This is a genomic window from Acidovorax sp. GW823-FHT01C06, from assembly GCF_058798375.1.
In genome coordinates this window covers 281,967-391,228 of sequence record NZ_JBXAKN010000003.1, presented here as the reverse complement: position 1 = coordinate 391,228, position 109,262 = coordinate 281,967, and the positions used below count along the sequence as shown (strand labels likewise).

Here is a 109,262-nt window from a genome sequence, read left to right as displayed (position 1 = left end):
GCGCGGCCTCGGCGTCCGTCAGCGGGGGCAGGGCCTTCAGTGTCGCTGCATCGGCCTGGCGGCGCAGGGCGGCCACCCAGGCGGCGATCACCGCCTGGCGGTCGGATCGCGGCGGCGCGGGTTTTGCGGGAGGGGGGGATGGGTCACCAGGGCGTGTCACTGGGCGGTGATTGTGCCCGGACTACCCTACCACGGGCACGGCATAGTGCATGACGGATCCATCCGATCCGCCCTGGTAGCCAGGCCCGTAGATCTCCAGGTCCGCACCGCCGCTGTGCCGCTGCTCGGAGCTTGCCAGCCAATTGGCATAGATGTAATTGACCGTGTTGTTCACGTTTTCCGGGGCGCCTCGGTGCTCGAACGTGGCGTAGCGGGCTGCAGGCACGTCGAAGCGCACCATGCCATCGGGCAACGCACCGGCGTGCGACACCTCGATGGCGGCGTGGTAGAGCAGCAGGTCGGAAGTGTTCGCGGTCTGGCTCACGACGCCGTAGCAGACCCCGGGAACCCTGTGGGGAATCTCTGTCAGCCGGGGCATGAAGTTCGCCCACAGCGGGGGCAGCTTCTGGCCCAGGTTGTCCTTGTCGGAATCGATGCCGTAGAAGTGGGTAGCCAGACCTACCAGTTGCAGGCGCGGACGTTCGCGGATATCGGGGGCGAGCGACATGTTGCGGTCCAGTTGGCGCAGGTAGTGCTCGTCAAACTGGATCTTCCTGACGAAGAGGCTGCGCTTGCCAAACTTGCGGTACTGATTGGGCGTCAGCTCGAAGCAGGATTTGAAGGCCCGGGTGAAGCTCTCCTGCGTGTCGTATCCGGCTGCCAGGGCAATGTCCAGAATGCCCAGGCGCGTATTGAGCAACTGGTCCAGCGCCTTGGCGAAACGCCGGGACCGGATGTAGGTCTTCAGCGTCTCGTTGGTCAGGGCCTTGAAGATGCGTTGAAAGTGCCACTGGCTCAGCCCCGCAGCCTGCGCCACCTCCGACAGGGCGATGTCGGCATCGAGATGCGCTTCGATGAAGTCGATACCACGCTGGATGCGGTGGAGGTAGAACATGCCGGGCTCCGTTCAGGGGGTGTCGTAGAAACCGGTCATTGCAACCAGCTTGCCCTGGTCGTTGTACCGGCCAAAGCTCACGCCTTCGCCAATCGCCACACCATCACTGTTGTGCATCTTCCACCGGGCCATGCAGACGTTGTGATGGCTCGTGAAGTTCTCGGTCACGAAGTAGCCGCCTGGTACCTGCTGATGAAAACCAAGCATGGTGTGTGCCAGGGCTTCCCAGCCCGAGGCGACTCCCAGTGGGTCGGTATAGGTGCAGTTCTTGTCCAGGCTGGCGGCGAACAGGGCGTGTTTTTCTGCGGGAGTGCCGGCCTTCCATGAGGCGACGTAGGTTTCCCAGGTGGTTTGCATCGTGTGGTCCATGTGTACTCCTTGAAGTGGGATAGAAGCTACAGATGGTGCCCACCGCCGCCGGCCAGTTTTGATATTTTGTGCTTATCTCACTGCTTATTTGACCCCCTGTGCCGTGGGCTCTGCTGCGGCCGGCCGCGGCCGGCTGCCCTGCAAGTGCATCGCGGCCGCGGCGAGCAGGATGGCGGCAGCTCCCGCCCACTGGGCCGGCTGCAGGCGGTGGTCAAACGCGGCGAAGTCCACGCCAATCGCCACCACGGGGTAAATGAATGACAGCGCGCCCTGCAGGTAGGTGGGCAGCTTTTGCACGGCGCCGTACAGCAGGATGTACATGAGCCCCGTGTGCACCACGCCCACCGTGACCAGTAGCAGCCAGGTGCGGGCATCCTGCGGTGGCGTGCCCAGGTTGGCAAACGGCGCCAGCAGGAGCACGCCCACGCAGACCTGGACCAGGGCGATGAGGTGGGGCGGCGTGCCGGTGAGCCGCTTGGCGACCACCGAGGCCACCGCCCAGAAGAAGGCGGCCCCCAGTGCCATGACGATGCCCAGCGTGTAGTGCGTGCCGCCCTGGCTCGCGCCGGGTCGGGCCTGCACGATGAGGAGCATGCCGCCGAATGCCAGGGCCAGCCAGCCGAGCTTGGCCGGGGTGACGCGCTCGCCAAAGAGCAGGGCGCCAAACACCACCAGCATGAAGGGCTGGGTGTTGTAGACCGCCGTGGCGATCGAAATGGAAGCGTGCGAATACGCGCCAAACAGCAGGAGCCAGTTGGTGACGATGGCCACGCCACCCAGGGCCGCCCACGCTGCCGTGCGCCAGGTCAGCACACCCCGCAGCAGGCCCATGGCGGCGCACACGGCCGCCAGCGTGGCCGCGCCGAACACGCAGCGCCAGAACACCACGTTCAGTGCCGGCAGGCCGGATTCCACGACAAACCAGCCGATGGTGCCCGAGATCGCCATGGCGGTGCCCATCTCCAGCGTGCCTTGGGTTTTCTTGTCCCTGGGTGTCATTCCATCCGTGAGTTGATGGAATGACTATAGGAAAACGGGCCCGTGCGTGGAATGGATGAAAAAAGGCATCTGCTCAATAAATCCTCATAATCTGAGGCAACCATTGATTCTGAGGAGCTGCTTGCCATGGATTCCATCGACCAGGCCATCCTGACCGTGCTGCACCAGGACTCCCGCACTTCGCTCAAGGTGCTGGGCGCACGCGTGGGGCTGTCGTCGCCCAGCGTGTCCGAGCGGCTGCGGCGGCTGGAAGAGCGCGGGGTGGTCCGCGCGTTCACGGTGGACATCGAACCGCGCGCTCTGGGCTATCAGCTGCAGGCCATCGTGCGCATCAAGCCGCTGCCGGGCCAGCTGGCGGCGGTGGAGAAGTTGATCCAGGAGACGCCGGAGTTCTGCGAGTGCGACAAGGTCACCGGCGACGACTGCTTTGTCGCCCGGGTGTATGTGCGTTCCATCGAGCAGCTCGACGGCGTGCTGGACCGCATTGCCGACAAGGCGCAGACGAGCACGGCCATCGTGAAGGCGCAGACCATCCGGCGGCGCCCGCCGCCGTGGCTGCCGGGGACATAGGTCGGCAAGGAGAAGTCTGGCCGTGGGCTGGCTAATTTCTACACCCAGCCCACGGCCCCCAGCACGGCGCCCGCGGCCAGCATCCACAGCAGGTGCAGCCTGGTGCGCCACACCAGCACCACGGTGACGGCGCTCAGCAGCCACAGGGGCCAGGCCGTGGCCGGGCCGCCATGGGCGCGCGCCAGCACCCAGGAGGTGGCCAGCAGCAGGCCGATGACCACCGGCGCCATGCCTTGCTTGAAGGCGCGCACGCCCCGGCGCTCGCGGTTGCGGTGCCCCCAGCGCGTGGCCAGCCAGGTGAGCAGGCTGCTGGGCAGCATCACGCCCAGCATGCACACCGCCATGCCCAGCGCGCCCAGCAGCCAGCCGGCCATGCCGGGGCCTCCGGCGTTGATGCCCACGTTCCATCCCAGCAGGGCGATGAACAGCACGTTGGGGCCGGGTGCGGCCTGGGCGATGGCGATGGAGGCGTTGAACTGCGGGTCGGTCAGCCAGGCCTGGCGCTCGACCAGGAAGCGGTGCATGTCGGGCGCGGTGGCGATGGCGCCGCCCACGGCCAGCAGCGACAGCGACATGTAGTACAGGAAGAGGTTGAACCAGTCGGCGGGGCCGAGCGCGAGCAGCGGGGCGGTCAATGCGGTGGAGGCGGACGTGTTCATGGCGCGAGCTTCCTCCAGGTGAGCAGGCAGGCCGCGCCGCCGACCACCGGCAGGATCCACAGCAGCGGCCAGCGCAGCACCACCATGGCCACGATGGTGAGCGCCACGAAGGCCACGCACAGCGGGCGGCCCAGGGGGTGTTTCTGGATGGAGACGAAGAGCTTGATGCCCACCCCGGCGATCAGCCCCGCCGCCACGGCGCCCATGCCGCGCAGCGCGCCCGCCACGGCCGGGTGGCTGGAGAACTCGGCATAGACCACGGCCAGGGCCAGCACCAGGATCAGCGGAAAGGTCAGCATGCCCGCCAGCGCCGCGAGCGCGCCGCGCAGGCCGAAGTAGCGGTCGCCGATCATGATGCTGAGGTTGACCACGTTGGGGCCCGGCATGATCTGCGCCACCGCCCAGTCCTCGACGAATTCCTCGTTCGTCATCCAGCGTTTTTTCTCCACCAGTTCGCGCTGCACCACGGCCAGCACGCCGCCAAATCCCTGCAGGGCCAGCCAGGTGAAGGACCAGAACAGGTCGGCAGGGTTGCGCGGCTGTGGCCGGGGCGCGGGTTCGGGGGGCGGGGACGGCAGATCGGTGGCTGTGGCCATGGGGAAAATTTGGTCAAAATGGCTACTAGCGCTTTTGCAGCAAGCGCTGGCAGCTATCAAATCAGGAGTATTCGGGGTGCGCGGCCCGGCGCGCGGCGCCCAGGCGCCATGTTACGCGCGCCACGCCGCGCGCGCGGGGGGCAGGCCTCGCGTTGCGGCAAGGCTGGGCCTGCGATTCGCGTCGCCAGCACCGGGGCAGGGTGGCGTTGGGGCTGCGCCCTGGCCGCGCGCCGGGGCTCAGCCCAGCTTGCCGCGCAGCAGATGGTCCTTGTTGCGCCAGCCTGCCTGTTCGGGAGTGCCCACCTTGAACAGCTTCAGGTCCGCCTGGCTGGCGTGCCTGACCCGCAGGACCTTGAAGCTGGCCTGGTTCGCGTAGGCCACGAAGAACCAGATCGCATCGCCGCTGGCCTGCGTGGCATAGGCCACCTCGTGCCAGCACAGGTCGGCCAGGCTTTCGTGGGCGACCTCGCACACGCGCGCATCGGCCTGGTGCTCGTACTTCACTTCCAGGATCTTGGCCATGGGCATCCTTTCTGGCGGTCAGGCGGTGAAGGTGGCTGTGCGCAAGGGAAGCCGCCGCGCCGCGCAACCACCGGCCCCGCCACCCGAGTATCCGGGCTTTGGGGGCGCTGCGGTGCGTGCCCTGCGGGTCTGTCGTATTTTTGGGCCGAAACCGCCCTGGGCGCTGGTTGGGTCAGCGTGCGACGCTATCATTTTTGGAGGTTGTCGTGGAAATGCCCCCGGGCCTGGCCCGCCGCTCAGTCTTCCACCTGCGCGGATTCCACGAACACCAGCTCGCACGAATGCGCGCCCGAGTCCGACCGCGTGAGCGAGCTGGTCCAGCGCCAGCCGCTGGGGTGGGAGACCTCGACCAGCTTGCCCGTGATGCGGATGTACCCGCCCTTGCGTGCCTTCTTGAGCGCCCGTTCCACCGTGGGCGTGGCCGCGATCATGTGCATGTTGGCGGACGATTCGATGATCTCCTGCAGCGGGATGGGCGGCTGGTCGCGCCAGGAGTAGCGGTACCAGCGGTTGCCCTGGGTGATGCCCAGGGGCTCGTACACGGCCGGCTCCGCCATGCGCTTCCACCCCAGCGCCAGGTCCACGGGGGAGAGCTCGGCTTCCTTGCCCGCGTGGTAGTCCTCGCGTGCCAGCACCCGTGCGCGCACCGCGAATGCCGCCAGCGGCTTGACCTGGTAGCCCCGGAACTCGAAAGGCGCCTCGCTGGTGGCGGCCTGCACCGGGCTGTCCGCGAACTGCTGCTGCTGCGTCACGGCGGCGGGCCCCAGGCTCTGCAGCCGCTGGTCGGCCCGGTGCACCCGCAGCTTCTCGATGGCGAAAAAGGCCACCGCCAGCGCGATGGCGATCTTGAGGAGCGTTGACAGGTTCATGCGCGGGCCGAAGAAGGGTTTGCGCGATTGTGAACAGGTTTCGGTACTGGCGGCATCCGCTGACAGCCGCAGGGGCCGTGCCCCGGCACAGCCTTGCCGGGGCACGGCCATACAGTGGCGTGATGAGCGTGCCATCTATTCGCCACCCAGCCCGGCCCCTGCCCCCGCGCGCCAGGGGCGCCCTGGCCGTGCGCCGGGGGTGTGGCACGGTGTGTCCATGAGCGAAGCCCTGCTTGTCCCGCTGGGCTTCCTGCTGGTGGGCCTGCTGCTGGTGGTGATGACATTGACGAGTTCGCTGATCTCGCGCGTACCGCTCAGCTCGGCCATCCTTTACCTGGCCGTGGGCGTGGGCATCGGCCCGTGGGGGCTGGGCCTGCTGGTGCTGGACCCGCTGGGCGATGCGGCGCTGCTGGAGCGGCTCACCGAGATCGCCGTGCTGATTTCGCTCTTCACAGTGGGCCTGAAGCTGGAGCTGCCGCTGCGCGATGCGCGCTGGCGCATCCCGCTGCAGCTGGCCACGGTCTCCATGCTGCTGACGGTGGGGGCCATCGCGGCCGTGGGCGTGTGGCTGCTGCGGCTGCCGCTGGGGGTGTCGGTGCTGCTGGGGGCCATCCTCGCCCCGACCGACCCCGTGCTCGCGTCGGACGTGCAGGTGGCCGAGCCCCAGGACCGCGACCGCCTGCGCTTTGGCCTGACGGGCGAGGGCGGGCTCAATGACGGCACCGCGTTTCCCCTGGTGATGCTCGGCCTCGGGCTGATGTCCCTGCATGACCTGGGCGAGGGGGGATGGCGCTGGTGGGCGGTGGACGTGCTCTGGGCCGTGGCGGGGGGCGTGGGCATCGGCTTCGCGCTGGGCGCGGTGGTGGGCCGGGCCATCCTGTACCTGCGCATGCGCCACCGCGAGATGCTGGGGCCGGACGAGTTCATGGTGCTGGGCCTCATCGCGCTGGCCTATGGCACGGCCCTGCTGTGCCATGCCTACGGGTTTCTGGCCGTCTTCGCCGCCGGGCTGGCGCTGCGGCGCGTGGCGGCGCAGCCCGCCGGCCCTGCGCCGACGTTGGCGGAGGTGGAGGTGGAGGGCGCCACGGAAGTCGGGCACATGGAGCCCGCGCAGGCGCCGGGCCACATGATGCAGGCGGTCGAGCGCTTCAACGCCCAGCTCGAGCGCATCGCCGAAGTCGCCGTGGTGCTGGTGGTGGGCGCCCTGCTCACCGTGGTGAACTTTGATGCCGAGGTGCTGTGGTTCGTCCCCCTGCTGCTGTTCGCCATCCGCCCCTTGGCGGTCTACGCCGGTTTGGTGGGGACCCGGGTGAAGCGCTCCCAGCGCCGCCTCATCGCGTGGTTTGGCATCCGCGGCATCGGCTCCGTGTACTACCTCATGTACGCCATCACGCACGGCCTGCACCCGGTGATCGCGCAGCGCCTGCTGGCGATCACGCTGGCGGTGGTGGTGGCCTCGGTGCTGCTGCACGGCATCTCGGTCACGCCGCTGATGCGGCGCTACGAGAAGCGCAAGGACGCCAGGCGGGTGGCCGAGGACTGAAGGGCGCCGGCCGCCGGCCACGGTGGATGCCACCCGATGCCGCCGGATGGAGCGGCGCCTTGCCGGGACGCGCGGGGCGAAGGGGCGGGCGGCGTCAGATCCAGGTGGCGTGGCTGGGGACGTGGGCGGGGGCCATGTTGATGTACTGCACCAGGCGGGGCCGCGCGCCCCGGTTCGGGCTGGGGCCATGGGGCAGGGCCTGGTGCCAGATCACCAGGTCGCCCGCGTGGGCGCCGATGGGCGTGGCGCCCAGCGCGTGCAGGTCCTGCTGGCGCGGGTCGGCGCCGGCGGGCAGGTGCTCCAGCCAGCCGCCCACCCGGCGGTGAAAACCCGGCACCAGGGTGAGGGCGCCCTGTTCGGGGGGCGTGTCGGTCAGGTACAGGATGCCCTGGGTGGCGAAGGGGATGGGCTGGTGCAGGCTCACATCCCAATGCATGCCCTGGCCGCCATAGGGGTAGCCCGCGCGTTCGGGTGGATTGAACCCGCAGCGGTCCGTGCTGCGCCACAGGTCCGCCGTGCCCCACAGCTGGGCAAAGGCCTTGTGGATGCGCAGGGAGCGCCGGTTGGCCTCGAAGGCGGGGTGCTGGAACAGCTGGACCATGGTGTTGCGCGGGGCGTGGGCATACCACGACGCCGTATCGGCGGGGTCGGCGCGCACCGCGTCCCACACGGCGTGCGCCGCGGCGGCGCTGTCGTGCGGCGGCACGGCAGCGCGCACCACCACGTAGCCATGCTCGTCCCAATGCGCAAGGTCCTCCGCATTCAGCACGGGCTCCATCGCGTCGATCCGGGCATGCAGCTGCAAGGCCGCTTCGGGCGCCGGGCCGCCATCCACAAGGGCTTGAATCCGCGCCACGGTGGTTGCATCGGGCGCGCCCGCCGTGCGCACGATCCAGTCCTCGAAGGCGGCGAACTCCGGGGCCTCGCGCAGCACGTACTGCATGGTCTGCTCCAGCCCCACCCCCAGCGCGGCCAGCACGATCTGCGTGCGGTGGCCTTCCCCGTGGGAGCTCTGTGCCAGGCCCCTGCGGGCGGCCATCCAGCGGGCCCAGCAGCGCTTGAGGTGGGGGACCCGCAAGGCGCCCGTCTCCGTGTCTGGCGGCAGTGGGTGGGGCAGGGGCGTGGGGGCGGCAGCGGCGGACATGGAGGGGCAGGGGACAGGAGAATGGAAAGAGGGCACGGCCGATCGGGGACACGCGTGCCCGTGGGCGCCCTCCCATTTTGCAACGTCGCCTGCTGTCAACGTGCCAGGGCCACGCCCCCGGCAAGCCGCTGGGTGACGGCGGCCCGCAGGGAATCGGGCGCATCCGCGATCAGGCGGGGCCATTGCTCCCGGGCCCGCGCCACCGTGTCGCGCAGGAGCGCCAGGTGGCGCGGTACGCGCAGCAGTCCGGCCGACTTCATGAGGCCTTCCATGTCGTCCCAGCTGAACGCGCGCAGCGCGCGGTCGATGGAGCGGTTCATCGCGTACTGGCCCTCGGGCACGCCCTCGAAGAACGCGGCCACGCACACCGGGTCGTACACCGGCGCCAGTTGCGGCACGCGCCCGTCGGGGTAGACCAGCGCCCAGTTCTTCAGGTGCGCATCGGTGTTGCCCATGAGGATGAACGCCACCATGCGCGCCAGGAACTCGCGTGTGTCTTGCACCGGCTGGCGGCTCAGGCGGTTGAGCACGCGCAGCATGGTGGACCAGTCTTGCAGGATGCCCTTGCCGTACTTTTGCCGCGGGGTGTAGCCCAGCACCTGGTTGAACTCCTCCATGTGCACGCGGGCGCCGCCGGGCAGGTGGTCAAAGCGCTGCACGGCCAATATCTCGTTGAAGGGCACGGTGCCCGGCAGGTCGGCCTCGGCGCGGGTGATGACGCGTGCAGCGGCGCAGTGCAGGCCCAGCGCCTTGCACAGCTGGTAGCCGGCGAACTCGTTGGCCACCAGGTCGGGGTGCGCGGTGGTGGGCAGCTTGAGGATCACGCTGCCGGCCGCGCCCTGGCGGCGCACGGTGTAGCGGCGGCCGTCCAGCACCGCGCTGAACTTGGTGACCACGCCGGGCAGCGATGCGGCGTCTTCCACCGGGAATTCGACAAAGCCCGGCTCCAGCACGTCCAGCCCTTGCGTGGTGTGCCAGTGCCGCACCACGTCGGGGATGCCGTCTTGCGCGGGCACGGGCTCCACCTCCAGCGCGCCCATCAGGTCGTGGCCCGCGGCGGCCAGCAGTTCGAACTCGTCGTCGGGGCTGCAGCCGCGCTCGCGCGCCAGCCGCTCGCGGTTGTGGCCCTCGGGCAGCAGGTTCTGAAAATACACGGGCCAGCGCCCGTCGGTGCGCACCAGCCGTGCATCCCGCGCCGACGCCAGGATCTGCTGCGTGGCCGCCTCGTCGGCACCTTGAAAGCTGAGCGACAGGGTGGGGCGCTGCGGGTTGCGGATGTAGCTCTCGTCAAACGACACGCGCAGGATGTCGCCGTACTGCGAAAGGTAGCCAATCGCCTCGCGCCCGCCCGCCGCGCCGTCTGCCAGGGCGGGGCGGTGCAGGTACAGGCGCAGGTAGCGGATGGAGGTGCTCATGGGGCCGGGTATGCGCAGGCGCGTGCGGGTGTGGGCGCTGGCGGCCTCAGCCGGCGCGGCTCAGGCTGTCCACCACCGACGGCGGCGCGTCCACTCCCGCGGGCTGGCCCAGGAACTTGCCGCCCGACTGGATGAACGCCTCCAGGCTGGGCCGCAGGCTGCTGGGCACGGCAATGATGTCCATGCCCAGCACGCGGGCCATCTCGGCCAGGGTGGAGTAGCGCGGGTCCAGGTCGCCACCTTCGGTGCGCTGGACGGTCATGCGGGAGAGGCCCGCGCGGTCGGCGAGTTCGGCCTGGGTGAGCTTGCCGGCTTTGCGGGCGATGGCCAGGCTCTGAATGAGATCGTTGTTCATGATTATATTTATACTCTTTTATTTGAAAAAGATAAACATAGGTATCATTATCGCCATTGGTCTTGGCAAAAATACAGTTCAAGGAACCCACCATTGACCCAACTGCTGCGAATCCATGTCACCGGTGCTTCAGGCTCTGGCACGTCCACGCTGAGCGCGGCCCTGGCCGCAGCGTTGAACGGGGCCCACCTCGACGCTGACGACTACTACTGGCTGCCCACCACGCCGCCGTTCACCAGCAGGCGGGACCCTACACAGCGCCTGGCCCTGCTCCTCGGCGACTTGCGCGCCAGCAAGGTGGCGGTGCTGGCCGGTTCCGTGGCCGGGTGGGGGCAGGAACTGGAAGACTGCTTTGACCTGATCGTGTTTCTCTACCTGGATGCTCCCGCGCGCCTCGCGCGCCTTCGCCACCGGGAGGCGCAGCGCTTTGGCCAGGCGAATCCTGCTTTCCTGGAATGGGCGGCTCAATACGATGACGGGGTGTTGCCAGGCAGAAGCCTGCAGAGGCAGCGGGACTGGCTCGCGGCACGGCGCGGTCCCCATATCGAACTGAGCTCGGACGCTCCCGTCCAGAATCTGGTGGCGGCTGTGGTGAGGGCATTGCCTGCACGGCCATTGGATCGCACGTGGGTGCTGTAAAAATGCAGATGGAGGTAGTGCGGGAGCTTTTTCGCCTGGCCCTCGCTGCATCGACCTTCCGGGCGCCTCCCTTGTTGCTCTTCGGAGGGACGCGCGCAAGCCAAGGAGCTTGGCGGGTTTCGGGGCGCTATTTCGCCGCGGTGGAAGGCGGCAGCGGCTCTGCCACACCCAGCAGCTGGTGCAGCCGTGGGCTCGTGGTGGTGTATTGCAGCGCCACCTTGCCGCCCTTGAGCGCCTCGGCCGCGCCAAAGGCCGCCAGCGTGGCCTCGTGGAAGCCGCACAGGATGAGCTTGCGTTTGCCGGGGTAGGTGTTGATGTCGCCCACGGCGTGGATGCCGGGCACGCTGGTGCGGAAGGCCTCGGTGTCCACCACGAGTTGCTTGCGCTCCAGGGCGATGCCCCAGTCGGCGATAGGCCCGAGCCGGGGAGAGATGCCGAGCACGGCCACCAGCACGTCGAGCGGCAGGGCGCGGCTGCTGCCATCGGCGTCCGCCACCTGCAAGGCGGTCAGCTGGTCGCCAGCGGTCTCAATGCCGGTGATCTGTGCGGCCTCGACGTGGATGCGGCCCGCATCGCGCAGTTGCTGCAGGCGCTGCAGCAGGGCATCCGGGGCCTGGAACACATCGCGGCGGTGCAGCAGGCTCACGCGGGCGGCCTGGCCTTGTTCGGCCAGTTCCACGGCGCGGGCCACGGCGGGCTCGTCGCCGCCGTGCACGACCACATGGCGTCCGGCCACGTGGGCCGTGGAGGGCAGGTTCTGGTAGTGGACCTGGGTGCCCACAAAGCGCTCGATGCCGTCCACCTTGAGCGTGCGCGGCACAAAGGCGCCCACGCCGGCGGCAATGAACACGCTGCGGGCCAGCAGCTGCGCACCTTGCGAGGTTTCGACCAGCAGGCGCCCATCGGCCTGCACGGTGAGTGCGGAGACCAGCGTGCCCAGGTGCCACTGGGTCTTGAACGGCGCAATCTGCTGAAGCAGCAAACCGGCCAGCTCGCGCCCGGTGCACACCGGGATGCCCGGGATGTCGTAGATGGGTTTGTCGCCGTACAGCTCGACGCACTGGCCACCCGCATGAGGCAGGGCGTCGATCAGGTGGGCGGTGATGCCTTGCAGGCCCAGCTGGAAGACCTGGAACAGGCCCACGGGACCCGCGCCGATGACGACGGCGTCGGTTTCTTGAATCATGCTCAAGCCACGCGCGCAGCGCCCGAAACTGGCGCTGCCAAAGACCTGTGCACCCGTGGAACTGGCTTTGCCAGGCCACTGGTGGCGTCCCCCTTGAGGGATGGCGCGAAGCGACTCAGGAGGGTCACTTGACCAGTTCGTTGACCTTGCCCGGCTTGCCGTTCCACTCGTCGGCGTCGGGCAGCGCGGGCTTGCGCTTGGTGATGCTCTTCCAGCCGTCGGCGAAGGCCAGGTCGGCATTGAGCTTGATGAAGGCGATCTGGTCGGCCGGCAGGTCTTCTTCGGCAAAGATGGCGTTGGCCGGGCACTCGGGGATGCAGACGGCGCAGTCGATGCACTCGTCGGGGTCGATGACGAGCATGTTCGGGCCTTCGCGGAAGCAGTCCACGGGGCACACGTCCACACAATCGGTGTACTTGCACTTGATGCAGTTTTCGGAGACGACGTGGGTCATGACAAAGGTTGTGTGGGTCGGTGAAAACCCTCAATTTTAGAAGCTTTCACCGACCTTTGGTTACAGGGCCCCTTCCCCGGATGGGGTGACTTGGGGGGGTGGCGCTGATCTGGATCAGTTGACCAGCACGGCGCCAGCGGTTTTGTGGCTCGCGGTGTCCACCAGGATCAGCGATCCGAGCACCCGGGCCTTGCCGAAGGCTGCGGCGGGAATCGCCTCCTGCAGCAGCAGGTCCACATGGCCGATGGCGTTGGGGTCGAGCTGCGTGGCGGCTTCCTCGGCCAGCGTGTGGATGTTGAGCTTGTGCACCACGGCCTTCACCTTGGCCTTGACCCAGCGGTGGCCGTGCAGCGCCCAGTACACGCGGCCGGCGACCAGGGGTTCGTCATCCATCCAGGCCACGGTGGTGCGCAGCTCGCGGCTGGCGGGCCATGCGGGCACGCTGGCCGGCGTGTCGAAGTCGTCCTCGGCGGGGGCGGTGGTGGCCGCGGGCGCGGCCAGAATCCAGTCGCCGCGCGAGACGTCCACCTCGCGGTCGAGGATGAAACCGGCGCTGGTGCCAGCGGGCACGTCGGTGGGGCGGCGGGCATGGTCCAGCACCTGGGCCACGGTGGCCAGCTGGCCGCTGGGGAAGATCTGCACCGGCGTGCCGGGGGTGACATTGCCCGAGGCCACACGGCCCCAGAACACGCGGCGGCCTTGGGATGTGTCGGACGAGGAGGAGAACTTCTCGACCCACTGCACCGGGAAGGCCAGGGGCAGCGCCGTGTCGGGGGGCGTGTTGGGCAGGGCTTCGAGCACCTGCAGCAGCGTGGGGCCCTCGTAGCCGCACCAGCCCGCGTGGGCGTCCACCACGTTCCAGCCCTTGAGCGCCGACACGGGCACCGTCGCACGCACGGCGATGCCGGCGGCCTGGGCAAACGCCGCCAGCGCGCCCTGGATGTGCTTCCAGGCGAGCGCTGGGTCTTCCACCGCGTCGAGCTTGTTCACGGCGAACACCAGCGAATGCACGCGCAGCAGGTGGGCCAGCAGGCTGTGGCGGCGGGTTTGCGGCAGCAGGGCGAGGTCGGCGTTCTTCCAGTCGAGCTTGGTGGCATCGACCAGCACCACGGCCGCGTCGGCGCTGCTGGCGGCCGTGACCATGTTGCGGGTGTACTGCTCGTGGCCGGGCGCGTCGCCGATGATGAACTTGCGCTCTTCGGTGGCGAAGTAGCGGTAGGCCACGTCGATGGTGATGCCTTGCTCGCGCTCTGCGCTGAGGCCGTCGGTCAGCAGGGCCAGGTCGGTTTCGCCCTGGCGCTGTACGCCGGCAAGGTGGTCCTGCAGCACGGCCTTGCTGTCCACCAGCAGGCGGCCGATCAATGTGCTCTTGCCATCGTCCACCGAGCCGCAGGTGATGAACTTCAGGGCAGAAATGTGGTCATTTTGGCCGCCAGCGATTGATGCATAAGCGCTAGTAGCTATCGAATTCATAGTGGTCATCAGAAGTACCCGTCTTTCTTGCGCTTTTCCATCGAGGCGTCGCTGGTCTTGTCATCCATGCGCGTCGCGCCGCGCTCGCTCACGTCGGCGGCCAGGGTCTCGATCACGATGTCGGCGGCCGTGGCCGCCGTGCTCTCCACCGGTGCGGTGCAGGTGATGTCGCCCACCGTGCGAAAACGCACGTCGCGCGTCTGCACCGTCTCGCCCTCGCGCGACGGGGTCAGCTCGGTCACCGGCATCAGGAGGCCCTTGCGGTCCACCACCTGTCGCTTGTGCGTGTAGTAGATGCTGGGCAGCGCGATGCTCTCGCGGTCGATGTACTGCCACACGTCGAGTTCGGTCCAGTTGCTGATGGGGAACACGCGGAAGTGTTCGCCGGGCTGCAGGCGGGTGTTGAACAGGGTCCACAGCTCGGGGCGCTGGGCCTTGGGCTGCCACTGGCCGAAGCTGTCGCGGTGCGAGAAGATGCGCTCCTTGGCGCGGGCCTTTTCCTCGTCGCGGCGGGCGCCGCCGATGAGCGCGTCGAAGCGGAATTCCTCGATCGCTTCGAGCAGCGTGACCGACTGGTGCACGTTGCGCGATTCGCCGGGGTGGGCCAGGCGCACGGTGCCGCGCGCCATCGAGTCCTCGACGCTGCGCACGATGAGTTCGGCGCCCAGCTCCTTGGCGCGGAAGTCGCGGAAGTCCGTGACCTCGGGGAAGTTGTGGCCCGTGTCGATCATGAGCAGCGGGTAGGGAATGCCGCCGCCGCTGGCCTTGGTGCCAAAGGCTTTCTCGGCGCACTTGAGCATCACCAGCGAGTCCTTGCCGCCCGAGAACAGCAGGGTGGGGCGCTCGAAGGCGGCGGCGACTTCACGCAGGATGAAGATGGTTTCTTCTTCCAGCGCGTCCAGGTGCGAGTTGTTCAGGTGGTAGCTCATGTCGTTGTTCTGCAGCAGCTGCGCGGCATCGGTGCGGGCATTCATGGTGGGTTGCTTTCGGTCGTCGATTCAATGTCCGTGGCGTGCGCAACTGGCACGCCCGAGGCCAGTGCACCCGTGGAACCGGCTTTGCCGGGCCACCGGGTGCGTCCCCCTCCCGCGAAGCGAGAGAGGGGGAAGACGCGAAGCGGCTCAGGGGGTGTCATTTCAGTGCGCGATGTGCAGGCCGCACTCGCGGTTCTCTTCGCCCTTGGTCGGGTCCACATAATCGAAGTTGTTGGGCAGGCCGTGCTGGACGCAGTATTCGTGCAGATCCTTGGACGACCAGTGCAGCAGCGGCGCCACCTTGATCAGGCCGTCGGGGTTGATGCTCACCGGGTCCATCTGTGCGCGCACGGCGGTGTCGGTGGCGCGCAGCGCGGTGAACCACACCTTGGGCGCGGTCTCGCGCAAGGCGCGGGCGAAGGGCTCGAGCTTCACTTCTTCGGTGAACGCGGCGTGGCGGGGGTCGTCCAGGGCAGGCGTTGCGCCCTCCACGGCCTCGCGGTGCGCGCGCGAGCGGCGCGGTAGGTAGATCTTGAGGTTCAGGCCCAGCTGCTTTGTCACCTCGTCGGCAAAGCGGTAGGTGGCTTCGGTGTTGTAGCCGTTGTCCATCCAGACCACCGGCACATCGGGGTTCACCGCGGACACCATGTGCAGGATCACCGCCTCGAAGGGACGGAAGTTGGTGGTGACGATGGGGCTCTGGCCCAGGCCCAGGGCCCAGGCGACGAGGCCTTCGGCGTTGCGGCCCAGGTCGGCATTGACGCGTGCGAGATCGAATTGGCTCATGGTGGGGTGCTCGTGGGTGTGCGTAGCAGCGCTGCGGGCCTGGCTCAGGCGGCAGCCTTGTCGGCAAAGAGAGGCTGCGGGTGCACCGCGTCGCCCTGGTAGAAGCCGGGGAACATCTCGAACTGGCGCTGCGCATCGGCCGGGTCCACGCCATCGCGCAGCACGGCCGACGAAAAGCCCGTGCGCTGCATCTGCACCAGCTGGTCGATCAGCACGTCGCCCGTGGCGCGGATGTCGCCCGCAAAGCCGCGGCGGCGGCGCAGCAAGAAGGCCTGGCTGAACGCGCGGCCATCGGTGAAGCTGGGGAAGTGCAGGTCCACGCGCTCGACGCCGTCGAGCGGCAGGGCCAGTGCATCGGCATTGTTGGCCAGCGCCACGGCGCGGGCATCGCCCTCTGCGGGCGGCTGGTGGTCTTGGGAGGCAAGAATTTTCATGGGTCTTATCAGGGCGTGGCGGCTGGCGATCAGGCCGTGGCCAGCTCTTCCTTGGCGGGGTGGCGGGCAGTCTTGGCGGCTTCCTTGAAGGGGTCCAGGCCGGTGCGGCGCACGGTGTTCTGAAAGCTCTCGCCGCTTTCGCGCAGGCTGCGGTAGGTGGTGAGCACGGCTTCGATCACATCGGGCACTTCGGCGGCCGAGAACGAAGGGCCGATCACCTTGCCGGCCACGGCGGCGCCCGACAGGTCCGAGCCGTCCGAGCCGCCGAGCGTGACCTGGTACCACTCCTTGCCGTCCTTGTCGACGCCCAGGATGCCGATGTGGCCGCTGTGGTGGTGGCCGCAGCTGTTGATGCAGCCGCTGATGTGCAGGTCGATCTCGCCGATGTCGTCGAGCTCGTCCAGATCCTGGTAGCGCTGGGTGATGGCCTCGGCGATCGGCAGCGAGCGGGCGTTGGCCAGCGCGCAGAAGTCGCCGCCGGGGCAGGCGATCATGTCGGTGAGCAGCTGCACGTTGGCGCTGGCCAGGCCCAGGGCCTTGGCCTCTTGCCACAGCTCGAACAGGCGGCTGGCATGCACCCAGGGCAGCACCACGTTCTGGTCGTGCGTCACGCGGGCTTCGCCGGCGGAATACTTGTCCACCAGGTCGGCCACGGCGATCAGCTGCTCGCTGGTCGCGTCGCCGGGCGACTGGCCGGGGCGCTTGAATGACAGCGTCACGGCGCGCAGCTGCGGGTTCTGGTGCGCGTGCACGTTGCGCTTGAGCCAGCGGCCAAACATCACATGCTCCGCCGCCTGTGCGTCCAGCGACGCCTGCAAGGCTGCGGGGGCCACGTCGGCAATGTCGGCCAGCTTGGGTGGCACAAAGCAGGCGGCCACGCGGTCGAACTCGGCCTGGGGCACGGTGTGCGGGCCGCCGTCGATCTCCATGATCTGGCGGTACTCTTCTTCCACATCGTCGATGTACTGCTGGCCTTCGGACTTGACCAGGATCTTGATGCGGGCCTTGTACTTGTTGTCGCGGCGGCCGTGCTCGTTGTACACGCGCACGATGGCCTCGATGTAATTCATGATCTGATTCCAGGGCAGGAACTCGCGGATCACCGTGCCGATCACCGGCGTGCGGCCCATGCCGCCGCCCACGAAGACCTTGAAGCCGATCTCCCCCGCCTCGTTCTTGACGAGGTGCAGGCCCACGTCGTGCCAGCCGGTGGCGGCGCGGTCGTCCTTGGCGCCGCTGATGGCGATCTTGAACTTGCGCGGCAGGAACGCGAACTCCGGGTGCAGCGTGGTCCACTGGCGGATGATTTCCGCGTAGGGGCGCGGGTCCACGATCTCATCCACGGCCACGCCAGCCAGTGCGTCGGTGGTGGTGTTGCGGATGCAGTTGCCGCTGGTCTGGATGCCGTGCATGTCCACGGTGGCCAGCAGGTCCATCACGTCGGCGCTCTTGGACAGCGGAATCCAGTTGAACTGCACATTGGTGCGCGTGGTGAAGTGGGCGCAGTTCTTGGGCAGGAAGGTGGTGCCCAGCAGGCCCTGGCCTTCCATGGCGGCCTTGAACACGGCCGCTTCGGGCTCGTCGTACTCGCGGGCGATGGTGGCCAGCACGCGCAGCTGGCGGCTGGCGATCTCGCCGTAGGGCACGGCCACGCGCAGCATGGGGGCGTAGCGCTGCACGTACCAGCCGTTTTGCAGGCGCAGGGGGCGGAAGTCGTCCTCGGCCAGTTTGCCAGCCTGCCAGCGGTTGAGCTGGTCGCGGAACTGGCGGGCGCGCTGCTTGACGAACGTCTTGTCGAAGGGTGTGTATTGATACATCGTGGACCAATCAGATCATTATTAATTTGGCGCCTGCCCAGGCCAGCAGGAGGGACAGCGCGGAGCGGATCAGGCGCTCGGGGGTGCGGGTGACCAGGCGCGAGCCCAGCCAGATGCCCGGCAACGAGCCAGCCAGCAATTGTGCAAGCAAAGGCCAGTCCACCGAACCCAGCGTGGCATGGCCCAGACCCGCCACCAGGGTCAATGGCACGGCATAGGCGATGTCGGCACCGATCACGCGGGGCAGGGGTAGCAGGGGGTAGACCAGCAGCAGCACCGTGACGCCGATGGCGCCCGCGCCCACCGAGGTGAAGGTGACCAGCGTGCCGATCACGGCGCCCAGCAGCACGGGCAGGCTCCAGTGGCGGGGGCGGGTGGATTGCTCGGTGCTGGCCTGGCGCTTGGCATGGTCGGCCGCCTGGCGCTGGCGCGAGAAGGCCACCACCTTGTACAGCGTGGCCGCGGCTGTCAACAGCAGCGCGAAACCGAGCGTGGTCGTCATGATGCGCTGCGCCTGGGCACTGGCGGGGCCCAGGACCTTGAGCGCCCACAGCGCCAGCAGCGCGGCCGGAATGCTGCCCGCGCACAGCTGGGCCACCACGCGCCAGGGCACCAGGCGCTGGCGCGCCATGCTCACGGTGCCGCCCATCTTGGTGAATGCGGCAAACAGCAGGTCGGTGCCGATGGCCAGGTGGGGCTTCACGCCGAAGAAAAAGATCAGCACGGGGGTCATCAGCGAGCCGCCGCCGACCCCGGTCAGGCCCACGATGAACCCGACCGCAAAGCCTGCGAAGACAAACACCAATTCATGCATAGGGTGCGAATGTAGGATGCTCGCTTATGGATGCAAACTATTGTTTCGTCCTTCCAATATGCCTATTTGCTTATAAGCAAGGATTGGCGCGGGTTTCCACGGGGTAAGCCGCCGTGATTCCCGGTCACGAAGCTGTTACAGGCCCGCTACAACCGTTCGCTGCCCAGCGCTTTGGCGAGTTTCGTGTCGATGGGCAGGGGTTCTCCCTGCAGGCGGGCGGCCAGCAGTTCGCCGCACAGAAGCGCCAGGGTCAGCCCGCGCGCGCCCATCGCTGTGCAGGCCCAGAGCCCGGGCAGCGCCTCGGCGTCGACGGGACCCACGATCGGCAGCCGGTCGGGCGCGGTGCAGCGCACGGCGGCCCAGGCGTGCAGGGGGCCGGGCGCAGCCTCCGCCGCCTGCGGTGCGGCGGCAAAGGCCGCGCGCAGCACAGGGGCCGTTTGGGGCAGCAGCGCCTGGAGCTTGGCCCAGTTGGCCGCGTGGGCCGCCTGGACGTCGGCCCCGGACGGAGGCAGGGTATCCACATCGCGCTCGAAGGTGGAGCCCATCACCCACGCAGCCGGGCCGCACGGGCCGTCACCCAGCGGAAAGCGGGGCACCAGGTTGCCGTTGCCGTTCACGGGAAAAGGCACCCCGGGCCCGGGGCCTGCCTGGTGCTCGCCCCAGGACACCTGCCCGCGCACGGGCTGCAGGGGCCATCGGTGTTCCAGCAGCATCGCACTGCCCGCGCCCGCGGCAATGACGATGGTGGGCGCCTGGGCGAGCACCTGGCCCCGGGCGTCCAGCGCCTGCCAGACGGGCGCCGCGCCGGCGGCCTCCACACGCCGCAGGCGGGCCACCTCGCAGTGGCCCTGCCAGTGGATGCCGGGTTGCGCGAGCAGGGCGGCCGCCATGCGCGCGGGGCGTATCCAGCCCCCCTGGCTGTGCCAGCACGCGGTGGTTTCGCGGCCCAGGCCCGCGGCGGCCAGCGTTGCCGGCGGGGCCGGCTCGCTCCAGTCCACGCCGGACCCCTGGCCCCAGCTGGCGGCCAGCCCGGGGGTGCCGTCGGTGCGGTGCTCCAGCACGCCGCAGGCCAACCAGTCGGTGCCTTCGCGCAGCAGCCATCGGGCTTGCTGCAGGGTGGTGCGCACGCCGCTGCGCGACAGGCGCGACAGCACGCTGTCGTCCGGCGACACATGGGGCGCGAACACCCCCGCCGGCAGGCCCGAGGCCCCGGCGGCGGGTTCGGCGGCGCTGTCCAGCACCCGCACCTGCCAGCCCCGGCGCGCCAGACTGGCCGCGCTGGCCGCGCCGGCGATGCCCCCGCCGATCACGATGCAATCGCCGGGCAGCGCGGGTTCGGGCTGTGCGCGGGGGGCGGTGCGCGGCTCCCAGTGGGGGGCGTACTGGGCGTGCAGGTTGTCGCGCTTGGGCGGCACGCCCGGGACACGGGCCACCGCGAAGCCGCACTGGGTGAGCGCGTCGCGCACCGCGCGCGCGATGGTCCAGGTGGACAGGCGGGTGCCGCGCCGGCAGCAGCGTGCCACGGCCTTCAGGGTGTGCAGGTCCCAGATCCCGGGGTTGCGCTGCGGGCTGAAACCGTCGAGGTAGATGGAATCCACCGTCAGCTGCTGCTGGCGCAGCACGGTCTGTGTATCGCCCACACACAGCGTGAGCAGCACCCGGCCTCCGTCGAACCGCAGCCGGTGCACCCCGGGCAGCAGGCCCCACCATTGGCGATGAAGCTCCTGCGCCAAGGGGGTCAGCTCGGGGTGGGCCGTGGTGGCGCGCAGCAGGTCGGCCGCGCTCACGGGCCAGGCCTCGGTCGACACGAAGTGCAGCAGGGTGGGGCGTGCGGGGTCAGCCCGCCAGGCGGCCCAGGTCACCAGGAAGTTCAGCCCGAAGCCGAACCCCGTTTCCAGAATGCGCCATTGCGGCTGCCCCGCCCAGGCGCCAGGCAGGCCGCAGCCCTGCAGGAAAACGCGGCGGGCCTGGTCCAGGCCGCCATTTTCACTGTGGTAGCGGTCACCAAAACGGGGGCTGTAGGGGGTGCCGTCCGGCAGCCAGTCAACAGGCTCGGAGATGACGCACCCCCTGAGTCGCTTCGCGCCGTCCCCCTCTCTCACGCTTCGCGTGGGAGGGGGCCGCAGCCAGCGGCCTGGCAAATCCAGTTCCGCGGCTACCTCGTCCGGGCAGCGCCAGTTTCATGGGCTGCGGGTGGTCGGTAATGCTACGGAAAACTGACATGGAGGCTCATGCGCTCGGTGGGACGTAGCCCGCTGCGGCATCCGCACCACCGCCGAAAAAGTGGTTTTGGCGAAACCACTTTTTGCAGCGCTGCATTTCGCTGCGCTTCATTGCGCGCTGGGCGGGACATATCCCGCCGCGGCGTCTGCGCCACCGCCAAAGAAATGGTTTTCCATCTGGCGGGCCAGGTACTGGCGGGCACGCGCGTCGGCCAGATTGAGGCGGTTTTCATTGACCAGCATGGTCTGGTGCTTGAGCCAGCCTGCCCAGGCTTCCTTGCTCACGTTTTCCCAGATGCGTTTGCCCAGCTCGCCGGGGTAGGGCGGAAAGTCGAGGCCCTCTGCTTCCTTGCCGAGCTTGATGCATTGAACGGTGCGTGCCATGGGGTTCCTTGTTGATGGGTGGAGTCTGCCGCAGCGCAAAGGGCTGCTCAGATGATTTGGATATAAAGAACTGAAATCTCAGTAGTTCCAGTTTTGAAGAGGGTCTTCCAGAATGCGTTTCATCGGTGAGTTGCACCGTTTTGCATTCGAAAAAAAGAGGCTCCCTATGAACTTTCGCCGCGACTTTATCAAGTTTCCCTTCGCCGCCGCCCTGGCGGGGAGTTTGGCCCTGGCGGCATTGCCGTCGTTTGCACAGTCTGTGACGCTGCTCAATGTGTCGTACGACCCGACGCGCGAGCTGTACGTGGACTTCAACCAGGCGTTCGCCAGGCACTGGAAAGCCAAGACCGGCCAGGACGTGACCGTCAAGCAAAGCCACGGCGGCTCGGGCAAGCAGGCGCGCTCCATCATCGACGGGCTGGACGCCGACGTGGCCACCCTGGCGCTGGCCGGCGACACCGACGCGTTGCACACCAACGGCGGCTGGATCCCCAAGGACTGGCAAAAGCGCCTGCCCCACAACAGCTCGCCCTACACCTCCACCATCGTGCTGGTGGTGCGCCAGGGCAACCCCAAGGGCATCAAGGACTGGGATGACCTCGTCAAGCCCGGCATCAGCGTGATCACGCCCAACCCCAAGACCTCGGGCGGCGCCCGCTGGAACTATCTGGCCGCCTGGGAGTTCGCCAAGCGCAAGAACGGGGGCAGCGATGCCAAGGCGAAAGACTTCGTGGCCAAGCTGTACGGCAACGTGCCCGTGCTGGACACCGGCGCACGTGGCTCCACCATCACTTTTGCCCAGCGCAACCAGGGCGACGTGCTGATCGCCTGGGAGAACGAGGCCTACCTGCTGGAAAAAGAATTCGGCACCAAGTTCGACGTGATCGCGCCCTCGATCTCCATCCTGGCCGAGCCCGCCGTGACGGTGGTGGACAAGAACGTGGACAAGAAGGGCACGCGCGCCGTGGCCGAGGCCTACCTGCAGTACCTGTACACCGAAGAAGGCCAGGACATCGCCGGCAAGCACTTCTACCGCCCCGCCGTGTCCGACAAGGCCAAGGCCAAGTACGCCAAGCAGTTCCCCAAACTGAACCTGTTCACCATCAACGACGCGTTCGGTGGCTGGGACAAGGCGGCCAAGGACCACTTTGCCGACAACGCCAGCTTCGACCAGATCTACACCAAAAAATAGGCTCACCCCGAAGCGGCCTTCGGCCGCCTCCCCTCAAGGGGCGCCACCCGTGGCCCGGCGAAGCCGGATCCACGGTGGCGCTGGCCAAGTCACGCCCTCTGGAAACACATTTCATGTCCGCTCTTCTCATCGCCGGCAGCCCCTCCGAGCGTTCCCGCTCCGCCGCCCTGCTGGACGCTGTCGCCCAGCGCCTGTCGGTGCGCGGCGCGCTGGTGGACCGCGTCCATATCCGTGACCTGTCGCCCCAGGCCTTGCTGCTGGCCGACTTCGGCCATCCCACCGTGGTGGGCGCTGTCGACCAGGTGGCCCGGGCCAGCGTGCTGGTGGTGGCCACGCCGGTTTACAAGGCGGCCTACAGCGGCGTGCTCAAGGTGTTCCTGGACCTGCTGCCGCAGACGGCGCTCAAGGGCAAGATCGTGCTGCCCCTGGCCACCGGCGGCAGCCCGCACCACATGCTGGCGCTGGACTACGCGCTGCGCCCCGTGCTGCAGTCGCTGGGTGCCAAGAGCATCCTGCCGGGCATCTATGCCACCGATGCGCAGGTCACGCTGACGCCCGAGGGCGCCTACCACCTGAACGACGACATCGCCACGCGGCTGGACGATGCGGTCAACGTGCTCGTGACCGAGACGCTGCGCCCGTTCCCTGCCCAGGCCACGCGGTTCGCGCCGGTGCATTTCTCGCAGGTGCGATGTAGCGTCTGACGGGCACCGCCCGCCCTGCGCGCGCCCCCACCCTGGGGGGGGCGGCGCGGCCGGGCTCCCGCATTTCTCGTTCCCCCTTTTTTTTGACAGGCCCGCTGCCCGCAGCGGTGGGCAGGGCGGAGCACTGCCCGGTTCAGACGCCCCCTTTTTTTCATGATTCAAAGGACATTCACCATGAGCACACTGACACGCGACGGCGCAGCCAGCTCAGACCGCGCCCACGATGCCCCGCCGACCAGCGGGCTGGCCGCCCTGCGCAACATGTTCATCGGCTTCGTGGTCTTCACCGCGTTCGTGCTGATCGCCGCCTTCCTGCTGGCGCAGCCGGTGCATGCCCAGACCAGGGGCGAGCTGCGCATCGGCTACCAGAAGTCGGCCAGCCTGTTCGTGCTGCAAAAAGCGGCGGGCACGCTGGAGAAGAAGCTCGCTCCCCTGGGCTTCGGCGTGAAGTGGGTCGAGTTTCCGGCTGGCCCCCAGCTGCTGGAAGGCCTGAACGTGGGCGCCGTGGACGTGGGCTACGTGGGCGAGGCACCGCCCATCTTCGGCCAGGCCGCTGGTGCCAAGTTCGTCTACTTCGGGCACGACCCCGCCGCGCCGCGCGCCGAGGCCATCCTGGTGGCCAAGGACTCGCCCATCAAGTCGGTGGCCGACCTCAAGGGCAAGAAGGTCGCGCTCAACAAGGGCAGCAACGTGCACTACCTGCTGGTCAGGCAGCTCGAGAAGAACGGCCTCAAGCTCTCCGACATCCAGCCCGTGTACCTGGCCCCGGCCGACGGCCGCGCCGCGTTCGAGAGCAAGAACGTGGATGCCTGGGTGATCTGGGACCCGTTCCAGGCCGCCGCAGAGAAAGCCACTGGCGCCCGCGTGCTGGCCGACGGCACGGGCGGCGTGGTCAACAACTACCAGTACTACCTGGGTGCCCGCGACTTCGTCACCAGGAACCCCAAGGTCATCGCGGCGCTGTTCGAAGACTCGGTGGCCCAAGGCATCTGGCTCAAGAAGAACCTGCGCCAGGCCGCAGAGCTGATCGCGCCGCTGCAAGGCCTGCCGGTGGACGTGGTCGAGCTGGCGCTGCAGCGCTACGAATTCAACGTCAAGCCCATCACGCCCGATGTGGCGGCCGACCAGCAAAAGATCGCCGACACGTTCTTCGAACTGAAGCTGATCCCCAAGGCCATCAAGGTGAGCGACGCAGTGGTGCTCGGCGCGCAGCCCTGATGCCCCGGCCCCTTGCACACGCATCCATCTTCAGAAGAACACCATGACGACTTCGATCTCCCTGTCCCGCCGCCGCCTCGTCCAGGGTGCGGCCAGCGCAGTCGCGCTGCCGGCCTTCGGTGCGTTGGCGCAAACCCCCGCCCGTGAGTTCCGCATCGGCCACCAGAAGGGCTTCCTGAGCCTTCTCAAGGGCCGCGGCACGCTCGAAAAGCGCCTGACCCCGCTGGGTGTCTCCATCAAGTGGACCGAGTTCACGGCCGGCCCCGTGCAGCTGGAGGCACTGAACGTCGGCTCCATCGACTTCGGCGACGTGGGCGAAGCGCCCCCGATCTTCGCGCAGGCCGCGGGCGCCCCGCTGGCCTATGTGGCCGCCACCGTGCCCCGCCCCAAGGCCGAGAGCGTGCTGCTGCCCAAGGGCTCGCCCATCAAGACCGTGGCCGATCTCAAGGGCAAAAAAGTTGCACTCAACAAGGGCAGCAACGTGCATTACTTCCTGGTCAAGCTGCTGGAAAAGCACGGCCTGAAGTACAGCGATGTGAACGTGGCCTTTCTGCCGCCCGCCGATGCGCGTGCCGCTTTTGAAAAAGGCTCTGTGGACGCCTGGGTGATCTGGGACCCGTTTGCCGCTGCCGCCGAAAAGACGCTGGACGCCCGCCTGCTGGCCGACGCCACCGGCGTGGTGGGCAACCGCGCCTACTACTTCTCGTCGCTGCAGTACGCCGACAAGAACACCGACGTGCTGCGCATCGCCATCGAAGAGATCAACAAGATCGACATCTGGGCCAAGGTCAACCGCGACCTGCTGGCGGCCGAACTGGCCCCGCTGTTCGGCATCCCCAAGCCCGTGCTCGATTTGTCCACGTCGCGTGCCGAGTACGGCACGGGCCCGGTCACGCCCGAGATCCTGGCCGAACAGCAAAGGATCGCCGACACCTTCTTCGACTTGAAGCTGATCCCCCAGCGCATCCAGGTGCGCGACGTGGCGCGCTCGCCGTGGTAGAGGGTGCACCCCCTGAGTCGCTTCGCGCCTTCCCCCTCTCTCGCTGCGCGGGAGGGGGACGCCTCCGGTGGCCCGGCAAAGCCGGTTCCACGGTGGCACTGGCCTTGGCAGCGCCAGTTTTAACGGCCTCGGGTCAACAGTCCGCCGCAATTGAAACCAAGGAGCCCTGACATGCCCAACGCTTTCGCAAACCCTGTCCACGACGCAGCACGCCGCGTGCTGCGCACCACGGCCAACGCCTGGCGCCTGAAGGCGCCGGCGCGCAGGCCGGTCCGCACCCGCAACCGTGTGCATGCCGGTGTGCGTGCCGATATGGCGGCGGGGGGCATGCGGGCCTGTCCATTGCGTTTCGGCTTTTCGCTGGCGGGCTACGGCCTGGCCTTCTCCTATTGATGACCCCCACACGGCAAAGTGACACCATGAAAATCTACTGGTTCATCCCCACCCACGGCGACAGCCGTTACCTTGGCACAGCCAGGGGCGCGCGCCAGCTCAGCCTCGAGTACCTGCAGCAGGTGGGAGTGGCCGCCGACAGCCTGGGCTACGAAGGCGTGCTCATTCCCACCGGCCGCTCGTGCGAAGACCCGTGGGTGATCGCATCGAGCCTGCTGGCGGTCACGAAGAAGCTCAAGTTCCTGGTCGCGGTGCGCCCCGGCCTGCACCAGCCCGCGCTGGCCGCCCGCATGGCCGCCACCTTCGACCGCCTGTCGGGCGGGCGCTTGCTCATCAACCTGGTGACCGGTGGCGACCGCGCGGAGCTGGAGGGCGATGGCGTGTTCCTGGACCACGCCACGCGCTACGAGCAGTCGGCCGAGTTCATCCGCATCTGGCGCGAAATCCTCACGCGCAGCCACCGGGGCGAGACCTTCGACTACGAGGGCAAGCACCTGTCCGTCAAAGGCGCCAAGCTGCTGTTCCCGCCGCTGCAGGAGCCGCACCCGCCGGTGTACTTCGGCGGCTCGTCCGACGCTGCGCACGACCTGGCGGCCGAGCAGGTCGAGACCTACCTCACCTGGGGCGAGCCCCCGGCCGAAGTCGCCAGGAAGGTGGCCGACGTGCGCGCCCGTGCCGCCAAACACGGCCGCACCGTGAAATTCGGCATCCGCCTGCACGTCATCGTGCGCGAGACCGAGGCGCAGGCCTGGGCCGCGGCTGAAGAACTCATCAGCCATGTGGACGACGAAACCGTGGCGCGCGCGCAGTCGGTCTTTGCACGCATGGACTCCGAAGGCCAGCGCCGCATGGCCGCGCTGCATGCCGGGGGTGTGAAGCGCAGCCGCGCAGACCTGGAGATCAGCCCCAACCTGTGGGCCGGCGTGGGCCTGGTGCGCGGCGGCGCGGGCACGGCCCTGGTGGGCGACCCCGAGACGGTGGCCGCGCGCATCACCGAATACGCGAACCTGGGGCTCGACCACTTCGTGCTGTCGGGCTATCCGCACCTGGAAGAAGCCTACCGCTTCGCTGAACTGGTGTTCCCGCTGCTGCCGCTGGGCGTGCGCGAGAAGCTCGCTGGCGGCAACCCGCTCGGCCCCTTTGGCGAAACCGTGGCCAACGACTTCGTGCCACGTGCGTCGCAAAGCTGAAACCCCTGACAGGAGCCATGCCATGAGCATCCAGTCCATCAACCATGTGCAGCTGGCCTTTCCGGCCGGTGCCGAGGCGCCCATCCGGCGCTTCTATGCCAGTCTGCTGGGGCTGCCCGAAGTGCGCCTGCAGGCGGGCAACACGCTGCGCTTTGCCGCGGGCACGCAGCGCATCGACCTGGTGCCCACCGAGCACTGGCAGCCCGCGCCCGCGGTATCGCACCTGGCCTTCGAGGTGCAGGACCTGCCCGCATTGCGCCACCGCCTGCTGCAGGCCGAACTGGCGCTGGTGGAAAACCGCGCACTGCCCGGCTACCTGCGCTTTTACGTCAAGGACCCGGCGGGCAACCAGCTGGAGTTCTTGGAACCTGACCACGAACCGGAAATCAACCCATGACACAGACACAGACTGTCCGAGAGCTGCAGGTATCGCCCGTGGCCGACTCCGTCGATCTGCCGATCGAGAGTCCCTTGCTGCCCGCGCCGCTGGCCCGCTTCCTTGCCAGTGTTGCGCAGCGCCTGCTGCCCTGGGCCGTGCCCGTGGGGCTGATCGTGCTGTGGCAGATCGCATCGTCGCAGGGCTGGCTCTCCACCCGCGTACTGCCGGCGCCGCTCGAGGTCATCAAGGCCGCGTGGACGCTCACCGTGTCGGGCGAGCTGTGGACCCACGTCAAGGTGAGCGCCGGCCGTGCGCTGGCGGGCCTGGCCATCGGCGGTGGCCTGGGCCTGCTGCTGGGTTTGCTCACCGGCTCGGTGCGCTTGTTCGAGACCCTGCTCGACTCCACCATCCAGATGGTGCGCAACATCCCTGCGCTGGCGCTGATCCCGCTGGTGATTCTGTGGTTCGGCATCGACGAGTCGGCCAAGCTGTTCCTCATCAGCGTGTCGGTGTTCTTCCCGATCTACCTCAACACCTTCCACGGCATCCGTAATGTGGACCCGGGCCTGATCGAGATGGGGCGCACCTATGGCCTCGGCCGTTGGCAGCTGTACAAACAGATCATCCTGCCCGGCGCGCTCTCCAGCATTCTGGTGGGCCTGCGCTTCTCGCTGGGCCTGATGTGGGTGATCCTGATCGTGGCCGAGACCATCTCGGCGCAGGCGGGCATCGGCTACCTCACGATGAACGCCCGCGAGTTTTTGCAGACCGACATCGTGCTGGTCGGCATCCTGCTGTACGCACTGCTGGGCAAGCTGGCCGACCTGTTCGCCAAGGGCCTGGAGCGCTACTGGCTGCGTTGGCATCCGGGCTACCAGACGCCGTAAGGCGCACTGCAGCCCGACCCTTCATTCCAAGAATTGCGGACCACCATGACCACCTCTTTCAACCTTCACCGGCGCACCGTGCTGGGTGCCATCGCCGCGTTGTCGAGCGGTTTGGCCGCCGCGCAGGGCAAGCCTGAAACCTTGCGCATCGGACTTCAAAAGTCATCGACGCTCACCACCATCCTGCGCACGCGCGGCACGCTGGAGCAGTTGCTCGCGCCTCTCAACGTCAAGGTGACGTGGCACGAGTTCACCAGCGGCCTGCCGCTGCTCGAAGCGCTGAACCTGGGCAACATCGATGTGAGTGCCGACGTGGCCGATACCGTGCCGGTGTTCGCCCAGGCAGCAGGCGCCAACCTGACCTTCGTGGCGCAGGAGTCTCCATCGCCGTCGGCCCAGGCCATCGTGGTGCGCGCCGACTCGCCCATCAAGACCGTCGCGGACCTCAAGGGCAAGAAGATCGGTTTTGCCAAGGCCGCCGGCGTGCACTTCTTGTTGATCGCCGCGCTGGAAAAGTCGGGCCTGTCGTTCAAGGACATCGAGCCCGCCTACCTGACCCCCGCCGATGGCCGCGCCGCCTTCGAGCGCGGCGCCATCGACGCATGGGTGGTGTGGGACCCGTTCCTCGCCGCCGTGCAAAACCAGTCGGCCGTGCGCGTGCTGGCCGACGGGCGCGACCTGGCCTCCTACCAGCGCTACTACCTGGCCGGCACCCCGTTTGCCCAGGCGCGGCCCGACGTGCTGCGCGTGTTCTTCACCGAGCTGCAAAAGGCTGGCGTCTGGGTCAAGCAAAGCCCCAAGGACGCGGCCGCGCTGCTGGCGCCCGTGTGGGGGCTGGATGCGGGCGTGATCGAGCTGGCCAACAGCCGCCGCAGCTACGAGGTGCGTGCCGTGGTGCCCGCGGCGCTGACTGAACAACAACGCATCGCCGATGCCTTCTTTGCCGAAAAGCTGCTGCCCAGGCGCGTGAATGCGCTCGACGTGCCGCTGTTCAAGACCGGAGCCTGACACCATGACCCAGACCCACACCCCCGCCGCACAAGGCGTGCGCCTGGAAGTGCGCGGCGTGGACAAGCGCTACGGCACCCGCGACGTGCTCAAGAAGACCGAACTCGTGATCGAGCCCGGCCAGTTCGTGGCCATCGTGGGCCGCAGCGGCTGCGGCAAGAGCACGCTGCTGCGCCTGGTGGCCGGGCTCGAATCCGTCTCGGGCGGCGCGATCCGCCTGGACGGCAAGGACGTGGCCGGGCTGAGCGACGACACCCGCATCATGTTCCAGGACTCGCGCCTCTTGCCCTGGAAGCGCGTGGCCGACAACGTGGCCCTGGGCCTGCCGCCTGCGCGGCGCGGCGCCGCCGCCGACGTGCTGGCGCGCGTGGGCCTGGGTGACCGCCTGACCGAGTGGCCCGCGCGCCTGTCCGGCGGCCAGCGCCAGCGCGTGGCCCTGGCCCGTGCGCTGGTGCACAACCCGCGCCTGCTGCTGCTCGACGAGCCTTTGGGCGCGCTCGATGCGCTGACCCGCATCGAGATGCACCGCCTCATCGAAGGCCTGTGGCGCAGCAGCGGCTTCACCGCGCTGCTCGTGACCCACGATGTGCAGGAGGCGGTGGCCCTGGCCGACCGCGTGATCCTGATCGAGGACGGCCAGATCGCGCTGGACCAGCGCATCGACCTGCCACGCCCGCGATCGCACGGCGACGCTGCCTTTGCCGCCATTGAAAAACGCATCCTGGACCGCGTGCTGCAAAAGCCCGACGGCGAGCCGGCGCACGAAGCGCCGTGGCCCGGCGTGCCTGCGCATGGTCTGCGCTGGGCGGTGTAGCCGTTTCTGGCGCCTGCTGCCTTTCATTGCTTTCTTTTTTTGTCTTCTGTCATTCCTTTCTTCGCCCTACGGCCCCATCAAGGAGAACCCCATGTCCATCCAAGCCATCAACGTCCGTAACCAGTTCAAGGGCAAAGTCCGCGAGATCGTGCGCGGCGATGTCGTCTCCGAAGTCGATGTCGAAACGCCCTGGGGCATCGTCACGTCGGTCATCACCACGCGCTCGGTGGACGAGCTGGCGTTGGTCGTGGGCTCCGACGTGGTGGCGCTGGTCAAGTCGACCGAGGTGTCCATCGCCAAGCTGTGAATGGATGTGAGAGAAATATGCCCCTACCGCTTGCTGGTAGGACGCAATGCGCTATGAAAATTGTAGTGTTTGCAGACAAGCCCTTTCGCAGGGCCTGAGTCTTTGGTTTCAAGGGGGCCGGGGGCTTGGGTGGATTGGGCCTCGCAGAAGCTGCGGCTCAGACGGCCGGGATTGCGACACAGAGTGATATGTCGTATGATGCACATCATGCTAAAGTCCACACCCCATTCCAGAGCCGCCGCCAAGGAGGCCACGCACGAGCGCATCGTGTCGGTGGCCTCGCGCGCGATCCGGCGCCAGGGGTACCACGGCACGGGCGTGGCGGACATCATGAAAGAGGCGGGCCTGACGCACGGCGCCTTCTACGCGCACTTCGACTCCCGCGAGGCCATGCTGGCCGAGGCGGCCGCCAAGGCGTGCACGGAATCCGCAGCGCTGGCGGCCGGTGCCGCGGCCGGCGAGCCGTCGCCCCGCGCGCTGGCCGCCATGCTCTCGGCCTACCTGTCGCGCCAGCATGTCGAGAGCGTCGAGATGGGCTGCCCCCTGGTCGCCCTGGGCTCGGAGACATCGCGCCAGGCGCCCGAGGTGCGCCGCGTGGCCACCCGGCACATCAAGGAAATGGTCGACCTCATCGCGCGCCAGTCGCCGCAGTGGGGGCAGCCCGCAGCTCATGAACAGGCGCTGGTCACCATGGCCACCATGGTGGGCGCCCTGGTGCTGGCTCGCGCGGTGGACGAGCCCGCGCTGTCGGACAGCCTGCGCGAGGCCGCGTTCAAGCACCTGACGCAGCTGACGAATTCGACGCACGCTGCAGACTCTGCGCCCACCACGCCGACCGGCGCGCCTGGCTGACTCCCCTTGCAGCGCGCTTTTTTTTGCCATTACATATGACGATCATCATGCGAATTTGCTTGCGAGCTGCACGGTTCTGTGCTTTGCCCCTCACCCAGGAAGCCCCATGAAAGCCTTTGTCCTCGACCGCTACGCCAAAAAGGCCGCGCTGCGGCTTGCCGATATGCCCGCCCCGGATCTGCGCGACGACGAGGTGCTGGTCTCCGTGCATGCGGCGGGAATCAACCAGCTGGACTCGAAGATCCGCGACGGTGAGTTCAAGCTCATCCTGCCCTACAAGATGCCCCTCGTCCTCGGGCATGACGTGGCGGGCGTGGTGGTCAGCGTGGGGCCGCGTGTGCGGCAGTTCAAGCCCGGCGACGAGGTCTACGCCCGGGCCGACGATTTCCGCATCGGCGCCTTTGCAGAACTCATCGCCGTCAAGGAGTCCTCGCTGGCGCTCAAGCCCCGGGGTCTGACGATGGAAGAGGCGGCGTCGATCCCGCTGGTGGGCCTCACGGCCTGGCAGGCGCTGGTGGAAAAGGCGCAGCTGAAAAAAGGCCAGAAGGTCTTCATCCAGGCGGGGTCCGGCGGGGTGGGCACCTTTGCCATCCAGCTGGCCAGGCACCTGGGCGCCACCGTCGCCACCACGGCCAGCGCGGGCAATGCGGCGCTGGTCCAAAGCCTGGGCGCCGACGTCGTCATCGACTACAAGACGCAGGACTTCGAAGAGGTGCTGCGCGGCTACGACGTCGTGCTGCACAGCCAGGACGGCAAGGCGCTGGCCAAGTCGCTGCGCGTGCTCAAGCCCGGCGGCCAGGTCGTCTCGATCTCCGGCCCGCCCGACCCGGCATTCGGCCAGACCCTTCGCGCGCCCGGCTTGGTGCGGCTGGTGATGCGTCTGCTGAGCGCGGGCACCCGGCGGCGCGCCAAGGCGCTGGGCGTGGGCTACTCGTTCCTCTTCATGCGGGCTCACGGCGCGCAGCTGCGGGAGATCACGCGCCTTGTCGAATCGGGCGCCATCCGCCCGGTGGTCGACAAGGTCTTTCCGTTCAGCGCCACCAACGATGCCCTGGCCTACGTGGAAGCGGGCCGTGCCAAGGGCAAGGTCGTCATCAAGGTGGTGTAAGCCAGCAGGCCGCTGCACATCCCTTTTTCACACGTCGCCGGTCCCCACCCAACCTCCCATCCGTTCAACCTGTCCCTCTGGAGATTTTCATGAAGATCGAAAACGCTGTCGTCCTCATCACCGGTGCCAACCGCGGCATCGGCCTGGCATTTGCGCGCGAGCTGCTCGCCCGCGGCGCACGCAAGGTCTACGCCGGTGCGCGCGACCCCGCCACCATCACGCCCCAGCCCGGCGTGCAGGCCCTGCGCCTGGATGTCAACAACCCGGCCGATGTAGCGGCCGCTGTGGCAGCGGCGCCCGACGTGACACTGGTGATCAACAACGCCGGCATCGCCCAGCCCGGGGGCTTTCTGGCCGCCGACAGCGAAGAGGTCGCGCGCCGCCTCTTCGACACCAACTTCTTCTCCGTGCTGCGCGTCAGCAAGGCGTTCGCACCCATCCTCGCGGCCAACGGCGGCGGCGCGCTGCTCAACGTGCTGTCGGTGGCATCGTGGGTCAACGGCGGCGAGCTGGCGGCATATTCGGCCAGCAAGTCCGCCGCCTGGTCGCTGACCAACGCGCTGCGCCACGAACTGGCGGCGCAAAAGACGCAGGTGCTGGGGCTGCACATGGCCTATGTCGATACCGACCTGACGCGCGGCTTCGACGTTCCCAAGTCGAGCCCCGAGCAGATCGTGCAGCGCGCGCTGGACGGTCTGGCGGCGGGTGCGGACGAGGTGCTGGCCGATGAACTCACGCAGCACGTCAAGCTGTCGATGACGGCCACGCGGCCGAGCTACCTGCCGCAGCCCGCCTGAGACACCAGCGACTTCCCCGGCTGAACCGGCCGCTTGCATTCGCCCCGCCAGATCGAGAGGTCTGGCGGGGCGGCTGCGTTTTGCGGCGGCCGTCGTGTGGGGCGGCCCGAACAACGGTGCACTCCCACGGCCCACGCATATGCCGTGGCGGCAGCAACTCATGCCCCACACATCTAAGCCAAAGCTTATGACTAATGACCATTTATTCGTATAAGAGACTTGATTTACATTGCTTCTGGTTGTTTAGTTTTGTGGGTGCGTAGCGGGTGACCCCGCGCGACAGGATCGTTGTCGAAGCCCGCCACCGCCAAGTGCCTGCCCATTCTTTTTCCATCTTCCAGGAGCCTTTCCATGTCCATCCAAGCCATCAACGTCCGCAACCAGTTCAAGGGCAAAGTGCGCGAAATCATTCGCGGCGACGTCGTCTCCGAAGTCGATGTCGAAACCCCCTGGGGCATCGTCACGTCGGTCATCACCACGCGCTCGGTGGACGACCTGGCCCTGGTCGTGGGCTCCGACGTGGTGGCGCTGGTCAAGTCCACCGAAGTGTCCATCGCCAAGCTGTGATCCGGATTTGATGAAAATGGGCCGCCGGCGCTTTCTGGTAAAGCGCTGGCAGCTATTGAAAATATAGCGAACGCCTGTCTGCGCAGGGGGCCGGTGAGGCGCGTGCACCGGTTCGGTTCAGGCCGGGCGACGAGGTCTGCGCGCGCGGCGGGCCGATTTCCGCGCGGGTGGCCATGCCGAGCGGGCCGCCCCGCCCATCCATCTCTACAGGGACCCATGAATTTTCAGCAACTGCGCTCCGTGCGCGAAGCCGTGCGCCGGGGCTTCAACCTGACCGAGGTGGCCAACATGCTGCATACCTCGCAACCCGGCGTGAGCCGGCAGATCCGCGAACTGGAAGAAGAACTGGGCGTGGAGATTTTCGTGCGCGCGGGCAAGCGCCTCACGGGCCTGACCCCGCCGGGCGCAGCCCTGCTGCCCACTGTGGAGCGTCTGCTGCTCGAAGCCGACAACCTCAAGCGCGCGGGGCAGGATTTCAGCGACAGCGCGCAGGGCCGCCTGTCGGTGGCGGCCACGCACTCGCAGGCGCGCTACGCGCTGCCGCAGGTGGTGCGCGACTTCCGCGCGCTGTTTCCGCAGGTGTCGCTGCACCTGCACCAGGGCTCGCCGCGCCAGGTGGCCGAGATGCTGCTCAGCGGCGAGGCCGATATCGGCGTCGCCACCGAAGCGCTCGCGGGCTATGACGCGCTGGTCACGCTGCCGTGCTACCGCTGGACGCACAGCATCGTCGTGCCGCCCGGCCACCCGCTGCTGGAGCTGCAGGCGCCGGTCACGCTGGAGCAGCTTGCGCAGCACCCCATCATCACCTACGAGCTGGGCTACACGGGCCGCGCGCACATCGACGAAGCGTTTGCCCGCGAAGGCATCGCGCCCGACATCGTGCTGACGGCCATGGACGCCGACGTGATCAAGACCTATGTGGAGCTGGGCATGGGCGTGGGCATCGTGGCATCGATCGCGGTGGACGCCGAGCGCGACCGCCACCTGCGGCTCATCGACGCGGGCCATCTGTTCGAGGTCAACCTCACGCGGCTGGGCCTGCGCAGGGGCGCCTGGCTGCGCGGCTACGCCTATCACTTCATCGAGAGCTTCGTGCCCACGCTCACGCGCGAGGCGGTGGAGAAGGCCGTGCAGCAAGGCGCGCAAGGGGCGGGCGAGCTTTCGGAGCCGGTGGACCGCTGACGCGGGGCCCGCGGCACCGGCCCACGGGGCGCGGCCGTCAGCGCGGCAGGCAGCCCGCCATGCCCTGGCCGGGCGCGGAGACATCGGCCAGTGTGAGGGCCACCGTGGCGTCGTCCCGCCCCGGCGTCTTGGTCAGGCGCGAGCCATTGTTCCACCGCCACTGCCGGCCGTCGAAGCTGTAGATGAACGTGTGCGTGCGGTTGGACACCAGGTGGGCGGGCGTGAGGGTGATGGCCTGGGCGTCGGCCTCCGACGCGGCGGCGGCCCGGGCCTCGTTGTCCTTGACCACGATCTTGCCCACATAGGGGGTGATGGCGGATTCGGTGCGTGTGAGCTCATGCTGCACCTGGGCGGGGCTGTGGCCGAGCTTGATCCATGGGCCGGCGCCCAGGCGCTGCACGGCGGGCGTGCGCCCGGCCAGGAACCCGGTGCACGATGCGACGATGGCGTCAAATCCCGCCTGGGCCGCGCTGGCCGGGGCTGCCGGGGTGGCACCCGAGCCCGAAGGCCTGTCGCAGCCCGCCAGGGCGATGGTGAGGAGCAGAACCAGGGGGACGCGCAAGGGGAGGGACATGGGATGTGTGGCGGGCGGGATGCACTGGGGCCATTGTGAGCCGCGCGGAGGCCGCCGGGGCTTGACCGGGATCAAGTCTTTGCATTGCCCGCGTGGGCGGCGTCCAACCCGGCGCGGCGGGGCGCCCCGCACACCCACCAGCCTGGCAGCAGCGCTTGCACGGCGTCCCGGCCATAGCGGTCGTCCATCAGGTGCACCACGCCCTCGTCGGTGGGGGTGCGGATCACGCGCCCGGCCGCCTGCACCACCTTCTGCAGGCCGGGGTAAAGATAGGTGTAGTCGTAGCCCGCCCCGAACAGGGTTTGCATGCGCTGGCGGATCTGCTCGTTGACGGGGTTGACCTGGGGCAGGCCCAGCGTGGCCAGGAAGGCGCCGATGAGGCGCTGGCCCGGCAGGTCGATGCCCTCGGCGAAGGCGCCGCCCAGCACCGCGAAGGCGATGCCCTGGCTGGTGTCGGTGAAGCGATCGAGGAACTGCCGCTGCTCCGCTTCCAGCATGCGGCGCGACTGGCACCAGTGGGGTACCTCGGGGTGGCATTGCGCAAACAGCGCCGCCGCCTGCTGCAGGTAGTCGTAGCTGCTGAAGAACGCGAGGTAGTTGCCCGGCCGCGCGTGGAACTGCCGCGCCATCAGCGCCACGATGGGAGGCAGCGACGCGCCCCGGTCCGCGTAGCGGGTGGAGATGTGCCGTGCCACCCGCACCTGCAGTTGCGCGGCCTGGAACGGGGACTCGACATCGATCCAGCAATGCCCGGCGGGCAGCCCCAGCAAATCGGCGTAGTAGCGCGCGGGCTGCAGCGTGGCCGAGAAGAGCGTGCTGGTGTGTGCTGCTTCCAGCCGGGGCTGCAGGAAGGGCGCGGGCACCACGTTGCGGATGCAGACCAGCGATTCGCCCGGCGTGGGCGCCTTGCCGCCCGGGGCCGCAGCGGGCCGCGTGATGTCTACCAGCGAATGCGCATCCAGCAGCTCGGCCATGCGCACCACGTGCAGGGCATCGAAGTAGAAGGCCTGCAGCGCCGGATCGGGCTGCGCCGGCTGGTCGGCGAAGTGTTCGGTGAGCGTGCTGCCGCACTGCTGCAGCGCGGCCAGCAGCTTGTCGGGGAAAGCCTCCAGCACGGCATAGCCGCCGGTTTGCGCCTTGTCCAGCGCCACCCAGCAGCGGCGCACCTTGTCCAGAGCCTTCTTCACGGGGGCATGGCGCGCGGCGGTGGCGCTGCGGCGGGCCTCGGCCAGCGCGGCGGGGCGCAGCTCGGCGGTGTACATCTTGCGGCCTCGCTCGACGAGGTTGTGCGCCTCGTCCACCAGCAGCGCCGCGCGCCAGCCATTGGCCTGGGCCAGGCCGTGCAGCAGCCCGCCCATGTCGAAGTAGTAGTTGTAGTCGCCCACCACCACGTCGGCCCAGCGCGCCAGCTCCTGGCTCAGGTAGTAGGGGCAGACCTGGTGCTGCAGGGCTGCCTCGCGCACGCGCGCCTGGTGCAGTGCCACCCGCTGACCCGCGCCGCCGTCCGATGGCTGCAGCGCGGCGGCGCGTGCGGCGGGCAGGCGGTCGTAGAAGCCCTGGGCCAGCGGGCAGGATTCGCCGTGGCAGGCCTTGTCGGGGTGCTCGCAGGCCTTGTCGCGCGCCACCAGTTCCAGCACGCGCAGCGGCAGGGCGGGGGCGCTGCCACACAGGCGCGAGAGGGTGTCAAGGGCCGTCTGCCGCCCCGAGGTCTTGGCGGCGAGGAAGAACACCTTGTCCAGCCGCTGCGCGGGCACCGCCTTGAGCAGCGGGAACAGGGTGCCCATGGTCTTGCCGATGCCCGTGGGCGCCTGGGCCAGCAGGCAGCGGCCAGCGGAGGCGGCCTTGTAGACGGCTTCCGCCAGGGGGCGCTGGCCGGTGCGAAAGCCGCCGAACGGGAAGGCCAGTGCCGTGAGCGCCGCGTCGCGCGCGGCGCGGTGCGCCACCTGCGCCTCGGCCCAGGCGATGAAGCGCTCGCACTGCGCCTCGAAATGCCGCTGCAGCTCGAAGGCGGCATGGTGTTCGGTGAACACCGTCTCCTGCTGGCTGCCGATGTCGAAGTAGACCAGCGCCAGGTCGATGTGGGCCAGCCCCTCCTGCGCGCACAGCAGCCAGCCGTAGATGCGCGCCTGGGCCCAGTGCAGCGCGCGGTGCGAGGCGGGCTGGCGGTCGAGCCGGCCCTTGAAGGTCTTGACCTCGTCGAGCCGGCCATGCTCGGGGTCGAAGCCATCGGCCCGGCCGCGCACGCGCAGGCCCTTGTAGCTGCCAGCCAGCGCCACCTCGGCGCGGTAGCCCGCGCCCCGGCGCGCGGCGGCCACCGCATGGCCGGCCATGCCTTCCAGCGCCGTGGGGGCGGGCGTGAAGCGCAGGTCCAGGTCGCCCTGCTTGGCGGTGAACTCGCACAGCTCGCGCACCGCCACGGTGTAGGTCATGGCATGTCCGCGGGAGGCAGTTCGCCAGCACCGGGCTCGCCCAGGTGGGCCTGCGCCGTCTCGTCCTCGCCGCGCAGCGGCGTGGCCTTGCACAGGGCCATCCACACCGCGAAGGGCAGGGTGCAGCTCGCATGGCGCGCGGGGCGCAAGAGCTCGAAGCGGCCATCGTCCAGCCCGCCATGCAGCACCCAGATGCCGAAGTGCTCGGGAATCTCGCCGGCCTCGGCGATGCCGGCCGGGAACACGTAGTAGCACTCCTCGCACAGCCACTGGTAGGCCTGGCGCTTGGCATCGTGGCGCAGGTCCGACAGCAGATCGGATCGGCTGTACTTGATCTCGTGCACCATGGGCTGCAGGTACGCCGGCACGCTGGTATTGCGCACCGAGAACAGGTCCGGCCGCGCCATGCGCCAGACGTTGGCTGCGGTGCGGCTGGCGGGCGTGTCTTCGCTCCACAGCGGGCTGCTGGTGGCCGGGATGGGGGCAGGGGCTTCGGGCACAGCCCCGTCGATCACGGCGCGCAGCGACAGCTCACGCCAGACGATGCGGCCCGAGGCCAGCAGGTGCCCGGCAAACTTCTGGCCCAGGCGGTCGTGCGCGCTCAACGCCCGCGCGCCACGCTGGCGCGCCTGTGCCAGGGTGCGGATACCTTCCTCGGTCAGGCGCAGCGTCTCGCAGCCTTCGGGCGAGGTGTGCAGCACCACCAGCTGCGCGGCCAGCAGGTCTATTTCCAGCGCATCCTTGCACGGCCAGCCCGCCGAACGCCAGATCTGCATCAGGCGCGCGCGGTGAAAGCGGGTGAGGGTGAGCGGTGTCATGGCACAAGGATAAAACACTGATTGTAATTACAGTGTTCTGCCCGGGCGCCACCTGCTTTCCGGACGCTCGGTACACCCCGGCCGGCATGCGGCCCGTCACCATTCGGCGAAGCTGCCGTCGCGGTGGCGCCACACGGGGTTGCGCCAGCGGTGGCCTTCGGAAGCGCGTTCGCGCACATACGCCTCGTTGACCTCAATGCCCAGGCCCGGGCCCTGGGGAATGGCCACCATGCCGTCCTCGTACGCGAACACCTCGCCGTTGGACACGTAGTCGAGCAGGTCGTTGCTCGCGTTGTAGTGGATGCCCAGGCTCTGCTCCTGGATGAAGGCGTTGTAGCAGACGCCGTCGAGCTGCAGGTTGGCCGCCAGCGCGATCGGCCCCAGGGGGCAGTGCAGGGCCAGGGCCACGTCGTAGGCCTCGGCCATGGTGGCGATCTTGCGCGTCTCGGTGATGCCACCCGAGTGCGAGGGGTCGGGCTGGATGATGTCCACATAGCCCTCGGACAGCACGCGCTTGAAGTCCCAGCGCGAGTACAGCCGCTCGCCCAGCGCGATGGGGGTGGACGAGAGGTGCGCCAGCTCCTTCAGGGCCTCGTAGTGCTCGCTGAGCACGGGCTCCTCGATGAACATCAGCCTGTAGGGTTCGAGCTCCTTGAACAGCACCTTGGCCATGGGCTTGTGCACGCGGCCATGGAAGTCCACGCCGATGCCCACGTTGGGCCCCACCGCCTCGCGCACGGCGGCCACGTTCTGCAGGCATTTCTCGACCTTGTCGAAGCTGTCCACGTATTGCATTTCCTCGGTGCCGTTCATCTTCACCGCGGTGAAGCCGCGCTCCACGGCGGCCTTGGCCGCCGCGGCGGTCTCGCTGGGCCGGTCGCCGCCGATCCAGCTGTAGACCTTGATGCGCTCGCGCACGCAGCCGCCCAGCAGCTCGGACACGGGCACGCCCAGGGCCTTGCCCTTGATGTCCCACAGCGCCTGGTCGATGCCCGCCAGCGCACTCATGTGGATGCCGCCGCCGCGGTAGAAACCGCCGCGGTAGAGCACCGTCCAGTGGTCCTCGATGTGGCGCGGGTCCTTGCCGATCAGGTAGTCGCCCAGTTCCTCGACGGCGGCGGCCACGGTGTGGGCCCGGCCTTCGAGCACGGGCTCGCCCCAGCCGACGATGCCTTCGTCGGTCTCGATTTTCAGGAAGCACCAGCGTGGTGGCACCAGGAATGTGGTCAGTCGGGTGATCTTCATGGGGCAGGATGCAAAGCGGAAATGGAAGAGGCGGTGGAGGACGCGCCGCCGTAGGCGCCGCGCCAGGCCTGCATGAAGGCCGCGGCCTGGCGAGCCACGTCCGGCGCGGTGTCCCCCGGACGGTAGAGGGCCGAGCCCAGGCCGAAGCCGCTGGCCCCGGCGGCCGCGTAGGTGGCAATGGCCTCGGGCACGATGCCGCCCACGGGCACCAGCGCCATGGGCGGGGTGATCACGGCGCGCCAGGCCTTGAGCACATGCGGGGGCAGGGCTTCGGCCGGAAAGAGCTTGAGCATGTTGGCGCCCGCCGCCAGCGCGGCATAGGCCTCGGTCAGCGTGGCCACGCCGGGCGCGCAGGCCATGCCGGCCGCGCGTGCGGTGCGGATCACTTGGGGGTCACTGTGGGGCATGACGATGATCTGCCCGCCTGCCGCCGCCACATCGGCACAGGCCTCGGGCGTGAGCACCGTGCCTGCGCCCACCAGGCAGTCGGCGGGCAGCGCGTCGCGCAGCGCGCGGATGCTGGCCAGGGGCTCGGGGGAGTTGAGCGGCATCTCGATGATGCGAAACCCCGCGTCGTACAGCGCATGGCCAATGGCCACCACCTCATGGGGCTGCACGCCGCGCAGGATGGCGATCAGGCCGCAGTGCTGCATGGTGTTGAAGAGGTTCTTGTCGATGGGGTTCATGCGGCTTGGCTCCTGGGGGATGGTGTTTGCTGTGCGCCAGGGGTAACCAGCCCGGCTGCCAGCGCGATCTGCCACAAGCCAGTGACCGTGGCTTGGGCGGCAACAGTGGGCGGCGCGAAGCCGCAGGCCTGCAGGGCGATGGCGTAGCGGCGGCACAGGTCGGCCTCGCCGCACAGCACCAGCGGGAGGGGGGCGGGGCCGGTGGGCGGGTGCAGGCGCGCCAGGCTGGCGATCTCGTGGCCGATGAGGATGCCCGAGAGGTAGTCCGCCTGTGCCGTGGCGGGCAGTGCGCCGGTCAGGCCCAGCGTGCGCGTGCTGAAGATGTGCGACAGCAGGCCCGGGGCGGCATCGCTGCCGCGCGCCACCTGCAGGCCTTGCGCGAATGCGGCGTCGTCGGGATCGGCCGGGGCCTGCATCGTCCGGCCCAGGATGGTGTGGCCGCGCAGTGCGGCAAACACTTCGCCCGTCATGAAGGTGTGGAACCGATCGATGCTGCGCCGGGTGCCGTCTCTTTGCGCCACCACCCACTTGCTGTGCGTGCCCGGCAGGCCCACGAGCAGCGGGCCTTGGCCCGCCAGGGCGGCATCGGCCAGCACGCCCAGCACCTGCGTCTCTTCGCCGCGCATCACGTTGGGCAGGCCGGAGCGCTGCAGCAGCCCGGGCACGATGTGCAAGGGTGCGGCGTTGCCACGCTGCACCACGGCCAGCCCGCGCGCCAGATCGTCCAGCGAGGTGGGGGTGTCGATGTAGGGGGCTTCGCGCCAGCCCTGGGCGCTGCCCACCATGCCGCAGGCCAGCACGGCTGCCGACGGCAGGGCGGCCAGCCAGTCGCCGCAGGCGTCCTGCAATGCGCGCTCGAAGGCCATGCCGGGCTGCGCGTCGGCCTGCCCAGCGGGTGCCGGGGGCAGGTTCATGATGCCCCAGGGGCGGCTGCGTTGCTCCAGCACCTGCCCGTGGACGCCCAGGCGAAAAGCGCGCAGCGAGCTGGTGCCCCAGTCCAGGGCGATCAGGCGGGTGTCCGAGAGGTTGGCGGTGTCGGCCATGGCGTGCCTATCGGCCCCAGCGCAGCACTAGCGGGTCCAGCCGGCGTGCGATGTCGATGAGGCCCCTGCGTACTTCAGGGTGCATGGCCGGGAAGGGGTGGCGGCCGGCCTCGCAGGCGATCACGCCGCCTTCCTTCATGAGCGCCTTGGCGGTGAGGATGCCGCCCTGGCGGTTCTCGTGGTTGATGAGCGGCAGCCAGCGCTGGTAGAGCGCGAAGGCCTGGTCCATGTCGCCCTGGCGGTGGGCTTCGATGATGGGGCGGATGCCGTCGGGGAAGGCGCCGCCCGTCATCGCGCCGGTGGCACCGGCATCCAGGTCGGCCAGCAGGGTGATGGCCTCTTCGCCGTCCCATGGGCCTTCGATGGCCGCACCGCCCAGGCGGATCAGCTCGCGCAGCTTGCTGGCGGCACCGGGCACCTCGATCTTGAAGTAGGCCAGGTGCTCGATCTCCTGCGCCATGCGCGCGAGGAACGGGGCCGACAGCACGGTGCCGCTGGCGGGCGCGTCCTGCACCATGATCGGGATGCCGATCGCATCGGACACGCGGGCATAGAACTCGTAGATCTGCGCCTCGGGCACGCGGAAAGTGGCGCCGTGGTAGGGCGGCATGACCATCACCATGGCGGCGCCCATGTCCTGCGCGGCGCGGCTGCGCTCGGCGCACACGCGGGTGCCGTAGTGGGTGGTGGTGACGATGACCGGTACACGGCCTGCCACATGCTCCAGCGATGTGCGGGTGATGACTTCGCGCTCGGCGTCCGATAACGAGAACTGCTCGGAGAAGTTGGCCAGGATGCAGACGCCGTCCACACCGGCATCGATCATGAAGTCAAGGCAGCGCTTCTGGCTGTCGAGGTCGAGCGTGCCGTCTTCATGGAAGGTGGTGGGCACCACGGGGAAGATGCCTCGGTGGCGAGGGTTCTGGAGGGAATGGGTGGCTGGCATGGCGGAGGAAAGGTGGAAATTTGAGTGGAATACGGCTCTGGCGCTTGTCTATCAAGCGCTAATTGCTATAAAATATGTAGCATTCCAACGAACTGGTTAGCCGCCGGCATCAGTGAGAGTGGCGAGGGACGGCGGCGCCACGGCAGCCGACGAGGAAGTCGAAGTCGCAGCCATCGTCCGCCTGCAGTACATGGTCCACATACAGACGCTGGTAACCGCCGCGCCCGCCGTTGTCGGTGCTCGCCAATGCGGCCAGGCGTGCCGCCAGTTCATCGTCGCTGATGTCCAGGTGCAGGCGGCCCTGCTCGCAGTCCAGCTCGATGAAGTCGCCGTCGCGCACGGCGGCCAGCGGGCCACCCGCGGCGGCCTCGGGCGCCACGTGAAGCACCACGGTGCCGTAGGCCGTGCCGCTCATGCGCGCGTCGGAGATGCGCACCATGTCCTTCACGCCCTGGCGCAGCAGCTTGGGCGGCAGGCCCATGTTGCCCACCTCGGCCATGCCGGGGTAGCCCTTGGGGCCGCAGTTTTTCATCACCATCACGCAGCTGGCGTCGATGTCCAGGTCTTCGTCGACGATGCGCTCCTTGTAGTGCTCCAGGTTCTCGAACACCACGGCGCGGCCGCGGTGCTTGAGCAGCTCGGGCGATGCGGCCGAGGGCTTGAGCACCGCGCCGCGCGGCGACAGGTTGCCGCGCAGGATGCAGATGCCGCCGTCGGCGATCAGCGGGTTGTCGATCGGGCGGATCACCTCGTCGTTGTACTGCGGCGCCTCACGCACGTTGTCCCACAGGCTCTTGCCGTTGACGGTGAGGGCGTCGGGGTGCGGCAGCAGCCCGTTCTCGCCCAGGCGGCGCAGCACGGCGGGCAGGCCACCGGCATAGTAGAACTCTTCCATCAGGAAGCGGCCCGAGGGCTGCAGGTCCACCAGGGTGGGCGTGCCGCGGCCGATGCGCGTCCAGTCCTCCAGGTCCAGCGGCACGCCGATGCGGCCGGCGATGGCCTTCAGGTGGATCACGGCATTGGTCGAGCCGCCGATGGCGGCATTGGTGCGGATGGCGTTCTCGAAGGCCTCGCGCGTGAGGATCTTGGAGAGCGTGAGCCCCTCGTGCGCCATCTCCACGATGCGCCGGCCCGACATGTGGGCCAGCACGTAGCGGCGCGAATCCACGGCCGGGATGGCCGCGTTGTGCGGCAGCGAGGTGCCCAGCGACTCGGCCATGCACGCCATGGTGCTGGCCGTGCCCATGGTGTTGCAGGTGCCGGCAGAGCGGGACATGCCGGCTTCGGCCGCGAAGAACTGGTGCTCGTTGATTTCGCCGGCCTTCAGCGATTCGTGCAGCCGCCACACGGCCGTGCCCGAACCGATGTCCTTGCCGTCGAGCTTGCCGTTGAGCATGGGCCCGCCCGTGACCACGATGGCCGGCACGTCGCAGCTGGCCGCGCCCATCAGCAGGGCGGGGGTGGTCTTGTCGCAGCCGACGAGCAGCACCACCGCGTCGATGGGGTTGCCGCGGATGGCTTCTTCCACGTCCATGCTGGCCAGGTTGCGCGTGAGCATGGCCGTGGGGCGCAGGTTGGATTCGCCGTTGGAGAACACCGGGAACTCGACCGGAAAGCCGCCGGCCTCGTAGATGCCGCGCTTGACGTGCTCGGCGATTTTGCGAAAGTGCGCGTTGCACGGTGTCAGCTCGGACCAGGTGTTGCAGATGCCGATGATGGGGCGGCCGTCGAACTCGTGGTCCGGGATGCCCTGGTTCTTCATCCAGCTGCGGTACATGAAGCCGTTCTTGTCGGCGGTGCCGAACCATTCGGCGGAGCGGAGCTTGCGCGGGGAGGAGGTCATGCTGTTGTGGTTCTGGGAGAGGTGATTCGTGGAATTCAGGAAGGCTTGCCGCTGCGGTGCGTGAGCAGGCGCTGCAGCAGGCAGAAGACGAAGAGCAGCACGCCGACGACGATGCGCGTCCACCACGAGCTGAGCGTGCCGTCGAAGGAGATCAGGGTCTGGATGATTCCGAGCATCAGCACGCCGAACAGCGTGCCGGCCACGTAGCCCACGCCGCCCGTGAGCAGGGTGCCGCCGATGACCACGGCGGCGATGGCATCGAGCTCCATGCCCGTGGCATGCAGGCCGTAGCCCGAGAGCATGTAGAAGGTGAACACCACGCCGGCCAGGGCCGAGCAGAAGCCCGAGAGCGTGTACACGCCGATCACCGTGGCGCGCACCGGCAGGCCCATGAGCACCGCCGAATGCTCGTTGCCGCCCACGGCGTACACGTTGCGGCCGAACGGCGTGCAGTGCGCGACGAAGATGGCGGCCAGCAGCACCGCCATGGCGATCACTGCGCCCAGCGAGAGCGACGCGCCCTCCCACAGTTCCAGGCGCCACTGCGCCATCTCGGAATACGCCTCGTCGGCCATGCTGATCGAGTCGATGCTGATCAGGTAGCACAGGCCGCGCGCGAGGAACATGCCGGCCAGCGTCACGATGAAGGGCTGCAGCCGAAAGCGCTCGATCAGGAAGCCCATGAAGGCCCCGAACACCGTGCCCATGAGCAGCACCAGCGGGATGGCGGTGAGCGGGCTCCAGTGGTGGTGCTCCACCAGGCTGGCCAGCACCATGGTGGTCAGCGCCACCACCGAACCCACCGACAGGTCGATGCCCCCCGAGAGGATCACGAAGGTCATGCCCACCGCGACGATGATCAGAAAGGCGTTGTCGATCAGCAGGTTGAGGAACACCTGGGCCGAGAAGAAGCCGGTGTAGAGCACCGAGCCCGCCGTGGCCATGGCCAGGAACAGCGCGATGGTGGCCGCCAGTGGCAGGTACTTGGGGTTCAGGCGCATGCGGGCAGGGATGGTTGGGCGTGCTGGTGCGGTGGCGGGCGTGGCGGTAGGTGCCACATCCAGGGCGGGGCTGTGTCCGCCGCTCATGACAACGCTCCCCCGGCCGCGGGGCGGCGCACCAGGGCGCCCACCTGGGCGCGGAAGTCGGGCGACTGCAGCAGCATCACGACGAACACCACCACGGCCTTGACCACCAGGTTGATTTCGGGCGGCACGCCCAGCGAATAGATGGCATAGGTCAGCGTCTGGATGATGAGCGCGCCGATCACGCTGCCCACCAGGCTGAAGCGCCCGCCGGTCAGCGCCGTGCCGCCCAGCGTGACGGCCAGGATGGCGTCGAGCTCCAGCATCTGGCCGGCGTTGTTGGCGTCCGCGCTCTTCACGTTGGAGCTGATCAGCAGGCCGGCGATGCCCGCGCACACGCCGCAGAAGGTGTAGGCCGCGACGACCAGGCGGCGCGACTGCACGCCGGCCACGCGTGCCGCCGTCGGGTTGATGCCCACGGCCTGGATGAACAGGCCCAGCGCCGTGCGCGTGACCGCCAGGTACAGCCCGGCGAACACCGCGGCCAGCACGAACAGCGAGAACGGCAGGCCCAGCAGGTAGCCCCCGCCCAGGAAGAAGAAGGGCGCGTAGTAGATGGTGATGATCTGCCCGTCGGTGATCAGCTGGGCGATGCCCCGGCCCGCCACCATGAGGATCAGCGTGGCGATGATGGGCTGCATGCCCACCTTGGCCACCAGCAGGCCGTTCCACAGCCCGCACAGCAGTGCCGCGCCGATGGCGCCGGCCATCGCCAGCGGCAGGGGAAAGCGGCTTTCGGTGCCCGAGACCGAGCCGCCGATCATCCAGGCACCCACGGCGGCGGCGATGGCCACCACCGCACCCACCGAGATGTCGATGCCGCGCGTGGCGATCACCATGGTCATGCCCAGTGACACCAGCGCCAGCGGTGCCGCGCGGTTGAGGATGTCGACCAGGCTGCCGTAGAGGTGGCCGTCGCGCCACTCGATGTGCAGGAAGCTGGCGTTGAACGCCGTGTTCACGGCCAGCAGCAGGGCCAGCGTGACCAATGGCCAGGTGAGCCGGTGGCGCAGCGCGGCGGCAAACAGGGAAGGGGTGGGTGCGTCAGGCATTTTCGGCGGCAATCAGTTCGTACACGGCTTCTTCGCTGCTGCCGGCGGGCAGCTCGCCGACCTTGCGGCGGTCGCGCAGCACCACGATGCGGTGCGCCACGCGCACCACCTCGCTCATTTCGGGGGAGATGAAGACCACGGCCATGCCGGCCTCGGCCAGGCGCAGGATCTGCTCCATGATTTCCTGCTTGGCGGCCACGTCGATGCCGCGCGTGGGCTCGTCCAGGATCAACAGGCGCGGCTCAATGGCCATCCAGCGCGCCAGGATCGCCTTTTGCTGGTTGCCGCCCGAGAGCAGCGCGATGGGCGTGTCCACGCTGCTGGTCTTGATGCCCAGCAGCTTGACGTAGCGCTCGGCAATCGCTGTCTGTTCGGCGCGCGCCAGAAAGCGCCCCATGCCCATGCGCGCCTGCAGCGCGAGGGCGATGTTCTCGCGCACCGAGAGCTCGGCCACGATGCCATCGGTCTTGCGCTCCTCGGGGCACAGGGCCAGGCCCTCGCGGATCGCGTCCATGGGGTTGGCGAAGGCCACTGCCTTGCCGTCGATGCGCAGCACGCCGCGGTCGGGTGCCTGCAGGCCGAACAGCAGGCGCGCCAGCTCGGTGCGGCCCGAGCCCAGCAGGCCCGCCAGGCCCACCACCTCGCCGGCCCGCACCTTCAGGTCCAGGGGCTGCAACTGGCCGCTCTGGCCCAGGCCCTCGGCCTGCAGCAGGGCGGTGCTCTCATCATCGAACTGCGGCGAAACAGGCGGTTCGGTGGACTGCGCGGCCAGCTCGCGCCCCAGCATGGCATTGATCAGCGCCTGCGCCGGCAGGTCGGCCGCCGCCCATTCGCCCACCCAGGCGCCGTTGCGCAGCACCGTGACGCGGTCCGATACGGCGTACACCTGGTTCAGGAAGTGCGTCACGAAGACGATGGCCAGGCCCTCGCCGCGCAGGCGGCGCAGCACCTCGAAGAGCTTTTGCACCTCGTCGTCGTCCAGGCTGGAGGTGGGCTCGTCCAGGATCAGCACCTTGGCCTCGATGCTCAACGCCCGGGCAATGGCCACCAGCTGCTGCACGGCCACCGGGTAGTCCGAGAGCAGGCGCGTGACGTCGATGGACAGGCCGATGCGCGCCACCAGTTCGCGCGCACGCTGGTGCAGCGTGGCCCAGTCGATGCGAAAGCCCTGGGCGATGCCGCAGCGTGGGTAGCGGCCGGCAAAGATGTTCTCGGCCACCGACAGGTTGGGGCAGAGGTTGACCTCCTGGTACACCGTGCTGATGCCCAGGCGCTGGGCGGCCAACGGCGAATCGGGCCACACGGCCTGACCGGCCAGGCGCATCTGGCCGCCGCTGGCTTCGAGCACGCCGGTCAGCACCTTGATCAGCGTGGACTTGCCCGCGCCGTTCTGCCCCATGAGGGCGTGGATCTCGCCCGGGTACAGGTTGAGCTGCACGTCGCGCAGCACGGGGATGCCCGCGAATTGCTTGTGGATGCCCGCGAGCTGCAGCACGGGAGTTTGGGATGGGCTGCTCATGGTGCTCCAAACGGTCGTTGCTGTCCGCACAGTCCGCAAAGCAGGCGCGGCGCAGGCCAGTGCCCCCGCGCAAGGGCCGCCCCGCCGCGCTGGGGGCGTCCCCCTCCCAGATTGCGAAGCAAACTGAGAGAGGGGCTGAGGGCCGCGGCTCCAAGCCTGCCTGCGCAGGCTTGGACGTGCCCGAAGAGCTGCCGACTCTGGCGGACGCACAGAGGCGCGAAGCGACTCAGGGGGGGCTTCATTTCAGGCCTTGTTTTTGTTGTACACGTCGACCAAAACCGCCGCCAGCAGCACCACGCCCTTGATGACCTGCTGGTAGTCGATGCCGATGCCCAGGATGGACATGCCGTTGTTCATCACCCCCATCACGAAGGCGCCGATGACCGCGCCCATGACCTTGCCCACGCCGCCCGAGGCCGATGCGCCGCCGATGAAACACGCCGCAATCACGTCCAGCTCAAAACCCAGGCCCGCCTTGGGCGTGGCGGTGTTGAGCCGCGCTGCAAACACCAGTCCGGCCAGGGCCGCGAGCACGCCCATGTTGATGAAGGCATACAGCGTGAGCCGCTCGGTCTTGATGCCCGAAAGCCTGGCGGCCTTTTCGTTGCCCCCCATGGCGTAGATGCGGCGGCCAATGGTGGTGCGGCTGGTGACGAAGTCGAACAGCACGATCAGCAGCGCCATCACGATGAGCACGTTGGGCAGCCCCTTGTATGACGCCATGAGGTAGCTGAAGTACACCAGCAGGGCGCCAAACACCACCGTGCGCGCGATGAACAGGCCGGCGGGTTCGGCGCGCACACCGTGCCGCAGGCGGTTGGCGCGTTCGCGCAGGCCGCCCACGGCCAGGGCGGCGGCCACGGCGGCGCCCAGCAGCAGCGAGGTCAGGCGCAGCCCCTCCACGTTGAACAGGTCGGGAATGAAGCCCGAGCTGAGCATCTGGAACGCCGAGGGGAATGGCCCCACCGACTGGCCTGCCAGCAGCGCCAGCGCCAGGCCCTTGAACACCAGCATGCCCGCCAGCGTGACGATGAAGGACGGAATGCGCGAGAAGGCCACGAACCCGCCCTGCACCGCACCGATGAGCCCGCCGCAGAGCAGGCACACCAGCGTGGCGGGTACGAAATGCCAGTTGTATTCGACCATCAGCACCGCTGCCAGCGCGCCGATGAAGCCACACACCGAGCCCACCGACAGGTCGATGTGCCCGGCCACGATGACCAGCAGCATGCCCAGCGCCATGATGACGATGTAGCTGTTCTGCAGCACCAGGTTGGTGAGGTTGAGCGGCTGCATCAGCGTGCCGTCCGTCATGTACTGGAAGAAGCCCATGATGGCCACCAGCGTGATCAGCATGCCGTATTCACGGAAGTTGTGCTTGATGTGCTCCAGCAGCGGCTTGTCGTGGTGGGCCGGTGCCTCGGCGGGTGCGCTGGCGAGCGTGGCGGTGGGGGAGGGGGTCATCTGGCTCATTTCAGTTATCCGTTGCGTTGTCCGCTGCCCTTGAGACCGGCGCTGCCCATGCCAGAGCCGCCGCGCAAGGGCCGCCCCGCCGCGCTGGCGGCGTCCCCCTTGAGGGGGAAGGCGCGAAGCGACTCAGGGGGGGCATTGACTATTGCACGCATGATCTTTTCCTGGGAGGCTTCGGCGGTGGGCATCTCGGCCACAAAGCGGCCCTCGTTCATCACGTAGATGCGGTCCGTGATGCCCAGCAGCTCGGGCATTTCGGAAGAGATCACGATCACGCACTTGCCCTCGGCCGCCAGCTGGGCGATGAGGGTGTAGATCTCGTACTTGGCGCCCACGTCGATGCCGCGCGTGGGCTCGTCCAGGATGAGCACCTCGGGGTTGGTGAAGAGCCATTTGCCCAGCACCACCTTCTGCTGGTTGCCGCCCGAAAGGTTCAGCGTCTTCTGGTCCACCCCCGAGCAGCGGATGCGCAGCTTCTCGCGGTAGTCCTGCGCCACCCGGTGCTCGCGGCCGCTGTCGATCACGGTGGCGAACGAAACGCCTTCCAGATGCGCCAGGGAGGTGTTGAACTGGATGTCTTCGTTCAGCACCAGGCCATTGCCCTTGCGGTCTTCGGTCACATAGGCCAGGCCGTGGCGCACGGCCTTTTCCACGGTGCCCACGTCGATGGCCTTGCCGTGCAGCCGCACCTCGCCGCTGATGCGCTGGCCCCAGGACCGGCCAAAGATGCTCATGGCCAGCTCGGTCCGGCCCGCGCCCATCAGTCCCGCAATACCGACGATCTCGCCGCGCCGCACGTTCAGGTCGATCCCCTTGAGGTGCTCGCGGTCGCCGTGCTGAGGGTGGTGGGCACGCCAGTCGCGCACTTCAAAAACGATGCCGCCGATCTGCGGCTGGCGCTGGGGGTAGCGATCGCTCATCTCGCGGCCCACCATGGCCTGGATCACGCGGTCCTCGCTCACCGGGCCTTCGCGGCAGTCCAGCATCTGCACGGTGCTGCCGTCGCGCAGCACGGTGATGGCATCGGCCACCCGCGAGATCTCGTTGAGCTTGTGCGAGATCAGGATGCAGGTGATGCCCTGGGCTTTCAGCTCCAGCAGCAGGTCCAGCAGGGCCTGGCTGTCGTTCTCGTTGAGGCTGGCAGTGGGCTCGTCCAGGATCAGCAGGCGCACCTTGCGCGACAGCGCCTTGGCAATCTCCACCAGCTGCTGCTTGCCCACGCCCAGCTGGCCCACCGGTGTGTCGGGCGACTCGCGCAGACCCACCTTGTGCAGCAGCGCCTGGGCGCGGCTGTGCGCGGCCATCCAGTCGATGACGCCGTGGCGCGCGGTCTCGTTGCCCAGGAAGATGTTTTCGGCGATCGAGAGCAGCGGTACCAGCGCCAGCTCCTGGTGAATGATGATGATGCCCAGGTGCTCGCTGTCGCGGATGCCGGAGAACTGACGCTCCTGCCCGTCGAACAGGATCTGACCGCTGTAGCTGCCGTGTGGGTAGACACCCGACAGCACCTTCATCAGCGTGGATTTGCCCGCCCCGTTTTCGCCGACGATGGCATGGATCTCCCCGGCCTGGACGCGCAGGTTCACCTGGTTCAGCGCCACCACCCCGGGGAAGGTTTTGCGGATGTCCCGCATTTCAAGAAGCATGGTCTCTCAGTCTTTTGGCGGGCTGCGGGCCCGTCCCGGTTGCATGCCGTCCGCTAGGCACCAGAGGTGCCAGGCGGACGGCGGCTTTACGTGCCGAAGCCTGGCATGCCTACTTGATTTGTGATTCCTTGTAGTACCCGCTGCCCACCAGCACCGCGTTCCAGTTGGAGGCATCCACCGACACGGGCTTGAGCAGGTACGAGGGCACCACCTTCATGCCGTTGTTGTAGGTCTTGGTGTCGTTGATCTCCGGCTGCTTGCCCGACAGCGTGGCGTCCACCATGTTGGCGGCCACCTTGGCCAGTTCGCGCGTGTCCTTGAACACGGTGGAGGACTGCTCGCCCTTCAGGATGGACTTGACCGATGGCACCTCGGCGTCCTGCCCGCTGACCACGGGGCAGGGCTGCTGGGCGGTGCAGTAGCCCACGCCCTTCAAGGACGACAGGATGCCGATGGACAGACCGTCGTAGGGGGAGAGCACGGCATGCACCTTGTCCTTGCCGTAGTAGGCCGACAGCAGGTTGTCCATGCGCGCCTGGGCGACCGAGCCGTCCCAGCGCAGGGTGCCCACCTTGTTCATGCCCGTCTGCTTGCTGCGCACCACCAGCTTGCCGCTGTCGATGTACGGTTGCAGCACGCTCATCGCGCCGTCGTAGAAGAAGAAGGCGTTGTTGTCGTCGGGTGAGCCGCCGAAGAGTTCGATGTTGAACGGGCCCTTGCCCTGCTTCAAGCCCAGCTTGTCCACGATGGACGTGGCCTGCAGCACCCCGACCTGGAAGTTGTCGAACGTGGCGTAGTAGTCCACGTTCTTCGAGCCCTTGATCAGCCGGTCATACGCGATGACCTTCACGCCCTTGTCGGCCGCGTTCTGCAGCACGCGCGAGAGGGCGGTGCCGTCGATGGAGGCGATCACCAGCACCTTGGCGCCCTTGGTGATCATGTTCTCGATCTGCGCGAGCTGGTTCGGGATGTCGTCGTCCGCGTACTGCAGATCGGTCTTGTAGCCGCGCTCCTTGAGCACCTTGACCATGTTGTCGCCATCGGCGATCCAGCGCGACGAGGACTTGGTGGGCATCGAGATGCCGATGCTGCCCTTGTCCTGGGCATGGACCAGTGGGGTCGCGCCCACGGCGGCCAGCGCCACGGTGGCCAGCACGGCCTTGAAAATTTCGCGCTTCATTTATCTGTCTCCAGGTTCTATGTTTTTTTGATGTTGGCCTATGCCATGTCCGCTATCTGTGAAACTGGCGCGCTCCAGGCCAGTGCCGCCGCGCAAGGGCCGCCCCGCCGCGCTGGCGGCATCCCCTGAGGGGGAATGCGCGCAGCGACGCAGGGGGCTTCAATATTTGCGCTTGGGGAACTCGGCGGCGGCCACTTCCATCGGGAAGATGCCTTCCTCGGTCACGATGCGCTTTTGCACCGCCTTGCCGGCCTTGATGTCCTTCACGGCCGTCATCAGCTGCGGGCCCAGCAGGGGGCTGCATTCCACGCTCACGTTGAGCTTGCCGGCGATCATGGCCTCGAAGGCGCCCTTGACCGCGTCGATGGAGATGATGGTGATGTCCTTGGCGGGCTTGAGGCCGGCTTCCTCGATGGCCTGGATCGCGCCGATGGCCATGTCGTCGTTGTGTGCGTAGAGCACGTTGATCTTCTTGCCCTCGGCCTTGAGGAAGGCTTCCATCACCTCCTTGCCCTTGGCGCGCGTGAAGTCACCGGTCTGCGAGCGCAGGATCTTGAACTTGGGGTCGGCCTTGACGATTTCCTCGAAGCCCTTCTTGCGGTCGATGGCCGGGGCCGAGCCCACGGTGCCCTGCAGCTCGACGATGTTGATGTCGCCCTTCTGGTCCTTCATCTTGTCCACCAGCCAGCGGCCGGCCTTGCGGCCTTCTTCCACGAAGTCCGAGCCCATGAAGGTCACGTACAGTGACTGGTCCTTGACGTTGACCGAGCGGTCGGTCAGCACCACCGGGATCTTGGCGGCCTTGGCTTCGCGCAGCACGTTCTCCCAGCCCGATTCGACCACGGGTGAGAAGGCGATCACGTCCACCTTCTGGGCGATGAAGGAGCGGATGGCCTTGATCTGGTTCTCCTGCTTTTGCTGGGCGTCGGAGAACTTGAGCTCGATGCCGGCCTCCTTGGCGGCGGACTTGATCGATTCGGTGTTGGCGGTGCGCCATTCGCTCTCGGCACCCACCTGGCTGAAGCCCAGCACGATGGGTTTCTGGGCCCAGGCGGCGCCCGGGAGCAGCCCGGCCACGGGGGCGCAGGCCAGGGCGGATACAAGGGTCCGGCGGTTCAGTTTCATCATTTGTCTCCTGTCTGTCTGTTGTTGACGCTGTTGTGGAAGAAAGAAATGCACTGCGGGAAAGGAAAGCGGGCGATTCAGGCGAGCATGTAGCCGGTCTTGACGGTGGTGTAGAACTCTGCGGCGTGGCGGCCCTGCTCGCGCGGGCCATGGCTCGACTCCTTGCGCCCGCCGAAGGGCACGTGGAAGTCCACGCCCGCCGTGGGCAGGTTGACCATGGTCATGCCGACCACGGCGTTGCGCTTGAAATGCATGGCGTGCTTGAGCGAGGTGGTGCAGATGCCCGCGCACAGGCCGTAGGGCGTGTCGTTGGCCAGTGCCAGCGCATGCTCGTAGTCATCGGCGCGCAGCACGCAGGCCACGGGGCCGAAGATCTCCTCGCGCGCAATGCGGTGCTCGGGCCTGGCCAGGAACAGCGCCGGGGCCATGTAGTGCCCAGGCGTGGCGCGTTCGAGCCGCTCGCCGCCCCAGACATGCTCGGCGCCCTCGCTGCGAGCGATCTCCACATAAGAGAGGTTCTGCTCCAGCTGGCCGGCATCGGCCACCGGGCCCATCTCGGTGCCGCGCTCGAGCGCATGGCCTACCTTGAGGGCCGTGAGCCGCTGGCGCAGCCGGTCCACGAAGGCATCGTGCACGCTGGCTTCGACGATCAGCCGGCTCGATGCCGTGCAGCGCTGGCCGGTGGAAAAGTACGAGCCCTGCAGCGCGCAGTCGATGGCCTGGTCCATGTCGGCATCGGCCAGCACCACCAGCGGGTTCTTGCCGCCCATCTCCAGCTGCACCTTGGTGCGGCGCGCGGTGGCGGACTTGAGGATACGGTCTCCGGTATCGACCGATCCCGTAAAGCTGATCGCATTCACCAGGGGGTGGTCCACCAGCGTCTGCCCGACCTCGCGGCCACTGCCCATGAGCAGGTTGAACACGCCGGCCGGCAGGCCGCAGCGGCTGATGATTTCGGCCAGGGCCCAGCCGCAGGCGGCCACCAGTTCGGCGGGCTTGAACACCACCGTGTTGCCATAGGCCAGGGCGGGGGCGATCTTCCAGGCCGGGATCGCGAACGGGAAGTTCCAGGGCGCGATGATGCCGACCACGCCCACGGGCTCGCGGGTCACGTCCACCTGCACGCCCTGGCGCACCGACGCCATGAGCTCGCCCGGGATGCGCAGCGCCTCGCCGGCAAAGAACTTGAAGATCTGGCCGGCGCGGGCCACCTCGGCCACGGCCTCGGGCAGGGTCTTGCCTTCCTCTCGGGCCAGCAGGGTGCCCAGTGCGTCCTTGCGCGCCAGCAGTTCGCTGCCGATCAGGTCGAGCACGTCGGCGCGGCGCTGGGGGCTGCTCTGGCTCCAGTGGGGCAGGGCGTCGGCGGCGGCGCGGATGGCGCGTTCGGTCTGGTTGCGGTCGGCCCGGGCGTATTCGGCCACCACCTCACGGGTGTCCGACGGGTTGGTGCTCACCCCGGTGGTGGTGCCGATCTCCCAGCGCCCATTGATGAGGTGCCGGGGGGTGAGCTGCTGTGTGTCGCCGAATTTCATGGGGACCTGGGAAAGAACCTTGGTGCGGATGTGCGGCAAAGTGTAAGATCGATTTAGATATCAATCTAATAGTTTTTTTGACAAAATACATATACGTCCACGCATTCTGGAAAACCCCATGAGCACCTACAACCACTGGTTCATCCGCGCACGCCTGAAGACGCGCCAGCTGCTCTTGCTGGTGGCCCTGGCCGAGGAGGGCAACATCCACCGTGCGGCCCAGGTGCTCAGCATGACCCAGCCGGCGGCCTCCAAGCTGCTCAAGGACCTGGAGGATGTGCTGGAGGTCTCGCTGTTCGAGCGCCTGCCGCGCGGCATGCGCCCCACCTGGTATGGCGAGACCATGATCCGCCACGCGCGCATGGCGCTGGCCAGCCTGAACCAGGCGCATGTCGAGCTGGCGGCGCTCAAGACCGGGCATTTCGGCCAGGTGGGCATCGGGGCCATCACCTCGCCGGGCCTGAGCCTGCTGCCCGCCGCCGTGGCCCTGGTCAAGCAGGAGCACCCGAGCCTGCGCATCTCGCTCGATATCGAGACCAGCCCGGTGCTGATGGACCGGCTCGAGCAGGGCAAGCTCGACATCCTGGTGGGCCGGCTGTTCGAGGAGCACGACAAGGCCAACCTGCGCTACGAGCCGCTGAGCGAGGAACTGGTCTGCGCCATGACCCGCCCGGGCCACCCCCTGCTGGGTGTGCCGGGCCTGGCCCTGCGCGACGTGCTGGCCGCGGGCTGGATCGTGCCGCCCGCGGGCAGCGTGCTGCGGCACCGCTTCGACCTGATGTTCCAGCAGGAGGGGCTGGCGCCGCCGGTCAACGTGGTGGAGACCGCGGCCCTGCTGTTCATGACGCGGATGCTGCAGCAAAGCGACATGATCGCCGTGGTGGGGGCCGACGTGGCGCACTACTACGCATCGCACGGCATGGTGTCGATCCTGCCGCTGGCCATGCCCTGCCATATGGACGCCTTCGGCATCATCACCCGCAGCGACCGCCTGCTGTCGCCCGCGGCCAAGGTCATGATGAAAGCGCTCAAGCAGACCAGCCTGGTGCAGTACGGGCGCCGGCTGGAAGCGGGAGACTGAGCGTGCTTCCCTGTCGGAGCTTGTGCTTGTCGGTGCCGCTCGATACTGGCGCGGCATAGGCCAGGACCGCCGCGCAAGGGCCGCCCCGCCGCGCTGGCGGTCTCCCCCTTCCCGAATGGCGCAGCCATTCGAGAGAAGGGGGAAGGCGCGAAGCGACTCAGGGGGATGGTCCGAATCACACCCAGCCGGCGTCGACCTTGAATTCCTGCGCGGTGCACATCGCGGCATCGTCGGACGCCAGGAACAGCACCATGCGCGCGATGTCGTGCGGGCGCAGCTTGTCGGGCAGGCACTGGTTGCGCGCCAGTTCCTTCTCGCCCTCGGCGTCGAGCCAGAGCTTGATCTGGCGCTCGGTCATCACCCAGCCGGGCGACACGGTGTTGATGCGGATGCGGTCCTGGCCCAGGGTGCGCGCCAGGCCCCGCGTGAGCCCGTTCACCGACGACTTGGCAATGGCATAGCAGGGGTAGCCTGCGCCCTTGCCCTGCCAGCCCGTGGAGCCCAGGTTGACCACCGAGCCCGCGCCCAGGCGGCGCATGCCGGGCACCACGGCCTGGATGGCGAAGAAGGCCGGGCGCTCGTTGATGGCCATGCGCTCGTCGTAGTAGTCGGGCGTCACGGATTCCAGCGTGTGGCGGTCGTCGCTGGCCACGTTGTTGACCAGCACCGAGAAGTCGCCCTGGGCGGCGGCGGCCTCGGCGATGGCCGCCTGCAGCGCGGCGATGTCGCGCACGTCGCACACCTGCCACCAGGGTCGGGCATGGCCCGCGTCGGCGATCTGCTGGGCCAGCGCCTCGCTGGCTTCGCGCGCCACGTCCACGAAGGCCACGCGCGCACCCTGTTCGGCGAACGCCGCGACGATGGCCGCGCCGATGCCGCTGCCCCCGCCCGTGACGAAGACCGATCGGCCTTGCAGGCTGGGAAAGTGGGCGAGCGTGGCGGGCTGGGAGGGGATATGGATAGCAGTTGTCATTGCAATTTGTATATCAAAAAATTCCAAAAATAATCATTCCATGCATCAATTGACGTTGATAAGATGCCCGGCGTCAAGAGGCAGGCAGCTAAACAACAAACAGGAGACAAGCTTTGAGCAACCAGAGTCCCATGGCAGCGGCCGTTGCGCCGTCGCGATTTCCCGTCCCCACCCTCACGGCGCCCCTGCGCTGCGTGGTCCAAGCCGATGCGCAGCTGGGGGAGGGGCTTGTATGGTCCGTGCGTGAGCAGGTGGTGTATTGGCTGGACATCCTGGGCTGCCGCCTGTACCGGCTGAACCCGGCCACGGGCGTGCAGACGCAGTGGAGCTTCGACGAAGAGATCTCGGCCCTGGCCGAGCGCCGGGACGCGCCCGGCCTCATCATCACCCTGCGGCGCGGCTTTGCGCTGTTCGACCCCGCCACCGACAGCGCCCCGCGCTACCTGCACCAGCCCGCGGCCGAGTTGCCGGGCAACCGCTTCAATGACGGCAAGTGCGACGCGCAGGGCCGCTTCTGGGGCGGCAGCATGGACTTTGACTGCCAGCTGCCCACCGGCGCGCTCTACCGCTACGACCCCGACGGCCGCTGCACGCGCCATGACGAGGGCTTTGTCGTGACCAACGGGCCCACCTGGGCCCTGGTGGAGGGCCGACAGTGCCTGTACTTCAACGATACGCTCAGCTCCATCACCTGGCGCTACGACTTCGATGCGGCCGCAGGCACCGTGTCGCACAAGCAGGTGTGGAAACGATTCAGTGCCGAGGATGGCCTGCCCGACGGCATGACTACCGACGCCCTGGGCCGCCTCTGGATCGCCCACTGGGGCGGCCACTGCGTGACCTGCCACGACCCCGAGACGGCCGAGGAACTGGGCCGCGTGGTGCTGCCCGCGGGCCAGGTCACCACCTGCGCCTTTGGCGGCGCGGACCTGCGCACGCTGTTCATCACCACCGCGCGGGTCGGCCTCACGCCCGAGCAGCTCGCTGCACAGCCGCTGGCCGGCAGCGTGTTTGCCATCGAGATCGACAGCCCCGGCGTGCCGGCCCATCTGTTCGGCGGCTGACCTCCTTCACGAAAGCATGCGCATGAGCGACGCCACCACCCACCCCATCACCTGGTTGAGCCACGCGGGCCAGCACCTGGGGCTGGTCCCCTCGCTGGGCGGCAGCGTGGCCGCCTGGCAGATCGACGCCCCCGGGCAGCCCGGCGGCCGGATCGACCTCTGGCGCCCCTGGGACGGGGCCACGCCCGATCTGTACAAGATGGCCTCCTTCGCCATGGTGCCCTGGTCCAACCGCATCAGCGGCGGCGGCTTCACGCACGCCGGGCAGTTCCATCCCGTGCGGCCCAACCGCGCTGGCGAGCCGTACCCCATCCACGGCGATGGCTGGCTGCAGCCCTGGGAGATGACCCAGCCCGCGCCCGACACGCTGCAGATGCAGCTGCGCTCCGAGCGCTTTGACGGCAACCCCTACGAGTACGAGTGCGTGCAGACCTTCCGGCTGGTGGAGGGCGGCCTGGACCAGTCGGTACAGGTGCGGCACCTGGGCGCACAGCCGCTGCCCTACGGCCTGGGCCTGCACCCCTGGTTTCCGCGCACGCCCGGCACGCGCATCACGGCGCCGGTGCAGGGCGTGTGGCTGTGTGGCGACGACCCTTTGCCCACGGAGCACACGCAGCAGTTTCCGCCTGGCTGGGACTTGAACAGCGGCGCTCCCGCCAACGGCGGCCTGATCGACAACGCCTACACCGGCTGGGGTGGCACCGCGCAGATCGACTGGCCCGAGCGCGGGCTGCGCCTTACCGCCCACATGCCAGACTTTGACAAGGACGGCGGCGCGGCCCACCACTACTGCCTGGTGTACCGCCCGCCGCAGGGCCCGGCGTTCTGCTTTGAGCCCATCACCCAGCCCATCGATGCTTTCCACCAACCGGGCCAGCCCGGCCTGCGCAGCTTGGCGCAGGGCGAGGTGCTGGCGATGAACGTGTCGTGGCGGTACGGGGCGTTGTGAGCGCCCCGGGGGGCGCCCCAGAAGTGGGTTTGTAGCTAAATCAGCCGGTAGCGCTAGTGAATCATGCGCTGGCAGCTATTAAATCGATAGTGAATCAGATCACCCGGAACCCGTGGGTGCCGTCGCGCCCCAGTTGTTCCACCAGCCCGAACTCCCAGTCCAGGTAGGCCTGCATCGCCTCGCGCGGGCTGTCGGTGCCTTCGTACGGGCGGCGGTAGCGGTCGATGCGCGGCGAGGCCAGGCGCGTCTCGCCATGCTCCAGCGGCAGGCCCTGGGCGATCCAGGCCAGCGTGCCACCCTCCAGCACCACCACCTCGGCACCACCCGTCAGGCGGGCCAGGTCCTGCGCGGCATAGCGGGCCAGCAGGCTGCTGCCGCAGGTGAGCACATAGCGCTGCGCGCGCGGGATGGACTGCACGGCCTGCGCGAGCTGTGAGCGGATCACGAACCACGCGCCGGGGATGTGGCGCAGCGTGTAGTTGGCGCTGGTGGTCAGGTCCAGCACGGCTGTGTGGTCGGCGCCGCCGTCTTGCAGCCAGGCCGCCAGCTGGGCGGGGGTGGCCCAGGCGATGGGGCCTTCGGGTTCGGGCACGGTGTTGGCCACGGCGCCGGTCTCGCTGAAATCCGCCGGCTGCGCGCCGTCGAGCACCCACACTTCCCAGCCCATCTGGGCCAGCCACGATGCGCTCATGTTGGCGCGCACGCCGTCGTCGTCCACCAGCACCAGGCGCGCGCCGCGCACGGCGGCCGTGTGGTCGGTCTCCTGCACCAGCTGGCCGCCGGGGGTGTTGCGAAAGCCCGGCAGGTGGCCGGCCGCGAACTCCTCGGGCGTGCGCACGTCCAGCAGGTAGGTGGTGCGGCCGGCCTCGGCCGCGAAGCGGGCCAGGTCGCCGGCCTGGGCGCGCTGCACGCGGGCCCGGTCGGCCACGTTGCGCGCCTGTTGCGGTGCCTGATTGCGGTCGATGTGCACGGCGGGGTCGAAGCGTCGGCTGGCGCCGCGTTCCAGCGTCTGCCCGGCCAGCAGCCAGCCGATGGTGCCGTTGCGCAGCGCGGCCACGGGGTTGGGGATGCCCGCGTTGACCAGCGACTGCGTGCCGATGATGCTGCGCGTGCGGCCCGCGCAGTTCACGATGATCTGCGTGGCCGGGTTGGGCGCCAGTGCCTGCGCGCGCAGCACCAGCTCCGCGCCGGGCACGCTCACGCCGGTGGGGATGTTCATGGTGTGGTACTCGTCGTAGCGGCGCGCGTCCAGCACCACCACGTCGGCCTGGGCATCGATCAGGGCCTGCACTTCCTCGGCGGCGAGCGAGGGCGTATGGCGCTCGGCCTCCACCAGCTCGCCGAAGGACTTGCTGGGCACGTTCACGTCGATGAACAGCTCGCCCCCGGCATCGCGCCAGCCCTGCAGGCCGCGCGCCAGCAGGGTCACACGGGTGTAGCCCAGCTGCTGGAGCGTGCGTGCCGCGGGTTCGGCCAGGCCCTCGCCATCGTCGTAGACCACGATGAGGGTGTCGCGGCGGGGAATGCGCGCGAAGGCCTCCAGCTCGATCTTGCTGGCCGGCAGGTTGGCGGCGAACAGCGGGTGGCCCTGGGCATAGGGGTCTTCCTCGCGCACGTCGAGCAGGGCGATTTCCTCGCGGGCGAGCAGGGCCTCGCGGACCTGGAGGACGGAAGTCTCTGGAATGGTGGAAGCAGTCATGAGGAAATCGTACGGGTCTTGGAAAACAGGTTCAGGCCGAGGGCGCCGGGCTGCGGGACAGGTCCCAGATGTTCGGAAGCGTCGCGTTGCTGTAGCCCGAGATGAAGGGCTTGGCCGTGCCGTCTTCCAGGTACACGCTGCGTTGCACGGCGCCGATGTTGGCGCCATACACGTGGATGCTGATGGAGGTCTGGCCCTCCCACGCATTGCTCACCCGGTGCACGTCGCCGATGGTGGGCGACACGGCATCGACATCGCCGGGCCGCAGCCGGTGCGGTGCGCCCTCTGGCGCCCAGCGCCCATCGGCGGTGCGGGCGAATGCCTGCGAATCTTCGGCGCCGCGCAGCATGCCGATCAGGCCCCACACCGTGTGGTCGTGGATGGGCGTGGCCTGGCCCGGGCCCCACACAAAGCTCACCACCGAGAAGCGGCCCAGCGCATCGGCATGCAGCAGGTACTGCTGGTAGCGGTCGGGGTTCGGCTGCGCAAACGCGGCCGGCAGCCAGTCGTCGTGGGCCACCAGGGCGCCCAGCAGGGCGCCGCCGCGCGCCAGCAATTCTGGCTCCGGCGGCGTACTTTCCACCAGCGCGGCCAGTTGTTGCACGAAGTGGCGCAGGCGGGCGGTGTCGGGCGCTGTGGACGTTGGTGTCGCGCACGAGGCGGGCTGCGGCAGGACCGTGGAGGCGAGGGCATTCATGCGCTGTATTGCACCAGTGTCCGGCGCGGGGGTGTGTGGAATCTTTTGCATATGCATCTCCGTTTTTCTTCGTTCTCTTTTGGTGCCCGTCCGCATGCAATGCGGTCAGCGGGCTGCGGATGCGCGGCCATTTTGTCTTTTTCACACAAAAGGTGCAGGGCATGAACAACAAGGGTCAGATTCTGGGTGGGGGAGAAGCGCGCTGGTCGCGCCGGCAGTTGCTGCGGGCCACGGGCGCGGCCACGGTGGTGGGCGCCTCGGGCGTGGTGGGCAGCCACGTGCTGGCCGCCGGCAAGCTGCGCGAGGTGAAGCTGGCGTGGAACGCCAATGCCATCTGCCTGTCGGCCGCCCCGGTGGCGATCGAGCGTGGCATCTTCGAAAAGCACGGCCTCAAGGTCGAGCTGGTCAACTTCGCCGGTTCCACCGACCAGCTGCTGGAGACCATCGCCACCTCCAAGGCCGACGCCGGCCTGGGCATGGTGCACCGCTGGATCAAGCCGCTGGAGTCGGGCTTCGACGTGAAGCTGGTGGGCAGCTCGCACGGCGGCTGCTCGCGCCTGGTGGGCTACGAAGCGGCGGGCGTGACCAGCCTGCAAAAGCTCAAGGGCAAGACCATTGCCGTGTCGGACCTCAACAGCCCGGGCAAGAACTTCTTCTCGGTGCTGCTCACCAAGGCCGGCCTGAACCCCGAAAAGGACGTGACATGGCGCCAGTTCCCCGGCGACATGCTGGGCCTGGCCGTGGAAAAGGGCGAGGCCCAGGCCATTGCCGACGGCGACCCCAACCTGCTGCTGATCCAGCGCCGCACCAAGGGCCTGGTGGACCTGGCCTCCAACCTCTCGGGCGAGTACGCGGCCAAGACCTGCTGCGTGCTCGGCGTGAGCGGCGCCATGGTGCGCAACGACAAGGGCACGGCCGCGGCCCTCACGCGCGCCATCATCGAGGCCTCGGACTTCGTGGCCGACAACCCCAACGAGACGGCGCGCATCTTCAGCCCTTACTCCAAGGTGCCGCAGGACGACCTGCGCGCCGTGCTGGGCACGCTCACGCACCGCAGCCACCCCGTGGGCACGGCCCTGCGCCAGGAGATCGAGTTCTACGCGCGCGACTTCAAGCTGGTGGGGGTGCTCAAGCCCTCCACCGATCCCGCACGTTTCGCCGCTCACGTGCATGCCGACGTGCTGGCCTGAAGTGACGCATTCCCTGAGTCGCTTCGCGCCTTCACCCCTCTCTCGCATTGCCGCGCAATGCGGGAGGAGGACGCCCCCAGCTCGGCGCGGTGCGGTGGCCCTTGCGCTGGCGCACTGGCTGTGGGCGCGCCAGTTTCACGGGTTGTGGGCGATGCGCATCGCCACACGAACTGACATTCACCGGAGTTTGCCATGAGCACCGTTGCCGACCATATCCTGCCAGCGCCCAATTCCGTGGCCGAGGCGCCCCGGGCGCGACGCCCCGCGGCGCCTCCCGCGAGGGTGGCCGCGCCCGCCGCATTCGGCGCGGCCCGGCCCATTCCCGCCTTCTGGCGGACGGGCCTGTTGGCCGCCGCCGCCTGGGCGGCGCTGGGCCTGCTGACCTACCTGTGGCCCAACAAGCCGGCAGGCTTCAGCGAGTGGGCGTTCACCGAAGAATTCGCCATCGGTGCCGGTGCCGTGGCAGTGCTTCTGGCGGTGCTGGCGTTCGTTGCGGGCGCGCTGGGGCCCGTGGGCCACAAGGTGCGGCGGACCGGCCCCTGGCTGGTGGCCATCGCCGCCGGCCTCACGGTGTGGGAGGTGTTCACCGCCAAGCTGGGCACCTTGCCGCCCCCGTTCTTCGCACCGCCGCAAAGCCTGGTGGAGGTCTACGCCACCGACTGGGCGCGCCTGCTGGAAAGCGCGGGCGCATCGGTCCGCCTGCTGGCGCTGGGCATCGCCATCGGCGCGGCGGCGGGGTTCACCACGGGCGTGCTCATCGGCTGGTCGCGCCAGGCCAGCTACTGGATCCACCCGGTGCTGCGCATCCTGGGCCCCGTGCCCACCACGGCGCTGCTGCCGGTGAGCTTTTATTTCTTTCCGTCGAGCTGGTCCACGGCGATCTTCCTGATCGCGCTGGGCACGGCCTTCCCGGTCGCCATCCTCACCTGGTCGGGCGTGGCGGGCGTGCACAAGAACTACTACGACGTGGCGCGCACCATGGGCGCGTCGCCCTGGTTCCTGGTGCTGCGCGTGGCCATCCCGGCGGCGCTGCCGCAGGTGTTCGTGGGCCTGTTCATGGGCCTGGGCGCGGCGTTCTCCACCCTGGTGGTGGCCGAGATGCTGGGCGTGAAGGCCGGCCTGGGCTGGTACCTGACCTGGGCCCAGGGCTGGGCGGCGTACCCCAACATGTACGCCGCGCTGATCGTGATGGCGCTGCTGTTCTCGGGCGTGATCACCTTGCTGTTCGTGCTGCGCGACCGGGTGCTGTCGTGGCAGAAGGGGGTGGTGAAATGGTGAGCACCGCGACCGCCCCTGAAGCGGGTGTGGGAGCCAAGGTGACGGGCGCACGCATCGACGTGCGCAATGTGAGTCACTGGTTCGACCTGCCCGCCGGCCCGCTGCACGTGATCGACGAGCTGGACCTGTCCATCGCCCCCGGCGAGTTCGTGGCCCTGCTCGGGCCCAGCGGCTGCGGCAAGAGCACGCTGCTGCGCCTGGTGGCGGGGCTGGAGCCCGCGACCACGGGCGAGCTGCTGCAGGACGGCGCGCCCATCACCGACCCCGATCCCTCGCGCATCGTGGTCTTCCAGGACCCCACGCTGTTTCCCTGGCGCACCGTGTGGGACAACGTGGCCCTGGGCCTGCAGGCGCGCGGCATCCTGCGCCAGCAGCGCCACCGGGTGGACGAAGCGCTGCGCCTGGTCGGCTTGCAGGACTTTGCCAAGGCCTTTCCGCACCAGCTGTCGGGCGGCATGGCGCAGCGCGTGGCATTGGCCCGCGCGTTGGTCAACGACCCGAGCCTCCTGGTGCTCGACGAGCCGCTGGGCAAGCTCGACTCGCTCACGCGCCTGACCATGCAGACCGAGCTCGTGGACCTGTGGCAGCGCACGGGTTTCTCGGCCCTGCTGGTCACGCACGATGTGGAAGAGGCGCTCTTCATGGCCCAGCGCGTGGTGGTGTTCTCCGACCGGCCCGCGCGCATCCAGCAGGTGCTGGTGAACGATTTGCCCTACCCGCGCCACCGCGGCGACCCGCGCCTTGCGGCCCTGCGCCACGAGGCCCTGGCGTTGCTGGGCCTGGGTGCGAGCTGGTAGGCCAGCGGGTTGTCGCCGGATCTGCTGAACGGCCTGCTCGAAGGCCTGCTCGCCGCGCAGCAGGGCCTGCGCGCGGTGCTGCATGCGCTGGGCCTGGCGCCGGAAGTCCATGGCCAGCCCGCATGGCCGTGGGGGCACCGCATTGCGGCCGAGATGCTGGCGGTGGACGCGGGCCACGCGCGGCAGGTGCTGCTGTCCCTGCTGTGCGCGGGGGCCGCGCTGCTGGCCCTGGCGGTGTCGCTGCCCTTCCAGCGCGCGCGCCCGTGGCTGATCGCCTTGGCGGCCGCATTGCTGGTGTTTGCCCCCTGGCCCCAGGCGCACCTGCTGCTCGCGCCCGCCGTGCCCACCAGCCTGCACCAGTCGCCCACCGGTTTCGCTGCCGGGGGCATCGTGCGCGGCCAGGCTGTCTACCAGCAGCACTGCGTGCGCTGCCACGGCGCCGATGGCCGGGGCGAAGGCTCCGATGCCCCGCAGCTGGCCCAGTGGCCGCCCAACCTGAACGGCGCGCTGCTGTGGAAGCGGCTCGACGGCGAGCTGTTCTGGCGTGTGCGCGAGGGCATGCACAACCGCGCCGGCGTGCAGACCATGCCGGGCGTGGGCAGCGCGCTGCGCGACGAAGAAATCTGGGACGTGCTGGACTACCTGCAGGCCCGTGCCGCAGGGCAGATGCTGCGCGAGGCCGGCACCTGGGACCGGCCCGTGCGCCTGCCCGGCATGGCCGTGGAGTGCCGCCATGGCCGGGCCCGCCAGAGCCGGGACCTGGTGGGCCAGCGCGTGCGTGTGGCCGTGGCGGGCCCGGGCGTGCCGCTGGTGGCCGATGACCCGCGCCTGGTCACCCTGGTGGCGGGCGCCTTGCCGGCGGGCGCCGATGCCGAGTGCCAGCCGCAGGGCGATCCGCAGCACAAAAGCGCCGTGGAGCAGGCGCTGGCCCTGGTGCTGGGCGTGTCTGCCGCCGAACTGCCGGGCTACCAGCTGATCGTGGACCGCGCGGGCTGGCTGCGTGCGCGGGGCCAGCCCGGCAAGGCCGCGTGGTCCGAGGACGACCTGGTCTGCCGGGCCACCGCCGCGCCCGCGCCGCCGGTCGGGGCCGCCACGGCGCCGGTGGATGGCCTGCAGGCGCTCATACGCCGCATGGACGCCGAGCCGGTGCGCCTTGTGCGAGGAGGCTTTCCCCACTGAGCACCGGGCCTTGGGCCGCCGTGGGGCCAGGGCCCGGAAAATGAATGAAAACGGCTTACAGCGCCGTTGGACAAGCGCTGATAGCTATCAATGAGATAGCATTTCGCCCCGGCCTCGGTGGCTCACGCTCCCGGCTGGACCAGGTTGATGAGATTGCCGCACGTGTCCTCGAACAGCACCGCCTTGATGGGCCCCATGGCCAGGGGCGTGCCACGGAACGCCACGCCCCGCTCCGAAAGCCTGCGGAACTCCGCATCGATGTCATGGGTCATGAACGCGGTGGCCGGAATGCCCGCCTCGAACAAGGCCTTCTGGTAAACCCGCGCGGGCGCGAAGGCCATGGGCTCCAGCACCAGCTCGACGCCCGTGGCGCCTTCCGGCGATGTCACGGTGAGCCAGCGGAAGGTGCCCATGGGAATGTCATGCTTCTTCTCGAAGCCAAGGACCGTGGTGTAGAAGTGCAGGGCGTGGTCCTGGTCTTCGACGAACAGGCTGGAGAGCGTGATTTGCATGGGTTCTTCCTCGCGGTTTTCGTGGGGGGAGGGGCTGCCGGGCCGGAACCTCCCTGGATTCCGGCGGCCTGTGGGCCGGATTCTCCACGGTACGGCTTCGCGCCGCCACCGCGCCACCCCGAAGCACAAAAGCCCGCGAATGCGGGCTTTGTACAGGGAATGGCGGGCCACGGGCGGCGAGAAAGCTAGGGCTTCTCTATGTATCCCGGCTCGGCGGCTTCGTCCGCGGGCTCCTTGGGCGCTTCGGGTTCGACCACCTGGCCCACGGCCGCGCCGCCGAGGGCGCCGGCAATGGCGCCTGCCGTGCCGCCCACGAACACGCCCACGGGCCCGGCCACCGCCACGCCCACGGCCGCGCCGGCGGCGGCTCCGGCCATCATGCCGCCCCCCATCAGGGCGGATTTGGACTCGCGCTCGGATTCACTCGGGCTCAGGGTATGTTGCGCGGCGGGGTCGGGGTCCTGCGAGGGGACGCCGTGGCCGGGCACGGCCTGTGCGGCCAGGTCGGGGTCGATGGGTTTTTCCTCGGCCACGGGATTCGAGAGGGTGTTCATGGGGCTCTCCTTGTCGTGTTGCGGGCAGGCGAGCAATGTCACTCGCTGCATTCATTCTTGGACGGGGCGGGCGCGCTGCCCGCCATCCAAGGAATCGGCCGCCTGTCGGACAAATGCCCGTGGCGCGGGCCTGCTTGACGGTGGTCAAGGAGCGGGCGGCCCCGGGGCCGGCCCGTGGCGCAAGGGTGCGAACGCACGGCGGCCGCGCCGCAGCCAGGGTTTGGGTATGAAAAGTGCCGCTGCCGACCATCCATCCAGCGGTAGTTGCTATAAAAGGAGAAGCGTTGGCGAGAAACGGCCGGCCGCCGCTACATCGGCTCCAGCCGCGCCCTCTTCATCATGGTTTCCGTGAATGCGATTTCCTTGCCGAAAGCGCGTGTGAAGGCCTCGCTGTCCTGCACGAAGACCTGGCCGCCCTGTTCTTCCAGCGCGCTCACGACGGCGGGCTGCCTGAGCGCGGCATCGAGGGCGGCGCGCACGCGCGCGACGATGGCGTCGGGCGTGCCGGTGGGCACCGAGACACCGCCCCACGACGTCAGCTCCACGCCGGGCACCTGCAGCTCCGCCAGCGTGGGCACGCCCGGCAGCTTGGGGTTGCGCCGGGGGCCGGTCACGGCCAGGGCCCGCAATTTGCCAGCCTGGATGTTGGCGTACGCCACCGAGGTGATGGGGGCGCCGAAAGTCACCTGCTGGCCCATCACGGCATTCACGATCTCCGAGGCGCCCTTGTAGGGCACGTGGGTGGCTTCGGCCTGGGCCACGCTCAGCAGCATCTCCACCCCCAGATGCGACGGGGTGCCGATGCCGCCCGACGCGTAGTCGATCTTGCCCGGCTGAGCGCGCATGCGGGTGAGCAGTTGCTCCAGCGTGCGGATGTCGGAGCTCGCGTGCACGATCACCGTGGTGTCGGAACTGGTGAGCCCGATCACGTGGCGGAAGTCCTTGAGCACGTCATACCCGGGCGCCTTGTACATGCGCATGCTGGCCGCCATGGGTGAGCCCGAGTAGATCCAGGTGTAGCCGTCCGGCGCGGCCTTGGCCACCTGCCGCGCGCCCAGGTTGCCGCCCACGCCGCCACGGTTCTCGATGACCACGGGCTGGCCCAGTTCCTTGGACACGGCCTCGGCCACGATGCGGGCCGTGGTGTCGGGCCCCGTGCCGGCCAGATAGGGCACCACCCACTTGATGGCGCGGCGGGGCCAGGGGTCGGAGGCCAGGGCGGGCGTGCCCGCCAGCAGCGGCAGCAGGCTGGCGGCCAGCAGGGCGCGGCGGCGCGGGGAGGATGGGGAATGGGTTGTCATGTCTTGTCTCCTTGTGATTGTCGGGTGGGTGCGCTCGCGCACTGGGGCACCGTTGTGGCGGTATGGCGGACCGGAGCAACTGGCCTGGCCCGGGCCGGGGCCTGCGCGCCGCAGCGGCGGCGCAGCCGCTCAGGGGGCTGCCAGCAATTCCTTGGCGATGGTGTTGCGCTGGATCTCGCTCGTGCCCGTGAGCACCCGGTACATGCGCAGCATGCGGAACAGGAATTCCACGCGCCGGCCCTGCACGATGCCTTCGCCGCCGTGGATCTGCACCGCGCGGTCGGCAATGCGGAACGCCGCTTCCGAGCAGAACAGCTTGGCCATCGCTGCCTGCGCGCGCGGATCGCCGCCCGCGTCGATCTGCCGGGCGGTGGCCAGCATCAGCCCGCGCGCGGCGGCCCAGTCGGTCGCCATGTCGGCCAGCATGTGCTGAATGGCCTGGAACTGCCCGATGGCGCGGCCGAACTGCTGGCGCTGCTGCGCGTAGTCGCGCGCATCGCGCAGCGCCACCTGGGCCAGGCCCAGCATGGCGGGGCAGTGCAGTAGCCGGTTCACGGTGATGCGGCCCAGCGCCAGCGCCAGGCCCCGGCCCGGCTCGCCGATGAGGTGGGTGGCCGGCACGCGCGCGCCGTCCAGGGCGATGTTGCCCGTGCTCGTCTGGCCCGCCATGGTCTTGTAGCCCGCCTGCACGCGCACGCCGGGCGCATGCAGGTCCACGAAGAACGCGGACACCTCGCGCTGCGCCGGATCGGTGGCGGTGGAGGCCATCAGCACCGCATAGTCGGCAAAGGGCGAGCCCGAGATGAAGCGCTTCTCGCCGGTGAGCACGTAGTGGTCGCCATCCTTCACGGCGCGGGTCTGCACGTTGCCCGCATCCGAGCCCGCCTCGGCCTCGGTCAGCGCAAAGCAGATCGCCATGTCGGCCTGCGCCACGGGCAGGATGAAGTTCTGCAGCTGGAACGGCGTGGCGACGCGCGCCAGCGCGCCCACGCGCGGCGGGCCGCTCAGCTCGCCGAACACATGCGGCGCGAAGGGCGAGCCGCTGGCATAGATCGCTTCCTTCACGAGCACATGGTCCAGCACCGACAGGCCCAGGCCGCCCATCTGCGGAGGCAGCGTCATGCCGTAGAAGCCCAGCGCGTGCGAACGTTTCCACACCTGGCGCAGCAGCGCCTTGCCGGGGCTGTTCTCGTGGTCGATGCCATGCTCGCGCGCCAGCGCGGCCAGCTCGCCGTGCAGGTACTCGTTGACGCGGGTGATCAGCTCGGCCGCCTGCGGCGAGCCTTCGAACGGCACGCCCGGAAACAGTGGCGCGGGGATGGGGGAGGTGATGTCGTGGTTGTTCATGTCGAGATTCCTTGTCGGTTGTGGTGCCGACTGGATGTGGAAACTGGCGCGGCCCGGTGCCGCGGACGCGGGGCGAGGGCCGCCTCTGGCGGACGCGCCAGGGCGCGCGGCGCCTCGGGGGGATGCCGCTCTCTAGTTCACCATGCGGCCCCGGCCTTCCCAGTAGGGGGCCTGCACCGCGCGGCGCATGACCTTGCCGTTGGGGTTCTTGGGCAGCGTGGGCACGAACTCGATGCGCCGGGGCCGCTTGAAGCCGCCCAGGTGCTGGGCGCAGAAGGCGTCGATGGCGGCGCTGACCTCGTCGCCCGCCGTGTGGCCGGGCTTGAGCACCACGTGCGCGGCCACGGCCTCGCCCCACTTGTCGTCGGGCACGGCGAACACGCAGGCGTCGGCGATCGCGTCATGCTGGTACAGCACCGCTTCCACCTCCGACGGGTACACGTTGAAGCCGCCGCTGATCACCATGTCCTTCTTGCGGTCCACGATGTAGACAAAGCCTTCGTCGTCCATGCGGGCCAGGTCGCCCGTGTGGTACGCACCGTCCTTGAGCACCTCGGCCGTGAGCTCCGGCGCGCGCCAGTAGCCCGCGAAGACGTCGTCGCCGCGCACCACGATCTCGCCGATCTCGCCCGTGGCCACGCTCTGGCCGTCGTCGCCCAGGATCTGCACATCACATTCGAGGAACGGCCGCCCGCACGATGCCAGGCGCTCGGGCCGCGCGGCGCGGGCAAACAGATGGTCTTCCACCGACAGGCCACAGACACCCGAGGTCGTCTCGCCCGCGCCATAGCCTTGCTGCAGGATGGGGCCGAACACGTCCATGGCCTTCAGGATGCGCGCGGGCGCCATGGGGGCGGCGCCATAGCCCAGGCGCAGCAGGTCCGGCAGGGGGCGGTACTGGCCCTCCAGCTCGGCCAGCAGCATGTTGATCATGGTGGGCACCATGAAGGTGTGCGTCACGCGGTCGGCGCGCATGTCGGCGATGAAGCGCGCGGGCTCGAAGCCGTTGAACAGGCGGATGGTCACGCCCTGGCACAGCGCGGGCACGATCTGCATGCCCGATGCGTGCGTGATCGGCCCCACCAGCCCCAGGATGTGCCCGGGCTGCTGTCCGTCCGAGCGCGTGAGGAACTTGCGCAGCTGCGCCAGCCGGTTGCCAAAGGTCTGCATGGCCGCCTTGAGCACGCCCGACGAGCCCGAGGTGTAGTGCAGCACGGCCACCTCGTGCTCGTGCACCTGCACGGGACTGAAGGCATCGCTGGCCTGCGCCAGTGCGGCCTCGTAGCTTGCGGCACCTGCGCCATCGAGCAGCAGCAGGCGCGGCATGCCGCCCTGCAGTGCCTGCTCCACGTGCGGGCGGATGGCCTCGGCCCGCTCGGCCGTGGTGACGATGAGGGCGGCATCGCTGTTGGCCGCCACGGCGCCCACTTCGGCGGGCGACAGCCGTGCGTTGAAGGGTGCCTTGACGAGCCCGGCCTTGTAGCAGGCGATCTCGATCTCGACGATTTCCACGCAGTTGGGCAGGTAGATGCCCACGCGGTCGCCGCGCGCCAAGCCCAGGCCGAGCAGGGCGTTGGCCAGGCGGTTGGAGCGCTGCTCCAGCTCGGCATAGGTGACGCTGCGCGCGGGGCTCTTCACGGCCACGCGCCGGGCGTGCGTCCGGGCGCTCCTGGCGACAAGCGCGCCCACGTTGGCGACCGCGCGGGGAGGGAGGGGGGAGGGGGTGGTAATGGCTGTCTCCTGAAACACCGGCCCCGTCGAGCGCGGGGCATGGGGCCACTGTTCCAGAAGACGGGGGTATCAGGGAAATACCGATTGCTGATGGGGAGGTATCAGATGGATTGATGGCCTTGCTGCCAGCCACCACCCCGGGAACACTATTTCGCCTTGGCGCGGGCGGAGGGCTTTCTGCCGGCGGGCCTGGCGGCATTGAGCTCCACCGCAGCGCGGATGAGCGCCTTGAAGGCATCGGCATCCACCTCATCGCCTTCATGGATGTCGATGGCCCGCCGCGCGTTGCCGTCCAGGCTGGCGTTGAAGAGCCGGGCCGGGTCGGGCAGCGAGGCCCCCTTGAGGAAGGTGAGCTTCACCGCCGCCTTGTAGCTCTCGCCGGTGCACAGGATGCCGCCCAGCGACCACACGGGCGTGCCCATCCACTTCCATTCCTCCACCACGCCGGGCGCGGCCTCGTGGATGAGCTGGCGCATGCGGGCCAGCGCGCGGCCGCGCCAGTCGGCGAGGTCGGCGATGCGCTGGTCGATGAGGGTGGAGGCGGGCTGGTTGTTTGTGGTGCTGGTGGATGGCATGCGTGTCTCCTGCGGCTGGTTTTTCGGGAAGGCGTGCGATCAATCTGCAGCGCAGGATGTTCCTGCGGCCTGCAGCACCGCCTTGATGAACCGCGCTTTCTCGTCGCGGTATCGGTCCATCCCATCGGATGCGAACCGCTGTTTGAGCTGGTTGTACTGGGTTACCAGCGCAGGGTCGGCGCGCAAGGCATCGCGAAAGTGCAGAAAGAACTCGAACTCCGAGCCACGCGCTACCACCTGCAGTGCAACGTCCATGGTGGTGTCGGCTGACAAAAGCATGCACAGCGCGGGCGTGCGCAGCGTGCCGGCCTTGGCCACGTAGCCCGCAGCTTCCAGGGCTTCGACACTGCGTGCGTGGTCCTGCGCCGGTACCAGCAAGCAGATGTCCAGGTCGCCCTTGGAGATGGCGTCTGGGATGGACGAGGCACCGATGTGTTCGATGATGGCGTGGGGCACAAGCCTGGCGACTTCAGCGGCCACCGCCGCGAAGGTGGCTGCTGCCTGGTCCTGGTACTGCGCGGATTCGAGCAATGTCACCCTGGGCATCCTCACACCACCGCCTCCCACTTCCCCGACACCACCAGTTCCAGCACCACCGCGATCAGCGCCTCCATCACCACCTGCATCACGCCGTCCACCTCGCGGTCGGCGGTGGTGGCCAGGGTATAGCTGCGCGCCAGCTCGGGGTTGACCACGCGGGCCACCATCCAGTCGGGCCCGGCGGCAGGCGCGTCGCCCAGCGCGCAGGCGGGCGTGAAGGTGAAGCCGCCCCCGCACGCGTACAGCGACCGGATCACGCGGGCGGAGTCGTGTTCGTGGGCGATGTTCAGGGCCACGCCGCGCGCGGCGGCGGCTTCTTCCACCCGCTGGCGGATGGAGTAGCGGCGCGACTGCAGCACCAGGGGCTGCGCGGCGGCGTCGGCGAAGTCGATGGTGGGGCGCGCGGTGGCGGCCGCCGCGCCTGCAACGGTGCCGGTAGTGGCGGCGATGGCGTCGGCACCCGGTGGCTTGCGCAGCAGCGCCCGCACGGCGCCGCCGGGGTCGTGCCCGCAAAAATACATGGCCTCACGCACCAGCGGGCGGCAGTGCAGGCCCTCCACCTGCGCCGCGTCCACCAGGATGCCGATGTCCGCGCGGCGGTCGAGCATCGCCTTTTTCACCATCAGGCTCAGGTCGTCCAGGACAAAGACGCGGATGCGCGGGTGCGACTCCTTCAGGTGCGCCAGCAGCGGGCCCATGATCAGCGACGAGAGCAGGAACGGCACCGCGATCGTCACCGAGCCCTCGGGCCCCTGCGGCAGGCGCTGGATGCGCTCGCGCATCGCGGCGGCGTCGCTCAGCAGGCGGCGGGCGTCTTCGTACAGCTGCTGCCCGGCGGGCGTGGGCGTGACGCCGGCGTGCGAGCGCTCGAACAGCCGCGCGCCCAGCTCGCCCTCGAGCTTCTTGATCTGCGCGGTGAGCGCGGGCTGGGCGATGTACAGCGTGCCCGCCGCGCGCGAGAGGCTGCCGGCTTCCAGCACGGCGATGAAGTAGCGGAGCGCGCGCAGGTCCATGGGGCAGGGCGGAATCTGGGGGAGGAAGGAGGGTGGTCGGCGGATGAATCGCACGCAACTCTAACCTGCCCGCCACCCCGGGCCGGGGGTATGCGGAGGGCGAGTTTGCAAACGCGTTTTTCTTCGTTGGGGCGCGGGCTCCGCGCGCGGATCATGCCCTTCAACCCCATCCCCCAACCGCTTATCCCGCAGGAGCCCGCTATGCCCGTCCAGTTCATCGGCATGATCCAGCCGAACGAAGTGTCAGAAACCATTCCCCGCCGTGGCCCGGCGGTGGACCCCGCCTATGTGCGCGTGTTCGCCCAGGCGCACGAGCACGCGGGATTCGACCGCATCCTGGTGCCCGCCAGCTCATCGAGCCCCGACACGCTGCTCACCGCCACCTACGCGGCCTCCGTCACGCAGAAGATCGGCCTGCTGCTGGCCCACCGCCCCGGTTTCGTGGCGCCCACGCTGGCCGCGCGCCAGCTGGCCACGCTGGACCACTACACCGGCGGCCGCCTGGCGGTGCACTACATCAGCGGCGGCTCGGACGAAGACCAGCAGCGCGACGGCGACTTCCTCGGTCACGACGAGCGCTATGCGCGCACCGACGAATACCTCGGCATCCTGCGCCGCGTGTGGGCCGAGGACAAGCCCTTCGACCACGAAGGCACCTACTACCGCGCCAAGGGTGCCGTGTCCGAGGTAAAGCCGCTGCAGGGCCAGCGCGTGCCCATCTACTTTGGCGGCGCATCGGCCCCCGCCTTGCAGGTGGCCGGCAAGCATGCCGACGTGTACGCGCTGTGGGGCGAATCGCTGGCCCAGGCCGGCGACCTGGTGCGCCGCGTGCGCGCCGAGGCCACCTTGCACGGCCGCCATGTGGATTTCAGCATCTCGTTCCGTCCCATCCTGGGCAAGACCGAGGACGAGGCCTGGGCCAAGGCCGAGCGCATCCTGGACGACACCCGCCGCCTGCGCGTGCAGCAGGGCTATGCACGCGGCGTGGGGCCGCAGCAAAGCGAAGGCGCGCAGCGCCTGCTGGCCGATGCGGCCAAGGGCGACCGCGTGGACGAACGCCTGTGGACGGCCATCGCGCGCGAGATCGGCGGGCGGTCCAACTCGACCTCCCTGGTCGGCACGCCCGAGCAGGTGGCCGACGCGCTGCTCAAGTACTACGACCTGGGCATCACCACCTTCCTCATCCGGGGCTTCGACCCGCTGGTGGATGCCATCGACTACGGCCGCGAGCTGCTGCCCCTGGTGCGCGCCAAAGTGGCTGAACGCGACGGCGAGCATGCCGCGCAAACCCTGCGCAAGGCAGCCTGATGAGCGGCCGCATCGACCACGCCGAGGGCAACCGCCCCGGCATCGGCAGCGACGACAGGGGCAGCGCCGGCCACCGCAGCCGCCCCGGCGCATCGCGCCGCCAGTGGCTGCAGCAGGCGGCGGCCCTGTCGGTGGGCGCCACCGGCATCCTGGGCCCGGGCTCCTCCGCCCACGCACAGGCGCAGGCACCTGCGGCATCGCTGGTGCTGGGCGACCAGGCCGGTGGATTGCGTGCCCTGTTCGAAGCCGCCCGCACGCTGGAGGGCGCACCGTTTGCCTGGCGCTGGGCCAACTTCCAGGGCGCGGCGCCGCTGTTTGAAGCGCACCGCAGCGGCGCGGTGGACACCGCCATGGCCGGCGACCTGCCCGTGCTGGCGGCCGCGGTGGGCAAGACGCCGCTCAAGATCGTGGCCACCCGCGTCGGCCAGCCCGACTCGCTGGGCATCGTGGTGCAGGGCGACTCGCCGCTGGGCAAGGTGGCCGACCTGCGGGGCAGAACCGTCATCGTCTCGTCCGCGCGCGGCAGCATCTCGCAATACCAGCTGTACGGCGCGCTGGAAGAGGCGGGCGTCAAGCGCGAGGAGGTCACGGTCAAGTTCGTGCTGCCCACCGACGCAGCCGCCGCCTTCGCCTCCCGGCAGATCGACGCATGGGCGATCTTCGACCCCTACTACACCATCGCCCTGCAGCAGGGCGGCCGCATCCTGCGCGACGGGCGCGGCATCAACACCGCCCTGGGCTTCATCACCGCCACCGAGGCGGCCCTCGCCGACCCAGCCAAGCGCGCCGCCATCGTGCAGTACCTGGACCGCCTGGCCCGCGCCGGCGACTGGGCCCTGGCCCACCGCGAGGCGTATGCGCAGGTCTACACCCAGCTCACGCGCCTGCCCATCGACGCCTCGCGCATCATCACCGGGCGCGCGGCCATCGCGGCCCGGCCCGTGACGCAGGCGGATGTCACGGCGCTGCAGACGGTGGCGGACCGTTCCGCGCGGGATGGGATCCTGCCGGTGCGGGTGGATGTGGCGGCGATCACGGATATGCAGGTTTGGCGAGGGGCCGTGTGAGCAGTGGATTCTCTGTTTTGAATGAAAAATGGCCCTGGCGCTTTCTGGTCAAGCGCTGGGTGCTATTGAAACGAGAGCGGACGATGTGCCGCTCTTTTTCTTTCGGCCGTGAGGAGATCCGGGCCGAACTAGCGCACGAGGCCTGACAATTCATTCCAGCCAACGCCGCTTCGTGGCGCGGCTTCACGGCCAGCCGCCAGCCGGCAGTCGGCACGGGGGGCGCCTCGCGAAGGGGCTCGTGCACGGGAGCCAGGCGGCGAGCGGCTCGTTGCGTATCTCGCACGGAGGACACCATGGGACTCTTGACCTTCAGCATCAACGTCACCCTGGACGGCTGCGTCGACCACCAGGAAGGAATCGCCGACGAGGAGACACACGCCTTCTTCACCCGCCTCATGGACGAGAACGGGGCGATGCTGTGGGGCCGCGTGACCTACGAGATGATGGAGAGCTACTGGCCAGCGGTGGCGCGTGGCGACGCGGAGGCGCCGGCGGCGGTGCGCGAGTGGGCGGTCAAGCTGGAGGCCAAGCCGAAGTACGTGGTGTCCTCGACGCGAAAGGACTTCCCGTGGACCCGCAGCCACCACATCGCCGGCGACCTGCGCACGGGCGTGCAGCAGCTCAAGGACGCGACCCCAGACGGCGTACTTCTCGGTAGCGGCAAGCTCGCGACCGAGCTGGACCGGCTGGATCTGATCGACGAGTACCAATTGCTCGTCCATCCCAGGATCTCCGGCCACGGCCCAACCCTGTACGAGAGCGGGCTGCCCGGTACGCGGCGGCTCGCGTTGATCTCGGCGAGGCCGCTGCGCTGCGGCGCGGTCGCCATGCACTACCGGCGCGCGCGCTGAGGCAGGGAGGGGCCCTGCCGCCTCACGGCGTGCAGCCCTTGGACGGGTCCGCGCTGCGCGGCCCGCCGGTGAGGGCGGGCGTTGCGGCGGCGCCGCCAAAAAAAGCCACCGGCAGCCCCTGGCCGGGACGCGTCTTGCATCTGGCGCTCAGCCCGCCACCGCCCGCATTCCCACCAGCCCGGGCATCGCGCCCCGCATCGCCTCCAGGAACAACCGCAACCGCGCCGGATAGAACCGCGCGTAGGGGTACACCAGGTACACCGGCAGCGGCGCGGCGTGCCATGTGGGCACCAGGTGCAGCAAATGCCCCTGCCGCACATCGTTGTCCACGATCCACGCCGATGAAATGCATGCCCCCAGTCCAGCCAGTGCGGCGCTGCGCAGGGCATACAGGCTGTCGGTGGCCAGGCGCGGTGTGATGCCGAAGGTGTGGGCCTCCCCGCTGGGCTCGTGCACCAGCGTCACGTCGCGCCGGTAGAAGGTGCTCAGCGCCAGCCAGGGCAGCCGCTGCAGGTCCTGCGCGTGTTCGGGCGTGGGGCGCCCGGCCATGAGGGCCGGGGAGGCGAGCACGATGCGGGGCACTTCGGCCAGGCGCACGGCGACCACGCTGGGGTCGTCCACCGCGCCGACCTGGATGGCGCAGTCGATGCCTTCGGCGATGAAGTTGGGGCGCCGGTCGTGCAGCATCCATTCCACGTCCACCTCGGGGTAGCGGCGCAGGTAGGCCATCAGCGGGGCGATGAACTGGTCTTGCCCGAAGGCGTGCGGCGCCAGCACGCGCAGGGTGCCGCGCGGGGTGTCGGCCGTGCCGCGCAGGTCGTCTTCCATGGCGCGCCAGTCTTCCAGCAGGGCCTTGGCGTGGGCAAAGCAGCGTTCGCCGTCTTCCGTCAACTTCATCACGTGCGTGGAGCGCTGCAGCAGCTTGATGCCCAGGCTGCGCTCCAGCGCCTGCAGGCGGCGGCTCACGGTAGGCTGGCTGGTGCCCAGCTGCTGGGCGGCGGCAGACAGGCTGCCGGTCTCCACGATGCGGATGAAGGTCTGCATCAGCTCGATGCGGTCGGCGCCGGGCGGCAGGGTGACGGTCATGCGCCAAGCGTATAACAAATCTGCAGCTTGGCCCACTACCCAAGGGGAGGGTGCGCTAGAACAATCGCACCATTCCTTTTGTTGAGCGGGTATTGAGATGTCTTCCATTCAAAATGTGCATGCAACAAGCCCTGCCGCCGGCACGGCCCCGGCGCGGCCGCCTGCCGAGGGCGCGGTGAGCGCGCCGCTCTTGCTGCTGCTGGCCACCACGGCGGGGCTGAGCGTGGCGTCGCTGTACTACAGCCAGCCCATGCTGGGCGTGCTGGGGCCCGACATGCAGGCCGACAGCCGCGTGGTGGGCCTGGTGCCCACGCTCACCCAGCTGGGGTATGCGCTGGGCATTCTGCTGCTGGCCCCGCTGGGCGACCGGTATGACCGGCGCCGCATCATCGTCATCAAGTCCATCGCGCTGATGCTGGCCCTGCTGCTCAGCGGCCTGGCGCCCGGCATGGGCGCGCTGCTGGCGGCCAGTCTGGCCGTGGGCCTGGCGGCCACGGTGGCGCAGGACGTGGTGCCCGCCGCCGCCACGCTGGCCCCGGCCGCGCAGCGCGGGCGCATGGTGGGCATCGTGATGACCGGGCTGCTGCTGGGCATCTTGCTGTCGCGCGTGGTCAGCGGCTTCGTGGCGCAGCAGTGGGGCTGGCGCACGGTGTATGTGGCGGCGGCGGTGGCCATTGCGCTGCTGACGGTGGCCGTGTGGCGCGGGCTGCCGCGTTTCGCGCCCACCACGCAGCTGGGCTATGGGGCGTTGATCGGCTCGATGGTGGCACTGTGGCGCCAGCACGGTGCACTGCGCCGCGCGGCGTGGGCGCAGGGCCTGCTGGCCGTGGGCTTCAGCGCCTTCTGGTCCACGCTGGCGGTGATGCTGCACAGCCAGTTCCACCTGGGCACGGCGGCGGCGGGTGCGTTTGGCCTGGCCGGGGCGGCGGGCGCACTGGCCGCGCCCCTGGCGGGGCGCCTGGCCGACAAGCGCGGGCCCGAGGTGGTGACCCGCTATGGCGCCGGGCTGGCGGCCGCATCGTTTGCCGTGATGGCGCTGGCGCCGCTGCTACCGGCACAGGCGCAGCTCGCGTTGATCGTCGCCAGTGCCATCGGTTTTGACTTTGGCGTGCAGGCCACGCTGGTGGCGCACCAGACCATCGTGTACGGCATCGACCCCGCCGCGCGCAGCCGGCTCAATGCGCTGCTGTTCACGGGCATGTTCATCGGCATGTCGGCCGGCGCGGCGCTGGGCAGCCTGGTGCTGGCGCAGTGGGGCTGGCTGGGGGTGGTGGCGCTGGCCACCGCGGGGTCGCTGGCGGCCCTGGGGGCGCGGATGGTGGGGAGGGCACCCTGATTTGAGTGAAAATGGCCCCTTGCGCTTGTTGGACAAGCGCTGGCAGCTATGAAAAAAAGAGCGGCCATCGGGCCGCTCTTTTTCTTTTTCTTGGGGCTGCGTCATCCTGGCAGGCTACTCAGGCCTTTTTCACCTCGATGTGGTAGAGCCCCCAGGGGCACAGGCCAAAGCGCTCTTTCACCGGCTTGTCCTTGAACGCGGGCAGCACATCGGCGTCGTACACGGCCCACTGGGGGCCCAGGCCGCCCAGGGCCATGGGCTGGCCGTCGATGTGGGTGGCGACGATCATGCGGTAGGACTGCGCGTCGGCCATGCTGATGGTGACGTTGTAGCCGTCCACCGCGCGCAGCACCAGCTGCACCGGGCTGCCCGCCGCCACGCCCGCTGCCGCGAGCACGGTGGTGAGCAGGGGGCCTTTGAGTGTGTGGGGCTTGGCGTCGTACTCCAGCGTGGGTTTGATGGTGACGGCCGCCATGCGCTGCAGGGCGGCGGCGTCGAACGCGTGCGCCTGGGTGAACTGGATGCCATGCTTGCCCATCATCTGGTCGATGGTGGGGTCCAGCGCGCCACGGTTGGGCTTGGTGATGGCGCCGCTGATGGTCAGCAGCGCGGGGTTGCCGGAGGCGGCGGGCGGGGCCGCGTGGCTGCTGCCGGTGGTGGTCCACAGCCCTGCCAGTCCCATGCTGGCCGCGACGAAATGGCGCTTTTGCTTGTTCATCATGCTCCTCGTTGTGGTTGAGGGGCGCATGGTAAGCGCAAGGCGGGCTGGTGCCACGCAAAAAATGGCCGGCCGGCCGGCCGGATGCCGGCCGGTGCATTGCCTCAGCCCGCCGTGGCCAACCCGGGCGGCTGCAGCACGCTCTTGAAGCTGCGGTCCCACAGCGGCGCGACCTGCGCGGGGTCGTCCAGCACGCCCAGCTGCAGGAAGGCATCGGCCACGGCCTGGTGGCCCTTGACCACGCCGTCGTCCACGGGGCGCAGGTCGTAGTCGGTGCTGCGGTTGTTCCACAGCTCGATCAGGTCGCCCACGGGCACGCGGGTTTCGGCGGACTGGGCCCGGGCGTACTCAAGGTAGTTGCCGTTGGCCCACAGGTAGGCGCGGCGCAGGCGCTGCAGGTAGTCGCTGATGGCGGCGTGCCGGGCCGGGTCTTCCACCGCGCGCGGGTTGGCGTAGATGGGGAAGTTGCCAGACAGGTAGCCTTGGCCGGTCTTGAGCACGCGCGCGCCGTAGCGCAGCCGCGCCAGCTGGCCGTTGTAGCCATAGATGGCCCAGGCATCCAGGTCGCCCCGGTCGAAGGCCGAGAGCCCATCGGCCGGCGTGAGGTTGATGGCGCTGATGTCGGCGAACGACAGGCCCGCCTCGGCGAGCTGCCGGCTCAGGTAGTAGTGCGAGGTGGTTGCGCGCACGTAACCCACGCGCTTGCCCTTGAGGTCCGCGATGCGCTGGATGGGCGCGTCCTTGCGGGCCAGCGTGACCTGGTTGTTGAGGTCTTCGCGCACCACCGCGATGAAGCGCACCTGTGCCTTCTGGCGCGCGGCGAACAGGGCCGGGATCTCGCTGCCCGAGCCCAGGTCCAGCGCGTCGCCGTTCAGGGCCTCGATGTGCAGCACGCCGTTGTTCAGCTCGCGCCATTCGATGCGGTAGGGCGTGCGGCCCTGGCCGGACGCGGCGATGAGGGCACGCCACAGGCCCTTGTAGGTGCCGATGCGCAGTGTCACCTTGGAGAGGTCGGGTGCGGGTGGCGTGGGTGGCGCGGCCAGCGCGGGCACGCCCGTCGTGGCGGCCCAGGCGGCGGCGCCCAGGCCGGCCTGGATGAGGTGGCGGCGGTTCAGGGGTTGGGGTGTGTGGGGCATGGCGGGCAGGTTCGTGGAGCAATGGGACAGGCCGCGAGGTTCCGACAAGCGCCACGGCTGCGCAAAGACCATTGCGTAGCATCGATATGCGCTAAATGCGGCACCCACGTTGGTGCAGGCCAAGGCGACGCGCATGTCATGCCAAAACCGCATTTGGTCACGCGGATTTCTTCGTTGGCGCACGGGCGCGGCGGTTCTAAGGTGGGCGGGTCCTTGTATTCCAACCTCGACCCATACCCCGAAAGCATCGCCCATGTCCGCCGTCCTCCAGCCCCTGCCCACCGCCCAGCTCGCCCTCAACCCCGCGCCCCGGCGCAAGGACTGGTTCGACGCCCCGGCGGCCCGCCCCACGGTCGAGGCCGAGCGCCGCCACCGGCAGGAGACGCTGGCCGTGGCCTTCCGGCTGTTTGCGCAGCAGGGCTTCAACTACGGGCTGGCCGGCCATATCACCGCGCGCGACCCGGAGTGGACGGACCACTTCTGGGTGAACCCGCTCGGCGTGCATTTCTCGCAGATCAAGGTGTCCGACCTGCTGCTCGTGAACGCTGCCGGCGAGATCGTGGTGGGCCAGGGCCCGCTGAACCGCGCGGCATTCGCCATCCACGCCGCGCTGCACGAGACGCGGCCCGACATCGTGGCCGCAGCGCACACGCATTCGACCTACGGCAAGGCCTGGTCGTCGCTGGGCCGCAAGCTCGATGCGCTCACGCAGGACTCGTGCATCTTCTATGAAGACCACGCGCTGTTCGACGACTTCACCGGCGTGGTGCTGGAGACCGATGAGGGTTTTCGCATCGGCGAAGCCCTGGGCGCGCAAAAGGCCGTGATCCTGCAGAACCACGGCATCCTGACGGCGGGCCCGTCGGTGGAGGCTGCCGCGTGGTGGTACATCGCCCTGGAGAACGCCTGCCAGGCCCAGCTGCTGGCCGAAGCCGCCGGCACCCCCAAGCCCATCCCGCACGAGATCGCGCAGCGCACGCATTCGCAGATCGGCGGGCCGGGTGGTGCGCAGTTTGCGTTCAAGAGCCTGTTCGACATCATCGTGCGCGACCAGCCCGAGGTGCTGCAGTGAATGCGCCACTGACCTGGGGGCAGGCCGCACGCGCGCTGGCGGTGGAGTTCGGTGCGCGGGCGGCGGTGCACGACCGGGACGCGAGCTTTCCGCACGCCAACTTTGCCGAGCTGCAGCAGGCCGGCCTGCTGGCCCTGGCCGCGCCGCGGTCGCTGGGCGGGCAGGGCGCGTCGGCCGCGCAGCTGGCCGAGGTGGTCGGCGCCATCGGCCAGGGCTGCCCGGCCACGGCGCTGGTGCTGACCATGCAGTACATCCAGCAGCGCGGCATGGGCCGCCCCGGCTCGCCCTGGCCGCCGGCGCTGGCGCAGCAACTGGTGAATGAGTCGGTGCATGAGGTGTCGCTGATCAACGCACTGCGCGTGGAGCCCGAGCTGGGATCGCCCGCGCGCGGCGGCCTGCCGGCCACGGTGGCGCGGCACACGGCCGAGGGCTGGCGCATCAGCGGGCACAAGGTGTATTCCACCGGCGCGCCCATCCTGCGCTGGTATGTGGTGTGGGCCCGCACGGACGAGGCCACGCCGCGCACCGGCGCCTTCCTGGTGCGAGCGGGCCTGCCCGGCATCCGCATCGAGGAGACCTGGGACCACCTGGGCCTGCGCGCCAGCGGCAGCCACGATGTGCACCTGCACGATGTGCTGATACCCCACGCGCACGCGCTGGACCTGCGCCTGCCGCAGGACTGGGCGCGCGGCGAACCCGCGATGCAGGCCGAGATGACGGTGATGCTGGCCGCGCTGTACACCGGCGTGGCACGCGCCGCGCGCGACTGGCTGGTGCAGTTCCTGCGCGAGCGCGTGCCCGCCAGCCTGGGCGCGCCGCTGGCGACCTTGCCCCGCGCGCAAGAGGCCGTGGGCCGCATCGAAGGCCTGCTGCTCACCAACGACCGCCTGATCGTCAGCCTGGCCCACGACCTCGATGCCGGTACGCTGGTGCCCACCGTGGACAGCGGCCTGGTGAAGACCCTGGCCACGCGCAACGCCATCGAGGCCGTGCAGGCCGCGCTGGAGCTGACCAGCAACCACGGCCTGGCGCGCAAGAACCCGCTGGAGCGCCACCTGCGCGACGTGCTGTGCGGCCGCGTGCACACGCCGCAGGACGACAGCGCCTATGTTGCCGCGGGCCGCAGGGCGCTGGCCGTGGGGGCCGCATGAGCGCGGTGCTGGCTGCGCACGATCCTGGCAGCGGCACGGTCGATGCACGTGACGACGATGATGCCAACGCAGGTGCCGACCGCTGGGTCGTTCTGAACCAGGCAGGCCCGGAGGCCGATGCGCTGCTGGAGGTCGCGGGCCTGCCCGTGGTGCTGGCGGCCGACGATGCCGATGTGCCCGCCTGGGATCGCGCGGCCGATGTGGACATCCTCTTCACCGGCCCGCGCAACGGCTGGCGCCATGCGCCGGCCACCGCCCCCGCAGGCTGGCCCGGGCGGTTGAAATGGGTGCAGGTGGCGTCGGCCGGCATCGACTTCTTTCCGCCCTGGCTGCTGCAGGTGCCGCAGGTCACCTGCTCGCGCGGCGTGGCGGCCGTGCCCATTGCCGAATATGTGCTGACCGCGTTGCTGACGCACCAGCGCGCATGGGACACGCTGCAGGTATCTGGCGCCGGGCCGTGGCGCGAGACGTTTGCGCGGGTGGACCAGCACCTGCCCGGCACGCTGCAGGCGCGCGCGCTGGGCATCGCGGGCTACGGCGCCATCGGGCGCGAGGTGGCGCGGCTGGCGCGGGCATTCGGAATGCAGGTGACGGTGCTGCGACGCGGCGGAGCGCAGGTGCAGGGCGATGATGGCGTGCGCACGGTCGGCTCCATCGAGCAGCTGCTCGCGGCCTCGGACCACCTGGTGCTGGCCCTGCCGATCACCGCGCAGACCTACCATCTCATCAACGCCGCCACGCTGGCGCACGCCAGGCCCGGGCAGCACCTGGTGAACATTGCACGCGGTGCGCTGGTGGACCCGCAGGCGCTGCTGCAGGCGCTGGACAGCGGGCGCCTGTCCGGCGCCACGCTGGACGTGACCGATCCCGAGCCCCTGCCCGACGGCCACCCGCTGTACAGCCACCCGCGCGTGCGGATCACGCCCCATGTGTCATGGGCGGCGCAGGGCGCAGCGCAGCTGACGGCCCACAAGTTCGTGGCCAATCTGGCGCGCCATGTGGCGGGGGAGCCGCTGGAAGACGTGGTGGACGGGGCGCGGGGCTACTGACCCCAGGGGTGCGCCGGGTCGTTGCAGCGGCAGCAAGGGCGGGGCAGGGTGCCTGCAAGCGGCCCGTGCCCGGCATGCGAAAACCGCATATGGATGGTCGCAAGGCTTCGTTGGTGGAGCGCGGGCCGGGTGATGCAATGGAAGCCAGAGTCCCTTCGACAGTGCCAACCCCCTTTCACACCCGACCACCATGCTGCGCCGCCAATTCCACCATCTGCTGACCGCTTCCGTTGCCGCCAGTTCGTTCCTCTCGCCCGTGCTCACCCATGCCCAGCAGCGCGTGTTGCTGCGTGCGGGCGACCAGAAGGGCGGGCTGCAGGCCCTGCTCGACGCTGCGGGCGAACTGAAGAACCTTCCCTACGACATCAAGTGGAGCGAGTTCCCGGCCGCAGCGCCACTGGCCGAGGCGCTCAACGCCAACGCCGTGGATTTCGGGCCCATCGGCGATGCGCCGCTGCTGTTCACCCTGGCGGCGGGCAGCCGGGTCAAGGCCTTTGCGGCCAGCCGGTCGGACGCGTACGGCACCGCCGTGCTGGTGGCGCCCCACTCGCCGCTCAAGACGGCGGCAGACCTCAAGGGCAAGAGCATCGCCACCAACCGCGGCTCCATCGGCCACTTCGTCACGCTCAAGGTGCTCGAATCCGCCGGGCTCAAGGCCGACGACGTGCAGTTGCGCTTCATCCCGCCGCCCGACGCCAAGCTCGCGCTCACGCAGGGTTCGGTGGACGCCTGGGCCACGTGGGAGCCCTACACCGCGCTGGCCGAGACCAGCGGCCATGCGCGCGTGCTGGTCAGCGGCCGGGGGTTGTGGACGGGCCTGTCCTTCCTGGCCGCCACCGACGCGGCGCTGGCCGAAAAGCGCGCGGTGCTGCAGGACTTCAAGGAGCGCGTGGCGCGCGCCCAGGTGTGGTCCTACCAGAACGCCAAGCCGTTCGGCCAGTCGCTCGCCCGCATCATCGGCATCCCGGCCGACGCCGCGCAACTGCAGTTCGAGCGCCGCGCCACGCGCTGGCAGGACATCGACGCCCAGGTGCTGGCGGACCAGCAGAAGACGGCCGACTTCTACCTGGCGGCCGGGCTCATCAAGCAGCGGCTGGATGTGCGGGGCACCTTCGACACCAGCTTCAACCTGGCCAAGGGCTGAGGCCCGCGCAGGCGTGTCTGTCGGGCAAGTCCGGCGCCCCCTGGGCGCGGATGCCGCGCGGGCCAGTGCTGGCCGGTGAATTCGTCCGAACCACCGGGCGGCCGGCGGCTCAGGGCCGCGCGGCGGTTTGCGGGCCATTGGCGGGTGTGCCTGCACCGTGGCGCGCGCCGCCCCACAATCGGGTCATATGACATCTTCTTCGACGATGCTGCGGCTGATCAGCCTGGCAGCTTTCTGCAGCATGGCGTCCATGCGTGTGTGCGACCCCATGCTGGTGTCCCTGTCCCATGAGTTCCATGTCACCACGGGCGATGCCTCCGCCGTGGTGGCGGCCTTCGCGGTGGCCTATGGCGTGCTGCAACTCGTCTACGGACCGCTGGGGGACCGGCTGGGCAAGCTGCAGGTGATCATTGGCGCCACGTCAGCCTGCGCGGTGTTCAGCGCGGCCACCGCGCTGGCGCCCAGCTTCACCGTGCTGGTGGTCGCGCGTGCGGCCATGGGGGCGGCGGCGGCGGGGATCATTCCGCTGTCCATGGCCTGGATCGGTGACGAGGTGGACTATGGGCAGCGGCAGGAGACGCTGGCGCGCCTCATGGTGGCCACCGTCACGGGGATGATGGCCGGCCAGTGGTTTGGCGGCTTTGCCACCGAAACCCTGGGCTGGCGTGGCGCGTTCGCCGTGCTCTCGGTGCTGTTCATGACGGCGGCGGTGCTGCTGCTGCGCCGCCTGCGGGCCGGCGGGGCCGCAGCGGCGCACCCCGCGGGCGCGCAGGAGCCTGGGGCCGGGTTTTCGCTGGCGGCCTACCTGGCCAGCACCCGGAACCTGCTGCGCATGCCGCGCGTGCGCTGGGTGCTCGCGGTGGTGTCCATCGAGGGGGCGCTGGCCTTTGGCACGCTGGCCTTCGTGCCCGCGCGCCTGGTCGACGGTTTCGGCCTGTCGGCCTCGGCGGCTGGCGGCGCGATGGTGCTCTATGGCGTGGGCGGGCTCCTCTACAGCATGTTCGCCCGCCGGTGGCTGGCCGCGCTCGGCGAACAGGGGCTGGCGCTTGCCGGGGCCTCCCTGATCGCCAGCGGCCTGTTGCTGCTGGCCTGGGCGCCGTGGGTGGCGTGGGCGGTGCTCGGGTGTTTCCTGGCGGGCATCGGTTTCTACATGCTGCACAACACGCTGCAGGTGCAGGCCACGCAGATGGCGCCGCAGGCGCGCGGCACGGCGGTCACGCTGTTTGCGTGCCTGCTGTTCCTGGGCCAGTCCCTCGGGGTGCTCGCCGTGGCGTTCAGCGTGGACCGGGGATGGCTGCCGCCCGTGTTCTCGGTGGCGGCGCTGGGGATCTTCGTGCTGGGTTTCCTGGTGTCGCGCCGGGTGCAGCGGCGCGGCGCCGTCGCGGGCGCCTGAGGGTGCCGGGGTTCGCGAAGCGGTGGCGCTTCGCCTGTAGACTGCATGCACTTTGTGCCTGGGCGCCAGCCCCTGCTGCCGCCGCGCCCCATCCACCATGAACGATTCCCCGCCCGCCACCGTGCTGCCATTTCCCCGCGCCGAGGGCGCCATGAGCGAGAAGGTGCGCCGCTACGACTGGGCGGGCAGCGCGCTGGGGCCCATGCAGGCATGGCCCGCCACGCTGCGCTACTGCGTCGAGGCCCTGCTCGCGTCGCGCTTTCCGTCATGCCTGGTCTGGGGGGCGCAGTTCACCACCATCTACAACGATGCGTTCCGCCTGATATTGGGCAACAAGCCCGAGGCGCTCGGGCGCTCGTTCAAGGATGTGTGGAGCGAGGCCTGGCCCACCATCGGTCCCATCGCCGAGCGCGCCTATGCCGGCGAAGCCACGTTCATCGAGGATTTCCCGCTGGAGGTGAACCGCTACGGCCACCCCGAGCAGGCCTATTTCACGTTCTGCTACAGCCCGGTGCGCGACGAGCACGGCGCGGTGGTGGGCATGCTGGACACCGTGATCGAGACCACCAGCAAGTTCAACGCGCTGCGCCAGTGGCGCGATGTGGCGGCGTCGCTGGAGCAGCAGGTGGCGCAGCGCACGGCCGACCGCAACCGGCTGTGGCAGCTCTCGGACGACGTGCTGCTGGTGGCCCGCCTGGACGGCACCATCACCGCCGTGAATCCCGCCTGGACCGCGACGCTGGGCTGGTCGGAGGCCGAGACCGTGGGCCATCCGCTGGCGGCCTTCGCCCATGGGCACGACATGGCGCAGGTGCAGGACGAAATGGCCCTGCTGGCCACCGAGCCCACGCGCCGCCAGATCACCGCGCGCTACCGCCATCGCGACGGCGGCGAGCGGTGGATCGCCTGGACCGCCGTGCCCAGCGAGGGCTTCATCCAGGCCGTGGGCCGCGACACCACCGAGGAGCACCTGCGCAAGGAGGCGCTCAGCAACGCCGAGGAGCTTTTGCGCCAGAGCCAGAAGATGGAGGCCGTGGGCCAGCTCACCGGCGGCATCGCCCACGACTTCAACAACATGCTGCAGGGCATCGTGCTGCCGCTGCAGCTCATCCGGCAGCGCATTGCCCAGGGGCGCCATGACGAGGTGGGGCGCTACATCGAGTCGGGCCTGGCGGCGGCCAAGCGAGCGGCGTCGCTCACGCAGCGCCTGCTGGCGTTCTCGCGCCGCCAGCCGCTGGATTCCCGGCCCGTGGACCTGGTGTCCTCGCTGGGCGGGCTGGAGTCCATGCTCAAGACGACGTGCGGCGAGAACATCGCGCTGCAGCTGCACCTGCCGCAGGACCTGTGGCCCGCGCTGACCGATGCCCACCAGTTTGAGAGCGCGGTGGTCAACCTGGCGATCAATGCGCGCGATGCCATGCCGGGCGGCGGTGCGCTGTACATCGCGGCCGACAACGTGCATGCCGACGCCGCCACCGCGCAGGCCACGCCGGGGCTGGAGCCGGGCGACTACGTGCGCGTGACGGTGCGGGACACGGGCACCGGCATGACGGGCGATGTGATCGCGCGCGCCTTCGATCCGTTCTTCACCACCAAGCCGCTGGGGCAGGGCACGGGGCTGGGGCTGTCGATGATCTACGGCTTCATGCGCCAGTCCGGCGGCCTTGCGGTGCTGGACAGCGCCGTGGGGCTGGGCACCAGCGTGGCGCTGTATTTCATGCGGTCGCAGCACGAGGCGATGGCCGAGCTGCCCGAGCCGGTGGCCAATCTCTCCAGCGCGCGCCGACCCGATTCCACCCTGGTGGTGGAAGACGACGACACGGTGCGCACGCTGGCCGTGGAACTGCTGCGCGACATGGGTTTCCATGTGATGGAGGCCGCCACCGGCAGCGCCGCCATGGCCCTGCTCTCGGGGGCGGTGCACTTTGACCTGCTGGTGTCCGACGTGGGCCTGCCCGGCCCCAACGGCCGCCAGGTGGCCGACTATGCGCGCGAGAAGTTTCCGTCCATCAAGGTCATCCTGATGACGGGCTATGCCGAGCAGGCGGCCATGACGCCGCAGTTCCTCGGCGCGCAGATGGAGCTGCTGGTCAAGCCCTTCGATGCCCAGACCCTGGTGGGCAAGGTCAACGCGGTGATGGGGCACGGCCCGCGAGACGCCTGAGGGCCATCGCCGGGACGGCCTGCCGCGCGCGGGCCGTCAGATACCGGCTTCATACCAGCCCTTGCTGCGGTTGACGGCGTGCACCACCAGCAGCATCACCGGCACTTCGACCAGGACACCCACCACGGTGGCCAGCGCCGCGCCCGAGTGCAGTCCGAACAGGCTGATGGCGGCGGCCACGGCCAGCTCGAAGAAGTTGGATGCGCCGATCAGCGCCGACGGGCAGGCGATGCTGTGTTTTTCGCCCACGGCGCGGTTCAGGCCGTAGGCCAGCGCGGAGTTGAACAGCACCTGGATCAGGATGGGCACGGCCAGCAGGGCGATCACCAGGGGCTGCCGCAGGATGGCCTCGCCCTGGAACGCGAACAGCAGCACGAGGGTGGCCAGCAGCGCGGCGATGGACCACGGGCCGGTGCGCGCCATGGCCGCCTGGAAGGCCGCTTCGCCCCGGCGCAGAAGCCGCCTGCGCAGCCACTGCGCGATCGCCACCGGGATCAGGATGTACAGCACCACCGAGGCAAGCAGCGTGTCCCACGGCACGGCGATGGCCGACAGGCCCAGCAAAAAGCCCACCAGCGGCGCGAACGCCACGACCATGATGCTGTCGTTGAGCGCCACCTGCGACAGCGTGAACAGCGGGTCTCCGCCCGTGAGCCGGCTCCACACGAACACCATGGCCGTGCAGGGCGCGGCCGCCAGCAGGATCAGCCCGGCGATGTAGCTGTCGATCTGCTCGGCGGGCAGCCAGGGGGCAAACCAGTGGCGGATGAACAGCCAGCCCAGCAGGGCCATCGAAAACGGCTTGACCAGCCAGTTGACGAACAGCGTCACGCCAATGCCCCGCAGGTGCTGGCGCACCCCGGCCAGCGCGCCGAAGTCCACCTTCAGCAGCATGGGGATGATCATCACCCAGATGAGCAGGCCCACCGGCAGGTTGACACGCGCCACCTCCAGCGCGCCCACCGCGCGGGCCGCGCCCGGCAGCCATTGGCCGAGCGCAATGCCCGCCACGATGCACAGCAGCACCCACACGGTGAGGTAGCGCTCGAACACCGCCATGCCGGCGGCCGGGGCGGACTGTGAAGGGTTTTTGGGGTGCATGGGGATGTCAGTGCGCGGGCAGTTCGCGGGCAGGGGTCGTCGGCGTGGGTCCCGTTCGGGTCAGCAGCACTTGTTGGGGTTGGTGGCCGTGGGGCCGCAGCAGGCGGCCCGGCCCGGCTCGGGGATTGAGGGCGCGCCCGTGGGGCAGCAGGCGGCCTGGGCGGGCTGGGCCGCGGCTTCGTTGAACACGGGAATGTTGCCCAGCGTGTGGAAGTGTTCCCACGCCACGCCCTGCGGGTCGGTGATCCAGTGCTTGTCGCTGCGGGCATAGCAGCAGGTGGTGGCGCCTTCGTCCAGCAGGGCCATGTCGGCGCCCTGGGCGCGCGCCTTCAGCTCGGCCAGTTCGCCGGCCTCGTCCACCTGGAAACCCAGGTGGTCCACGCCGGGCTTGTCGCCGCGGGTGGAGATGGCGAAGTTCACGCGCGGGTCTTCGAGCATCCATTTGGCGTAGTCGGCCTCCACGCGCGCGGGGCCGGCCGCGAACAGCCGGGAATAGAACGCGATGCTCTTGGCGAGGTCATCGACATGCAGGTGGACGTGGAATCGCTTCATGGTGGCTTCCTTTCGGCCGTGGGCCGTGGCGTGGGTTGTGGGTCAGCAATCGCAGGCTGCGGTGGCGGTGCCGGGCAGGCAGGCGGCGCCCTGGCAGCAGTTCTCGGTCAGGTAGGCCAGCAGCTCGTTCATGGTGGCAAACGATGCGCGGTAGATCAGGTTGCGGCCTTGGCGCTCCTGGCTCACCAGGCCCGCGTGGGTCAGCTCCTTGAGGTGGAACGACAGCGTGTTGGGCGCAATGCCCAGCTGTTCGGACAGCGCCCCGGGCGTGAGCCCGTCCTGGCCGGCCACCACCAGCGCGCGGAACACGCGCAGGCGCACTTCCTGGGCCAGGGCGGCGAGGGATCGGATGACGTCGGGTTCTTGCATGATTCGATATTACAACAAAAGTTGAAATATAGAATCGTTCTTGGGAGATCATTTTCAAGCCTTCATGAAAAAGCAGGAAAATTGGCGAATTGCGCTGAATGGTATTGCGCCAGATGCTATGCAATTAGGAGCGGTGAAGGTAGACCTATCACGGTCTTCATAACCTGTGGATCTAATCACCCGATTTTTCAATCGTTTGTGAACTTACGATTCGCCGATACAGTCCCGCATCCCATTCCTCACCGCGCGCCACGGACCATCGGCATGTCCTGTGACGCGCCACTGCTTTTTCATGATCGACTTACGGGGTATCACCCAAACCTACCAGGGCTCACAAGGCCCGGTCGAGGCTCTCAAGGGCATCGACCTTCACATCACGCCGGGCGAAGTGTTCGGCATCATCGGCAAGAGCGGTGCGGGCAAGAGCTCGCTGGTGCGCGTCATCAACCTGCTCAACCGCCCCACCACGGGCCAGGTCATCGTCAATGGCCGCGACCTGACCCAGCTGGGCGATGCCCAGCTGCGCGATGCCCGCCGCGAGATCGGCATGGTCTTCCAGCATTTCAACCTGCTGTCCTCGCGCACGGTGTTCGACAACGCGGCCCTGCCGCTGGAACTGGCGGGCATGGACAAGGCCGCCATCCGCGAACGCGTGAACCCGCTGCTGGAGCTGGTGGGCCTGTCGGCCCTGGCCCAACGCTACCCGGCGCAGATCAGTGGCGGCCAGAAGCAGCGTGTGGGCATTGCGCGCGCGCTGGCCAGCCGCCCCAAGGTGCTGCTCTCGGATGAAGCCACGTCCGCGCTCGACCCCGAGACCACGCGCTCCATCCTCGACCTGCTGCGCCAGGTGAACCGGGAGCTGGGTCTCACGGTGGTGCTCATCACGCACCAGATGCAGGTCATCAAGCAGGTGGCCGACCGCGTGGCCGTGATCGAGGCCGGCCGCATCGTGGAGCAGGGCCGCGTGCTGGATGTCTTCACGCGCCCGCAGCAGCCCATCACCAAGAGCCTGATCGACGAGATCCTGCCGCAGGAGCTGCCCGCCAGCGTGCTCGGCCACGTGCGCACGCTCGCAGTTCAGCTCGCTGCCACGGCACCGGACCGCACGGGCCAGCTGCTGCGCCTGTCGTACGCAGGTGACAGCGCGTACCAGCCCATCCTGTCGCAGCTCATCCGCCAGTTCGGCGTGGACATGAGCATCCTGCACGGCCAGGTGGACGAGATCCAGGACGAGACCTTCGGCTCGCTGGCCGTCTATGCCAGCGGCGAGGCCGACCGCCTGCGTGGCGCCGTGGCGCACCTGCGCGCCAGTGGCGTCGCCGTCGAAGAAGTGGCCGTACCGGCTTGAGGAAGGGAAAAAACATGTTCGACAACTTCACCCCGGCCATGCTGGACCTCTTCGCATCGTCGCTGTGGGAAACGCTGGTCATGGTCGGCATCTCCGGCCTGGTCGGCGGCCTGCTGGGCGTGCCGCTGGGCGTGTTCCTGCGCCTCACCGACCAGGGCGGCGTGCTCGAAAACGGGCCCGTCAACAAGCTCGTGGGCTGGCTGGTCAACGCCGTGCGCTCCACGCCCTTCATCATCCTGCTCGTGGCCATCATCCCGTTCACGCGCTTCATCACCGGCTCGTCCATCGGCACGGCCGCGGCCGTGGTGCCGCTGACCATCGCCGCCGCCCCGTTCGTGGCGCGCCTGGTGGAGGCCGCGCTGCGCGAGGTGGACCACGGCCTCGTGGAAGCCGCCCAGGCCATGGGCGCGACCACCAGCCAGATCGTGTGGAAGGTGCTGCTGCCCGAGGCGCTGCCCGGCATCGTGGCGGGCCTGACCATCACCTTCGTGAGCCTCACGGGCTACTCGGCCATGGCCGGCGCCATCGGCGGCGGCGGCCTGGGTGACCTGGGCATCCGCTACGGCTACCAGCGCTTCCTGCCCGAGATCATGCTGGCCGTGGTGCTGGTGCTGATCTTCTTCGTACAGGCCGTGCAGAGCCTGGGCGACTGGGCGGTGCGCAGGCTCAGCCACCGCTGACCCCAGGCACCAGTCGCCTGTTGATTGCTATCTAATTGATAGCTATTGGCGCTTGATGGTAAAGCGTTTGTGGCTGTTTTTTGCTGCAAGTTTGGTGCGGGGCTGTGCCCGCCGCCGGATGCTTCATTCCGCAGAGATCCGGTGGTCCGCCACCAGCCTGGCAAAACGCGCCGTGTCGCTGGCGATCTGCTGGGCCATCTGCGCCGGGGTGTTGCCGACGGGCTCGGCGCCGATGTCCAGCATGCGCTTCCTGAAGTCGGCCGACTGGATCACCTTGACCATTTCGGCGTTGAGCCGTTCCACGACCTCGGGCGGCGTGCGCACGGGCGCGAGCACGCCGAACCAGGTGCCGATGTCGAAGCCCGCGAAGCCGCTCTCCTGCAGGGTGGGCACGTCGGGCAGCGCGGACGACCGCCTGGCCGTGGTCACGGCCAGCGCGCGCAGCTTGCCGGCCTTGATGTGCGGCAGCACGGGCGTCACGGTGTCGAACGACATCGATACCTGGCCGCCCAGCAGGTCGGTGGTCAATGGCCCGCTGCCCTTGTAGGGCACGTGCAGCAGCGGCTGGCCGATGGCCGTGGCGAACTGCGTGCCGATCAGGTGCTGCGCGGTGCCCGCGCCGTTGGAGCCGTACGAGAACTTGTCGGGCGCGGCCTTCACCAGGGCCACGAGTTCCTTCACGTCCCTGGCGGGCGTGGCGGCGCTCACGGCAAGCACATTGGGCACGAGCGCCACGGTGGTGATGGGCGCGAAGCTCTTCTGGAAGTCGTAGCCGAGCTTCTTGTACACGCTGGTGGCGATGGTGTGGTGCACCGCGCCCATCAGCAGCGTGTGGCCGTCGGCAGGTGCCTTGGCCACGTAGTCGGCGCCAATGGTGGCGCCCGCGCCGCCCCGGTTTTCCACGATGACCGGCTGGCCCAGTGCCACGCCCAGCTTTTCGCCCAGTGCGCGCGCCAGCACGTCGGTGGTGCCCCCGGCCGCGAACGGCACGACGATGGTGACGGGCTTGGCGGGCCAGGCCGGGCCCTGCGCGTGGGCCTTTGTGCCGGGCAGCAGGCAGGCGGCTGCGGCGACCGCCGCCAGGGCCATCAGGTAGGGGCGGCGCAGCGGCTGGGCGATGCAGGTGGGATGGGGGGTAGGGCGGCGCATGGTTTGTCTCCGAAAGGGTGGTTGTGCGGCGGGTGCATGGCCTTTGTGGCCTTGTTGTTCTGCCCGCCGGGGGCAAGTGCGGTCAGGCGGCTTTGCGCGCGGCCGGTGCGCTGCTGATGAGCGCGCACACGGCATCGGTCACCTGCGCCGTGGTGGCCGTGCCGCCCAGGTCGCGGGTGTGCAGGGCGGGGTTGGCGGTGACCTGCTCGATGGCCTGCATCACGGCGCGGGCCGCCTCGGCCTCGCCCAGGTGTTCCAGCAGCATCACCACCGACCAGAAGGTGCCGATGGGGTTGGCCAGGCCCTTGCCCATGATGTCGAACGCCGAGCCGTGGATGGGCTCGAACATGCTGGGGTAGCGGCGCTCGGGGTCGATGTTGCCGGTGGGCGCGATGCCCAGGCTGCCGGCCAGCGCCGCGGCCAGGTCCGAGAGGATGTCGGCGTGCAGGTTGGTCGCGACGATGGTGTCCATCGTGGCGGGGCGGTTGACCATGCGGGCCGTGGCGGCGTCCACCAGTTCCTTGTCCCATTGCACATCGGGGAACTCGGTAGCCACCTGCGCGGCGATCTCGTCCCACATCACCATGGCATGGCGCTGCGCGTTGCTCTTGGTGATGACGGTGAGTTGCTTGCGGGGGCGCGATCGGGCCAGGCGGAAGGCAAAACGCAGGATGCGCTCCACGCCCACGCGGGTCATGATGGAGACATCGGTGGCGGCCTCGATGGGGTGGCCCTGGTGCACGCGGCCGCCCACGCCGGAGTATTCGCCCTCGGAGTTTTCGCGCACGATGACCCAGTCCAGGTCCTGGGGCGTGCAGCGCTTGAGCGGCGCGTCGATGCCCGGCAGGATGCGCGTGGGCCGCACGTTGGCGTACTGGTCGAACCCCTGGCAGATCTTCAGGCGCAGGCCCCACAGCGTGATGTGGTCGGGGATGTCCGGGTCGCCGGCCGAACCGAACAGGATGGCGTCCTTGCCGCGCAGGGCGTCCAGGCCAGCGGCCGGCATCATCGCGCCGTGGGCGCGGTACCAGTCGCCGCCCCAGCCGAAATTCTCGAACGCGAACTGCAGGCCGGGGTGCTGGGCGGACAGGGCTTCCAGCACGCGCTGGCCTGCGGGAATCACTTCCTTGCCGATGCCGTCTCCGGGAATGGTGGCGATTTGGTAGGTGGTCATGGGGTGTACAAAGAACGGTGGTGGATGGCTGGACTTTAGGCCGCCGTGCGCACAGGAAATGCCCTGAAAGTGAATCCATCGTTAACCCTGGGTTAACATGGATGCATGAGCTCCAGCACCATCCAGCCCGCCGAACTGGGCTTTTTCTCCACCCTGGCCGCCAGCCCCAGCCTGAGCGCGGCGGGGCGCGAAATGGGCGTGTCCACCGCCGCCGTGAGCAAGCACCTGGCGCAGATGGAGCGGCGCCTGGGCGTGGTGCTGGTGAACCGCTCCACGCGGCGCATGAGCCTCACGCCCGAGGGCGAACTGCTGCTGGAGCACGCGCGCCGCATCCTGCGCGAGATCGATGCGCTCGATGAACTCATCGTGCAGTCCCGGGCAACCCCCAAGGGCCTGCTGCGCGTGAACGCCACGCTGGGCTTTGGCCGCATGCACATCGCGCCGGCCATCTCCGACTTCGTGCGGCTGTACCCCGAGGTGGACGTGCAGCTGCAGCTGTCGGTGCACCCGCCGCCGATCACCGACGACGCCTACGACCTGTGCGTGCGTTTTGGCGAGCCGCCCGACGGCCGCGTGATCGCGCGGCGCATCGCGCCCAACCGGCGCGTGTTGTGCGCGGCCCCGGCGTACCTGGACCGCCACGGCAGGCCGCGCGTGCCGCGCGACCTGATGGAGCACCGGTGCATCGGCATCCGCCAGGGTGACGAGGCCTACGGCCTGTGGCGCCTGACCACCGGGCGCGGGAGCAAGGCGCACACCGAGTCGATCAAGATCACGGGTAACCTGACCACCAATGACGGCGAGATCGCCGTGCTGTGGGCGCTGCAGGGCCACGGCATCGTGATGCGGGCGGAGTGGGACGTGAACCGGCACCTGGCGCAGGGCCTGCTGGAGCCCGTGCTGCCGCAGTACCAGACGCCCGCGGCCGACGTCTATGCGGTCTATCCGCAGCGCCACCAGTTTTCCACGCGGGTGCAGACCTTCGTCACCTTCCTGGCGCAGGCGCTGGCGCGGTCGGGCGCGCTGGCGGGCGTGGCACCGGATGCGGGGCCGCAGGCGGGCAGGCGCACTGCGAAGGTTTCTTGATCTGGCGCGGGGCGCGGGGCGGGCCATGCGGTTAGGCTGTGGTCCATCGCGGCCCACGCCCACCGTGGCCGCGCCGCCCCCCATCCAGCACATGACCACACCGTCCCGCCCACACCTTCATCCCGCCGCCTTGCTGGGCGGCGCACTGGCCTTCGCCACGGCCTGTGCCGCCCCCTGGCCCGCGCGGGCGGCCGAGCCCTTGGCCCCCACCGACTGGGCGCTGTCGAAGGATGGCGCGGTGGTCCTGGACCTGCGCGCCCGGCTGGCCTGGCCGCGCTGCGCCGAGGGCATGCAATGGAGCCGCCAGGCCGGTACCTGCACCGGCAAGCCACGGTTGCTGGACCGCGCCGAAGCCGCGGCGCTGGCCAGCGACCGCTGGAAGGCAGAGGGCGTGGCCTGGCGCCTGCCGCGTGCGCCGGAGCTGCAGCGGCTCATCGACCGCACGGCCAGTCCCCCGGGCCTGAACGCCGCGCTGTTTCCGGCGGCCCCCGCGCAGTGGCACTGGTCCGCCACGGCCAATGTGGCCGCGCAACGGGGCAACCCGTACAACTACAACACTGTCATGCAGGGGCGTTCCGGCGACGCGGCGGCCCAGATGGGGGCGATCAATGGCTGGGCGGTGAACCTGTCCACCGGCGAGGCGCGCGGCGATGTGGCCCGCGCCAGCAAGCTGCCGGTGCGGCTGGTGCGCCCGCTCGGCGAGGCCGAAGCGCCGCAGTAGCTGCCCTGGCCGCCCTGGCCGCTCGCACGGCCTTCAGGACGAGAGTCGCACCATCAGCAGCCCCGCGCACACCAGTGCGGCCGAAGCCATGCGCGCCGCGCCCAGGGGCTCCTTGAGCATCCAGGTGGAAATCAGCGCCACCAGCAGCACGCTGGTCTCGCGCAGGGCCGACACGGCGCCCATGGGCGCGCGCGCCAGGGCCCAGACGGCGATCCAGTAGGCGCCCATCTGCATCGTGCCGGCCGCGGCGCAGCGCCAGAGCATGGGCGGGTCGACCCGGAAGGCGCGGGGCCCTTTCCACCACAGAACGATGAGCGCCGTGGCGATGCCGTCGACCAGCGTGAGCACCACCGCGAAGCCGATGGCCGACCCCGCCTGACGTGCCCCCAGCGCATCCACCACCGTGTAGGCGGCGATCAGCACCCCGGTCAGCAGCGCATACCCCACGGCCCGGCGCTGCGTGCCGCCACCCCGCACGAGCGCCAGCGACAGCACGCCCGCGCACAGGCAGGCAACGCCCCACAGCGCCCCGGCCCCTGGCCATTCCCCCGCGAACACGGCCGCCCCCGCCACCACCAGCAGCGGCGCCGAGCCCCGGGCGATGGGGTAGACCTGCCCCATGTCGCCGTGGTTGTAGGCAATGGGCAAGGCGAAGTGGTAGGCCGTGTGCACCGCAACGGACAGCGCGAGCAGCGGCCAGCTGGCCGCGGCCGGCAGGTTGACCCATGGCAGCGCCAGCAGGGACAGACCGCTGCCCATGAGCGTGGTGATCGCCATGGCGGTGATGCGGTTGCCGCCCAGCTTGATGGCGCTGTTCCAGCCCGCGTTGAGCGCGGCCGACAGCAGCACGATGAGGAAGACGTCGTTGGTGAGCATGGCGATGGGGTTCCGGGGGCTGAGTGAGTGCGCGCAGGGGCCAGTTTTTTGATGGGCGAATGATGTTTTTCAGCCAGACATCTGTAAAGTTGAATTCAATGACTATTGAATTCAGGATTCCTGATGCGAAACCTCAACCTGGACCAGGTCCAGACCCTTGTTGCCATCGCCGACCTGGGCACGCTGGCCGCCGCGGCCCAGGCCCTGCACCTGGCGCCACCGACGGTCAGCCTGCACATCAGTGAACTGGAGTCGCGGCTGGGCGCCGCGCTGGTGGTGCGCGGCCGGCGCCAGGCCAGCCTGACGCCGGCTGGCGAGGCGCTCGTGGCCGGGGGGCGCCGCCTGCTGGCCGGGGCCGACGAGGTGGTGGAGCAGGTGCGCCGGCGCGCGCAGGGGCTGGAAGGCCTGGTGCGCCTTGCCACCACGGCGGGCGTGAGCGCGGGCTTGCTGCCCCGCCTGCTGGAGCGGCTGGCCCGTCAAAGCCCGGGCGTGGATGTGAAGCTGGATGTGCTCAGCTCCGCCGAGGCCATGGCCCGGCTCGGCGCGGGCACGCTGGATCTGGCCATCGTCGCGATGCCGCAGGCCGCCGGCCGCGACGTGCAGGTGCGCCCCTGGCGCACGGACCCCATGGTGGCGCTGATTCCGCCCGCGTGGGATGCGCCGGCGCAGGCCACGCCACAGTGGCTGGCCGGCCAGCGCTGGATGTCCTTCGGACCGGCCACGCAGATGTACCGGCTCATCGCCGGCTGGTTCGCGCAGGCCGGCCTGAACCCCCGCCCCCGCATGGAGCTGAACCACCCGCTGGCACTGCGCAGCCTGGTGGGCGCCGGCCATGGCGTGGCGGTGCTGCCGCTGGAGCAGCCCGGGGTGGCGGGCGGCGATGTGGAGCAGGACAACGCGGGCCTGCAGGTGCGCCCGCTGAGCCCGCCGCTGTGGCGGGAGCTGGGGCTGGCGCGGCGGGCGTCGCAGGTGCACGACACGGCCATCCTGGCGGTGTGGGCGGCTCTGGAGTCCCTGGCCGTGCCGTGACGGGCACTGGCTGCGCGCTACCGTGCCTTGCCGCCTCCCTCATTCCCGGCCCCTGGTCCGTCCAGGCAAGGGCAGGGCAGGGCAAGGCAAGGCAATGGGCCCCCGAAAGAGGCTTACAGCAGCCGGACCTCGAAGTACGCGCCGTCTCCTTCCCCCAGGTCGCGAAACCCCGCCTGCCGCGCGGCGACGCTGGCTTTGCCCCATTGCTTGATCAAGGCGAGGTCACCGGCCGACACGATCTCGGGCGGCGATTCTTCCAGGCTGGACATGGTGTCCAGGGCCGCGGCGACCTGCGCGGGGCCGCCGAGCTGTTTTTCGAGCTCCCTGGCATAGCGTGCCTCGGCGGCCATGCGCTCCCGGGGTGGCAGCTCTTCAGGGTAGTCGCGCAGGGCGACCGCGTAAGTGGATTCAAGAACTTCCATGGCGCTTCTCCGTAAATGATTGACTGTATAAATATACAGTTTTATCGGGCGCGCTGCATGCGGGTTGGTCCGGGGCGGGTGCCGGGGGCGCTGTCCCCGGAGGGGCAGGGAAAGGTCAGATCCGCTTGCAGAAGAACGTGGTGCCGCAGAACGCTCCGTCCGGCATCAGCGCATAGTCGGGCACCACGCCCACGCGCTGCCAGCCGGCGCGCTCGTACAGGCGCTCGGCGTCGCCGCCGGTCACGGTGTCGAGCACGAGCACGGTCTTGCCCTCGGCGCGCGCTGCGTCGTCCACGGCGGCCATGAGCTGCTGGGCGATGCCCCGGCGGCGGGCCTGGCGGTGCACCAGCATCTTGGCCACGTCGGCGCGGTGGGGCTGGTTGTCGGGCATGGCGGTGACGAGCTGCACGGTCCCCACGATGTGGCCTCCCGGGGCCTCGGCCACCAGCAGCACGCGTTCGTTGCGGGCCACGCCGTCGGCCACGCCGCTCCAGAACGCGAGGGCCTTGTCGCGCGGCAGCGGCCACATGAAGCTCACCGACGCCCCACCTTGCACGCAGTCGATCAGCACGTCGGCCAGCGCCGGCACGCTCGCGGCCGCCTCGCGGCCGCCCAGGCGCCGGATGGTGACGGCGGGCGAAGGGGCCCGTGTGTCGGAGGTCATGGTTTTCTCCTCGGGGTGGGGGATGCGAAGCGGGCAGGCGGCAGGCCCATCGTGGTGAGCGCCACCAGGTAGCGCGCGGGCCGCGTGCCCGGGTTGTGGAACACGATGGGCTGGTTGAGCTGCATGGCCAGGCAGTCCCCCGCGCCCAGCGCCCAGGTGGTGGTGCCCACGGTCAGGTCCATGCGGCCTTCCACCAGCCAGACCTGCTGGTGGATGTCGGCATCGTGCACGGCCGAGTCGAGGGCGACGCGCTGGCCGGGCGGAAACTCCACCTCCACCAGCTGCAGCGGCGAGGGCGCGGGCGGCGACAGCCGGCGGCGCACATAGCCCGAGGCCGGGTCCTGCCAGCGGGGCTGGTCGGCGGCCCGGATCAGGGGCGAGGGCAGGGCCTCGCCCTCGGTGCCGTCCTCGAAGAAGGAGGCGAGTGCCACGCTCAGCCCGACGGCCAGTTTGTCCAGCACGGCGGCCGTGGGGCTGCTCTGGCCGCGTTCGATCAGCGAGATGTTGGAGCGGCTCACGCCGCTGCGTTCGGCCAGCGTGTCCAGTGAGTAGCCCCGGGTGTCGCGCAGCTCGCGCAACCGGCGGGCGATGCGGTGGTTGATGTCCATGGCGGCAGTTTAATGGAAATTTATTCCATAAAACTGGAAATTGGTGGCGGCAAGCTCACGGATGGGGGCGTGTCGCAGGATGGGGATGCGGCAGATGGGAGACTTTTTGCTTCTGTTTTCATAGCTGGAAGCGTACATCCATAAAGCGCTGTAGCCATTTTTTATCGAGTTGATACACCCACGTGGCCTTGGCGGCCCGCGCCAGCCGCGCTGATACTGTGTGTACTTTGCATTTCGATCTGCCAGAACAACCGCCGGAGACATTCAGACCATGACGCTGCCTTTTCACACGCTCGACCCCGACTTGTTTGCCCGTGCCCAGCCGCTGCTGGATGAAGAGTGGCTGGCGCGCGACGCCGACCTCGCGCCCGCGCTGCCCACGGTGCTCGCACGCAACGTGGGGCAGGACTGGCACAAGGCGGGCACCTTCCGCCACCATCTGGTGGGCGTGGCGCGCTCGCTCACCGTGTGGCGGCAGCCGCGCGATGTGCGCCTTCTGGGGCTGCTGCACAGCGTGTATGGCAATGCCTTCGTGGACCTGGTGAAGTTCGACCCCGCCCGGGAGCGTGCGCGCGTGCGCGAGATCGCGGGCGAATCGGCCGAGCACCTGGTCTACCTGTTCTGCACGCAGTCGCGCACGCAGTTCGTGCAGCGCGTGCTGGCCGGGCAGCTGGAGCGCGATGGCAGCCTGGCGCTGGAGAAGGACGGCGTGCGCCACGTGCTCACGCCCTACGAGGTGGCGGCGTTCATCATCGTGAGCATGGCCGACGCCATCGAGCAGTGGTTCAGCTGGCAGGACGACATCTTTTCGCGCTTCCCCGCGGTGCAGCACCGTCCCCAGCCGGTGCACTGGGCCGCGTCGCTGTGGCCCGGGCCGATGCGGCCGAGCGGACGCATGGTCTCGCAGATCAACGGCCTGGGCCTGGCGCTGCAGCACCCGGGCCTCCAGGGCCTGCTGCCCACGCCGCCCGTGTTTGCCCATTGCACGCAGCCGCTGGCGGCGGCGGACGAGGCGGCGGCCGCCTCGCTGTACTGGTCGGTGATCCAGCAGGACCAGCCGCTGGTGGACCTGGACGTGGCCACCGGGGTGCTGGAAAGCGCGGTCCGTCACAACCCCTGGGTGGGCGAGCCACAGATGGTGCTGGCGCAGCTGTATCTGTCGGCGGGCCGCAGGCAGGACGCCAGGGCGGCGGCGGACAGCGCGCTGCAACTGTTCAGCGCCTGGGGGAATTCGTGGGACAAGCGGGTGCAGTGGGACGCCTGGGTGGCCTGGACGCGCATCCTGCTTCAGGGCGCGACGGTGGAAGGCACCTGGCCCGAGCGGCTGGACAAGCTCAACAACGTCGCGCTGCGAGGGTGACAAACGTTATTCATATTAATTGTAAGAACATAAAAACTTATTCGTTCCTGTTTTATCGGGGAAACCCTAGGATGCCTGCATCTCTTAACGAAAGGTGTCTTCCGTGAACAAGCGCTCGCTGCTGCAAACCACTCTCGCCCTGGCCCTCGCCACCGGCTTTTCGACCGGCGCCCTGGCGCAGGACAAGCCCCTGAAGATCGGCGTGACGGGCGGCCCCCATGCGCAGATCTTCGAAGTGGTCAAGAAGGTCGCCGAGAAGGACGGTCTCAAGATCCAGGTCGTCGAGTTCAGCGACTACGTGCAGCCCAATGCCGCGCTGTCGGCCGGCGACCTCGATGCCAACAGCTACCAGCACAAGCCCTACCTGGATGCCCAGGTCAAGGACCGTGGCTACAAGCTGGTGCCCGTGGGCTATACCGTCAATTTCCCGATCGGCCTGTATTCCAAGAAGGTCAAGAAGCTCGAAGACCTGAAGGAAGGCGCCAAGTTCGGCATTCCCAACGACCCCACGAACGGCGGCCGCGTGCTGCTGGTGCTGCAGGACAAGGGCCTGATCAAGCTGCGTGACGGCGCCGACCTGAAGGCCACGCCGCTGGACGTGGTGAGCAATCCCAAGAAGCTCAAGTTCGTGGAACTCGATGCCGCCCAACTGCCCCGCTCGCTGGATGATCTGGACGCCTCGGCCATCAACACGAACTTCGCGCTCTCCGCCGGCCTGAACCCGGGCAAGGATGCGATTGCGCAAGAGAACGCCAAGAGCCCCTACGTCAACCTGATCGCCGTGCGCGAAGCCGACAAGGACAAGCCCTGGGTGGCCAAGCTCGTGAAGGCCTACCACTCGGAAGAAGTGCGCAAGTTCATCCAGACCGAGTTCAAGGGTTCGGTGCTGCCAGGCTTCTGATGCTTCCAGCTGCCGGTGCCTGAACGGGCCCCGGCACGGCTTGTCCGCGGGCGTGCCGCACCCTGCGCGGCGCCATGGTGCCGCCCGGCCACCTGCTGCCGGTGCTGATCATCGGATCGTTGCATGGCACATTTCGACAGCATCGTCGTCGGCCTCGGGGCCGTGGGCTGCGCCACGCTGTACCAGCTGGCGCGGCGCGGGGCCAGGGTGCTCGGGCTGGACCAGTTCCAGCCGCCGCACAGCCTGGGCTCCTCGCACGGCCAGACCCGCATCACCCGGCTGGCGGTGGGCGAGGGCGACGAATACGTGCCCCTGGTGCGCCGCTCGCACGAGATCTGGCGCGAACTGGAGGCCGCGACCGGCCAGCCCATCTACACCCGCACCCACGGCCTGGTGCTCGGTCCGCGCGATGGCGCGCCGCTGCACCAGGGACGCCGCCTGGACTTCGTGCACAACACCATCGAGATCGCGCGCCGCCATGGCATAGACCACGAGGTGCTGGACCATGCCGACCTGCGCCGGCGCTACCCGCAGTTCCAGCTCAACGACCACGAATTCGCCTACTGGGAGCGCGACGCCGGCTTCGTGCGGCCCGAGGCCGCCATCAGCGCCCAGTTGCAACAGGCCCAGGTGCATGGCGCCACGGTGCAGACAGGGGTGCGCGTGACCGGCCTCGCGCGCGAAGGCGGGCACCTGCGGGTGGACACCACGCAGGGCCGCTACAGCGCCGGGCAGGTGGTGCTGGCCGCGGGCCCCTGGCTCCCGGGCCTGCTGGGCCAGGAGCTGTGGCATGCCTGGGCACCCCGGCTGGCGGTGTACCGCCAGGTGATGTTCTGGTTCGACGTGGGGGCCGCCAGGCCCTCGTTCGAGCCCGGGGTGTTTCCGGTCTTCATCTGGACCTTTCGCGACGGACCGGACGACTCGATCTATGGGTTCCCGATCGCGGATGCGGGCGCGCCGGCCTTCAAGGTGGCCACCGCACAGTACCTTGAGACCACCACGCCCGATACGGTGGACAGGGTCGTGGCCGATGCCGAGCGGGATTCCATGCTCCAGCGCCATGTGCTGCCGCGCTTTCAGGCCCCAGGCGCCCGCTGCACGGACGCGCGGGCCTGCCTGTACACGGTGACCCCGGACCATGGCTTCGTCATCGACCGCCTGCCCGGCTGGCCGGGCGTGCACGTGGCCTCGGCCTGTTCGGGCCATGGCTTCAAGCACTCGGCCGCCGTGGGGGAGGCCCTGGCGCAGCAGGTGCTCGACCTGCCGGAGCGCCTGGACCTGCGACCCTTTGGGCACGCCTTGCGCGGCCTGCCGTCCGCAGGGCTTGATTGATCAATCTGAAGGATGTTTTGGTTTTATAGAAACCAATTTTTATTCTTTTGGGTTTTATGAGAAGGGTTCTAGAGTGAACACATTGTTCACAGCAGCCCCGCCCATGAGGGCTGCGAAACCCTAGCCTCAAGGACCCCTGCCATGCCTTCATCCGCCATCCAGGACACCCAGGACGCTGTGCTCGCACAGGAACTGGAATCCGCTCGCTCGGTCGCCCTGGCCTCCGGCCTGCCCTATGCGGGCGGCGTTGCGCCCACCGTGGCGTGGAAACTCGTCCTGGCCGGCGATGCCGTGCTGGTGGACGTGCGCTCGGCCGAAGAGCTGAAGTTCGTCGGCCAGGTGCCGGACAGCCTGCACGTGCCCTGGGCCACGGGCACCGCCCTGCAGCGCAACCCGCGCTTCGTGCGCGAGCTGGAGGCCCGCCTGGCCAGCCACGGCGGCAAGGAGGCCACGGCGCTGCTGCTGTGCCGCAGCGGCAAGCGCTCGGCCCTGGCGGCCGAGGCGGCGGCCAAGGCCGGCTTCACCCGTGTCTTCAACGTGCTCGAAGGCTTCGAGGGCGAGATCGATGGCCGCAAGCAGCGCGGCGGCTCCGACGGCTGGCGCTTTCACGGCCTGCCCTGGGTCCAGGACTGAAGAACCGACTGCCCGCGGCCAACCCCCTCACGACTGAACCACTGCTCTCTCTTCTTCCCATGGCCGTCTTCAACATCGAACCCATCGTGCAGTCCCTGCACGCCGTGCGCCGCGACTGGCGCAGCCTGCAAAAGCGCTCCCAGGAGCCGGGCGGGCGCGAGTTCCCATCGCGTGACGCACTGGCCGACATCGTGGACAAGCTCAAGGGCGTGCTGTTTCCCATGCGCCTGGGTCCACCCGACCTGCGCCAGGAGAGCGAGGACTTCTATGTAGGCCACACGCTGGACGCCGCCCTGCACGCGCTGCTGGCGCAGATCCGCCTGGAGCTGCGCTACGTGCTGCGCCACCAGCCGGTGGAAGAGCAGAACATCGAAAAGCGCGCCGTGCAGGCGGCACGCACTTTCGCCGCGGCGCTGCCCGAGACGCGCAGCCTGCTCGACAGCGACGTGCTGGCCGCCTACCACGGCGATCCGGCCGCGCGCAGCGTGGACGAGGTGCTGCTGTGCTACCCCGGCATCCTGGCCATGATCCACCACCGCCTGGCGCACACGCTGTACCAGCTGGAGTTGCCGCTGCTGGCGCGCATCGTGGCCGAGCAGGCCCATGCGCAGACCGGCATCGACATCCACCCCGGCGCGCAGATCGGCGCGGGCTTCTTCATCGACCATGGCACGGGCGTCGTGATCGGCGAGACGGCGGTGATCGGCGAGCGCGTGCGTGTCTACCAGGCCGTCACGCTGGGCGCCAAGCGCTTTCCCACGGACGAGGATGGGCACTTGCAGAAGGGCCTGCCACGCCACCCGGTGGTGGAAGACGATGTGGTCATCTACGCCGGGGCCACGGTGCTCGGCCGGGTGACGCTGGGGCGCGGCGCCACCATCGGCGGCAATGTCTGGATCACGCACGACGTGCCCGCGGGCGGCAACGTGACCCAGGCCCTGTCGCGCCACAACGGGCACCACGACGGCGACGAACCCGGGGTGGGCGTGGCATGAGTGAGGTGCTGGTACGCAGTTTCGGCACCGCCGTGCGGCGCCTGCGCGAAGCGCGCGGCTGGTCGCAGGAGCAACTGGCCGGGCATGCCGACCTGAACCGCTCCTACGTGGGCGAGATCGAGCGCGGCCGCGCCATTGCCTCGCTGGTCACCATTGACAAGCTCTCGCAGGCCCTGGGCGTGAGCAGTGCCACGCTGCTCGGACATTGCGACGAATTGAACAGCGCCCATGTGCTGAAAGGCTCGCGATTGGCGGCTATAGCATGTTGAAGCGATAGCGGGGGAATCCGACACTGGCTGGGAATCGAAACCTGTTCGTTTACCAACCTTTCTGATACGGAGCCTCACATGACGGCAACAGTGGGCGGCACGACCGCCCTGGGCGACAACGCAGCACGGCAACTTGCCAACGCGACCAAGACCACCGCACAACTCTCGACCATCTCGCCGCGCTGGCTCACGCACCTGCTGCAGTGGGTGCCGGTGGAGGCAGGCATCTACCGCCTCAACCAGGTCAAGAACCCCGAGCTGATCAAGGTCACCTGCACGGCCCGCGAGGAAGAGAACCAGTTGCCGCGCACCTTCGTGGACTACGAAGAGAACCCGCGCGAGTTCTTCCTGAACGCCGTGAGCACCGTGCTCGATGTGCACACCCGCATCTCCGACCTGTACAGCAGCCCGCACGACCAGATCAAGGAACAGCTGCGCCTGACGATCGAGACGATCAAGGAAAACCAGGAGAGCGAGCTCATCAACAACCCCGACTACGGCCTGCTGGCCCAGGTGACGGAAGAGCAGCGCGTGTTTCCGCTCACCGGCGCGCCCACGCCGGACGACCTGGACGAGCTGCTCACCAAGGTCTGGAAGGAGCCCGCCTTCTTCCTGGCCCACCCGCTGGCGATCGCCGCCTTCGGCCGCGAGGCCACGCGCCGTGGCACGCCGCCGCCCACGGTGAGCCTGTTCGGCTCGCAGTTCATCACCTGGCGCGGCATTCCGCTGATCCCTTCGGACAAGGTGCCTGTGGCCGATGGCAAGAGCAAGATCCTGCTGCTGCGCGTGGGCGACAAGCGCCAGGGCGTGGTCGGCCTGTTCCAGCCCGGCCTGCCGGGCGAGCAAAGCCCCGGCCTGTCGGTGCGCTTCATGGGCATCAACAACCATGCCATCGCGTCCTACCTGATCTCGCTGTACTGCTCGCTGGCCGTGCTCACGCCCGATGCCCTGGCCGTGCTGGACGACGTGGAGATCAACAAGTACCACGACTACCCCGACACCTACAAGTAAAGCGCCGCGTGGTGACCACTCCATCCTCCCTTCCTGCCAGCGTACCCGCCACGCTGCAGCCGCCGATCGACCCGGCGCTGCTGGCCGGGCTGGTGACGGCCCTGTTCGCGGCCCGGCCTGGCGAAGAGCCGCGCTTTGCCGGGCCGGCCACAGGCCGGCCCTCCACGCCACCGGGCTCGCTGCCTGGTGCGGGGCAGGGCACGCCCTGGCCTCCTGGCGTGCAGGCGCCCGTCAACATCGCACCGGCCGGCTCGCCGCTGGTCAGCCCGGCGGGCTTTGGCCCCGGCGTGCCCGGCACCCCCATCCCGCAAGGGCTGGTGCCGGGTGCCAACCTGGTGCCGGCCTCGCCCACGCCGCTGGCCTCGCTGGCGCACCGTGCGCCGGCCCTGCTGCCTCATGCGGTGGCTGGCAACGGCGTACCCGACTCGGTGATCAGCACCTTGCCGGCCTACGAGCCGCGCTTTGGCAGCGGCGTGCTGGGGGTGCCCGAGGCGGCGTAGCCTTCCGCACCACCCGTCCCATCGACAGCATCGCCGTACTACTTTCTCGGTGAGCGCCATGGCCACCCGCTGGCGGCCGACCGCGCACCGCAGGTGGCACCGCCCGACGGGCATGGCGCCGTTCCCGGCGGGCTCGATGCCCTGGCGCGCCTGCCTTTTGCTGCACCCGAAGTGCCGCGCGTGGGCTCGCCCACGGCCGGCACCGGCGTGCCCAGCACGGTGCCATCGACCGAGCCGCGTTTCTACTTCGCCGACGCCGTGGTGCTGCCCGGCGGCTACACCACGCCCGGCCGTGCCCCGGCTGCCGGCAGCGTCCCGCAGGCCGACCGCAGCGCCCACCCCGCGTTCGACGTGCATGCGGTGCGCCGCGACTTCCCGGTGCTGCAGGAGCGCGTGAATGGCCGCCAGCTCGTCTGGTTCGACAATGCGGCCACCACGCACAAGCCGCAGTCGGTCATCGACCGCATCAGCCACTTCTACGCGCACGAGAACTCCAACATCCACCGTGCGGCGCATGAACTGGCCGCCCGTGCCACGGACGCCTACGAGGGCGCACGCCAGCGCGTGCAGCGCTTCATCAATGCGCCCGACGTGAACGAGGTGATCTTCGTGCGCGGCACCACCGAGGCCATCAACCTGGTGGCCAAGAGCTGGGGCGCGCAGCATGTGGGCGAGGGCGACGAGATCATCGTCAGCCACCTGGAGCACCATGCCAACATCGTGCCCTGGCAGCAGCTGGCGGCTGCCAAGGGCGCGCGCCTGCGCGTGATCCCGGTGGACGACTCGGGCCAGGTGCTGCTCGATGAGTACCAGAAGCTCTTGAACGACCGCACCAAGATAGTGGCAGTCACCCAGGTCTCCAATGCCCTGGGCACCGTGGTGCCGGTCAAGGAGATCGTGGCCCTGGCCAGGCGGGCGGGTGCCACGACCCTGGTCGACGGTGCGCAGTCGGTCTCGCACATGCGGGTGGACGTGCAGGACCTGGGGGCCGACTTCTTCGTGTTCTCGGGCCACAAGGTCTTCGGGCCCACTGGCATCGGCGTGGTCTGGGGCAAGCGTGCGGTGCTCGAAGACATGTCGCCCTGGCAAGGCGGCGGCAACATGATTGCCGACGTGACCTTCGAGAAGACGGTGTTCCAGCCCATCCCGAACAAGTTCGAGGCCGGCACCGGCAACATCGCCGACGCCGTGGGCCTGGGCGCCGCCATCGACTACGTGAACCGGGTGGGCATCGAGAACATCGCGCGCTACGAGCACGAACTGCTGGCCTACGGCATGCGCCACCTGGGTGCGATCCGCGGCGTGCGGCTCATCGGCACGGCCGACGACAAGGCCAGCGTGATGTCCTTCGTGCTCGCGGGCTACACCACGGAAGAGGTGGGCAAGGCGCTCAACGAGGAGGGCATCGCCGTGCGCACCGGCCACCACTGTGCCCAGCCCATCCTGCGCCGCTTCGGC

At 69.0% G+C, this 109,262-nt stretch carries 108 protein-coding genes and 1 pseudogene (2 of these 109 cut by a window edge); 49 read left to right on the top strand and 60 right to left on the bottom strand.

Translation table 11 applies throughout. The features are described 5' to 3' along the window. The 4 genes from AC1RCS_RS09975 to AC1RCS_RS09960 all read right to left on the bottom strand — a co-directional run. On the bottom strand, positions 1–160 hold the 5' end (the start) of the coding sequence (locus tag AC1RCS_RS09975) for a DEAD/DEAH box helicase (protein ID WP_492244930.1). It extends 2,684 nt beyond the left edge of the window; only the first 160 of its 2,844 coding nucleotides appear in the window; the start codon lies at positions 158–160; its stop codon lies off the left edge, out of view. A 21-nt stretch (positions 161–181) separates the two neighbouring features. Next, the gene (locus AC1RCS_RS09970) at positions 182–1,054 is read right to left on the bottom strand and encodes a helix-turn-helix domain-containing protein (protein WP_492244929.1); all 873 of its coding nucleotides are present in this window, start codon (positions 1,052–1,054) and stop codon (positions 182–184) included. Positions 1,055–1,066: 12 nt separating this feature from the next. Then, on the bottom strand, positions 1,067–1,423 hold the full coding sequence (locus tag AC1RCS_RS09965; protein WP_492244928.1) for a nuclear transport factor 2 family protein: 357 nt from the start codon (positions 1,421–1,423) through the stop codon (positions 1,067–1,069). Between the two features lie 84 nt (positions 1,424–1,507). Beyond that, complete coding sequence (locus tag AC1RCS_RS09960) at positions 1,508–2,422, bottom strand: DMT family transporter (protein WP_492244927.1); 915 nt, start codon at positions 2,420–2,422, stop codon at positions 1,508–1,510. 126 nt (positions 2,423–2,548) lie between these two features. On the opposite strand from AC1RCS_RS09960, the gene AC1RCS_RS09955 reads away from it, so the two are divergent. Further along, entirely contained in the window at positions 2,549–2,992 is a 444-nt protein-coding gene (locus tag AC1RCS_RS09955) for an Lrp/AsnC family transcriptional regulator (protein WP_492244926.1), read from the top strand. A gap of 38 nt (positions 2,993–3,030) precedes the next feature. Here AC1RCS_RS09955 and AC1RCS_RS09950 read toward each other — a convergent pair whose 3' ends face one another. The 4 genes from AC1RCS_RS09950 to AC1RCS_RS09935 all read right to left on the bottom strand — a co-directional run bounded on the left by AC1RCS_RS09950 (position 3,031) and on the right by AC1RCS_RS09935 (position 5,638). After that, positions 3,031–3,651 carry a chromate transporter gene (locus AC1RCS_RS09950; protein WP_218338674.1) on the bottom strand — a complete coding sequence of 207 codons (621 nt, stop codon included), beginning with the start codon at positions 3,649–3,651 and terminating at the stop codon, positions 3,031–3,033. Beyond that, positions 3,648–4,247, bottom strand: coding sequence for a chromate transporter (locus AC1RCS_RS09945; protein WP_218338673.1), 600 nt, complete (start codon positions 4,245–4,247; stop codon positions 3,648–3,650). Before AC1RCS_RS09945 ends, AC1RCS_RS09950 begins: the two co-directional genes overlap by 4 nt. Before the next feature lie 237 nt (positions 4,248–4,484). Beyond that, a complete protein-coding gene (locus AC1RCS_RS09940) occupies positions 4,485–4,769 on the bottom strand; it encodes a 7(1) septoil knot domain-containing protein (protein WP_218295142.1) in 285 nt (94 codons plus the stop codon). Positions 4,770–5,005: 236 nt separating this feature from the next. Further along, positions 5,006–5,638, bottom strand: coding sequence for a hypothetical protein (locus AC1RCS_RS09935; RefSeq protein WP_492244925.1), 633 nt, complete (start codon positions 5,636–5,638; stop codon positions 5,006–5,008). 217 nt (positions 5,639–5,855) lie between these two features. On the opposite strand from AC1RCS_RS09935, the gene AC1RCS_RS09930 reads away from it, so the two are divergent. Next, positions 5,856–7,181, top strand: coding sequence for a cation:proton antiporter (locus tag AC1RCS_RS09930; protein WP_492244924.1), 1,326 nt, complete (start codon positions 5,856–5,858; stop codon positions 7,179–7,181). A gap of 94 nt (positions 7,182–7,275) precedes the next feature. Here the strand turns inward: AC1RCS_RS09930 and AC1RCS_RS09925 are convergent, their stop codons facing one another. From AC1RCS_RS09925 to AC1RCS_RS09915, 3 genes are all read right to left on the bottom strand, one after another. After that, entirely contained in the window at positions 7,276–8,325 is a 1,050-nt protein-coding gene (locus tag AC1RCS_RS09925; RefSeq protein ID WP_255594664.1) for a phytanoyl-CoA dioxygenase family protein, read from the bottom strand. A gap of 95 nt (positions 8,326–8,420) precedes the next feature. Next, positions 8,421–9,740: a type II toxin-antitoxin system HipA family toxin gene (locus AC1RCS_RS09920; RefSeq protein ID WP_492244923.1), complete on the bottom strand. Its 1,320-nt coding sequence runs from the start codon at positions 9,738–9,740 to the stop codon at positions 8,421–8,423. Between the two features lie 46 nt (positions 9,741–9,786). Continuing rightward, positions 9,787–10,095: a helix-turn-helix domain-containing protein gene (locus tag AC1RCS_RS09915; RefSeq protein WP_492244922.1), complete on the bottom strand. Its 309-nt coding sequence runs from the start codon at positions 10,093–10,095 to the stop codon at positions 9,787–9,789. 93 nt (positions 10,096–10,188) lie between these two features. Between AC1RCS_RS09915 and AC1RCS_RS09910 the strand changes: the two genes are divergently transcribed. Further along, the gene (locus AC1RCS_RS09910; RefSeq protein WP_492244921.1) at positions 10,189–10,734 is read left to right on the top strand and encodes a P-loop NTPase family protein; all 546 of its coding nucleotides are present in this window, start codon (positions 10,189–10,191) and stop codon (positions 10,732–10,734) included. Between the two features lie 127 nt (positions 10,735–10,861). Here the strand turns inward: AC1RCS_RS09910 and AC1RCS_RS09905 are convergent, their stop codons facing one another. The 10 genes from AC1RCS_RS09905 to AC1RCS_RS09860 all read right to left on the bottom strand — a co-directional run bounded on the left by AC1RCS_RS09905 (position 10,862) and on the right by AC1RCS_RS09860 (position 21,278). After that, positions 10,862–11,920, bottom strand: coding sequence for an NAD(P)/FAD-dependent oxidoreductase (locus tag AC1RCS_RS09905; RefSeq protein WP_492244920.1), 1,059 nt, complete (start codon positions 11,918–11,920; stop codon positions 10,862–10,864). 124 nt (positions 11,921–12,044) lie between these two features. Next, entirely contained in the window at positions 12,045–12,374 is a 330-nt protein-coding gene (gene fdxA / locus AC1RCS_RS09900; RefSeq protein WP_055393870.1) for a ferredoxin FdxA, read from the bottom strand. A gap of 114 nt (positions 12,375–12,488) precedes the next feature. Continuing rightward, entirely contained in the window at positions 12,489–13,856 is a 1,368-nt protein-coding gene (locus AC1RCS_RS09895; RefSeq protein ID WP_492244919.1) for a sulfate adenylyltransferase subunit 1, read from the bottom strand. Beyond that, the gene (gene cysD / locus AC1RCS_RS09890; protein WP_492244918.1) at positions 13,856–14,821 is read right to left on the bottom strand and encodes a sulfate adenylyltransferase subunit CysD; all 966 of its coding nucleotides are present in this window, start codon (positions 14,819–14,821) and stop codon (positions 13,856–13,858) included. The genes AC1RCS_RS09895 and cysD overlap by 1 nt, the downstream gene beginning before the upstream one ends. Positions 14,822–14,983: 162 nt before the next feature. Then, positions 14,984–15,607: a phosphoadenosine phosphosulfate reductase domain-containing protein gene (locus tag AC1RCS_RS09885; protein ID WP_218294604.1), complete on the bottom strand. Its 624-nt coding sequence runs from the start codon at positions 15,605–15,607 to the stop codon at positions 14,984–14,986. Between the two features lie 44 nt (positions 15,608–15,651). Next, positions 15,652–16,041 (bottom strand): DUF934 domain-containing protein, encoded by a 390-nt coding sequence (locus tag AC1RCS_RS09880; protein ID WP_492244917.1) that lies wholly within the window; start codon positions 16,039–16,041, stop codon positions 15,652–15,654. A 29-nt stretch (positions 16,042–16,070) separates the two neighbouring features. Then, complete coding sequence (locus tag AC1RCS_RS09875) at positions 16,071–17,858, bottom strand: nitrite/sulfite reductase (RefSeq protein ID WP_218340994.1); 1,788 nt, start codon at positions 17,856–17,858, stop codon at positions 16,071–16,073. Positions 17,859–17,868: 10 nt separating this feature from the next. Continuing rightward, the gene (locus AC1RCS_RS09870) at positions 17,869–18,672 is read right to left on the bottom strand and encodes a sulfite exporter TauE/SafE family protein (protein WP_218340995.1); all 804 of its coding nucleotides are present in this window, start codon (positions 18,670–18,672) and stop codon (positions 17,869–17,871) included. A 146-nt stretch (positions 18,673–18,818) separates the two neighbouring features. After that, the gene (gene mnmC, locus AC1RCS_RS09865; protein WP_492245003.1) at positions 18,819–20,732 is read right to left on the bottom strand and encodes a bifunctional tRNA (5-methylaminomethyl-2-thiouridine)(34)-methyltransferase MnmC2/FAD-dependent 5-carboxymethylaminomethyl-2-thiouridine(34) oxidoreductase MnmC1; all 1,914 of its coding nucleotides are present in this window, start codon (positions 20,730–20,732) and stop codon (positions 18,819–18,821) included. A gap of 270 nt (positions 20,733–21,002) precedes the next feature. Then, a complete protein-coding gene (locus tag AC1RCS_RS09860; RefSeq protein WP_218294608.1) occupies positions 21,003–21,278 on the bottom strand; it encodes an oxidative damage protection protein in 276 nt (91 codons plus the stop codon). Between the two features lie 166 nt (positions 21,279–21,444). Here AC1RCS_RS09860 and AC1RCS_RS09855 point away from each other — a divergent pair, with 166 nt between their 5' ends. The 16 genes from AC1RCS_RS09855 to AC1RCS_RS09780 all read left to right on the top strand — a co-directional run bounded on the left by AC1RCS_RS09855 (position 21,445) and on the right by AC1RCS_RS09780 (position 34,876). After that, positions 21,445–22,470, top strand: coding sequence for a sulfate ABC transporter substrate-binding protein (locus AC1RCS_RS09855; protein ID WP_255594640.1), 1,026 nt, complete (start codon positions 21,445–21,447; stop codon positions 22,468–22,470). Positions 22,471–22,583: 113 nt separating this feature from the next. Beyond that, positions 22,584–23,174, top strand: a complete 591-nt coding sequence (gene ssuE / locus AC1RCS_RS09850; RefSeq protein ID WP_492244916.1) for an NADPH-dependent FMN reductase — start codon at positions 22,584–22,586, stop codon at positions 23,172–23,174. Positions 23,175–23,435: 261 nt separating this feature from the next. Then, the gene (locus AC1RCS_RS09845) at positions 23,436–24,392 is read left to right on the top strand and encodes a sulfonate ABC transporter substrate-binding protein (protein ID WP_492245002.1); all 957 of its coding nucleotides are present in this window, start codon (positions 23,436–23,438) and stop codon (positions 24,390–24,392) included. Between the two features lie 43 nt (positions 24,393–24,435). Further along, complete coding sequence (locus tag AC1RCS_RS09840; RefSeq protein WP_218294610.1) at positions 24,436–25,392, top strand: sulfonate ABC transporter substrate-binding protein; 957 nt, start codon at positions 24,436–24,438, stop codon at positions 25,390–25,392. 171 nt (positions 25,393–25,563) lie between these two features. Further along, positions 25,564–25,785: a hypothetical protein gene (locus tag AC1RCS_RS09835; RefSeq protein WP_492244915.1), complete on the top strand. Its 222-nt coding sequence runs from the start codon at positions 25,564–25,566 to the stop codon at positions 25,783–25,785. Between the two features lie 26 nt (positions 25,786–25,811). Beyond that, positions 25,812–26,975: an FMNH2-dependent alkanesulfonate monooxygenase gene (gene ssuD / locus AC1RCS_RS09830; RefSeq protein ID WP_492244914.1), complete on the top strand. Its 1,164-nt coding sequence runs from the start codon at positions 25,812–25,814 to the stop codon at positions 26,973–26,975. A gap of 22 nt (positions 26,976–26,997) precedes the next feature. Continuing rightward, entirely contained in the window at positions 26,998–27,372 is a 375-nt protein-coding gene (locus AC1RCS_RS09825) for a VOC family protein (RefSeq protein WP_218294613.1), read from the top strand. Beyond that, the gene (gene ssuC / locus AC1RCS_RS09820) at positions 27,369–28,241 is read left to right on the top strand and encodes an aliphatic sulfonate ABC transporter permease SsuC (protein WP_492244913.1); all 873 of its coding nucleotides are present in this window, start codon (positions 27,369–27,371) and stop codon (positions 28,239–28,241) included. The genes AC1RCS_RS09825 and ssuC overlap by 4 nt, the downstream gene beginning before the upstream one ends. Positions 28,242–28,286: 45 nt before the next feature. Beyond that, positions 28,287–29,249: an aliphatic sulfonate ABC transporter substrate-binding protein gene (locus AC1RCS_RS09815; RefSeq protein ID WP_492244912.1), complete on the top strand. Its 963-nt coding sequence runs from the start codon at positions 28,287–28,289 to the stop codon at positions 29,247–29,249. Positions 29,250–29,253: 4 nt separating this feature from the next. Beyond that, a complete protein-coding gene (locus AC1RCS_RS09810; protein ID WP_218294616.1) occupies positions 29,254–30,063 on the top strand; it encodes an ATP-binding cassette domain-containing protein in 810 nt (269 codons plus the stop codon). Positions 30,064–30,154: 91 nt separating this feature from the next. Beyond that, entirely contained in the window at positions 30,155–30,370 is a 216-nt protein-coding gene (locus tag AC1RCS_RS09805) for a TOBE domain-containing protein (RefSeq protein WP_007857120.1), read from the top strand. 195 nt (positions 30,371–30,565) lie between these two features. Continuing rightward, positions 30,566–31,222, top strand: a complete 657-nt coding sequence (locus tag AC1RCS_RS09800; RefSeq protein WP_492244911.1) for a TetR/AcrR family transcriptional regulator — start codon at positions 30,566–30,568, stop codon at positions 31,220–31,222. 106 nt (positions 31,223–31,328) lie between these two features. Beyond that, positions 31,329–32,330: an NADP-dependent oxidoreductase gene (locus AC1RCS_RS09795; RefSeq protein ID WP_218341004.1), complete on the top strand. Its 1,002-nt coding sequence runs from the start codon at positions 31,329–31,331 to the stop codon at positions 32,328–32,330. Positions 32,331–32,419: 89 nt separating this feature from the next. After that, a complete protein-coding gene (locus tag AC1RCS_RS09790; RefSeq protein WP_218294619.1) occupies positions 32,420–33,127 on the top strand; it encodes an SDR family oxidoreductase in 708 nt (235 codons plus the stop codon). Between the two features lie 351 nt (positions 33,128–33,478). Further along, positions 33,479–33,694 carry a TOBE domain-containing protein gene (locus AC1RCS_RS09785; protein WP_056168199.1) on the top strand — a complete coding sequence of 72 codons (216 nt, stop codon included), beginning with the start codon at positions 33,479–33,481 and terminating at the stop codon, positions 33,692–33,694. Between the two features lie 216 nt (positions 33,695–33,910). Next, positions 33,911–34,876: a CysB family HTH-type transcriptional regulator gene (locus AC1RCS_RS09780; protein WP_218341006.1), complete on the top strand. Its 966-nt coding sequence runs from the start codon at positions 33,911–33,913 to the stop codon at positions 34,874–34,876. A 37-nt stretch (positions 34,877–34,913) separates the two neighbouring features. On the opposite strand, the gene AC1RCS_RS09775 is transcribed toward AC1RCS_RS09780, so the two are convergent. From AC1RCS_RS09775 to AC1RCS_RS09700, 16 genes are all read right to left on the bottom strand, one after another. Next, complete coding sequence (locus AC1RCS_RS09775) at positions 34,914–35,450, bottom strand: hypothetical protein (protein WP_492244910.1); 537 nt, start codon at positions 35,448–35,450, stop codon at positions 34,914–34,916. Between the two features lie 71 nt (positions 35,451–35,521). Further along, on the bottom strand, positions 35,522–37,879 hold the full coding sequence (locus AC1RCS_RS09770; protein ID WP_492244909.1) for an ATP-dependent DNA helicase: 2,358 nt from the start codon (positions 37,877–37,879) through the stop codon (positions 35,522–35,524). Beyond that, positions 37,876–38,697, bottom strand: coding sequence for a hypothetical protein (locus tag AC1RCS_RS09765; RefSeq protein ID WP_218341008.1), 822 nt, complete (start codon positions 38,695–38,697; stop codon positions 37,876–37,878). The genes AC1RCS_RS09770 and AC1RCS_RS09765 overlap by 4 nt, the downstream gene beginning before the upstream one ends. A gap of 96 nt (positions 38,698–38,793) precedes the next feature. Next, positions 38,794–39,942 carry a galactonate dehydratase gene (dgoD, locus tag AC1RCS_RS09760; protein ID WP_218341009.1) on the bottom strand — a complete coding sequence of 383 codons (1,149 nt, stop codon included), beginning with the start codon at positions 39,940–39,942 and terminating at the stop codon, positions 38,794–38,796. Continuing rightward, positions 39,939–40,628, bottom strand: coding sequence for a 2-dehydro-3-deoxy-6-phosphogalactonate aldolase (locus AC1RCS_RS09755; RefSeq protein ID WP_492244908.1), 690 nt, complete (start codon positions 40,626–40,628; stop codon positions 39,939–39,941). The genes dgoD and AC1RCS_RS09755 overlap by 4 nt, the downstream gene beginning before the upstream one ends. Then, a complete protein-coding gene (locus AC1RCS_RS09750; RefSeq protein ID WP_492244907.1) occupies positions 40,625–41,671 on the bottom strand; it encodes a 2-dehydro-3-deoxygalactonokinase in 1,047 nt (348 codons plus the stop codon). The genes AC1RCS_RS09755 and AC1RCS_RS09750 overlap by 4 nt, the downstream gene beginning before the upstream one ends. Before the next feature lie 7 nt (positions 41,672–41,678). Next, entirely contained in the window at positions 41,679–42,617 is a 939-nt protein-coding gene (locus AC1RCS_RS09745; RefSeq protein ID WP_492244906.1) for a dihydrodipicolinate synthase family protein, read from the bottom strand. 109 nt (positions 42,618–42,726) lie between these two features. Continuing rightward, positions 42,727–44,460: an IlvD/Edd family dehydratase gene (locus AC1RCS_RS09740; RefSeq protein ID WP_492244905.1), complete on the bottom strand. Its 1,734-nt coding sequence runs from the start codon at positions 44,458–44,460 to the stop codon at positions 42,727–42,729. Between the two features lie 35 nt (positions 44,461–44,495). After that, on the bottom strand, positions 44,496–45,548 hold the full coding sequence (gene yjfF / locus AC1RCS_RS09735) for a galactofuranose ABC transporter, permease protein YjfF (RefSeq protein WP_492244904.1): 1,053 nt from the start codon (positions 45,546–45,548) through the stop codon (positions 44,496–44,498). Beyond that, positions 45,545–46,597, bottom strand: a complete 1,053-nt coding sequence (locus AC1RCS_RS09730) for an ABC transporter permease (protein ID WP_492244903.1) — start codon at positions 46,595–46,597, stop codon at positions 45,545–45,547. The genes yjfF and AC1RCS_RS09730 overlap by 4 nt, the downstream gene beginning before the upstream one ends. After that, entirely contained in the window at positions 46,590–48,116 is a 1,527-nt protein-coding gene (locus AC1RCS_RS09725; protein WP_492244902.1) for a sugar ABC transporter ATP-binding protein, read from the bottom strand. The genes AC1RCS_RS09730 and AC1RCS_RS09725 overlap by 8 nt, the downstream gene beginning before the upstream one ends. A gap of 243 nt (positions 48,117–48,359) precedes the next feature. Next, entirely contained in the window at positions 48,360–49,589 is a 1,230-nt protein-coding gene (gene mmsB / locus AC1RCS_RS09720) for a multiple monosaccharide ABC transporter permease (protein WP_492244901.1), read from the bottom strand. Between the two features lie 5 nt (positions 49,590–49,594). Then, the gene (mmsA, locus tag AC1RCS_RS09715; RefSeq protein WP_218341016.1) at positions 49,595–51,232 is read right to left on the bottom strand and encodes a multiple monosaccharide ABC transporter ATP-binding protein; all 1,638 of its coding nucleotides are present in this window, start codon (positions 51,230–51,232) and stop codon (positions 49,595–49,597) included. Between the two features lie 109 nt (positions 51,233–51,341). After that, positions 51,342–52,412 carry a multiple monosaccharide ABC transporter substrate-binding protein gene (gene chvE / locus AC1RCS_RS09710; protein ID WP_492244900.1) on the bottom strand — a complete coding sequence of 357 codons (1,071 nt, stop codon included), beginning with the start codon at positions 52,410–52,412 and terminating at the stop codon, positions 51,342–51,344. Positions 52,413–52,571: 159 nt separating this feature from the next. Then, positions 52,572–53,537 (bottom strand): ABC transporter substrate-binding protein, encoded by a 966-nt coding sequence (locus tag AC1RCS_RS09705; protein ID WP_369642702.1) that lies wholly within the window; start codon positions 53,535–53,537, stop codon positions 52,572–52,574. A 77-nt stretch (positions 53,538–53,614) separates the two neighbouring features. Continuing rightward, positions 53,615–55,069, bottom strand: a complete 1,455-nt coding sequence (locus AC1RCS_RS09700) for an aldehyde dehydrogenase family protein (RefSeq protein WP_492244899.1) — start codon at positions 55,067–55,069, stop codon at positions 53,615–53,617. 118 nt (positions 55,070–55,187) lie between these two features. On the opposite strand from AC1RCS_RS09700, the gene AC1RCS_RS09695 reads away from it, so the two are divergent. Continuing rightward, complete coding sequence (locus AC1RCS_RS09695) at positions 55,188–56,150, top strand: LysR substrate-binding domain-containing protein (RefSeq protein ID WP_218294635.1); 963 nt, start codon at positions 55,188–55,190, stop codon at positions 56,148–56,150. Between the two features lie 175 nt (positions 56,151–56,325). Here AC1RCS_RS09695 and AC1RCS_RS09690 read toward each other — a convergent pair whose 3' ends face one another. Continuing rightward, a complete protein-coding gene (locus AC1RCS_RS09690; protein WP_492244898.1) occupies positions 56,326–57,123 on the bottom strand; it encodes an SDR family NAD(P)-dependent oxidoreductase in 798 nt (265 codons plus the stop codon). A 131-nt stretch (positions 57,124–57,254) separates the two neighbouring features. Between AC1RCS_RS09690 and AC1RCS_RS09685 the strand changes: the two genes are divergently transcribed. Together AC1RCS_RS09685 and AC1RCS_RS09680 are read left to right on the top strand one after the other, a co-directional pair. Then, positions 57,255–58,187: an SMP-30/gluconolactonase/LRE family protein gene (locus tag AC1RCS_RS09685; protein ID WP_492245001.1), complete on the top strand. Its 933-nt coding sequence runs from the start codon at positions 57,255–57,257 to the stop codon at positions 58,185–58,187. 22 nt (positions 58,188–58,209) lie between these two features. Further along, complete coding sequence (locus AC1RCS_RS09680) at positions 58,210–59,136, top strand: aldose 1-epimerase (protein ID WP_492244897.1); 927 nt, start codon at positions 58,210–58,212, stop codon at positions 59,134–59,136. Positions 59,137–59,230: 94 nt separating this feature from the next. Here AC1RCS_RS09680 and AC1RCS_RS09675 read toward each other — a convergent pair whose 3' ends face one another. Both AC1RCS_RS09675 and AC1RCS_RS09670 read right to left on the bottom strand, forming a co-directional pair. Beyond that, positions 59,231–60,835: a rhodanese homology domain-containing protein gene (locus AC1RCS_RS09675; RefSeq protein ID WP_492244896.1), complete on the bottom strand. Its 1,605-nt coding sequence runs from the start codon at positions 60,833–60,835 to the stop codon at positions 59,231–59,233. Positions 60,836–60,866: 31 nt separating this feature from the next. Next, positions 60,867–61,532 (bottom strand): cysteine dioxygenase family protein, encoded by a 666-nt coding sequence (locus AC1RCS_RS09670; protein ID WP_492244895.1) that lies wholly within the window; start codon positions 61,530–61,532, stop codon positions 60,867–60,869. Between the two features lie 161 nt (positions 61,533–61,693). Here AC1RCS_RS09670 and AC1RCS_RS09665 point away from each other — a divergent pair, with 161 nt between their 5' ends. The 4 genes from AC1RCS_RS09665 (at position 61,694) to AC1RCS_RS09650 (ending at position 65,976) form a co-directional block, all read left to right on the top strand. Next, positions 61,694–62,722: an ABC transporter substrate-binding protein gene (locus tag AC1RCS_RS09665; RefSeq protein ID WP_492244894.1), complete on the top strand. Its 1,029-nt coding sequence runs from the start codon at positions 61,694–61,696 to the stop codon at positions 62,720–62,722. 192 nt (positions 62,723–62,914) lie between these two features. Then, the gene (locus AC1RCS_RS09660) at positions 62,915–64,000 is read left to right on the top strand and encodes an ABC transporter permease (protein ID WP_492244893.1); all 1,086 of its coding nucleotides are present in this window, start codon (positions 62,915–62,917) and stop codon (positions 63,998–64,000) included. Next, positions 63,994–64,797, top strand: coding sequence for an ABC transporter ATP-binding protein (locus AC1RCS_RS09655; protein WP_218294642.1), 804 nt, complete (start codon positions 63,994–63,996; stop codon positions 64,795–64,797). Before AC1RCS_RS09660 ends, AC1RCS_RS09655 begins: the two co-directional genes overlap by 7 nt. A gap of 9 nt (positions 64,798–64,806) precedes the next feature. Beyond that, the gene (locus tag AC1RCS_RS09650) at positions 64,807–65,976 is read left to right on the top strand and encodes a c-type cytochrome (RefSeq protein ID WP_492244892.1); all 1,170 of its coding nucleotides are present in this window, start codon (positions 64,807–64,809) and stop codon (positions 65,974–65,976) included. 122 nt (positions 65,977–66,098) lie between these two features. Here the strand turns inward: AC1RCS_RS09650 and AC1RCS_RS09645 are convergent, their stop codons facing one another. The 8 genes from AC1RCS_RS09645 to AC1RCS_RS09610 form a co-directional block, all read right to left on the bottom strand. Continuing rightward, positions 66,099–66,488, bottom strand: coding sequence for a VOC family protein (locus tag AC1RCS_RS09645; protein ID WP_218294644.1), 390 nt, complete (start codon positions 66,486–66,488; stop codon positions 66,099–66,101). Positions 66,489–66,673: 185 nt separating this feature from the next. Further along, positions 66,674–67,042 (bottom strand): hypothetical protein, encoded by a 369-nt coding sequence (locus tag AC1RCS_RS09640; protein WP_218294645.1) that lies wholly within the window; start codon positions 67,040–67,042, stop codon positions 66,674–66,676. Positions 67,043–67,350: 308 nt separating this feature from the next. Next, on the bottom strand, positions 67,351–68,343 hold the full coding sequence (locus AC1RCS_RS09635; RefSeq protein ID WP_218341029.1) for a Bug family tripartite tricarboxylate transporter substrate binding protein: 993 nt from the start codon (positions 68,341–68,343) through the stop codon (positions 67,351–67,353). Between the two features lie 129 nt (positions 68,344–68,472). Then, positions 68,473–69,690, bottom strand: coding sequence for an acyl-CoA dehydrogenase family protein (locus AC1RCS_RS09630; RefSeq protein WP_492244891.1), 1,218 nt, complete (start codon positions 69,688–69,690; stop codon positions 68,473–68,475). Positions 69,691–69,822: 132 nt separating this feature from the next. Then, positions 69,823–71,439, bottom strand: a complete 1,617-nt coding sequence (locus tag AC1RCS_RS09625) for an AMP-binding protein (RefSeq protein WP_492244890.1) — start codon at positions 71,437–71,439, stop codon at positions 69,823–69,825. A gap of 128 nt (positions 71,440–71,567) precedes the next feature. After that, positions 71,568–71,996 carry a DUF1801 domain-containing protein gene (locus AC1RCS_RS09620; RefSeq protein WP_492244889.1) on the bottom strand — a complete coding sequence of 143 codons (429 nt, stop codon included), beginning with the start codon at positions 71,994–71,996 and terminating at the stop codon, positions 71,568–71,570. A 39-nt stretch (positions 71,997–72,035) separates the two neighbouring features. Beyond that, positions 72,036–72,533 (bottom strand): GrpB family protein, encoded by a 498-nt coding sequence (locus AC1RCS_RS09615; protein ID WP_492244888.1) that lies wholly within the window; start codon positions 72,531–72,533, stop codon positions 72,036–72,038. Between the two features lie 11 nt (positions 72,534–72,544). After that, positions 72,545–73,549 (bottom strand): LysR family transcriptional regulator, encoded by a 1,005-nt coding sequence (locus tag AC1RCS_RS09610; RefSeq protein ID WP_492244887.1) that lies wholly within the window; start codon positions 73,547–73,549, stop codon positions 72,545–72,547. Between the two features lie 201 nt (positions 73,550–73,750). Here AC1RCS_RS09610 and AC1RCS_RS09605 point away from each other — a divergent pair, with 201 nt between their 5' ends. The 3 genes from AC1RCS_RS09605 to AC1RCS_RS09595 all read left to right on the top strand — a co-directional run bounded on the left by AC1RCS_RS09605 (position 73,751) and on the right by AC1RCS_RS09595 (position 76,775). Further along, the gene (locus AC1RCS_RS09605; RefSeq protein ID WP_218294651.1) at positions 73,751–74,857 is read left to right on the top strand and encodes an LLM class flavin-dependent oxidoreductase; all 1,107 of its coding nucleotides are present in this window, start codon (positions 73,751–73,753) and stop codon (positions 74,855–74,857) included. Beyond that, positions 74,857–75,924: an ABC transporter substrate-binding protein gene (locus tag AC1RCS_RS09600; RefSeq protein ID WP_492244886.1), complete on the top strand. Its 1,068-nt coding sequence runs from the start codon at positions 74,857–74,859 to the stop codon at positions 75,922–75,924. Before AC1RCS_RS09605 ends, AC1RCS_RS09600 begins: the two co-directional genes overlap by 1 nt. Positions 75,925–76,217: 293 nt before the next feature. Next, complete coding sequence (locus tag AC1RCS_RS09595) at positions 76,218–76,775, top strand: dihydrofolate reductase family protein (protein ID WP_218294653.1); 558 nt, start codon at positions 76,218–76,220, stop codon at positions 76,773–76,775. Positions 76,776–76,922: 147 nt separating this feature from the next. On the opposite strand, the gene AC1RCS_RS09590 is transcribed toward AC1RCS_RS09595, so the two are convergent. After that, positions 76,923–77,861 (bottom strand): LysR family transcriptional regulator, encoded by a 939-nt coding sequence (locus tag AC1RCS_RS09590; protein WP_492244885.1) that lies wholly within the window; start codon positions 77,859–77,861, stop codon positions 76,923–76,925. A gap of 97 nt (positions 77,862–77,958) precedes the next feature. On the opposite strand from AC1RCS_RS09590, the gene AC1RCS_RS09585 reads away from it, so the two are divergent. After that, positions 77,959–79,197 (top strand): MFS transporter, encoded by a 1,239-nt coding sequence (locus AC1RCS_RS09585; protein ID WP_492244884.1) that lies wholly within the window; start codon positions 77,959–77,961, stop codon positions 79,195–79,197. Between the two features lie 118 nt (positions 79,198–79,315). Here AC1RCS_RS09585 and AC1RCS_RS09580 read toward each other — a convergent pair whose 3' ends face one another. Both AC1RCS_RS09580 and AC1RCS_RS09575 read right to left on the bottom strand, forming a co-directional pair. Beyond that, complete coding sequence (locus tag AC1RCS_RS09580; RefSeq protein WP_492244883.1) at positions 79,316–79,915, bottom strand: putative pterin-binding protein; 600 nt, start codon at positions 79,913–79,915, stop codon at positions 79,316–79,318. 104 nt (positions 79,916–80,019) lie between these two features. Continuing rightward, on the bottom strand, positions 80,020–81,051 hold the full coding sequence (locus AC1RCS_RS09575; RefSeq protein ID WP_492244882.1) for an ABC transporter substrate-binding protein: 1,032 nt from the start codon (positions 81,049–81,051) through the stop codon (positions 80,020–80,022). A 253-nt stretch (positions 81,052–81,304) separates the two neighbouring features. On the opposite strand from AC1RCS_RS09575, the gene AC1RCS_RS09570 reads away from it, so the two are divergent. From AC1RCS_RS09570 to AC1RCS_RS09545, 6 genes are all read left to right on the top strand, one after another. After that, complete coding sequence (locus AC1RCS_RS09570; RefSeq protein ID WP_492244881.1) at positions 81,305–82,123, top strand: class II aldolase/adducin family protein; 819 nt, start codon at positions 81,305–81,307, stop codon at positions 82,121–82,123. Further along, positions 82,120–83,274, top strand: a complete 1,155-nt coding sequence (locus tag AC1RCS_RS09565; RefSeq protein WP_492244880.1) for an acyl-CoA dehydrogenase family protein — start codon at positions 82,120–82,122, stop codon at positions 83,272–83,274. Before AC1RCS_RS09570 ends, AC1RCS_RS09565 begins: the two co-directional genes overlap by 4 nt. Continuing rightward, positions 83,271–84,323: an NAD(P)-dependent oxidoreductase gene (locus AC1RCS_RS09560; protein WP_492244879.1), complete on the top strand. Its 1,053-nt coding sequence runs from the start codon at positions 83,271–83,273 to the stop codon at positions 84,321–84,323. The genes AC1RCS_RS09565 and AC1RCS_RS09560 overlap by 4 nt, the downstream gene beginning before the upstream one ends. A gap of 190 nt (positions 84,324–84,513) precedes the next feature. Then, the gene (locus tag AC1RCS_RS09555; RefSeq protein ID WP_218294671.1) at positions 84,514–85,467 is read left to right on the top strand and encodes an ABC transporter substrate-binding protein; all 954 of its coding nucleotides are present in this window, start codon (positions 84,514–84,516) and stop codon (positions 85,465–85,467) included. A 187-nt stretch (positions 85,468–85,654) separates the two neighbouring features. Beyond that, complete coding sequence (locus AC1RCS_RS09550; RefSeq protein ID WP_255591468.1) at positions 85,655–86,860, top strand: MFS transporter; 1,206 nt, start codon at positions 85,655–85,657, stop codon at positions 86,858–86,860. A 97-nt stretch (positions 86,861–86,957) separates the two neighbouring features. After that, the gene (locus tag AC1RCS_RS09545) at positions 86,958–89,024 is read left to right on the top strand and encodes a hybrid sensor histidine kinase/response regulator (protein ID WP_218294672.1); all 2,067 of its coding nucleotides are present in this window, start codon (positions 86,958–86,960) and stop codon (positions 89,022–89,024) included. Positions 89,025–89,060: 36 nt separating this feature from the next. Here the strand turns inward: AC1RCS_RS09545 and arsB are convergent, their stop codons facing one another. Genes arsB through AC1RCS_RS09530 form a run of 3 tightly spaced genes read right to left on the bottom strand, consistent with a single transcriptional unit; the run spans position 89,061 to position 91,046 of the window. Continuing rightward, positions 89,061–90,125 (bottom strand): ACR3 family arsenite efflux transporter, encoded by a 1,065-nt coding sequence (gene arsB / locus AC1RCS_RS09540; protein ID WP_218294673.1) that lies wholly within the window; start codon positions 90,123–90,125, stop codon positions 89,061–89,063. A 60-nt stretch (positions 90,126–90,185) separates the two neighbouring features. Continuing rightward, the gene (locus tag AC1RCS_RS09535; RefSeq protein ID WP_218294674.1) at positions 90,186–90,677 is read right to left on the bottom strand and encodes an ArsI/CadI family heavy metal resistance metalloenzyme; all 492 of its coding nucleotides are present in this window, start codon (positions 90,675–90,677) and stop codon (positions 90,186–90,188) included. A gap of 42 nt (positions 90,678–90,719) precedes the next feature. Then, positions 90,720–91,046, bottom strand: a complete 327-nt coding sequence (locus AC1RCS_RS09530; protein WP_218294675.1) for an ArsR/SmtB family transcription factor — start codon at positions 91,044–91,046, stop codon at positions 90,720–90,722. Between the two features lie 292 nt (positions 91,047–91,338). On the opposite strand from AC1RCS_RS09530, the gene AC1RCS_RS09525 reads away from it, so the two are divergent. Together AC1RCS_RS09525 and AC1RCS_RS09520 are read left to right on the top strand one after the other, a co-directional pair. Beyond that, positions 91,339–92,394, top strand: coding sequence for a methionine ABC transporter ATP-binding protein (locus tag AC1RCS_RS09525; protein ID WP_218294676.1), 1,056 nt, complete (start codon positions 91,339–91,341; stop codon positions 92,392–92,394). A 14-nt stretch (positions 92,395–92,408) separates the two neighbouring features. After that, complete coding sequence (locus AC1RCS_RS09520) at positions 92,409–93,074, top strand: methionine ABC transporter permease (protein WP_218294677.1); 666 nt, start codon at positions 92,409–92,411, stop codon at positions 93,072–93,074. 123 nt (positions 93,075–93,197) lie between these two features. Here the strand turns inward: AC1RCS_RS09520 and AC1RCS_RS09515 are convergent, their stop codons facing one another. Together AC1RCS_RS09515 and AC1RCS_RS09510 are read right to left on the bottom strand one after the other, a co-directional pair. Continuing rightward, a complete protein-coding gene (locus AC1RCS_RS09515) occupies positions 93,198–94,163 on the bottom strand; it encodes a tripartite tricarboxylate transporter substrate binding protein (RefSeq protein ID WP_492245000.1) in 966 nt (321 codons plus the stop codon). A 142-nt stretch (positions 94,164–94,305) separates the two neighbouring features. Beyond that, on the bottom strand, positions 94,306–95,397 hold the full coding sequence (locus AC1RCS_RS09510) for a tartrate dehydrogenase (RefSeq protein WP_492244878.1): 1,092 nt from the start codon (positions 95,395–95,397) through the stop codon (positions 94,306–94,308). A gap of 105 nt (positions 95,398–95,502) precedes the next feature. Between AC1RCS_RS09510 and AC1RCS_RS09505 the strand changes: the two genes are divergently transcribed. Beyond that, complete coding sequence (locus AC1RCS_RS09505) at positions 95,503–96,483, top strand: LysR family transcriptional regulator (protein WP_492244877.1); 981 nt, start codon at positions 95,503–95,505, stop codon at positions 96,481–96,483. Positions 96,484–96,574: 91 nt separating this feature from the next. Next, positions 96,575–97,204 carry an Lcl C-terminal domain-containing protein gene (locus AC1RCS_RS09500; protein WP_218341044.1) on the top strand — a complete coding sequence of 210 codons (630 nt, stop codon included), beginning with the start codon at positions 96,575–96,577 and terminating at the stop codon, positions 97,202–97,204. Positions 97,205–97,237: 33 nt separating this feature from the next. Here the strand turns inward: AC1RCS_RS09500 and AC1RCS_RS09495 are convergent, their stop codons facing one another. Continuing rightward, positions 97,238–98,080: an EamA family transporter gene (locus tag AC1RCS_RS09495; RefSeq protein ID WP_492244876.1), complete on the bottom strand. Its 843-nt coding sequence runs from the start codon at positions 98,078–98,080 to the stop codon at positions 97,238–97,240. A 123-nt stretch (positions 98,081–98,203) separates the two neighbouring features. On the opposite strand from AC1RCS_RS09495, the gene AC1RCS_RS09490 reads away from it, so the two are divergent. Continuing rightward, positions 98,204–99,109 carry a LysR family transcriptional regulator gene (locus AC1RCS_RS09490; protein WP_218341046.1) on the top strand — a complete coding sequence of 302 codons (906 nt, stop codon included), beginning with the start codon at positions 98,204–98,206 and terminating at the stop codon, positions 99,107–99,109. A gap of 113 nt (positions 99,110–99,222) precedes the next feature. Here AC1RCS_RS09490 and AC1RCS_RS09485 read toward each other — a convergent pair whose 3' ends face one another. The 3 genes from AC1RCS_RS09485 to AC1RCS_RS09475 form a co-directional block, all read right to left on the bottom strand. Next, the gene (locus AC1RCS_RS09485) at positions 99,223–99,531 is read right to left on the bottom strand and encodes a hypothetical protein (RefSeq protein ID WP_218294683.1); all 309 of its coding nucleotides are present in this window, start codon (positions 99,529–99,531) and stop codon (positions 99,223–99,225) included. Between the two features lie 115 nt (positions 99,532–99,646). Further along, positions 99,647–100,195, bottom strand: a complete 549-nt coding sequence (locus AC1RCS_RS09480; protein ID WP_492244875.1) for a GNAT family N-acetyltransferase — start codon at positions 100,193–100,195, stop codon at positions 99,647–99,649. Continuing rightward, a complete protein-coding gene (locus AC1RCS_RS09475) occupies positions 100,192–100,803 on the bottom strand; it encodes a helix-turn-helix domain-containing protein (protein WP_492244874.1) in 612 nt (203 codons plus the stop codon). Before AC1RCS_RS09475 ends, AC1RCS_RS09480 begins: the two co-directional genes overlap by 4 nt. 271 nt (positions 100,804–101,074) lie before the next feature. Between AC1RCS_RS09475 and AC1RCS_RS09470 the strand changes: the two genes are divergently transcribed. From AC1RCS_RS09470 to AC1RCS_RS09435, 8 genes and pseudogenes are all read left to right on the top strand, one after another. Then, the gene (locus AC1RCS_RS09470) at positions 101,075–102,163 is read left to right on the top strand and encodes a DUF6817 domain-containing protein (protein WP_492244873.1); all 1,089 of its coding nucleotides are present in this window, start codon (positions 101,075–101,077) and stop codon (positions 102,161–102,163) included. 103 nt (positions 102,164–102,266) lie between these two features. Further along, the gene (locus tag AC1RCS_RS09465) at positions 102,267–103,064 is read left to right on the top strand and encodes a MetQ/NlpA family ABC transporter substrate-binding protein (protein ID WP_492244872.1); all 798 of its coding nucleotides are present in this window, start codon (positions 102,267–102,269) and stop codon (positions 103,062–103,064) included. A 123-nt stretch (positions 103,065–103,187) separates the two neighbouring features. Further along, positions 103,188–104,396 carry an N-methyl-L-tryptophan oxidase gene (gene solA, locus AC1RCS_RS09460; protein ID WP_492244871.1) on the top strand — a complete coding sequence of 403 codons (1,209 nt, stop codon included), beginning with the start codon at positions 103,188–103,190 and terminating at the stop codon, positions 104,394–104,396. A 141-nt stretch (positions 104,397–104,537) separates the two neighbouring features. Continuing rightward, positions 104,538–105,029: a rhodanese-like domain-containing protein gene (locus tag AC1RCS_RS09455; protein WP_492244870.1), complete on the top strand. Its 492-nt coding sequence runs from the start codon at positions 104,538–104,540 to the stop codon at positions 105,027–105,029. 59 nt (positions 105,030–105,088) lie between these two features. Beyond that, complete coding sequence (gene epsC / locus AC1RCS_RS09450; RefSeq protein WP_492244869.1) at positions 105,089–106,024, top strand: serine O-acetyltransferase EpsC; 936 nt, start codon at positions 105,089–105,091, stop codon at positions 106,022–106,024. Continuing rightward, a complete protein-coding gene (locus tag AC1RCS_RS09445) occupies positions 106,021–106,293 on the top strand; it encodes a helix-turn-helix domain-containing protein (protein ID WP_218341053.1) in 273 nt (90 codons plus the stop codon). Before epsC ends, AC1RCS_RS09445 begins: the two co-directional genes overlap by 4 nt. A 78-nt stretch (positions 106,294–106,371) precedes the next feature. Beyond that, positions 106,372–107,304 carry a family 2A encapsulin nanocompartment shell protein gene (locus tag AC1RCS_RS09440; RefSeq protein WP_218341054.1) on the top strand — a complete coding sequence of 311 codons (933 nt, stop codon included), beginning with the start codon at positions 106,372–106,374 and terminating at the stop codon, positions 107,302–107,304. 8 nt (positions 107,305–107,312) lie between these two features. Further along, a pseudogene (locus AC1RCS_RS09435) lies at positions 107,313–109,262 on the top strand (family 2A encapsulin nanocompartment cargo protein cysteine desulfurase); it runs 108 nt beyond the window's last position.

What these genes read in the sequence shown, in the direction of transcription:
- AC1RCS_RS09970 (WP_492244929.1), bottom strand. Translation starts at nt 1,054, where the DNA reads ATGTTCTACCTCCACCGCATCCAGCGTGGTATCGACTTCATCGAAGCG.
- AC1RCS_RS09965 (WP_492244928.1), bottom strand. Translation starts at nt 1,423, where the DNA reads ATGGACCACACGATGCAAACCACCTGGGAAACCTACGTCGCCTCATGG.
- AC1RCS_RS09960 (WP_492244927.1), bottom strand. Translation starts at nt 2,422, where the DNA reads ATGACACCCAGGGACAAGAAAACCCAAGGCACGCTGGAGATGGGCACC.
- AC1RCS_RS09955 (WP_492244926.1), top strand. Translation starts at nt 2,549, where the DNA reads ATGGATTCCATCGACCAGGCCATCCTGACCGTGCTGCACCAGGACTCC.
- AC1RCS_RS09950 (WP_218338674.1), bottom strand. Translation starts at nt 3,651, where the DNA reads ATGAACACGTCCGCCTCCACCGCATTGACCGCCCCGCTGCTCGCGCTC.
- AC1RCS_RS09945 (WP_218338673.1), bottom strand. Translation starts at nt 4,247, where the DNA reads ATGGCCACAGCCACCGATCTGCCGTCCCCGCCCCCCGAACCCGCGCCC.
- AC1RCS_RS09940 (WP_218295142.1), bottom strand. Translation starts at nt 4,769, where the DNA reads ATGGCCAAGATCCTGGAAGTGAAGTACGAGCACCAGGCCGATGCGCGC.
- AC1RCS_RS09935 (WP_492244925.1), bottom strand. Translation starts at nt 5,638, where the DNA reads ATGAACCTGTCAACGCTCCTCAAGATCGCCATCGCGCTGGCGGTGGCC.
- AC1RCS_RS09930 (WP_492244924.1), top strand. Translation starts at nt 5,856, where the DNA reads ATGAGCGAAGCCCTGCTTGTCCCGCTGGGCTTCCTGCTGGTGGGCCTG.
- AC1RCS_RS09925 (WP_255594664.1), bottom strand. Translation starts at nt 8,325, where the DNA reads ATGTCCGCCGCTGCCGCCCCCACGCCCCTGCCCCACCCACTGCCGCCA.
- AC1RCS_RS09920 (WP_492244923.1), bottom strand. Translation starts at nt 9,740, where the DNA reads ATGAGCACCTCCATCCGCTACCTGCGCCTGTACCTGCACCGCCCCGCC.
- AC1RCS_RS09915 (WP_492244922.1), bottom strand. Translation starts at nt 10,095, where the DNA reads ATGAACAACGATCTCATTCAGAGCCTGGCCATCGCCCGCAAAGCCGGC.
- AC1RCS_RS09905 (WP_492244920.1), bottom strand. Translation starts at nt 11,920, where the DNA reads ATGATTCAAGAAACCGACGCCGTCGTCATCGGCGCGGGTCCCGTGGGC.
- fdxA (WP_055393870.1), bottom strand. Translation starts at nt 12,374, where the DNA reads ATGACCCACGTCGTCTCCGAAAACTGCATCAAGTGCAAGTACACCGAT.
- AC1RCS_RS09895 (WP_492244919.1), bottom strand. Translation starts at nt 13,856, where the DNA reads ATGACCACTATGAATTCGATAGCTACTAGCGCTTATGCATCAATCGCT.
- cysD (WP_492244918.1), bottom strand. Translation starts at nt 14,821, where the DNA reads ATGAATGCCCGCACCGATGCCGCGCAGCTGCTGCAGAACAACGACATG.
- AC1RCS_RS09885 (WP_218294604.1), bottom strand. Translation starts at nt 15,607, where the DNA reads ATGAGCCAATTCGATCTCGCACGCGTCAATGCCGACCTGGGCCGCAAC.
- AC1RCS_RS09880 (WP_492244917.1), bottom strand. Translation starts at nt 16,041, where the DNA reads ATGAAAATTCTTGCCTCCCAAGACCACCAGCCGCCCGCAGAGGGCGAT.
- AC1RCS_RS09875 (WP_218340994.1), bottom strand. Translation starts at nt 17,858, where the DNA reads ATGTATCAATACACACCCTTCGACAAGACGTTCGTCAAGCAGCGCGCC.
- AC1RCS_RS09870 (WP_218340995.1), bottom strand. Translation starts at nt 18,672, where the DNA reads ATGCATGAATTGGTGTTTGTCTTCGCAGGCTTTGCGGTCGGGTTCATC.
- AC1RCS_RS09860 (WP_218294608.1), bottom strand. Translation starts at nt 21,278, where the DNA reads ATGGCACGCACCGTTCAATGCATCAAGCTCGGCAAGGAAGCAGAGGGC.
- AC1RCS_RS09855 (WP_255594640.1), top strand. Translation starts at nt 21,445, where the DNA reads ATGAACTTTCGCCGCGACTTTATCAAGTTTCCCTTCGCCGCCGCCCTG.
- ssuE (WP_492244916.1), top strand. Translation starts at nt 22,584, where the DNA reads ATGTCCGCTCTTCTCATCGCCGGCAGCCCCTCCGAGCGTTCCCGCTCC.
- AC1RCS_RS09845 (WP_492245002.1), top strand. Translation starts at nt 23,436, where the DNA reads ATGTTCATCGGCTTCGTGGTCTTCACCGCGTTCGTGCTGATCGCCGCC.
- AC1RCS_RS09840 (WP_218294610.1), top strand. Translation starts at nt 24,436, where the DNA reads ATGACGACTTCGATCTCCCTGTCCCGCCGCCGCCTCGTCCAGGGTGCG.
- AC1RCS_RS09835 (WP_492244915.1), top strand. Translation starts at nt 25,564, where the DNA reads ATGCCCAACGCTTTCGCAAACCCTGTCCACGACGCAGCACGCCGCGTG.
- ssuD (WP_492244914.1), top strand. Translation starts at nt 25,812, where the DNA reads ATGAAAATCTACTGGTTCATCCCCACCCACGGCGACAGCCGTTACCTT.
- AC1RCS_RS09825 (WP_218294613.1), top strand. Translation starts at nt 26,998, where the DNA reads ATGAGCATCCAGTCCATCAACCATGTGCAGCTGGCCTTTCCGGCCGGT.
- ssuC (WP_492244913.1), top strand. Translation starts at nt 27,369, where the DNA reads ATGACACAGACACAGACTGTCCGAGAGCTGCAGGTATCGCCCGTGGCC.
- AC1RCS_RS09815 (WP_492244912.1), top strand. Translation starts at nt 28,287, where the DNA reads ATGACCACCTCTTTCAACCTTCACCGGCGCACCGTGCTGGGTGCCATC.
- AC1RCS_RS09810 (WP_218294616.1), top strand. Translation starts at nt 29,254, where the DNA reads ATGACCCAGACCCACACCCCCGCCGCACAAGGCGTGCGCCTGGAAGTG.
- AC1RCS_RS09805 (WP_007857120.1), top strand. Translation starts at nt 30,155, where the DNA reads ATGTCCATCCAAGCCATCAACGTCCGTAACCAGTTCAAGGGCAAAGTC.
- AC1RCS_RS09800 (WP_492244911.1), top strand. Translation starts at nt 30,566, where the DNA reads ATGATGCACATCATGCTAAAGTCCACACCCCATTCCAGAGCCGCCGCC.
- AC1RCS_RS09795 (WP_218341004.1), top strand. Translation starts at nt 31,329, where the DNA reads ATGAAAGCCTTTGTCCTCGACCGCTACGCCAAAAAGGCCGCGCTGCGG.
- AC1RCS_RS09790 (WP_218294619.1), top strand. Translation starts at nt 32,420, where the DNA reads ATGAAGATCGAAAACGCTGTCGTCCTCATCACCGGTGCCAACCGCGGC.
- AC1RCS_RS09785 (WP_056168199.1), top strand. Translation starts at nt 33,479, where the DNA reads ATGTCCATCCAAGCCATCAACGTCCGCAACCAGTTCAAGGGCAAAGTG.
- AC1RCS_RS09780 (WP_218341006.1), top strand. Translation starts at nt 33,911, where the DNA reads ATGAATTTTCAGCAACTGCGCTCCGTGCGCGAAGCCGTGCGCCGGGGC.
- AC1RCS_RS09775 (WP_492244910.1), bottom strand. Translation starts at nt 35,450, where the DNA reads ATGTCCCTCCCCTTGCGCGTCCCCCTGGTTCTGCTCCTCACCATCGCC.
- AC1RCS_RS09770 (WP_492244909.1), bottom strand. Translation starts at nt 37,879, where the DNA reads ATGACCTACACCGTGGCGGTGCGCGAGCTGTGCGAGTTCACCGCCAAG.
- AC1RCS_RS09765 (WP_218341008.1), bottom strand. Translation starts at nt 38,697, where the DNA reads ATGACACCGCTCACCCTCACCCGCTTTCACCGCGCGCGCCTGATGCAG.
- dgoD (WP_218341009.1), bottom strand. Translation starts at nt 39,942, where the DNA reads ATGAAGATCACCCGACTGACCACATTCCTGGTGCCACCACGCTGGTGC.
- AC1RCS_RS09755 (WP_492244908.1), bottom strand. Translation starts at nt 40,628, where the DNA reads ATGAACCCCATCGACAAGAACCTCTTCAACACCATGCAGCACTGCGGC.
- AC1RCS_RS09750 (WP_492244907.1), bottom strand. Translation starts at nt 41,671, where the DNA reads ATGGCCGACACCGCCAACCTCTCGGACACCCGCCTGATCGCCCTGGAC.
- AC1RCS_RS09745 (WP_492244906.1), bottom strand. Translation starts at nt 42,617, where the DNA reads ATGCCAGCCACCCATTCCCTCCAGAACCCTCGCCACCGAGGCATCTTC.
- AC1RCS_RS09740 (WP_492244905.1), bottom strand. Translation starts at nt 44,460, where the DNA reads ATGACCTCCTCCCCGCGCAAGCTCCGCTCCGCCGAATGGTTCGGCACC.
- yjfF (WP_492244904.1), bottom strand. Translation starts at nt 45,548, where the DNA reads ATGAGCGGCGGACACAGCCCCGCCCTGGATGTGGCACCTACCGCCACG.
- AC1RCS_RS09730 (WP_492244903.1), bottom strand. Translation starts at nt 46,597, where the DNA reads ATGCCTGACGCACCCACCCCTTCCCTGTTTGCCGCCGCGCTGCGCCAC.
- AC1RCS_RS09725 (WP_492244902.1), bottom strand. Translation starts at nt 48,116, where the DNA reads ATGAGCAGCCCATCCCAAACTCCCGTGCTGCAGCTCGCGGGCATCCAC.
- mmsB (WP_492244901.1), bottom strand. Translation starts at nt 49,589, where the DNA reads ATGAGCCAGATGACCCCCTCCCCCACCGCCACGCTCGCCAGCGCACCC.
- mmsA (WP_218341016.1), bottom strand. Translation starts at nt 51,232, where the DNA reads ATGCTTCTTGAAATGCGGGACATCCGCAAAACCTTCCCCGGGGTGGTG.
- chvE (WP_492244900.1), bottom strand. Translation starts at nt 52,412, where the DNA reads ATGAAGCGCGAAATTTTCAAGGCCGTGCTGGCCACCGTGGCGCTGGCC.
- AC1RCS_RS09705 (WP_369642702.1), bottom strand. Translation starts at nt 53,537, where the DNA reads ATGAAACTGAACCGCCGGACCCTTGTATCCGCCCTGGCCTGCGCCCCC.
- AC1RCS_RS09700 (WP_492244899.1), bottom strand. Translation starts at nt 55,069, where the DNA reads ATGAAATTCGGCGACACACAGCAGCTCACCCCCCGGCACCTCATCAAT.
- AC1RCS_RS09695 (WP_218294635.1), top strand. Translation starts at nt 55,188, where the DNA reads ATGAGCACCTACAACCACTGGTTCATCCGCGCACGCCTGAAGACGCGC.
- AC1RCS_RS09690 (WP_492244898.1), bottom strand. Translation starts at nt 57,123, where the DNA reads ATGACAACTGCTATCCATATCCCCTCCCAGCCCGCCACGCTCGCCCAC.
- AC1RCS_RS09685 (WP_492245001.1), top strand. Translation starts at nt 57,255, where the DNA reads ATGGCAGCGGCCGTTGCGCCGTCGCGATTTCCCGTCCCCACCCTCACG.
- AC1RCS_RS09680 (WP_492244897.1), top strand. Translation starts at nt 58,210, where the DNA reads ATGAGCGACGCCACCACCCACCCCATCACCTGGTTGAGCCACGCGGGC.
- AC1RCS_RS09675 (WP_492244896.1), bottom strand. Translation starts at nt 60,835, where the DNA reads ATGACTGCTTCCACCATTCCAGAGACTTCCGTCCTCCAGGTCCGCGAG.
- AC1RCS_RS09670 (WP_492244895.1), bottom strand. Translation starts at nt 61,532, where the DNA reads ATGAATGCCCTCGCCTCCACGGTCCTGCCGCAGCCCGCCTCGTGCGCG.
- AC1RCS_RS09665 (WP_492244894.1), top strand. Translation starts at nt 61,694, where the DNA reads ATGAACAACAAGGGTCAGATTCTGGGTGGGGGAGAAGCGCGCTGGTCG.
- AC1RCS_RS09660 (WP_492244893.1), top strand. Translation starts at nt 62,915, where the DNA reads ATGAGCACCGTTGCCGACCATATCCTGCCAGCGCCCAATTCCGTGGCC.
- AC1RCS_RS09655 (WP_218294642.1), top strand. Translation starts at nt 63,994, where the DNA reads ATGGTGAGCACCGCGACCGCCCCTGAAGCGGGTGTGGGAGCCAAGGTG.
- AC1RCS_RS09645 (WP_218294644.1), bottom strand. Translation starts at nt 66,488, where the DNA reads ATGCAAATCACGCTCTCCAGCCTGTTCGTCGAAGACCAGGACCACGCC.
- AC1RCS_RS09640 (WP_218294645.1), bottom strand. Translation starts at nt 67,042, where the DNA reads ATGAACACCCTCTCGAATCCCGTGGCCGAGGAAAAACCCATCGACCCC.
- AC1RCS_RS09635 (WP_218341029.1), bottom strand. Translation starts at nt 68,343, where the DNA reads ATGACAACCCATTCCCCATCCTCCCCGCGCCGCCGCGCCCTGCTGGCC.
- AC1RCS_RS09630 (WP_492244891.1), bottom strand. Translation starts at nt 69,690, where the DNA reads ATGAACAACCACGACATCACCTCCCCCATCCCCGCGCCACTGTTTCCG.
- AC1RCS_RS09620 (WP_492244889.1), bottom strand. Translation starts at nt 71,996, where the DNA reads ATGCCATCCACCAGCACCACAAACAACCAGCCCGCCTCCACCCTCATC.
- AC1RCS_RS09610 (WP_492244887.1), bottom strand. Translation starts at nt 73,549, where the DNA reads ATGGACCTGCGCGCGCTCCGCTACTTCATCGCCGTGCTGGAAGCCGGC.
- AC1RCS_RS09605 (WP_218294651.1), top strand. Translation starts at nt 73,751, where the DNA reads ATGCCCGTCCAGTTCATCGGCATGATCCAGCCGAACGAAGTGTCAGAA.
- AC1RCS_RS09600 (WP_492244886.1), top strand. Translation starts at nt 74,857, where the DNA reads ATGAGCGGCCGCATCGACCACGCCGAGGGCAACCGCCCCGGCATCGGC.
- AC1RCS_RS09595 (WP_218294653.1), top strand. Translation starts at nt 76,218, where the DNA reads ATGGGACTCTTGACCTTCAGCATCAACGTCACCCTGGACGGCTGCGTC.
- AC1RCS_RS09590 (WP_492244885.1), bottom strand. Translation starts at nt 77,861, where the DNA reads ATGACCGTCACCCTGCCGCCCGGCGCCGACCGCATCGAGCTGATGCAG.
- AC1RCS_RS09585 (WP_492244884.1), top strand. Translation starts at nt 77,959, where the DNA reads ATGTCTTCCATTCAAAATGTGCATGCAACAAGCCCTGCCGCCGGCACG.
- AC1RCS_RS09580 (WP_492244883.1), bottom strand. Translation starts at nt 79,915, where the DNA reads ATGAACAAGCAAAAGCGCCATTTCGTCGCGGCCAGCATGGGACTGGCA.
- AC1RCS_RS09575 (WP_492244882.1), bottom strand. Translation starts at nt 81,051, where the DNA reads ATGCCCCACACACCCCAACCCCTGAACCGCCGCCACCTCATCCAGGCC.
- AC1RCS_RS09570 (WP_492244881.1), top strand. Translation starts at nt 81,305, where the DNA reads ATGTCCGCCGTCCTCCAGCCCCTGCCCACCGCCCAGCTCGCCCTCAAC.
- AC1RCS_RS09560 (WP_492244879.1), top strand. Translation starts at nt 83,271, where the DNA reads ATGAGCGCGGTGCTGGCTGCGCACGATCCTGGCAGCGGCACGGTCGAT.
- AC1RCS_RS09555 (WP_218294671.1), top strand. Translation starts at nt 84,514, where the DNA reads ATGCTGCGCCGCCAATTCCACCATCTGCTGACCGCTTCCGTTGCCGCC.
- AC1RCS_RS09550 (WP_255591468.1), top strand. Translation starts at nt 85,655, where the DNA reads ATGACATCTTCTTCGACGATGCTGCGGCTGATCAGCCTGGCAGCTTTC.
- AC1RCS_RS09545 (WP_218294672.1), top strand. Translation starts at nt 86,958, where the DNA reads ATGAACGATTCCCCGCCCGCCACCGTGCTGCCATTTCCCCGCGCCGAG.
- arsB (WP_218294673.1), bottom strand. Translation starts at nt 90,125, where the DNA reads ATGCACCCCAAAAACCCTTCACAGTCCGCCCCGGCCGCCGGCATGGCG.
- AC1RCS_RS09535 (WP_218294674.1), bottom strand. Translation starts at nt 90,677, where the DNA reads ATGAAGCGATTCCACGTCCACCTGCATGTCGATGACCTCGCCAAGAGC.
- AC1RCS_RS09530 (WP_218294675.1), bottom strand. Translation starts at nt 91,046, where the DNA reads ATGCAAGAACCCGACGTCATCCGATCCCTCGCCGCCCTGGCCCAGGAA.
- AC1RCS_RS09525 (WP_218294676.1), top strand. Translation starts at nt 91,339, where the DNA reads ATGATCGACTTACGGGGTATCACCCAAACCTACCAGGGCTCACAAGGC.
- AC1RCS_RS09520 (WP_218294677.1), top strand. Translation starts at nt 92,409, where the DNA reads ATGTTCGACAACTTCACCCCGGCCATGCTGGACCTCTTCGCATCGTCG.
- AC1RCS_RS09515 (WP_492245000.1), bottom strand. Translation starts at nt 94,163, where the DNA reads ATGGCCCTGGCGGCGGTCGCCGCAGCCGCCTGCCTGCTGCCCGGCACA.
- AC1RCS_RS09510 (WP_492244878.1), bottom strand. Translation starts at nt 95,397, where the DNA reads ATGACCACCTACCAAATCGCCACCATTCCCGGAGACGGCATCGGCAAG.
- AC1RCS_RS09505 (WP_492244877.1), top strand. Translation starts at nt 95,503, where the DNA reads ATGAGCTCCAGCACCATCCAGCCCGCCGAACTGGGCTTTTTCTCCACC.
- AC1RCS_RS09500 (WP_218341044.1), top strand. Translation starts at nt 96,575, where the DNA reads ATGACCACACCGTCCCGCCCACACCTTCATCCCGCCGCCTTGCTGGGC.
- AC1RCS_RS09495 (WP_492244876.1), bottom strand. Translation starts at nt 98,080, where the DNA reads ATGCTCACCAACGACGTCTTCCTCATCGTGCTGCTGTCGGCCGCGCTC.
- AC1RCS_RS09490 (WP_218341046.1), top strand. Translation starts at nt 98,204, where the DNA reads ATGCGAAACCTCAACCTGGACCAGGTCCAGACCCTTGTTGCCATCGCC.
- AC1RCS_RS09485 (WP_218294683.1), bottom strand. Translation starts at nt 99,531, where the DNA reads ATGGAAGTTCTTGAATCCACTTACGCGGTCGCCCTGCGCGACTACCCT.
- AC1RCS_RS09480 (WP_492244875.1), bottom strand. Translation starts at nt 100,195, where the DNA reads ATGACCTCCGACACACGGGCCCCTTCGCCCGCCGTCACCATCCGGCGC.
- AC1RCS_RS09475 (WP_492244874.1), bottom strand. Translation starts at nt 100,803, where the DNA reads ATGGACATCAACCACCGCATCGCCCGCCGGTTGCGCGAGCTGCGCGAC.
- AC1RCS_RS09470 (WP_492244873.1), top strand. Translation starts at nt 101,075, where the DNA reads ATGACGCTGCCTTTTCACACGCTCGACCCCGACTTGTTTGCCCGTGCC.
- solA (WP_492244871.1), top strand. Translation starts at nt 103,188, where the DNA reads ATGGCACATTTCGACAGCATCGTCGTCGGCCTCGGGGCCGTGGGCTGC.
- AC1RCS_RS09455 (WP_492244870.1), top strand. Translation starts at nt 104,538, where the DNA reads ATGCCTTCATCCGCCATCCAGGACACCCAGGACGCTGTGCTCGCACAG.
- epsC (WP_492244869.1), top strand. Translation starts at nt 105,089, where the DNA reads ATGGCCGTCTTCAACATCGAACCCATCGTGCAGTCCCTGCACGCCGTG.
- AC1RCS_RS09445 (WP_218341053.1), top strand. Translation starts at nt 106,021, where the DNA reads ATGAGTGAGGTGCTGGTACGCAGTTTCGGCACCGCCGTGCGGCGCCTG.
- AC1RCS_RS09440 (WP_218341054.1), top strand. Translation starts at nt 106,372, where the DNA reads ATGACGGCAACAGTGGGCGGCACGACCGCCCTGGGCGACAACGCAGCA.